The organism is Variovorax sp. UMC13 (assembly GCF_014170375.1).
Classification (GTDB): Bacteria; Pseudomonadota; Gammaproteobacteria; order Burkholderiales; family Burkholderiaceae_C; genus Variovorax.
Genome location: NZ_LZZW01000031.1, coordinates 168,434 through 280,728, shown reverse-complemented (window position 1 = coordinate 280,728; position 112,295 = coordinate 168,434). Strand labels below are relative to the sequence as shown.

Genomic DNA, 112,295 nt, shown 5'->3' with positions numbered 1-112,295 from the left:
CCGTCACGCGCACGCGGTCGGGGCCCACGGCCACGGCCGTCACCTGGGTGAAGTCGCACACCACGTCGGGCAGCACGTAGCGCGCCGGGTCGCCGACCTCGTAGAGGATCTGCTCGCTGACCGTGGCCGGCGTCACGCAACCGCCCGTGCCTTCGGGCTTGCAGACCACGAAGCCGCCCTCGGCATCGCATTCGACGTACGGGTAGCCGATGTTCTCCCAGTCGGGCACCGAGGCCCAGTCGGTGAAGATGCCGCCCGTGGCCTGGGCGCCGCATTCGAGGATATGGCCGGCCAGCGAGCCGGCCGCGAGCCGGTCATAGGCCTCGGCGCTCCAGCCGAACTCGTGGATCAGCACGCCCAGCGTGGTGGCGCTGTCGACGATGCGCCCGGTGACCACGATGTCCGCGCCCAGCGCCAGCGCGCGTGCGATGGGCAGCGCGCCCAGGTAGACGTTGGCGCTGTCGATGGCCTCGGGCATCGCCTCGCCGGTGTAGAAGTCGGGCGTGTGCTTGGCCGCCAGCGCGGGCAGCAGCGCCAGGCTGTCGTCGCCCTCGATGAAGGCGACGCGCGGCGCGCAGCCCATTTCCTTCGCCAGCGCCTCGATGGCCGCCGCGCAGCCGCGCGGGTTCAGGCCGCCCGCATTGGCCACCAGCCGGATGCCGCGTTCGAGGCAGCGCGGCAGGATCTCGCGCAGCGTGACCTCGACGAAGTCGCTCGCGTAGCCCAGCGCGGGATTCACCTTGCGCGCCTGGGCGAAGCTCGACAGCGTCATCTCCGCCAGGTAGTCGAACACCAGGTACTGCATGCCCTCGACGTCGACGAACTGGCGCGGGCCGATCAGGCTGTCGCCGATGAAGGCGCAGGCGCCGCCGATCTTCACGGTCTTGTGGGTCATCGCATCAGTCCAGGGAGATCTGCAGTTGCCGGATCAGGTCGCCGTTGACTTTGGCTTCCTGCGCGATGAAGCGCGCGAATTCCGCGGGCGTGCTGCCCACGGGCTCGGTGCTGATGGCCGCGAGGCGGGTGCGCAGCTCGGCGCCCCTCATCACGCTCGCGATCTCGCCGGCCAGCCGCTGAACGATGGCCGGCGGCGTGCGTGCCGGCGCCATCACGCCGGCCCAGGCGTAGGCCACGAGCTCGGGATGACCGAGCTCCTTGAGGCTGGGCACCTCGGGCAGCAGCGGCGAGCGGTCCTGCCCGGTCACGGCCAGCGCCGTGAGCTTGCCCGGGCGGATGTGCGGGCCCATGGCCGAGATCGCGTCGAACATGAAGCCCACGCGGCCGCTGACCAGGTCGGTGGTCGCGTCGGCCGTGCCCTTGTAGGGCACGTGCATCGTGCCCTTCATGCCGGTGGTGCGCGCGAAGCGCTCGCCCAGCAGGTGCGCGGCCGAGCCCACGCCGCTGCTGGCGAAGCTCTGCGGCGCGCCGGCGTCGCCGCCCGAGCGCACCAGGTCGTCGAGCGTGCGCAGGCCCGGGCGCGCCGTGACCAGCACCAGCGAGGTCCGCGTGAGCTGCGCGACGGGCGCGAGGTCGGCCGGCTTGTAGGGCAGGCTGCGGTAGAGCGCCTCGTTGTTGGCGTAGGCGCCGATCACCACCAGCAAGGTGTAGCCGTCGGGCGCGGCCTTGGCCACGATGTCGGTGCCCAGGATGCTGTTGGCGCCGGGCTTGTTGTCGATCACCACCGGCTGGCCCAGCCGGGCCGAGACCTCCTTCATCACGTCGCGCGCGATGATGTCCGTGTTGCCGCCGGCCGGGTAGGGCACGACGACGCGGATCGGCCGGTTCGGGTAGGCCTCCTGCGCGCCGGCCCCTCCGATGCCGACGGTGGCCAGGACGGCGAGGGCGGCAAGGCGCAGCGCGCCGCGCGCCCGGTGGGCGGATGTCTTGTGCATGTCTGTTGTCTCCGTTGCCAGCGTCTGGGGCGCCGGGAGAAGGCCGGCCGCGTCGCGCTGTGCGGCCCATTATGGAAATCGACCGGCCGCGCGGCCAGACCTATCATGGGGTTTTGCGATAACGATCTGGAATCGGACACCGACCCTCCGCCATGCAGCTCAAGGACCTCCAATCGTTCCGTATCGTGGCCGAACTGGGCAACCTGCACAGCGCGGCCGACGTGCTGGGCGTGACGCAGCCGGCCCTGTCCAAGGCCATCCAGCGGCTCGAGACCTCGCTGGGCGTGCGGCTGTTCGAGCGCACGCCGCGCGGCGTGGCGCTCACCGCCATCGGCCAGGCGCTGTACGCGCGCAACCTGCGCCTGGGCCAGATGGTCGACGACATGCGCCAGGAGGTGCAGGACCTCAAGACCGGCCAGTCGGGCGAGCTGCGCATCGGCACCGTGCCCGCCGTGGTCGAGTCGGTCGTGACGCCGGTGCTGGCCTCGTTCCTGAATGCGCCACGCACCGTGCGCTTCCAGGCCCATGTGCAGCTCAGCGGCGTGCTGATGCACCAGCTCGAGACCGGCGCGCTCGACTTCGCGATCGCCGCGGTGCAGCCACAGACGCCGGCCGCGCTGTCCTGCGTGCCGCTGGGCGAGCAGCAGTCCTTCGTGGTCGCGCGCAAGGGTCACCCGCTGCTGCGGCGCCCCTTCACGCTGCAGGACATGGCGGCCCAGGCCTGGGCGCTGCCGCCCTCGAACATCGCGCTGCGCGCCTGGGTCGATTCGATGTTCGCCGACGCCGGCATCGAGATGCCGGCCGCCTTCCTGCAGACCGACGCCTCGCCCGCGGTGTTCGCGCCGCTGGTGCGCGCCAGCAACCTGCTGACCGTGATGACCGCCGATTCGCTGGGCGCGAACACCGGCGTGGGCCTCGCGGCCCTGCCGGCGCCGGCCCCGGTGTGGGCGCTGCAGATCGGCCTGTTCTGGCGCCGCAACGCCTACTTCTCGGCCGTGATGAAGGACTTCCGGGACCGGGTGGTCGAGGTGTTCAGCGCGCGGGATGCGCGGCTGGACCGGCGGCCCCTGCGGGCCGGACGCTGAGGCCCTTGCGCCGGCGTCGGGTCTTGCAGTCCTTGCTTTCTATTGAGAATCATTCTCATGACCGGCTATGATTCTGGCCTCATGAACCCGACCACGCCGTCGAACGGCGCTCTTCTTTCCGTCTTCGAGCAGCACTACGCCGAGCTGGTGCGCTACATCGCGCGCCGCACCGGCAGCATGGAGGACGCGCGCGGCCTGGCGCACGACACCTGGTTGCGCATCGCCGAGCGCGCGCCCGACCCGGACGCCGCGCTGGCCGATCCGCGGGCCTATCTGTTCACCGTCTCGCACAACGTGGCGATGAACCACCTGCGGCGCGGCAACTGGCTGCAGGGCTACCTGGCCGAGCGCGAGCAGATCGACGGCGCCGCGCCGGCCCAGGCGCCCGACGTGGCCGAGAGCGCGATGTACCGCCAGGCCGTGGCCAGCGTCGAGGCCGCGCTGGCCGGCCTGCCGGCGCGGGTGCGCGACACCTACCTCGCGCACGGCCTGCACGGCGAGAAGCAGGTCGACATCGCGGCGCGCCTCGGCCTGTCGATCGACACCGTCAAGCGCGACATCGCGCAGGCCACGCGCGGCATCGAGCAGGCGCTGCATCAGTGGCGTCACACCTCGGACAAGGACAAGACTGCCGCCGCGCGCACCGGCCGCCGCAGGTCGCTGGCCGCGCTGCTGGGCGTGTTCGCCGTGGGCGTGACGGGCACGGCCGTCTGGCAGCACCTGCAGCGCGAATCGATGCGCTTCCAGGCCACGCTGGCGACGCTGCGGGGCCGCATGCTGCAGCGCAGCCTGCCCGACGGCTCGGAACTCACGCTCGATGCGCAGAGCCGCCTCGACGTCGACTACACGGCCGCGCGCCGCCTCACGCGGCTGCACGAAGGCGCGGCCTTCTTCGCGGTGCAGCGCGACGAGACGCGGCCCTTCGTCGTGCAGGCGCTGGGTGTGGAAGTCACGGTGCTGGGCACGCGGTTCGGCGTCGAGATCGACGGCGGCCGCGGCGTGATCGTGCAGGTCGAGTCGGGCCGGGTGCGGGTCGATGCCGGCGGGCACAGCGCCGAACTCGGCGCCGGCCAGAGCCTGCGGATCTCCGAGGCCGGGCAGGTGCTGACCCGCGTCGCCCGCCCGGCCGCCTGGCGCCAGGGCGAGCTCGAATTCGACGCCGTGCCCCTGGCCGATGCGCTGGCCCGCGTGGCGCGCTATGCGCCCGCGGCGCTGCGCGCCACGCCCGCGGCCGCGCGGCTGCCGATCAGCGGCAAGGTGCGCGTGGCCGAGGCGAACGGCTGGCTGGCCTCGCTGCCCAGCGTGCTGCCGGTGCGCGTCGAGCGGCAGCCCGACGGCAGCATCGACATCGCGCACCGCTAGCCGCCACAACGCACGCGTCTCACACACAAAAAAGTCTGCCCCGTTTTTTCGCCTCGTGGGTCTTACAGGTTGTGAACCCGAAACAACCAACCAAGGTCCCCGTCATGCAGAAGAAACTCCAGGCCCGCCGCACCGGCTTGGCACGCGCCGTTGCCGCCCTCGGCTTTGCGCTGTCCCTCCAGGCCGCCCTGGCCCAGAACGTCGCCTTCGACATTCCCGCCCAGCCGCTGGCGAGCGCGCTCAAGGCGCTGGCCGACCAGGCCGGCCTGCAGCTCGCCTTTTCGCCCGCGCAGGTGCAGGGCAAGCAGGCGCGCCGCCTCCAGGGCGCGCGCGATCCGCGCAGCGCCTTGAACGAACTGCTGCAGGGCTCGGGCCTGCAGGGGCGGGTGGAAGGCACGACGCTGACGGTCCAGCCGCTGCCCACGGGCGCGGCCGACGCGACGCTGCCCTCGGTCACGGTCAGTGCGCAGGCCGATCGCAGTGGCACCACCGAGGGCACGGGCTCGTACACCACGCGCGCCACCGCGGCCGCGACCGGCCTCGCGCTGGCGCTCAAGGACACGCCGCAGTCGATCAGCATCGTGACGCAGCAGCGCATGGAAGACCAGCGCATGCAGAGCCTGACCGACGTGCTGGCCAATACCACGGGCATCTCGACCAGCATCCAGGACGGCAACCGCATGACGTACTACGCGCGCGGTTTCTCGATCGGCAACTTCCAGTACGACGGCATTCCCACGGCCGGCACTTCGAACTGGTATGCGGGCGAGAGCGAACTCGATGCCGCGCTCTACGACCGGGTGGAGGTGGTGCGCGGCGCCACCGGCCTGCTGACGGGCGCGGGCAACCCTGCCGCCTCGATCAACCTGGTGCGCAAGCATGCCGACAGCAAGGTGCTGGCGGGCGAGGTCTCGCTGGGCGCGGGCTCGTGGAGCAACTACCGCGGCTCGGTGGACCTGAGCACGCCCATCACGGCCGACGGCCGGGTGCGCGGTCGCATCGTGGCGGCCTACCAGGACAGCGATTCCTACGTGAAGCTCAACAACGTGAAGAAGAAGGTCTTCTACGGCGTGGTGGATGCCGACCTCACGCCCTCGACCAAGCTGAGCATCGGTGCCGACTACCAGGACAACGATCCCAAGGGCACGCCGTGGGGCGGCTTCCCGCTGTGGTACGCCGACGGCAGCCGAACGCACTGGGACCGCTCCGCGACCCCGGCGGCCAACTGGTCCTACTGGGCCACGCGCACCGAGACCGCCTTCGCCACGCTCGAGCATCGTTTCGACAACGACTGGAAAGTCAACCTGGGCCTGACGCACAGCAAGCAGGCGCTCGACACCAAGCTGCTGTTCATGATCGGCTGGCCCGATCGCACCACCGGCCTGGGCATGCGGGCGATCGGCAGCATCTACAACGGCGCTCGCGAGCAGGACAGCGTCACGGCGCAACTCAGCGGGCCGATCGAACTGCTGGGCCGCAAGCACGAGCTGACCTTCGGCCTGATCAACAGCGAGCAGAAGTACCGCTACGACTACCGCCAGGCGCAGAACCTCGCGCCGGTGGTCTTCCTCGACAGCTGGAACGGCGACTACCCGGAGCCGGACTGGAGCGCCAACAGGACGCTGGACGAAGGCAAGGTCACGCAACGCGGCTTCTATGGCGCCGCACGCTTCTCGCTCAACGACCGCACGAACCTGATCCTGGGCGGCCGCTACAGCACCTGGCGCGACCGGAACGTCGACTACCTGCGCGACGACAAGAAATTCGTTCCCTACGCGGGCCTGACCTTCGATATCACCAAGAGCACCATTGCCTACGCGAGCTACACCGACATCTTCAATCCGCAGGACGCGCGCGATCGCAACGGGCGCTACCTCGACCCGATCATGGGCAAGAACTTCGAGCTGGGCGTGAAGAACAGCTTCCACGACGGCCGGCTCAACACCTCGGTCGCGCTGTTCAGGATCCAGCAGGAGAACCTCGCGCAGGCCGACGGCGACTTCCTGACGCCTGGCGGTCTCGACCAGGCCTATTACGGCGCGAAAGGCGTGCGCAGCACCGGCATCGACATCGACGTCTCGGGCGAGCTGCAGCCGGGCTGGAACGTGTCGGGCGGCTTCACGCACTACACGGCCAAGGACGCCTTCGACGCGACGGTCAGCACCAACCAGCCGCGCACCTTGCTGCGGCTCTTCACGACCTATCGCCTGGGCGGCAGCTGGAACAAGCTGACGCTGGGCGGCGGCGTCAACTGGCAGAGCAGCAACTACACCATCGCCAACGGTCCCAACGGCCAGGAGCGCGTACAGCAGGATGCCTACGCGCTGGTCAACCTGATGGCGCGCTATCAGTTCGATCCGCGCCTGTCGCTGCAGCTCAACGTGAACAACGTCTTCGACAAGAGCTACTACAGCCAGATCGGCTACTACAGCCACGGTGCCTGGGGCGCGCCGCGCGGCGTGCTCGCGACGCTCAACTACAAGTTCTGAGAACGCGTGAATGAACCTGCTGTGCACCCCGATCCCGCATCTGCGGTGCTCCTCGATGCAGGCTCGGGCACTCGCGACGGTTCCTTCACGCGTTCCGGCGTCCTGAGGTCACGGCGTCGAGCCACGCCCCATGTGGCCCCCTTGTCCGACAGCGACGAGGGCGGAGGCTGGCCACAATGAGGTCATGACTTCCGACACCCGCACCCAGAAACAGAAGATGCTCGCCGGCGATCTCTACGACGCCGGCGACCCCGAGATCCAGGCCGACCTCGCGGCCACCCGCGAATGGCTGGTGCGCTACAACGCCTCGCTGGGCGGCACCAGCGCCGAGCGGCACCGGATGCTGGTCGAGCGCTTCGCCTCGGTGGGGAAGGGCGCGGGCATCCGTCCGCCCTTTCATTGCGACTACGGCTTCAACATCACAGTCGGCGAGGGCGTGTTCCTCAACTTCAACTGCGTGATCCTGGACGTGGTCGAGGTCACGATCGGCGACAAGACGCAGATCGGCCCCGGCGTTCAGATCCTCGCGGCCGACCATCCGCGCTCGCCGCAGGAGCGCGCCTCGGGGCTGGAGTTCGGCCGGCCGATCCACATCGGGCGCAACGTCTGGATCGGCGGCGGCGCGATCATCCTGCCGGGTGTGACCGTGGGCGACGACGCGCTGATCGGCGCGGGCAGCGTGGTCACGCGCGACGTGCCGGCGGGCGCCACGGTGGTGGGCAATCCGGCGCGCGTGCGCACCCCGTAGCCGGCGCGGTCTGCAACGCGCGGCATTGGCCTGCATGCGTGCAGGACGATGCCGACGGCGTCGGTGCCGGCCTGCGGTCACCATGGCTCGCATGATCCTTGCGCTTCGACGCCGCGCACCGTTTCGCGCTTCTTCCTTCGTTCTTCCATCCGCCGCCACCCGGCGCCTGACCGCGATGGCCCTGGCCGCCGGACTGGCGGGCGGGGCCATCCTGCCGACGCGGGCCCAGACGCCGCCCCCGGCGGTGGCCGCGCACAGCGCCTGGGCCGATCACCTGCGCGCCGACCTGGCGCGCATCGACGCCGCGGGCAAGGCCCGCATCGGCGTCTACGTGCAGGACCTCGACACCGGCGAGGCGCTTTCGTACAAGGCCGACCAGCGCTGGTACCTGGCCTCCATGGTCAAGGTGCCGGTCGCGATGACCGTGATGCGCGGCATCGAGCGTGGCGACTACACGCTCGACACGGCCGTCACGCTTCGCGCATCGGATTACGTGGACGGCGCCGGCACCACCAACCGCCAGCCGGTGGGCCAGCCGATCGCGATCCGCGTGCTGCTCGAGCAGATGATCATCTACAGCGACAACACCGCCACCGACATGCTGATCGACCTGGTCGGCATCGCCGAGGTCAATGCGCTGGTCGAGTCGCTGGTCCCGGACGGCTTTCGCCGCATCACCAGCCTGGGCGCGATCCGCCGCACGCTCTACGGTTCTCTCGCGCCGGGGGCCGAGCAACTGGGCGGCAAGGACCTGCTGCTGCTGCACCGCGAACGCTCCGATGCCGCACGGCTGCAGTTGCTCTCCAGCCTGGTGGACGTGCCAGTGGCGCGCTTCAAGCTGCCCAGCCTCGACGCGGCCTACAACGCCTACTACGCGAGCGGCCTCAACTCGGCGCGGCTCGATGCCTATGGCGCGCTGCTCTCGCAGCTGGGCGGCGGCCAGGCGCTCGCACCCGAATCGACCGCCTATCTGCTCAAGCTGATGGAGCGCGTGGCCACGGGTACGAACCGCATCAAGGCCGGGTTGCCCGCGGGCGTGCGCTTCGCCCACAAGACCGGCACGCAGCGCCGCCGTACCTGCGACGGCGGCCTGGTGCGGCTGGCCGAGGCGGGCCAGCAGCGCCGCGTGCTGGTGGTGGCCTGCACCCGTGACGAGCCGTCGCTCGACCAATCCGAATTCGCGCTGATGCAGGTCGGCGCCGCCGTCTGCCGGTCCGGCCTGTTGACCAAGGGAGTCCATGATGATGAAGCGATATGCCATGCCGCGCCTGCTCTGCGCGTTGACCGTCGGCCTGTGCCTGCTCGGCCTTGAGTCCGCGCGGGCGGCGGACTGGGACGCAGGACTCAAGCAGGAGATCGAACGCATCGACCGCGAGTCGCCCGGCAAGCTGGGCGTGTACGTCAAGCGCCTGAAGCAGGGCGACAGCTTCAACTACGGCGCCGACCAGCGCTGGTACCTGGGCTCGACGGTGAAGGTGCCGATCGCGATCGCGGTGCTGCAGCAGGTCGATGCGGGCCAGCTCAAGCTGTCCGACACCATGACCCTCGAGCCCGGCGACCGGATCGAGGCCGGCCAGCTGGTGTGGCGCCAGCCCGGTGCGGTGATCACCATCGAAGAACTGCTGCAGCGCATGCTGGGCGACAGCGACAACACGGCCGCCAACATGCTGATCCGCAAGGTCGGGCTCGCGCAGGTCAACCGCAGCGCGAAGGAGGCAATGGGCGCCGAGGGCCTCGGTACCTTGAGCACGCTGGCCGAGGTGCGCTACGACGTGTATGCCGAGCTGCACCCCGATGCGCGCAAGCTCTCGAACGACCAGCTGGTGACCATCGCGTCGGCCCCCATGGGCCCGCAGCGGGTGGAGGCGCTGCGCAAGGCGCTCGACGTGCCGGCGTCCGCGCTCCAGGTGAAGACCATCGACGAAGCCTATGACCGCTACTACCGCCGCGGCCTCAATTCGGCCACGCTGGTGGCCTACGGCGCGATGCTCGAGAAGCTGGTGCAGGGCAAGCTGCTCCAGCCCGCGAGCACGCAGAAGCTCTTCACCGCCATGAAGATCGACATCTTCACCAACTACCGCCTGCAGGCGGGCCTGCCGCGCGGCGTGAAGTTCATCCACAAGACCGGCACCCAGCACCGCACGGCCTGCCACGCGGGCGTGATCCAGCCGCAGAACGGCGGTGCCGATGCGATCGTGGTCGCGACCTGCGCGTCCGGCCTCGACGAGCAACGCGAGGCCGGCAAGGTGTTCGAGCGGGTGGGGCGGGCGATCACGAAGGCGGTGTTGAACTGAGGGTGCGGCTTCCTGCGCGCGTTCGCATGGCGTGGCTGCGCGAGCAGCGACCTGCGGTGGCGCGAGGCAGGTGCCGCTACCGTCGGAACCCCTGCTCGTTCCCCTGCTGTTGTTGCTGCGACCACGACTGCGCCACTTGCAGTTCGCGCTGCTGCGTCGCTTGCGCCAGTTGCTCGAAGCCCTGCTCGGCCGGCATACGCGCTGCCTGCACCGGATCGACCATCGCCGAGCTCAGGCAGCGCAGGCCGCCCCACGGTGCATGGCCGACGATCAGTTTGAGCCGGCCATTGGTATCGGGCTCCAGCGCCACCACATCCAGGCGCCTGGACAGCGGCTGTGCCTTGAAGTCGGCCAGCGCCTGCGAGGCAATGCTGGCGCTCTGCTGCGCATCCCAGCGGCCATGCTGCACGACCACCCCGTAGATCTTCTGGAAGTCCTTGTGATCCGGATGCGCGGGGTCGCGTGGATCGGTCTGGCGCATGGGTGCAGCAGGCTCGGTGTGAACCGCCGGGCGCTCGTCGTTCCTCTGGCCGCTGAGCTGCGCGATCTGTTCCCGAGCGGCAACCAGTTCGGCCTCCTTCGCTGCCCAGCGGGCCTGCATTTCGGGGCTGTCGCCCGCGCCGGCTTGCGCGGTCGGCTGCGGGAGCGTGATGGTGCTCTGCTCGTGCGAAGAGATGGGCTGCGCGGGTGGCAACGCTGCCGACTGCGCAGAAGCAGGAACCACTGGTGGCGCGACGCCGACAGGGCTCGGTGCAGCTGCAGGGATTGCAGGCGCCGACGTCTGTTGCCTGCTTGGCGCAGCGGGCATCTTCACTTCAGGCTCGAACTGTTTCTGCACAGGCATATCGCTCAACAGACGCCCTTGCGTGCGTTCCTGCGTGCGATTCACCGATGGGGGTGACGGGCTCGGCTCGTGCCTGAAGCGGTCCCGGTCCTGCTGCTGCGCCAGGGCCAGGCCTCGCATCAGGTCCTGCTCCTGTGCCTGGTGCATGCGGTACGACGGGCTGCCCTTGACCAGCGTGGAGGGATCCAGCTTGCCGACGGCCTGCAAGGAACCGACAGAGATCTGCTCGGGCTCGTCGCGGCGCTTGTGGGCCTCAACGAAGGGCATGCCACCGGGCGTGGGCGTGATGCGTTGTTCGTGCGTGGTGACAGGGTGGGCGGGCTCCCGATGTGCGGCGGGCCGTGTGGGGGCCGGAAGAGGGGCCCCTTGCGATGCCATCTGCTGGCGCGTGGCCTCGAGTTCATCGCGCACGGGGCCCTGTGCTGTGTTCGTGCCGTAAAGGCTGCCCGGCGTGGTCCACTGCCCGTCCTTGCCCCGTGTGTAGGTATGCCCGTCGGAGGCCGGCAACTGGTCGGGCGGCGTCTGCGCGGCGTCGAGCACAGCCGCCGGCACCGGCCCATGCTGCTTCCAGCCGTGCTGGTCGTAGGCGTTCTGGTAGCGCGCGGCGATGGCTCGCGGACCTTGGGCGATGTTGTGGGCGATGGCGGCCTGCGCGGCACGGTCGAGCTGCAGTGCCTGCTCGGGACTGGCCGTGACCGTGCGCTGGACCGGCATGCCGTGCGTCAGGGGAGTCGCCGGCTCGAAGGTCTGGCGTGTCCAGGCGTGGCTTTGCGGATCGCGCAGCCACGGCTGATTGGCAGCTGCCCGTCCGGGCAGCACCGCTTCACCGGTGCTTTCCGGCGGCTGCTGGAACGGGTCCTGAAGTGCTGGCCCGCGGGCCAGCGCCAGTTCGACGGCGGTGCTGCTGGCTTTGTAGTTCACTTCGTCGGCCAGCCGTGGGGCGGCGTGCATCAGCTGGCTCTTGTAGCCAGCGGCTTCGGACGGACCTTGCGGGCCGAACTCCCCAGGGCGTGGCAGGCGTGTCCAGCCTTGTTCCGGGTGCTGGGGGTCAAGCTTCCAGACGTTGCCGTCGCTGCCGCGCTGGCTGTGGATGCGAGCCTGGTCGGCGGCGTCCATGATCCTGTCGCCGGCGACGGCACCGATCACGCCGCCGGCCAGGCCCAGCGCCACGGCACCGGGGCCGGTTTCGATGCCGGCGGCCGCCGCGATCGAGCCCACGGCCATGGCGCCACCGGCCATGCCGAGGCCGCGGCCCGCGAAGTGCATCACCTGCGACTGCGCACCGGTCAGGTTGCCCTGGTCGAGCAGTCGGGAGGCTTCCCGGCCTGTGGTGATGGCATCGGGGATCTGGGCGGCGGCGCCAGCGACCTTGAGGCCGAGGTGGACACGCGCGATACCGGGCTCGATGCGTACAGCGCGATCAACGGCGGCGGCTTCGGTCGCGCCACGCTGGACGTCCGTTTTGATCTTGAGCTCGTTGTTTTCGCGCAGGACGTTTTGCGCGGTGGGTGGCGTCACTTTGGGATGGCGCGGCAAGGCTTCGGGAAGCTGCTGCTCCCAGGCTTGCTGCTTTTGCCATTTGTGGTTCAGGCCGCGGGTGCGCTCCGGATCGGTCAGGCGGGCTTCGCGGGCCTGCGCCAGCGCCGCGCCTGGCTTCAACGGGCTGGTGCGGCTGTCGTAAAGCTCGGCGCCTTCGCGGTTGTAGATGCGGATGCGCGCGTCGGGCAGTTGCGCATGCACCTTGTCGAGGTTGGCGGGCAGGCTGTCGTAGACGCTGCTGCGGACTTCCTGGGGGACGAAGCGGCCGTAGCCCTTGTTGTCGAGGTCACGGGCGAAGCGTTCATGCACGCCATGTTCACTTTCGAGGCGGTGCGTGGCGAGCACGCGCACCTCGACTTCATAGGGATGCGTTGGCAGGGCCTGCATCTTCTTCATTTCGCCGATCCAGTGGTCGGCGCCACCCAGTGTCGTGTCGAAGACGATGTTGCGTCGGCCTTCGACGAAGGCGTGGTTCAGTTTGTCGGTCCAGCCTCGGGCGTCCTGGTGGGTGTGGCTTGCCCATGTGTAGGGGTGGGTTTCGCGGAGCTTTTCGACATCGCGATGGAATTTGCGCGTCTCATCGAGATCAAGCTTGACAACGTTGCCGGTGAACTCTTTCTCAACAGCGCTGGCTAGACCACCCTTGCCAGCACCTGGTTGACCTGCCAGGACGATGGCGCGAGGATATTTCTGTGCGGCGGTCTCCTGAAAGCCACTTTCTGGAAAGATCTTTTCGGCATAGATACGGTTATGCGTGGCTTCGTCTAAGGTCCATTCCGTCGAGTGACTCATTGGAAGTCCTTTTCATAGGTCTTAAAGTAGTTCCAAAGATCGTCGTCGGCATGTATGGAACGTCTTGCCTTACTAATCGTCACTCTCTTTCGCTTTGCTTGTTCAGCAGCTTCCGAGTCCCTTTGTGCTGTAGCTTGCTCTGCCTCTTTGTCCGCATCACCCCAAATTGCATCAAACGTGCCCTCCAGCAGCCAGATGGCACTGTCAAAGCTCAGGGCACCCAATGGGCCGTAGTGACTCTTGGTCAAGCCATCCTGTAGTTCGTCAATCAACTCTGGATAGTCTTTGAGCAATTCGCGCACGGTGCGAGGCACGGGTGGCGGTGGGAAATTGAGGTGCTTGCGTGTCATTTGAATGGCCTCCTTGAACGGGTCGTCAGTGTGGATTCTTTGCCACAGGGTTGTTGGTGCACGTGCGCATGCAGCTTGTCGAGGTGGGCGAACAGGCTGCCGCAAATGCTGCTGCGCACTTCCTTGGGACGAAGCGGCACTTTTTCTTTCTCATCCCTGAGTCTCCAGCGATCCCAGGTACCCATGTTGGGTACTGAGCGACAGCCGCCAGCAACTCCATTGGACCGAACGGCCTGTAAGGCAGCCTTTTCCATTCGCCCTGAACGTGGGGCGGGCCGGGACGGCACGGGTCCAGGTCATGGTCTTCCCTTTCGCGCTCTTCGGCGCAGTCTTTCCGACGATCGATGTGTGACGCGCGAAAGCGTAGCACCGCGATGCCCGGGAAGGGAAGCCGGCGGACGTGCGGGAGGTGACGCCGCAGAACGCTGGTTAGCGCGGCGTCAAGACGCCGCCGTCACCGACGCCGCATGCCGCCGCCAGAAGGCCGCATCCGGCACGGCGCCGAAGCCCGCCTTCGCGTTGTCCGCCATGTGCTCGGGCCGGCTGGTGCCGGGGATCACGCAGGTCACGGCGGGATGGCTCAGCGTGAACTTGAGCAGCACCTGGGCCCAGCTGGTCGCACCGATCTCGGCCGCCCAGCCGGGCAGCGGCTTGTCGCGCAGCCCGCGCAGCAAACCGCCGCCGCCGAAGGGCTGGTTCACGATCACGGCCACGCCGCGCTCGGCCGCGAGCGGCAGCAGGCGCTGTTCGACCGCGCGGTCGTCGATCGAATAGTTGATCTGCAGGAAGTCGAGCGTCTCGGCGCGCAGCACCGCCTCGACCTCGCCGAAGGCCGAGGCCGTGTAGTGCGTGATGCCGATGTAGCGGATGCGGTCGCTGGACTTCCACGCGCGCAGCGTCGCGAGCTGGGTGCGCCAGTCGACCAGGTTGTGCACCTGCATCAGGTCGATGCGCTCGGCCTTCAGGTGCGCCATGGACTGTTCCATCTGCGCGATGCCGGCCTCGCGCCCGCGGGTCCAGACCTTGGTCGCGAGGAAGGCCTGGGGGCGGTCCTTCGATGCGGCCAGCAGTTCGCCCGTGGTCTGCTCGGCGCGGCCGTACATGGGGGAGCTGTCGAGCACCGTGCCGCCTGCGTCGAACAGCGCCTGCAGCACGCCCGGCAGGCGCCGGTATTCGTCGCTGCCCGGCGCGTGGCCGAAGCCGACCCAGGTGCCGCAGCCGATCACGGGCAGGGCTTCCTTGGTCGAAGGGATGGGGCGGGTGTTCATGGGGGTTTTCTTCTGCGCCGCGGCGCCGAAGGGCAGGCCGGCGGTGGCGACGCCGGTCGACAGGCCGACGGCCATGCGCAGCACCTGGGCGCGCGTGAGTCCGGCGGGGTGGGCGTGGGGCAACGGTGGCATGGCGACTCCTGGGAAGGTGGGGGTCAATCGGCAGCGTGTCCTGCGGTGGATGCACGGGGCGCGGTCGAGTTCCCCGCAGGGGCGTGCAATCGTCGCTCCTGCTGGCGCGCGAGCCACAGCGAGAGGACGGCCCATGCGGCGGCCAGCGGAATCGCCAGCGCCGCCAGGCCCGCGAAGCCCACGCCCAGGGCGCCCAGGCCGGCCGAGATCCAGCCGCTGACGGCATCGCCACCGCGGTAGACCACGGTCTCGATCGCGTTCTTGGCCTTGTACTTGGCCTCGCGCCCGACCACGGTGAACAGCACCTCGCGCGCCGGCCGCGCGATCGCGTAGTCGAAGGCGCGGCGCAGGGCCTGCGCGGCGGCCAGCACGAGCACCGTGGGCGAGAGCGCCACCGCCGCGAAGGCCAGCGCCGAGGCGATCGGCAGCAGCACCAATGCCGTCCCCACGCCGAAGCGCTTCATGAGCCGGCCGGTGACGAAGAGCTGCAGCAGCAGCGTGAGCGTCGATACGCCCAGGTCGACCAAGGCGAAGAAGCGGGTGCGCGATGCCGTATCTGAAAAGGCCCCGGCCACGATGCGGCCCTGCTCGAAGTAGAGGAAGGTCGAGGCCGCGGTGTGCAGCAGCAAATAGCCGCACAGGCCCAGCAGGTAGGGCGAGCGCGCGATCAGCGCCAGGCCGGCCAGCACACTGCCGCCGATGGGGCGGGCGTCGCCGGTGGCCGTGGCGGCGCCAGCGGCGCCTTCATGCGCAAGTCTTTGGCCTTCGCGCGGATACAGCCGGTGGAAGCACTGCAGCGCGGCTTCGAGCAGCAATGCCGCGCCCAGCGTCAGCGCGACCGGCCCGAGCGCCGTGACCAGCGAAGCGGCCAGCGCCGGCCCGACGAAGGTGCCCGCGGTGCCGCCGGCCGCGATGAAGCCGAACAGCCGCCGGCCCTGTGCGTTGCTGAAGCAGTCGGCCAGCACGCTCCAGAAGATGCTGATCACGAACAGGTTGAAGACGCTGATCCACACGAAGAACACGCGGCCCACCCAGACGCCGTGCACGCCGCTTGCGATCAGCACGCAGAACACCAGGATGCTCACGGTGAAGAAGCGGTAGGCCAGCGGCACGAAGCGCCGCGGCGGCAGCCGGGTGACCAGCCAGCCGAACAGCGGCACCAGCGCGAGCATCGCGACGAAGGTGGCGCTGAACAGCCACTGCAGTTCGTCCGCGCCGCCGGCCAGGCCCAGCGCATCGCGCAGCGGCCGCAGCAGGTAGTAGCCGCCCAGCAGGCAGAAGAACCAGCCGAAGCCGAGCAGCGTCGCCCGCACCTCGTCCGGCTGCACGTCCACCGCCCGACGCAGCCAGCGATGGAGCAGGGCAGGGGGCGCGGGCGAAGGGGCAGTCACGCAGCCAGTTTGCCCAAGAAGCGGCCAGTTGCCGTCGGATGCCCTTGCGATGGCGTTGGCTCTCAGCCTGACCCGCGAAACTTGCATGCAAGGGTAAACCCCGATGTTTCGTCTGAAACCGGTTTCATACACTGGCCAGCCCACGCACCGCTTGCCTGTCCGCAGGATTTGCCCAGTGAATTACCAATTCCAGTTCGACGCCGTCTTCGCCGCCTGGCCACTGCTCCTCAAGGGCACGTGGATCACCATCCAGCTCTCGCTGGTGGCCACCGTGCTCGGCCTTGTCGTCGCCATCTTCTGCGCCTGGGGCAAGACCTCGGGGCCCGCCTGGTTGCGCTTCATCGTCAATGCCTACATCGAGGTGATCCGCAACACGCCCTTCCTGGTGCAGCTGTTCTTCTTCTTTTTCGCGCTGCCGGCCATCGGCCTGCGCTGGTCGCCCTACACGGCCGCGCTGACCGCGATGGTGGTGAACCTGGGCGCCTATGCCACCGAGATCATCCGCGCGGGCATCGAGTCAATTCCCAAGGGCCAGATCGAGGCGGGCCGCGCGCTCAACCTCAAGCCCTGGGAGATCTTCCGCTTCGTGATCATCAAGCCCGCGCTCAAGGCCATCTACCCGGCACTCACCAGCCAGTTCATCCTGCTGATGCTGAGCTCGGCCGTGGTGTCGGTGATCTCGGCCGACGACCTGACCTCGGTCGCGGCCAACCTGCAGTCGCAGACCTTCCGCAGCTTCGAGATCTACATCGTGGTGGCAGGTATCTACCTGTTGCTGGCCTTGAGCTTCTCCGGCCTCTTCAAGCTGATCTATCAGCGAACCCTCAACTATCCGGATCGTCGATAGCAATGGCTCGCCCCCAGTCTTCGCGCACTTCGTGTCGCTTCGCCAACCCCCTACCGGGGGCAACACCAGCGGCCCGGCAAAGCCGGTTCCGCGGTGTTTCCCGATCAAGCCTGCATCGAGCTGAGGCGCCGGTTGCCCACTCGCTGAAAGACTGAGATTTGATATGCGTACCTTCGGCTTTCCCGAATTCCTCTTCATCCTCCAGGCCGTCCAGTGGACGCTGGCGCTGTCGCTGATCGCCTTCGTCGGCGGCGCGCTGCTGGGCCTGGTGATCGCGCTGGCGCGCACCTCCGAGAGCCGCTTCGCCCGCGGCGCGGCCGTCACCTTCATCCAGATCTTCCAGGGCACGCCGCTGCTGCTGCAGCTGTTCCTGATCTTCTTCGGCGCGCCGGTGCTGGGCCTGGACATCAACCCCTGGATCGCCGCGGGCGCCGCGCTGATCCTCAACAGCGCGGCCTTCCTGGGCGAGATCTGGCGCGGTTGCATCGAAGCCGTGCCGCGTGGCCAGATCGAGGCGGCGCAGGCGCTCAACCTGCGCTATGTCGCCCGCATGCGCGACGTGGTGCTGCCGCAGGCCTTCAAGATCGCGCTCGCGCCGACCGTGGGCTACGTGGTGCAGATCATCAAGGGCACCTCGCTGGCCGCCATCATCGGCTTCACCGAGGTCACGCGCGCCGGTCAGATCATCAACAACGCGACCTTCCAGCCGCTGCAGGTCTTCGCCACCGTGGCCGCGATCTACTTCGTGATCTGCTGGCCGCTGTCGCTGCTGGCCGCGCGCATGGAGCGCCGCCGCGCCCAGGCGCTGGCCCGCTGATTCCCCCTTTCTTTTCTTGCCTGTTCCCGTCCTCAACTCAGGAGACTTCGACATGACCCGTTCCACCACCCGCCGCACCGCCATCGCTGCCCTCGGCCTGGGCGCCGCACTCACCGTGTTCGCGCCTTTCGCCACCGCGCAGTCGATCGCCGACATCAAGAAGAAGGGCGAAGTCACCATCGGCATGCTGGTCGACTTCCCGCCCTACGGCACGACCAACGCGCAGAACCAGCCCGACGGCTACGACGCCGACGTGGCCAAGCTGCTGGCCAAGGAATGGGGCGTCAAGGCCAACATCGTGCCGGTCACCGGCCCGAACCGCATTCCCTTCCTGCTGACCAACAAGGTCGACCTGCTGGTCGCCTCGCTGGCCATCACGCCCGAGCGTTCGAAGCAGGTGCAGTTCTCCACGCCCTACGCCGCGGCGACCATCGTGCTGTACGGCAAGAAGGACGCCAACATCAAGGGCGCGGCCGACCTCAAGGGCCAGCGCATCGGCGTGGCCCGCGCATCGACGCAGGACGTGGCCGTGACCAAGGCCGCACCGGAAGGCACCGAGATCCGCCGCTTCGACGACGACGCCTCGGCCATGCAGGCCCTGATGTCGGGCCAGGTCGACGCCATCGGCTGCTCGGTCACCGTCGCGGCGCAGATCGCCAAGCGCGTGCCCGCCAACACCTTCGAGAACAAGTTCACGCTGGTGCAGCAGGCCATGGGCGTCGCGATGCGTCCGGGCCAGGAAGAGCTGCTGAAGAACGTGAACGCCTTCGTCGAGAAGAACACGGCCAACGGCGAGCTCAACAAGCTCTACCAGAAGTGGCTGGGCGCCGACCTGCCCAAGCTGCAGTAAGACGGGAGCGGACTTCCGGACGCGGAAGGAAGACAAAAACTGCGCAGAGTCCGCAGAAGGAAGCCAACAGCGTCTTGGATTCTCCTTTTGCGTCTTCTGCGAAACCTTCGCGTCCTCTGCGTCCGGCCATCCGATTTTCTTGAACCCAACAGAGTGAGAAGCCTCATGAGCGAGCCCATCATCCGCATGGAAGCGGTCAACAAGTGGTACGGTGAATTCCAGGTGTTGACCGGCATCGACCTGTCGGTCCGCGCGGGCGAACGCATCGTGATCTGCGGGCCTTCGGGCTCGGGCAAGTCGACGCTGATCCGCTGCATCAACCGCCTCGAGACGGTGCAGCAGGGCCGCATCGTGGTCGACGGCATCGAGCTCACGGCCGGCGGCAAGAACGTCGATGCGGTGCGCGCCGAAGTCGGCATGGTGTTCCAGCAGTTCAACCTGTTCCCGCACCTGACCATCCTCGAGAACTGCACGCTGGCGCCGATGCGCTCGCGCGGCTTGTCGAAGGAGCAGGCGGAAGAGGTGGCGATGAAGTACCTCACCCGCGTGCGCATTCCCGAGCAGGCCAAGAAGTACCCGAGCCAGCTGTCGGGCGGCCAGCAGCAGCGCGTGGCGATCGCGCGCGCGCTGTGCATGTCGCCCAAGATCATGCTGTTCGACGAGCCCACCTCGGCCCTCGATCCCGAGATGGTCAAGGAAGTGCTCGACACCATGATCGGCCTGGCCGAAGACGGCATGACCATGCTGTGCGTGACGCACGAGATGGGCTTCGCCCGCAGCGTGGCCGACCGCGTGATCTTCATGGCCGACGGCAAGATCGTCGAACAGGCGCCGCCGGCCGAGTTCTTCAGCAACCCGAAGAACGACAAGACCAAGCAATTCCTGGGTCAGATCCTTTCATCGCACCAGGCGCACTGATGGCCTCGATTCCCGTACTGATCTCGCTGTCGTCCTTCGGCGCGGCCGAGGTGGGCCGGCACGGCCAGCTCTGGTGTTCCGAACTCGCGCGCGCCGCGGGTGCCGATTCGGTCGAGGTGCGCGGCGAGCTGCTGCGCAACCCCGACGCCGAACTGCCCGCGCTCGCGGGCCATGCCTCGGTCTACAGCAGCCCCGAGGGCCTGTGGGCCGAAGGCGGCTGGCTCGACAGCGCAGCGCTGGCGCGCGGCATCGCCGCCGCGACCACGTTGGGCGCCAGGCGCCTGAAGATGGCCATCGGCGATTTCCGCACCAGCTCGCACGGTTCGCTGTGGGGCCTGAAGACACAGCTGGCCGAGACCCGCATCGAGCTCTTGATCGAGAACGACCAGACCGTCTCGGCGGGCACCCTGACCGCGCTGCTGACCTTCTTCGACGTGGCCGACCGTGCCGGGTTGAACCTGGGCATGACCTTCGACATGGGCAACTGGCACTGGCTGGGCGAATGCCCGCTCGAAGCCGCCAAGGCCCTGGGCCACCGCGTGCGCTATGTGCACTGCAAGGGCGTGCAGCGGCTGCCGGCCAAGTGGGTCGCGGTGCCGCTGGCCGATTCCTCGGCCCCCTGGCGCGCGGTGCTGCGCGCGCTGCCGGCCGACGTGCCGCACGCCATCGAATACCCGCTGATCGGCGACGACCTGCTGGCCGTCACGCGCACCCAGATCGACTTCATCCGCGCCGCCCGCGCCCTGCCATGACCGATACCGCCTTCGACGTCGCCCTGTTCGGCGAAGCCATGCTGCTGCTGGTGGCCGACCGGCCGGGCCCGCTGGAAGACGCGCAGTCCTTCCACAAGCGCACCGCCGGCGCCGAGACCAACGTGGCCATCGGCCTGTCGCGCCTGGGCCTCAAAGTGGGCTGGGCCAGCCGGCTCGGCACCGATTCGATGGGCCGCTACCTGATCGCGACCATGAAGGGCGAGGGCATCGACTGCAGCCACGTGATCTGCGACGCGTCACAGAAGACCGGCTTCCAGTTCAAGGGCCGCGTCACCGACGGCAGCGACCCGCCGGTCGAGTACCACCGCAAGGGCTCGGCCGCGAGCCAGATGACGGCCGACGACATCGACGTGCCCTGGCTCACTTCCGCGCGCCATCTGCACGCCACCGGCGTGTTCGCCGCCATCTCCGCGACCACGCTGCCGGCCGCGATCAAGACCATGGACACGATGCGCGCCGCGGGCCGCACCGTCTCCTTCGACCCCAACCTGCGCCCCACGCTGTGGGCCTCGACCGAGGCCATGCGCAGCGCCATCAACGACCTGGCCTCGCGCGCCGACTGGGTGCTGCCCGGCATCGAGGAGGGCCTGCTGCTCACCGGCCAAAGCACGCCCGAAGGCATCGCGGCTTTTTACCGCCAACTCGGCGCGAAGCTGGTGGTCGTGAAGCTGGGCGCCGAGGGCGCCTACTACGACAGCGACGTGGCCGGCACCGGCCGCGTGGCGGGCTTCCCGGTCGAGGAAGTGATCGACACCGTGGGCGCCGGCGACGGCTTCGCGGCCGGCGTGATCAGCGCCCTGCTCGAAGGCCGCAGCGTGCCCGACGCGGTGCGCCGCGGCAGCTGGATCGGCGCGCGCGCGGTCCAGGTGCTGGGTGACACCGAAGGCCTGCCGACGCGGGTCCAACTCGACGAGGCGAAGCTGGGATGACCGCTGCAATGCGCAAGAAGGTGCTGGTGTTCCGCGAACTGCCCGAGGACCAGCTCGCGCGGCTGCAGGCCGTGCACGACGTGACCGTGGCCAACCCGAAGGTGGCCGCCCAGCGCGCGGCCTTCGATGCCGCGCTGCCCGAGGCGCAGGCGCTGATCGGCTCGAGCTGGCCGGTCGACGCGGCGCTGCTCGACCGCGCACCCAAGCTCGAGGTGATCTCGAGCGTGTCGGTGGGCGTCGACAACTTCGCGCTGGCCGAACTGCACCGGCGCGGCATCCTGCTGTGCCACACGCCCGGCGTGCTCGACGAGACCGTGGCCGACACCATGTTCGCCTTGCTGATGGCGACCAGCCGTCGCGTGGTCGAGCTGTCGAAGCTGGTGCGCGAAGGGCAATGGACCAAGAACATCGGCCCCGAGCTGTTCGGCACCGACGTGCATGGCAAGACGCTGGGCCTGCTGGGCTTCGGCCGGATCGGCCAGGCCATCGCGCGCCGCGCGGCGCTGGGCTTCGGCATGCCGGTGCTCTACCACGCACGCCGTGCGGTGGACCTCGCGGAGCAGGCGCCCGAACTGCAGGGCCATGCGCTGCACACGCCGCTGAACGAACTGCTCGCACGCGCCGACTTCGTGGTCGCGATGCTGCCCCTGTCCGACGCCACGCGCGGCATGATCGACGCCGAGGTGTTCGGTGCGATGAAGCCGGGCGCGATCTTCATCAACGGCGGCCGCGGTGCCACGGTGAACGAGGCCGCGCTGCTGGCCGCGCTCGACAGCGGCCATCTGCATGCGGCCGGGCTCGACGTGTTCGCGACCGAGCCGCTGCCGCTCGATTCGGCATTGCGCACCCATGCGCGCGTGACGCCGCTGCCGCACATCGGCTCGGCCACGCACGAGACGCGCCATGCGATGGCCGAGCTGGCGACCACCAACCTGCTGCAGGCGCTGGCCGGCCAGAGGCCGGGCGCGGTCTTCGACACGGCCTCGGCGTGAGCACCCGGGCACCGCGCCAGAAGCCCGCGGGCCAGCGGGCCACCATCGCCGACGTGGCGGCCGCGGCCGGCGTGTCGAAGGCCACGGTTTCGCGCTTCTTCAACCACCGCGAGCGGCTGCTGAGCCCCGACATCGCGGCGCGTGTGGAGACCGCGATCGTCGCCCTCGACTACTCGCCCAGCCCCATGGCCCAGGCCCTGAGCCGCGGCAGCACGCGGCTGATCGGCCTGATCGTGGCCGACATCACCAACCCCTATTCGGTGGCCGTGCTGCGTGGCGCCGAGAAGGCCTGCCAGGACGCGGGCTACCTGGTGATGCTGTTCAACCTCGGCAACGAGAGCGGCCGCGAGCGCGAGGCCATCGATGCGCTGGCCAGCTACCAGGTCGACGGCTTCATCCTCAACACGCTGGGCCGCGGCGCCAGCACCGTCGACGCGGTGGCGCTGCACGGCAAGCCGGCGGTGCTGGTCGACCGGCGCCATGCGGGCATGCAGGCCGACTTCGTGTCGCTCGACAACCCGGGCGCGATGGCGCTGGCCTGCGAACACCTGCTGGCTGGCGGCTACCGCGAGTTCCTCTACCTCACCGAGCCGCAGAAGGGCGTGAGCACGCGGCGCGAGCGTACGAATGCCTTCGGCGACTGCATGGCCGCGCATGCGCCGGGCGTGAAGGGCGAGGTGTTCGAGAGCGAGGAGGGCGACAGCGCCGGCCTCGAGGCCGCGCTGCGCGCCCTGCGCCAGCGGGCCCGGCGCGCTCGGCGTGCGCCGGCCGTGATCTCCGGCAATGCGGTGGTCACCCTGCGCGTGGCCGCGGCGGTGGCCGGGCTGGACTGGCAATTCGGCGAGGACCTGGGCTTCGTCGGCTTCGACGAGGCCGAATGGTCGCCGCTGGTCGGGCCTGGCCTGAGCACCATCGCGCAGCCCACGGCCGAGATCGGCCGCGGCGCCGCCAACTGCCTGATCGAGCGCCTGCGCGGCCTCGACGTGCCGCCGCGGGTGCTGCTGCTGCCGGGCGAGCTGGTGGCGCGGGGGTCGTCGCGGCGGGACGGCGCGGCCTGAGCGGGCCGGCCTGCCTGGCGCTTCATCCGCCGGCGACGGGCCTTCTGCGAACGATCAGGAAGAACAGAAGGCAGGCCAACGCCAGCAGCCCGAAGAAGGCGAAGCCGATCATCGAGTTTTCCGAGCCGATGTCCGTGAACAGGGTGAGTGCGTCCAGCGCGACGTACAGGCTGTAGGCCAGCGTGGGCGCGAACAGCACGATCGACACGATCCGGACGGGCGCGCTGGGACGCAGCATCAGCAGGACGCCCAGCACGACCGACGCCACCAGCAGCAGCGGCACGCCGACCACCAGCGTGAGCAGGCCGTGCGGGTCGGCGAGGGCGGCGGGTGAGCACAGGGCAAGGGCGATGGCGGCCCAGAGTCGCGGGGAGGTTCTCATGGCGCTAAGGTAACCCAGGCGGCGCCTCGCAGGCCGATGCGAACGCGCTCGCCTTGGCTTAGACACTCAACTGCGTCGTCGACAGCACTTCCTTCAGCACCATGAAGCTGCGGATCTGCCGCACGCCCGGCAGATAGAGCAGCTGCTCGGCGTGCAGCCGGTTGAAGCTCTCGTGGTCGCGTGTGCGCAGCAGCATGAAGTAATCGAACTCGCCCGTCACGACATGGCATTCGAGGCAGCCCGAGACCTTGTGCACCGCCTTCTCGAACTCGGCAAAGGACTCGGGCGTGGAGCGGTCGAGCACCACGCCGATCATCACCAGCATGCCGGCGTCGAGGGCGCGCGGCTCCAGCAGGGCCACGATGCCGCGGATCATGCCCATGGCCTTGAGCCGCTCGACGCGGCGCAGGCAGGCCGGCGCGCTGAGGTTCACCTTGGCCGCCAGCGCGACGTTGGAGACCGATGCGTCGCGCTGCAGGGCGCGCAGGATGGCGCGGTCGATGCGGTCGAGCTCACCCTTTGGCGAAGGGGCGGGCGCGACGCTCGTGGGGCGGCGTTTTGTTGTGCTCATGAGGTCATTCTCAAAATTTCCGAAGGATGAATGGATTCTGAGGGCGTCCGCATTCCGTGAACAAGCGCTATTTCGCAACCCTGTGTCGCGGCTCCATTCCTAAGATCGATGCACCACATCCCGCCGATCACGCACACAGGAGCAAAGCCCATGAATCTGAAGAAATTCCCCCGCTATCCGCTGACCTTCGGGCCGACGCCCATCCAGCCGCTCAAGCGCCTGAGCGCGCACCTGGGCGGCAAGGTCGAGCTCTATGCCAAGCGCGAGGACTGCAACAGCGGCCTGGCCTTCGGCGGCAACAAGACGCGCAAGCTCGAGTACCTGATCCCCGAAGCGCTCGAAGGCGGCTACGACACGCTCGTGTCGATCGGCGGCATCCAGTCGAACCAGACGCGGCAGGTGGCGGCGGTGGCCGCGCACCTGGGGCTGAAGTGCGTGCTGGTGCAGGAGAACTGGGTCAACTATTCCGACGCGGTGTACGACCGGGTCGGCAACATCGAGATGTCGCGCATCATGGGCGCCGATGTCCGGCTCGATGCTGCGGGCTTCGACATCGGCATCCGCAAGAGCTGGGAGGACGCGATGGAGAGCGTGCGCCAGGCCGGCGGCAAGCCCTTCCCGATTCCCGCGGGATGCTCGGAACATCCCAAGGGCGGGCTCGGCTTCGTGGGCTTTGCCGAAGAAGTGCGGCAGCAGGAGGCCGAGCTCGGCTTCCGCTTCGACTACATCGTGGTCTGCGCGGTGACGGGCAGCACCCAGGCCGGCATGGTCGTGGGCTTCGCGGCCGATGGCCGCGCCGACCGCGTGATCGGCATCGACGCCTCGGCCAAGCCACAGCAGACCCATGAGCAGATCCTGCGCATCGCGAAGAACACCGCGCAGCTGGTCGAGCTCGATCGCGACATCACGGCGCAGGACGTCGTGCTCGACACCCGCTTCGGCGGACCGGAGTACGGCCTGCCCAACGAAGGCACGCTCGAAGCCATCCGCTTGAGTGCCCGGCTGGAGGCCATGCTCACCGACCCGGTCTACGAGGGCAAGTCGATGCACGGCATGATCGAGAAGGTGCGGCTCGGTGAGTTTCCGCCGGGCTCGAAGGTGCTGTATGCGCACCTGGGCGGCGTGCCGGCGCTCAACGCCTACAGCTTCCTGTTCCGCAATGGCTGAGGCGAAGGGAAGGGCATGAAGCTGCTGCAGCGCGCGACCGGGCCGGGGCGGCGCATGCAGTGGGTCTGCGGTGCCGAGGTCGTCGAGCTGGCGTTGGCGGTGGCCGCCGTGCTCGCGCGTTCGCACGGCATCGGCGCCGACCTGTGGCGCATCGACGACTGGGCCGCGATGGCGCAGGACGGCATCGATGCCGAAGGGCGCTGGCGCCGCGGCGAGAGCCTCCGTGTGCTCAGCCGCTTCGATGCGCTGCTGGCGCCGACGCAGGGCGCGATCCTGGCCGTCACACGCGCGCCGCGCGCGGTGCCGGAACTGCTGCGCGCCTTCGCCCCGGCCGGGCGGCGCTATTTCAGCCTCAGCGGCGACGACGTCGAGGCCCTGCACCCGACCGCGCTGCGGCTCGATGCGGAGATCGACATCGAATGGTCGAACCTCTCGGCGACCTAGGATGATCCGAGCAGGACGAGGGCGAGGGCGCGCTGCCGTAGTGCCTCAGGCCCAGCGCCCGGACGCACTCATCGCTCGACCCCCTGGCGGTAGACGGCACGGCTGACCTCGGTGGCCCCGCTGCCGTCGGCCTTGCCCTTCATCCAGCGCACCGGGCCTTCGAGGTAGCCGTCGACCAGCGCGCCTTCGCGCCAGCGGTGCTCGCCCTTCTCGATGCTGAGGAACTGGTGCAGCCGGCCCGTGCCCTCGGGCGCCAGCGGCTGGCCGTCGCGGTCGAGCACCCGCAGGTAGCGTTCGCGGCGCGTCTTCTCGTCGTAGACGCTTTGGGTGTTGAGCGCACCGCCGGGCCAGTAGCGGCTGCGGTGCTCGCCGTCGGCGCGCTTCTCGTGGCGCAGCTGCAGCGTGCCGTCGGCGAAGAAATGTTCGTCGCCCAGCGACTGGTTGTCGCGGAACAGCGAGGCGGTCTTGGGCGCGCCGTTGGCATGCATGGATTCGCGCAAGCCGTGCTTGCGCCACAGGGCGCGCATGCCTTCGTGCGACTGCAGCTTGCCGCCCTTGAGGCGCCAGGTGCCGCTGGCCTGGCTCGGGTAGTGCAGCCAGTGTCGGGTGCGCGTGCCGCCGTAGCCGTTCTCGGTCTGCAGCAGCTGGCGGTCGCGCGAGAACCAGACCACGTCGCAGTCGCCATCGCCGCGCTCGAGCAGGTTGGGTCCGATGGGAAAGCCGTCCTCGAAGCGCAGCCGGTACGTGCCGTCCTTGAGCGCGATGTGCGCCACGCCGCGCTCGGGCAGGCCGGGCACGGCCGCGATGTCGAAGTAGTCGTGCGGCGACTGCACGATGGCCGCGCACAGCCGTTGCGAGATCGTGTGGTTGACGGCGTAGAAGTCCTTCTCCAGCGCCTCGAAGCGCGCCCGGTGGCTGGAGAACAGCGCCTCCGGCCACTCGTCGCTGTCGCGCGCCGACGCGACCGCGGGCGCCACCTCGGCCCAGGCCGCATGCACCGCCTCGACGAAGGGCAGGGCCTGCGCCAGGTGCGGGTTCTGCGCGATGAAGGCCGGCGCCTGCGCGAAGCCGGGCGTCGACAGCGCGAGGTTGTAGAAGTACTGCATCACGCCGCCGTTCGAGACCTGGCCGTCGAACAGGTCGTAGAAGTAGGCGGCGCGCACCAGCGGCGCGGCCTCGGGCGCCTGCTCCGGCGACAGCGTGTCCATGAGCGCGGACGTGAAATAGGGCGCGGCCTGCAGCAGGCCCGGCCAGTCGATCGCGGGGCGAAGGGTGGGGGTGTTCAACGGTGCTTCCATTCGAAAGAAAGGACGGTGGCACGAGTATGCCGAAGGCATGCGGCGCGCCCTGCGTTCGCCGCCATGCCGGCTTCTAGAATCCGCTCCCCTGATCCGGCACGACACGCGCGCGCCGGACGCATCACTCTCCCGGCGCCTCGCATGCATCTTCGTTTTCCTTCGCTTCCCTCGGTCTTCCTCGTTCTCGTGCTCTCGGGCTTCCATGGGGGTGCCGCAGCGCAGGCACCGATGCTTCAGGCCGCGGCCCCCGTCACCACGGCGGTGACCGCGCCGCGCCTGCGGCTCAGCGAGCAGCCGAAGGTCCGCAGCGCGGTGATCGAGATGGTCGGCTACGCGCGCGGCAGCTTCAACGAGGTCGATGGCCTGATCGCGAGCCAGGTGCTTGCCGGCATGCGCTCGCGCCACGACATCACGCGCACCGTCTGGCCCGATGGGCGCACGGTCATCGCGTCCATCGACGGCGGCGACCATGGCGAGGAGCGCGCGGCCATGCTGCTCGATGGGGAAGGGCGCCTGCTGGCGCTGGGCCTGGTCAATGGGCACTGCCGGGCCCCGGCAAAGAGCGACGACCGCAAGGCGTGCAACCCGGCCCCGCAGGCCGTGCTGTCGATCTTCCAGCCCGCGGGCGCGAAGCAGGCCGATGCCGATCCGCTGGTCGTCTGGGCGAAGACGTTGCCCGACGGGCTGGCGCTGATGGCCGAGAGCGACGATCCGGCGGTGGCGGCGGACGCGCAGAAGATCGCGACGGTCGAGTACCTCACGGGCCAGCCGACGACGCCGGGCTGGCGCGACGACGAACTGCCGCCGGGATTCCCGGCCTCGCTGCGGCCCCTGCTGCTGCAGGCGGCCGAAGTGAACAGCACCGCCAGCGCCGGCAAGATCGTGCGGCCGAAGGGCCTGGCGGGCCAGCCGATGCGCACGGCCTACGAGCGCGCGCAACGCGACGAACCGCAGCTCCCCGATGCCGAGGTGACGCTGCGCAGCTATGCCGCGCTCGACACCGTGTTCGAGGCCTACCGTGCGCTCACCCAGGACGCGAGGCTGGAGCAGAGCGGCCGCGAGGTGGTGTTCAACGGCACCGATGGCGCCGGCCGCTACAGCGTGCGGCTGCGCGATGCGCAGGAGACCGGTGTGTTCATCACCGTCTCGAGCTGGAAGCGCCGCTAGCCTGCACCAGCGGCAGGCCGGGCGCGGGTCCGGATCAGGCGATCTCGGCGATCAGTTCGATCTCGACGCAGGCACCCGTGGGGATCTGTGCCACGCCGAAGGCGCTGCGTGCATGCGCGCCCTTTTCCGGGCCGAAGACTTCGGCGAAGAGTTCGCTCGCGCCGTTGGTCACCAGGTGCTGTTCGGTGAAGCTGCCGGTCGAGTTGACCAGGCTCATCACCTTGACGATGCGCACGACCTTGTTCAGGTCGCCGACGGCGGCGTGCAGCGTGCCCAGCAGGTCGATGGCGATGGCGCGCGCGGCCTTCTTGCCTTCTTCCGTCGTGATGTCCGCGCCGAGCTGGCCGACCCAGGACTTGCCGTCCTTCTTGGCGATGTGGCCCGAGAGGAAGACCAGCTTGCCGGTCTGCACGAAGGGCACATAGGCGGCAGCGGGCGTGGCCACGGGGGGCAGGGAGATGCCGAGTTGGGAAAGCTTGTCGTAAACGCTCATGAAATCACTCCTGATGAAAAGCCTTGGAGGTTAACGCGGTTGCCCTGACTTTTTGCGTATCCGCAAGAAATCCGGTCGTCGATGCGTCACCTTCGGGATGCAGCGGCGCGGCGCGCTCGTGCAATTTTTTGCGCCTCGGGGCGCCGAATGCGGCGAGACCTGGTGTCAAATTGTAAGGATCGACGCCGTGGCGCTCTCAGGGCCGGGGTCGGTCCGCAGGCACTGCGGTGTCTTTCCCCCTGTTCTCTCGATAAAAGCCTCGATTCCATGTTCTCTGCGCTCAAACTGCTGTTCCTGTCCGCCGTTCTGGTGCTCACCGGCTGTGCCGCCAACGTGCAGCGCCAAGGCAGCGTCGACAAGCAACTCGCGATCTCGCCGGTCGCGGCCAAGCGCATCACGCTGGAGGTCCAGGGCAGCAAGGCGTTGGCCGCATCGAAGGACTGGGAGCAGTTTCGCAACGAGTGGCGCATCGGCATGGAAGAGGCGACCAAGGCCGTGGGCATGACGCTCGCGCCCCTGGACGCGTCCGCCGCAGTGGGGGCCGCATCGGCCACGCAGCCCTCGACCCGCGTCACCGTCCGCATCAACGACTACCGCTACATCACGCGCGGCGCCCGCGTCGCCGTGGGCATCATGACCGGCAATGCGTACATCGATGCCGACGTGTTCTTCACCGAGTTGCCGGGGACGGCGCTCGCCGGCACGCGCAAGTACGCGACGACGTCTTCCGCCATCCAGGGTGTCTTCGCACCAATGACCGAGAGCCAGATCCGGGGCATCTGCGACGAGATCGTCAAGGATGTGGCGCAGCGGTAGCGGAAGAGGGCGGTGGTGCCTTGCCGTTCATGCCTGAGGCGACTGCCATGCAAGTCACTTCGCGGCATGCAAGCGCACGGCTGGGCTGCTTTGGCAATGGCGGACATTCAAAGGAGGCTTGATGTTCAACGCACTGACGGACGTCGTCGTCGGACTCTTCGAGTTCATCGTCGACGTCGTGCTCTTCAGAAGGCAGCGCTGCAAGCGCGGCCACAGCGAGCGCGCATTCTCCGAGGACGCGGGCGAGATCGCACGCTTCGACATCGTCACGTTGACGTCCATCGGTCTCGCATCGGTGGCGTTGATGATTTTCCTGAGCTTCGTTGTCGGTGTTTCCATGGGCTGGAGCGTCGGGGTGGGTGTCGGTGTGGGCGTGGTTTGGGGCGTCTGGCGATATATGCAGATGGTCGAGGGGCGGTAGGTGGTGGCTGAAAGGATGGGAGCCTTGCGGCGAACGATAGGATGATGGGCTTCGGCCAGAAGCGGAAGTACAGGCCTCACCTCCAGTTCCAAGTCGCGGAGGCTTCCGGGTGGATACCTTCCTGTTGACGAGCGCTAGACTTGTGCACTGCGACCATCAATCAGGACGCCTTGAGGAGATTTCGATGCTGGATGAAGAGGCAAAGGCGGTCCAGGAGGTTGCGAAGGCTACCGGCAAGGGCATCGACATGGTTGCCTCCGCGGGTGGCGCGCTCAGGAACCTTCTTGGCGATTCCTTGGAGCAGCTTGGCGGTATCGTTTCCGACTGGGCTCGCTACTACCGCTACAAGAATCTTCTCGAGGTAATGGACAAGTTCAGTCGCATTGCCGCAGAACGACGGACAGCGGGAAAGGCCACCCCGCTGCCGCCTCAGTTTGCCCTTCCACTGCTCGAAGGAGCTTCTCTCGAAAGCGAAGATGACGTGCAGGAACTCTGGGCTGGGCTGCTCGCGAACGCCTCCGACCCGGCGCGACCTATCGGGTTGAAGAAGGTCTACGTTGAAATCCTGCGCGGCCTGCAACCGCTGGACGTCCGATTGCTGCAAGCACTGTCACGGCCCGACTTGGATGCAGATTATGGGATTCACAACGGCGCCACGCTGAATGCGGAGGCACTTGCGGCCATTGTCGAAGCCGACGTCGAAGACACTCAAATTTCCCTGCAGACTCTTGCTCGATACGGCTGTGTGCTCGATTCTTGGCAGAACACCATGCAAGGGCTTGATACTGGATACGCGGGCTTTCGGGTCAACAATCCGGGTTCGAACTTCCGCCTCTCGCACCTCGGCAATCGACTCGTGTCCGCAACCTCAACCAAGTGATGCCGCTGGCGGCAGCCGAGGGCGCCCACGGCACGTTTCGGCCAGGACCGGACATTCCCGCGTCACACCAAGAAGAGGCTTTTTTGAGACCATCTGACCAACTCGTTGACCTTGCCAGGCGAGCCGAGCACAGGCTCAACGAGACCTTCGACGCGCCCGAAGTCCTTCCTTTCGCATCGAAAGCGATTGAACTGGTTGAGAGTTTTCCAGCCATGCGCGAAGACTTCGAGCGCGAGTTCAGAATGATGCGGGCATACGCCCCGAAAGAGTTCGTACAGGTCTGCATGCACGCGCTCCGATGGCCGGCGTTGCAGTCGTTCTTCGAGCAACAGTCCCGCTTGGCAATCGCTCAGAATGACTGGTCTGCCATCGCAGACTACGGCAAGTACCTTGACGCCTTCGAGGATGATTGGGAGGACGCCCGTACGTTCTATTGCCGGTACTTCGTTGAATCGGCCAACGACTGACTTCGGCCAGGAGCAGACATTCGGGAGCACCTTTGAAAAAACGCAGAATTGCTGAGGGCGACATCTACTCAGTTCCTCTCGGCGACGGGCTTGCGGCCGTTTGTAGGGTCCCGTTTTGCTCGACCTACTTCAAAGACTTGGTCCAGCTAAGCGTGTTTGGGAAAGCTGTCCCGGATAAGTCGCCGCTGGAGCAATGCGCAGGCGTGCCGATCTTGCAAATCTTCACCGGTCAGGACTGCGCACCCTCGATGGGATGGACTTTGCTCGCTTCCACGCCGACAACGCTGGAGGACGAACGCACGTCGAAGCGAATCGTGGCCGGCGAAGTCTGGATTGGTGATACGCCGCTTGGGCCCGTAGGCAGCCCGGACGAGACGCTCCCCAAGATGCTGGTGTACGGCTGCGCGCTTCTGAGGAAGACATTGATTCGAACCGTCGCCTAAAGTCTGCGTTAGAGCCAGGCCACTGACTGCTTCGGGCCCGAAGCGGTCCCCCGACTTTGTCCAAAGCTGCCGGTCATCGCGCCAAAGCCAAGCGTCATCCACTCCCGCGCAGGGTCTAGCCAGGCACGCTGAATAAAATTCCGCCATGTGCGCCGCTTCAGTCCCCCGCCTCCAGTGCACCGCATGCCTGCGCCCGCTCAGCGCCTGCATTTGCCGCTGGGTCGCGCCCACCGACCACGCGGTGGAGGTACTGGTGCTGCAGCACCCGCTGGAGGTCCACCAGGCCAAAGGCAGTGCCCGGCTGCTGCACCTCAGCTTGGCGCACTGCCGCTTGGTGGTGGGTGAGGCATTTGCCGCGCCGGTCTGGCCGGTGGATGGCAAGCACACGCTGCTGCTGTACCCGGACAGTCCGCAAGACAGCGCTCCGGACCTGCGAGCCCCACTCCCGCTACCGCCCGAGTGGCTGCAAGCGAAGTCGTCGCGCCTGCGCCTGGTCGTGCTGGACGGCACCTGGCGCAAAAGCCGGAAGATGCTCCACCAAAGCCCGCCACTGCAACAGTTGCCCCGCTTGGCCCTGCGCAACCTGCCGCCTTCGCATTACCGTATCCGCAAAGCCCATGGGCCCGACCAACTGTCCACGCTGGAAGCGACCTGCTACGCATTGGGCCAACTGGAAGGCGATGCGGCGCGGTTCCAGCCCTTGCTGGATGCCTTCGACGGGTTTGTAGAGTACGTGGAGCAGGCTGGCGGGCAGCGAAACGCGCAAACGGACAAGTCCTGCGCTCGACCAAGGGTTGCGGGGTTCGTTTGATCCCGTTGCAGCAGCACGAATCCCCTCCGGCTCAGCCGACCTGCCGCTTTTCCCCTGCAGCCCTCGGCGCCTCGCTTCGCGCCAGCCACAGCCCGCTCGCCACGATCAACGCCCCGCCGCCCAGCGTCCAGGCATCGGGCGCGGCCTGCCAGAACACCCAGTCCAGCAGGAGGCCCCAGGCGAGGGCGCTGTATTCGAAGGGCGCGATGGCGGCGGCCTGGCCGTGGCGGAAGGCTTCGGCGATGGCCAGCTGGCCCAGGAAGCCGCTGATGGCCAGGCCTGCCAGCAGCCAGGTGTGCTCGGCCTGGATCGGTACCCATTGCGGCGCCGCCAGGAGGCTGCCGCAGACCGCCATGCCGGCCGTGGTCCAGAAGACCAGCGCGGCGCTCGATTCGGTGCGGCTGATGAGCCGGCCCAGCATGTTCGACAGCGCGTAGCAGACGGCGGCCACCAGAATCGCCAGGGCGCCCGTCGAGAGGAAGGCCCCTTGTTCGGGTCGCAGCGCGATCACGACCCCGATGAAGCCCAGCCCGATCGCGATCCAGTGCCGCGGCTGGACGGACTCGCCCAGCATCGGCACGGCGATCAGCACCATCAGCAGCGGCGCGATGAAGGTGAGGGTGTAGGCCTCGGCCAGGCCGAGGGTTTTCAGTCCGTGGACGAAGAGCACGAGCATCGTCATGTTCAGCGCGGTGCGCAGCAGATGCAGGCGCCAGCGCAGCCGGCGGTTGAAGACGCCGGCCGCCTCGCGCCGCCAGGCGATGTACAGGCACACCAAGGGCAGGGCCGTGAGACCGCGCATGGCCATCACCTGCACCGGCGGGTAGTGCCCGGCCAGGTTCTTGAGCAGCGCGTCCATGCAGGCGAAGAAGGCGCAAGCCAACAGCATCGCGGCGATACCGCGCAGGGTTCCGGTCGAGTGCATGGTCGGGGTGTCCCGCGGCAGTGGCCGGGACGCATGGGGCTTGTCTTGGATCGCCTGGCGTCGGCGTTGTGAACGTTCGGTCTGGGCCGGATTCTGCCCTCGATCAGCGCGCCGCAGGCCGCACGCAAAAGAGCAGCGCCCATCGCGCCGCCGGTGGCACACTGCGCCTGTCGTCCCCCTCGGGCATTCCGGCGCAATGCGCTTTCAAGAATGACGTCCACATCCAGCGCAGCGACAACGGCCACGGCACCGCTCACGGCACCGTCCCCCGGCCCCTTGCATCACAAGCGGCGGACAACGGCCCTGGTGCTGGCCGCGATCGGGGTGGTCTACGGCGACATCGGCACCAGCCCGCTCTACACCTTGAAGACGCTGTTCGATCCGGCCAACGGCATGCCGCTGAATCCGGCCAACGTGATCGGCGTGGTGTCGCTGATCTTCTGGTCGCTGATGATCGTGGTCTCGCTCAAGTACGTGGTGCTGATCATGCGGGCCCACAACCATGGCGAGGGCGGGATCATGGCGCTGCTGGCATTGGCCGCGTCCTCGGTGGCGGACCGCCCGCGGCTGCGCCGCATGCTGCTGCTGATCGGGGTGTTCGGCGCCTCGCTGTTCTATGGCGACGGCGTGATCACGCCGGCGATCTCGGTGCTCAGCGCGATCGAGGGGCTCGAACTCGCCGCGCCCGGGCTGGCCCAGTACGTGGTGCCGATCACGCTGGCCGTGCTGGTGCCGCTGTTCCTGGTGCAGAAGCGCGGCACCGCGGGCATGGGCGCGATCTTCGGGCCGATCATGGTCGTGTGGTTCGTGGTGCTGGCGGGCGCGGGCGTCGCCCATCTGCTGGCGCAGCCGGCGATCCTGGCCGCGCTGAACCCGCTCGAGGGCCTGGCCTTCTGCCTGCACCACGGCTGGCTGGCCTTCGTCGCGCTAGGCGCGGTGGTGCTGGCGCTGACCGGCGCCGAGGCGCTCTATGCCGACATGGGCCACTTCGGCGCGACGCCGGTGCGGCTGTCCTGGTTCAGCCTGGTGTTCCCGGCGCTGGCGCTCAACTACCTGGGGCAGGGCGCGCTGCTGATCGCCGATCCCACGGCCGTGGCCAACCCCTTCTTCCTGATGTTCCCGGCCTGGGCGCTGGTGCCGATGGTGCTGCTGGCCTCCGCCGCCACCGTGATCGCCTCGCAGGCGGTGATCTCGGGCACCTATTCGATGACCAAGCAGGCGATCCAGCTCGGCTTCCTGCCGCGCATGCAGGTGCGCTACACCTCCGAATCGGAGGCCGGCCAGATCTATGTGCCGGCGGTCAACTGGCTGCTGCTGGCGGCCGTGGTGATGGCGGTGCTGGGCTTCGGCTCCTCGACCGCGCTGGGCTCGGCCTACGGCATCGCAGTTACCGGCACCATGCTGATCACCACCTGCCTGACCTTCTTCGTGGTGCGCTATGCCTGGCGCTACAACTGGTGGTTGTGCGTGCTGGCGACCGGCTTCTTCCTGGTCATCGACGTGGCCTTCTTCTCGGCCAACCTGCTGAAGATCGCGCAGGGCGGATGGTTCCCGCTCGCGATCGGCGTGGTGATGTTCATCGTGCTGACCACCTGGCACCGGGGCCGCGAGATGATGGAGCGCGAGGCCCGGGAGCGCGCCGGCACCACGCCGCTCGGGCCCTTCATCCAGGCGCAGGTCGGCGGCCGGAGCGACCGGGTCGAGGGCGCCGCGATCTACATGTCGATCAACCCCAAGGGCGTGCCGCACGCGCTGCTCAAGAACCTCGAGCACAACCATGTGCTGCACGAGTGCATGGTGTTCCTCACGGTGGTCAACCACGAGGTCCCGCGCGTGCCGGCGGCCGAGCGGATCACGCTGACCGACCTGGGCGCCAACTGCTTCCACCTGAGCGTGCAGTACGGCTTCAAGGACCGGGTCCACATCCCGATGGCGCTCGAACTCTGCGCGCGCCACGGGCTGGTGTTCAGGCCGGACAAGATCTCCTATTTCCTGAGCCGCGCGTCGCTGGTGCCGAGGCCGGGGCACGGCATGGCGATGTGGCGCGCGCGCTTGTTCGCGACCATGCTGCACAACGTGGGCAGCGTGGCCGACTTCCTCAAGCTGCCTTCCAGCCGGGTGATCGAGCTGGGCGTGCGCATCGAGATCTGAGCCGGCCCGGCAGGCTCAGCGCGCCGCTTCGAGATGCGTCACGGTCGGCTTGCCCTGCACGACCTCGACGTGGAAGCGCACCTTGTCGCCGGCCTTGGCCCGGTCAAGCATCTTTTGATCAGCGACGTCGAAGCCCATGGTCATCGCGGGCATCGCGAGGTTGGGGATGTCGCCGTGCTTGAGCACGATCAGGCCGCGCGCCGGGTCGACCTTCTGGACCACCGCGTCGGTCAGCTGGCCGGCCCCGGCCTGGGGCTGCGCCGGCATCTGCATGGACGCCATGGGGTCCTTCGCGGCCTGGGCATGGGCCAGGGCAGCCGAAGTGGCGAGCAGTGCGAAGGCGAGGGATGGGATGGTTTTCATGATCAAGCGCCTGGGGTTGGATGGATGGAAGAGACAGGGGAAGAGGAGGCGGTGCGCCGATGCAGCAGGTACCAGGCCGCCGGCACGACCAGCATGCTCAGCAGCGGCGCACTGACCATGCCGCCGACCATGGGCGCGGCGATGCGCGTCATCACCTCCGAGCCGGTGCCGTGGCCCCAGAGGATGGGCAGCAGGCCGGCCATCACCACGGCCACGGTCATGGCTTTGGGGCGCACGCGCAGCACCGCGCCTTCGCGGATGGCGGCGCGCAGGGTGTCGTCGTTCATGGGTTCACCGGCTTCGAGGCGCCTGTCCAACGCGTTCTTGAGGTAGACCAGCATCACCACGCCGAACTCGGCCGCGACGCCGGCCAGCGCGATGAAGCCGACCGCCGTGGCCACCGAGATCGAATGGCCCAGCGCCCAGATCAGCCAGAAGCCGCCGATGAGCGAGAAGGGCACGGCCGCCATCACCAGCGCCGCATCGACGAAGGACCGGAACAGCAGGTAGAGCAGCACGAAGATCACGGCCAGCGTGACCGGGATCACCAACGTCAGCCGCTCGGTCGCGCGTTCCAGGTACTCGAACTGGCCCGACCACGACACCGCGTAGCCCGCGGGCAGCTTCACGGCCTGGTCGACCGCGGCCTGCATGGCGTGGACGGCGGAACGCAGGTCGCGCCCGCGCACGTCGACGTAGACCCAGCCCGAGAGCCGCGCGTTCTCGCTGCGCAGCATGGGCGGGCCGTCGGCGATGCCGATCTTCGCCACGTCGCCGAGCAGCAGCTGCGCGCCCTTGTCGGTCACGAAGGGCAGCTGCCGCAAGCGCTCCAGCGAGTCGCGGACCTCGCGCGGGTAGCGCAGGTTGATCGGGTAGCGCTCGCGGCCCGAGATGAGCTCGCCCACGTTGTCGCCGCCGATGGCGGTGGACACCACGGCCTGCACGTCGGCCACCGAAAGGCCATAGCGCGCGGCCGCGAGCCGGTCGACGTCGACATCGATGTAGCGCCCGCCCGTGAGCCGCTCGGCCAGCGCCGAGGACACGCCGGGCACCTGTTTCACGGCGGCCTCGATCTGCGTGCTCAGCGCATCGATGGTGGCCAGGTCCGGGCCCGCCACCTTGATGCCCACGGGGCTCTTGATGCCCGTGGCCAGCATGTCGATGCGGTTGCGGATCGGTGGCACCCAGACGTTGCTCAGGCCCGGCACCTGCACCGCGTGGTCGAGCGCCTCGATCAGCTTGTCGGGCGTCATGCCCGCGCGCCATTGGTCCCGGGGCTTGAACTGGACCGTGGTCTCGAACATCTCGAGCGGCGCGGGATCGGTCGCGGTGTCGGCGCGGCCGGCCTTGCCGAACACGCGCGCGACCTCGGGCACGGTCTTGATCAGGCGGTCGGTCTGCTGCAGCAGTTCGGCCGCCTTCGACACCGACAGGCCCGGCAGGGCCGAGGGCATGTAGAGCAGGTCGCCTTCGTCCAGCGGCGGCATGAACTCGCCGCCCAGCCGCATCAGCGGCACGGCCGTCAGCGCCAGCAGCAGCGCGGCGACGAGCAGCGTGGCCTTGGGGAAGCGCAGCACCCATTCCAGCGCCGGCCGGTACACGGCCATCAGGAACCGGTTCACCGGGTTGGCGGCCTCGTGCGGGATGCGCCCGCGGATCAGGTAGCCCATGAGCACCGGGATCAGGGTCACCGACAGGCCGGCCGCGGCCGCCATCGCATAGGTCTTGGTGAAGGCCAGCGGCGCGAACAGCCGGCCCTCCTGCGCCTCGAGGGAGAACACCGGCACGAAGGACAGCGTGATCACCAGCAGCGAGAAGAACAGGGCCGGGCCGACCTCCACCGAGGCATCGCCCACCAGCCGCCAGCGTTCCGTGGTCGTGGGCGGCCGGCCCTGCGCGGTCTCGAAGGCCTCGATGTGCTTGTGCACGTTCTCGACCATCACGATCGCGCCGTCGACCATCGCGCCGATGGCGATCGCGATGCCGCCCAGCGACATGATGTTGGCGTTGACGCCCTGCCAGTGCATCACGATGAAGGCCGCGAGCACGCCGACCGGCAGGGCCACCACCGCCACCAGCGCCGAGCGCAGGTGGAACAGGAAGACCGCGCAGACCAGCGCCACCACGATGAACTCCTCGATCAGCTTGGTGCGCAGGTTCTCGACCGCGCGGTCGATCAGCAGCGAGCGGTCGTAGGTGGGCACGATCTCGACGCCCGGCGGCAGGCTGGGCTTGAGCGCCTCCAGCCTGGCCTTGACGGCCGCGATGGTGGCGCGCGCGTTCTTGCCCGAACGCATCACGACCACGCCGCCGGCCACTTCGCCCTCGCCGTCGAGCTCGGCGATGCCGCGCCGCATCTCGGGGCCGATCTGCACCGTCGCCACGTCGCGCAGCAGCACGGGCGTGGCGCCGCTCGCGGCCAGCGGGATGGTGCGGAAGTCGTCCAGCGTGCGCAGGAAGCCGCGCGAGCGCACCATGTACTCGGCCTCGGCGAACTCGACCACCGAGCCGCCCGAGGCCTGGTTGGCCTTCTGCAGCGCGTCGACGACGGTCGATTGCGTGATGCCCAGCGCGCGCATGCGGTCGGGGTCGAGCAGCACCTGGTACTGGCGCACCATGCCGCCGATGCTCGCGACCTCGGCCACGTCGGGCACGGTCTTGAGCTCGAACTTGAGGAACCAGTCGTTGAGCGCGCGCAGCTGCCCGAGGTCGTGCGTGCCCGAGCGGTCGACCAGCGCGTACTCGTAGACCCAGCCCACGCCCGTGGCATCGGGGCCCAGCGCGGCGTTGGCGCCCGCGGGCAGCTTGCTCTGCACCTGGTTCAGCGACTCCACGACGCGCGAGCGTGCCCAGTAGGGATCGGTCTTGTCGTCGAACAGCACGTAGACGAAGGAGTCGCCGAAGAAGGAGTAGCCGCGCACGGTCTTGGCGCCGGGCACGCTGAGCATCGTGGTGGTCAGCGGATAGGTGACCAGGTCCTCCACCACCTGGGGCGCCTTGCCGGGGAAGGGCGTGCGGATGATGACCTGCGTGTCCGACAGGTCGGGCAGCGCGTCGAGCGGCGTGCGGGCCACCGACCACACGCCCGCGGCCACCAGGAACAGGGTCGCGATCAGCACCAGGAAGCGGTTGCCGATCGACCAGCGGATCAGGGCGGCGATCATGGCTTGCCGCCTGCCGCCACGCGCTGGACCGAGACCAGTTCGTAGCCTGTCGGGCCGCCCTCCTTGAATTCGAAGCGCACGGTGTCGCCGGCATGGATGTCCGGGAAGGCCTCGGGCGAGGCCTTGGCGAAGCCCATGGTCATCGGCGGCCACCGGAGCGTGGCGACCGGGCCGTGCGAGACGGTGATGGCGTCGGGCGCCACGCGCTCGACCTTGCCTTCGGCCTGGTGGATCGCCGCGGCGGGCGCCGAAGCAGCCGAGGCCGGTGCGGGTGCCGCCATGTTCCCCAGCACCGAGCGCAGCCGCGCCTCGGAGTCGATCAGGAATTGGCCACTGGCCACGACCTGGTCGCCTTCGGCCAGGCCGGAGAGGACCTCGGTGTCCTCGCCCTGGTCGGCCCCCAGCGACACCTCGCGCGGCGCGAAACCGCCCTCGGGCTGGCGCACGATGACCACCACGCGCTGGCCCGTGCGGATCACGGCCTCCGACGGCACGAGCAGCCCGGTGCTGCGCGGCCCCGCGACCTGCAGCCGCAGCAGCAGGCCGGGCACCAGCTTGCCGTTGCGGTTGTCTACCTCGAAGCGGGCCTTCAGGGTGCGGGTGGCCGCGTCGATCTCGGGCAGGATCTCGTCGAGCGTGCCGGCGAAGGACTGCGTTGGATCGGCCTGCAGCACGGCCCGGACCTGCTGGCCACGTGCCAGGCGCAGCGCCTGCGCCTCGGGGATCTGGGCCACGGCCCAGACCTTGTCGAGGCCCGCGATGCGGAACAGCGTGGTGCCGGGCGACACCGCCACGCCTTCGCGCACGCCCAGCTCGGCCACCACGCCGGCGCTCGGCGCCGTGAGCACGTAGCGGGCCTGCGCGGTGCCCATCGCTTCGCTGCGCCGCACGAGATCGGCCGGGATCGACAGCGCGCGCAGGCGCTCGCGCGCCGCCGCAACGATCTCGGCCGAGACGCCGGCGCGCTGGAGCGCCAGCAGCTCGTTCTGCGGCCCGAGCCAGTCGGGCGCGAAGACCGTCGCCAGGGCCTGGCCCTTGCGCACGCGCTCCATCGGCGCGCGCACCGACAGCTGCTCGACATAGCCCGCCACGCGCGTCTGCACGGCCACGTTGAGCCGCTCGTCGAACTGCACGGTGCCGACGGCGTCGAAGGACGTGGAGGTCTCGGCGCGCCGCACCTTCGCGTAGCGGATGCCCAGGTTCTGCTGCACGGCCGGACTGATCACCACGCCTGTGTCTTGCGTCGCGCCTTCGGCATAGACGGGCACCAGCTGCATGTCCATGAAGGGCGACTTGCCGGGCTTGTCGAAGCGCTGGCCCGGCACCATGGGGTCGTGCCAGTAGAGGACCTGGCGGGTGTCGGCGGCGGCAGGCGCGGCCATCGATGCCTCCATCGACGGGCCCGTCCTGAGGCCCAGGTAGAAGGCGCCGGCTGCAAGCAGCAGGGCGGCGAGCAGCGCGGCGCCGATCGTGTGGGTTCTTTTCATCGTGCCACCTCTTCGCCGAGCGGCTTGAAGGCCAGCTGGACCTGCGTCCGGGCCAGCTCGCGCTGCAAGGCCAGCAGCTTGCGCTGCGCCTCGACCTCGGCGTGCCGGGCCTCGAACAGCGTGAGCAGGCTGCCCTGGCTGGACTGGTACGCGGCCGTCGCAGCTGCCGTTCTCTGGCCCGCGGCGACGACCACCGCGTTGCGGTAGCCGTCGATGCGTTGCTGCAGGCGCTGTGCGTCGCTGGCGAGCGAGCGGTACTCGGCGGTGGCGGCCCGGGTGGCTTCGGCCAGCGCGGCCTCGGCCTTGTCGGCCAGGGCGCGCTGGGCCGCGGTGTCGCGGTCCTGGCGCTCGCCGGGCGCGATGGCCAGCGGGATGTTCACGCCCACCGACACCATGTCGGCATAGCCGGTGCGCTGGCCGTAGCTGAGGTCCCAGCTCCAGTTGGGTTTGCGGTTGGCGGCGGTCACGTCGGCGTTGCGCCGTGCCATGTCGAGTTCTCGCTGCAGCGCCGCGACCGTGGGGTGCGCGGCCACGTAGGATTGCTCGGTGGGCAGCGCGATGGCGGGCGGCGGCTGCAGGTCTGCGGGCACGACGCCGACCCAGCGCTGGAAGGCGACGCCGGCCGCGCTCTGCTGCTGGCGGATGTCGGCCGTCTCGTCTTCGGCTAGGCCTCTGGCGCCGGCCAGTGCCAGCACCTCCTGGCTGCTGCCCGCGGCCGAGGACAGGCGGGCGCGCGAGGCTTCCAGCTCCTCATGGGCGTGGTGTTCCATGCGGGTGGCGAACTGCAGGTTCTCATCGGCGTAGAAGGCGTCGACGTAGGCCAGCGCGGTTTGGAGGCGGGTGTCGGCGGTGGCGGCCCGCACCTGCACCGCCTCCCGATCGACCGCTGCATCGGCGGCCGCCTGCCGTGTCGCGCGCTTGTCGGCAGACAGCCATTCCTGGCTGATGCCGATGCGCTTCATGGTCATCGAATCGCGCGCGGTGTGGAAGCGGTCCGGCCCGGTGGCGGGCAGGTTGTCGACGCCGATGCGCAGCGTGGGGTCGGGCAGCTGGGCGGCCGCATGGGCCGCCTCGCTGGCGCTCAGGACGCCGGCCTGGGCCGCGCGGGTGCTGAGGGAGCGCTGCGCGGCGAGCTGCAGCGCGGCGTCGAGGGACAAGGCAGACGGGGACGCGGCCGCGGCAAGGCACGGCAGCAGCGCGGCGGCCCAGACGGCCGCGCGCGAGAAAGGATGGGACATGAAAACTCCGCAGACGAACGAAACAATCGCCGGCACGCGGACAGGCCGCACCGGCACCGATCAGTCGACGGAGAAGGTCAAACGCGCAGTCGGCGCGTGGAGAGGAAAACGGGTTCGGGCGGCGGATGCTGCCGCTCGGGTTCGGCCTGGCGGGGCAGGGCATGGCCCTCCGACACCAGTACCAGGGGCATCACCACGATCTGCACGATGGCCGGCAGCGAGGGCGTGGCGAGCTTCACCGGCTCGAAGGACAGCGAGAAGTCGGCCGCATGCTGGAAGCACAGCACCGGCTGGGCCATGTCCATGCCCTCGCAGGGCGCGGCGCTCGCCACCATCTCTGCCATGGCCTGTGTGTCCGGCACGTCGGGGCAGACATAGGCCGCCAGCGCCAGCTGCGAGAACAGCAGCGACAGGACCACGGCGAAGGCGGTCAGGCAGCGATGGAGGGAACGGCGGCGGGCCATGAGGCGCGGAGTGTAGCGCGGCAGGCCGCGGCCTGCAGGCGGCGGGGTTCAGGTCCTGGATTGCGATTGCGATTGCGACTGCGACTGCGACTGCGATGCCGATGCCGATGCCGAGGGTGCGACTGCGGCCGCCAACTCCTCCTGCGGCTGCACCGTCACCCCCACGTCGAGCGTGTGGCGCGCGCCGCCGTGCAGCACGCCGCGCATCGGCGAGACGTCGGCGTAGTCGCGGCCGATGGCCAGGGTCACGTAGTCCTCGCCGGGCTGGCGGCCGTTGGTCGGGTCGAAGTCGGCCCAGTCGCCCGGGCCGTCCGCGCCGGGCAGGTAGACCGACACCCAGGCATGCGAGGCGTCGGCGCCCACCAGCCGCGGCTGGCCCGGCGGCGGCTGCGTCAGCAGGTAGCCGCTGACGTAGCGCGCGGGCAGGCCCATGGTGCGGAAGCAGGCGATCAGGATGTGGGCGAAGTCCTGGCACACGCCCTTGCGCTGCGCCAGCGCCTCGACCGCGGGCGTGCTGATCTCGGTGCTGGTGGCGTCGTAGTCGAAGTCGCGGTACATGCGCTGCATCAGGTCGCTCGCCACCTCGAAGGTCGGGCGGCCGGGCAGGAAGCTGGCACGCGCGTAGGCGGCGAAGTCGTCGTGCCGCGGCACGTAGCGCGAGGGAAAGACGAAGTCCGATGCGGCATCGAAGCGCGCGCCCTTGGCATAGCGGAAGCGCTCGCGCACCGCCTCCCAGGGCAGTTCGCGCGCGATGCTTTCGGCCAGCACCGGCTCCGAGGTCTCGACCACGCTCAGGGCCTTGACCACCAGGTGCTCGTGCGTCGACTCGAGCGCGAAGAAGGCGCGCGTGTTGCCGTAGACGTCGGCCGATTCGCTGCGCTGCGCGGGCTCGGGCGTGATCGACAGCGCATGGCTCAGCAGCTTCTGCGAAGCGGTCTCGCGCGGCTTGAGGTGCGCCAGGTGCTGCGCGGTCTCGACCGGCGGCACGTAGTCGTAGCGGGTCTCGTGGGTGACGTGCAGGCGCATGGTCGTTAGGGGCTCAGGTCATACGCCTACCGAGCGCACCGACTCGGAGGTGAGCGTGAAGTAGCGGATGCCGATCGCATCCGACACATGGTAGGCCGCGGTCTCGCAGAACTCGAAGAGCTGGATCAGCGCGGGGTAGCGGCCTTCGGCGTCGGTCTCGCACAGGTGCTCGAGCGTCCACATGGCGGGGTCGGGCAGCTCGTACGACAGCGCGGTCAAGGTGCCGGGCGCGCTGCCCGCGAGCTTGGCGATGCGCCCGCGCAGCGTCTGCGTGACCCAGGCCAGCGAACGCGGGTTGTCGCCGTCGAGCACCAGCAGGTCGACCATGGTCGCGACGTCGCGGCGCTGCTGGTAGCGCGCATGGAAGGTGATGGTGCTGTCGAACAGCGCCACCATGGCCTCGAAGCCGCTGACCTCGTGCACCGCGCCGTTGGCGAAGCCCGCGGCCATCGCGCTCGACAGAAAGGCCAGCCGCTCGATGTGGCGGCCGATGGACAGCAGGCGCCAGGCGTCGTCGCGCGTCATGCGGTCGGTCTGGGCGCCGGTCATGGACGACAGGGCCGCGCTCGCGGCCTCGAGCGAGCGCAGCGCGGCGCCCGCGGCCAGGGTGCCGTCGAGCGTTTCGCCGGGTTCCTCGGTGGTCTGGTGCAGGAAGTCGATCTCGGCGCGCACGATCTGGTTCCAGTGGTCCTGCGACAAGCGCTCGCGCACCGCGGCCGCGGCCTGCCGCACGCAGCGCAGGTTGTAGCCCACGCTGCCGCCGGTCTCGACGTTGCCCAGCTCGGCGATCAGCGCGCGCTCGAACACCCGGCGCGACTTGGAGCCGATGGGCACGCCGGGCGCGATCAGCGCGTTGCGCGTGGCCAGGCCGTGCAGCCATTCGAGCAGCGTGCGGGAGGAGGGGTCTTCGCCGCCCATCAGGTCGAGCGTGATGCGCGCCAGGCGCACCGCGTTCTCGGCGCGCTCGGTGTAGCGGCCCAGCCAGAACATGTTCTCGGCCGCGCGGCTGGTCACGGGCGCACGGTGCCGCGCCAGCGAGGCCGGCGTGGCCTGCGGCTGCAGCAGCGTGGTGCGGTCGACCTCGCCGTGCGTCTGCACCCACACGTCGGCACTGCTGCCGCCGCGCTGCATCGACGCGATCTGCGCGTTGGCGCCGGCCAGCCGCGCCAGCCCGCCGGGCAGCACGCGCCAGGACTGCGCGCCGTCGCTGACCGCGAACACGCGCAGCAGCATCGAGCGCGGTGCGATCCGGCCGCGGTCGGCATGTTCCGACCAGGTCGGCATCTGCGACAGCGGCAGATAACTCTGCACCGTGTGCTCGTCGCCCTGGCGCACGATGCGGCCGGCCCATTCGTCGAGCTCGCGCCGGCCCATGCGGCTGCCCAGCACGGCTTCGAAGCTGGTGTGCGAATCCTCGCCCGGGTAGGTGGCCTTGATCGCGCAGTCGCCCAGTTGGGGCAGCGCGGCCTCGAGCGCGGCGCGCTCGCCGCACCACCAGGTCGGCAGCGCCGGCAGCTGCAGCTTCTCGCCGATCAGGCGCCGCGCCAGCGCCGGCAAAAAGCCCAGCAGCGCGGGCGATTCCAGAAAGGCCGAGCCCGGCATGTTGGCCACCAGCAGGTTGCCCGCGCGGATCGCCTGCAGCAGGCCGGGCACGCCCAGCGTGGAGTCGGGGCGCAGTTCCAGCGGGTCGAGGAACTGGTCGTCGAGCCGCTTGATCAGGCCGTGCACCGGGCGCAGGCCCTGCAATGTCTTGAGGTACACGCGCTGGTCGCGCACCGTGAGGTCGCTGCCCTCGACCAGCGTCACGCCCAAATAGCGCGCCAGGTAGGCGTGCTCGAAGTAGGTCTCGTTGTAGGGGCCGGGCGTGAGCAGCGCGATGTGCGGCGGCGAACCGGCTGGGCACATGCGCTGCAGGCCTTCCATCATCGCGCTGTAGGTGGCGGCCAGCCGCTGGACCTGCAGTTCCTCGAAGGCCTGCGGGAACTGGCGCGAGATGGCCAGCCGGTTCTCCAGCAGGTAGCCCAGGCCCGAGGGCGCCTGGGTGCGCTGCGACACCACCCACCAGTTGCCGTCGGGGCCGCGCGCCAGGTCGAAGGCCGCGATGTGCAGCCAGGTGTCGCCGGGCGGCTTCACGCCGTGCATGGCGCGCAGGTAGCCCGGATGGCCGCGCACCAAGGCTGCGGGCAGCAGGCCTTCGGCCAGCAGCTGCTGCGGGCCGTAGACGTCGGCCATCACGCGGTCGAGCACGCGCACGCGCTGCTGCACGCCGGCCTCGATCTGGGTCCAGCTCTCGGGCGAGATGATCAGCGGGAACAGGTCCAGCGACCAGGGGCGCTGCGGGCCGTCGGCATCGGCATAGACGTTGTAGGTGACGCCGTTGTCGCGGATCTGCCGCGCCATGCGGGTCGCGCGCCGCGGCAGGTCGGTGAAGCCGCCGTGGCCCAGATGTTCGAAGAAGCGGCGCCAGGGGGGTGCGAGTTCGGCGGGTTCGGGGGCCTTGGCCGTCGCAGCGGCCGCGACCGCCGGCGGCTGCGCCACGTCGTGCAGCACCGGCGCGGCGCTCGGAGCAACGGGCCGCGGCGGCACCACCGGCGTCGCCGCGCCGCGCAACTCGTCGAAATGGCCGGCCGAGGCGGCAGGCGCCAGCGCCGAGGCCAGCGCGGCAGGGGATTCGAGCGCTTGGGCTTCGAAGAGCGATTCGTTCAGGGGTTCCACGGTGCGCCGATTGTCACACCGCCGTCATCGACGGCGCCCGGGAAGACGTGACAAATCGCCGCAACGCGCATGGAAGAAGTCCTCACCGGCGCAAGTCCAGCGTGAACGGGAATTCGCGGCTGCCGGCCAATTCGATGGTGGCCGGCGGCGTCTTCATCAAGCCCGGCGTGTGGCCGGTGCGCGTGAAGCGCGACATGCGCCGGCTCTCGGCCTCGTAGGCGTTGACCGGGAAGGTGTCGTAGTTGCGCCCGCCCGGATGGGCCACGAAGTACTGGCAGCCGCCCAGCGAGCGCTTCATCCAGGTGTCGACGATGTCGAAGGTCAGCGGCGCATGCGCGCCGATGCTGGGGTGCAGCGCCGAGGGCGGGTTCCAGGCCTTGTAGCGCACGCCGGCGACGAATTCGCCCACCGTGCCCGTGGGCTGCAGCGGCAGCACCTTGCCGTTGACGGTGATCACGTGGCGGCTTTCGTTGAGGCCGGTCACGCGCACCTCGATGCGTTCGAGCGAGGAGTCGACATAGCGCACCGTGCCGCCGGCCGAGCCTTCCTCGCCCATCACGTGCCAGGGTTCGAGCGCGTTGCGCAGCGACAGCTCGACGCCCATGGCCTGCACCTGCCCGACCAGCGGGAAGCGGAACTCGAGGTGCGGCGCGAACCAGTTCGGGTCGAAGGCGAAGCCGGCCTGGCGCATCTCGCTGATCACGTCGTCGAAGTCCATCTTGACGAAGGTCGGCAGCAGGAAGCGGTCGTGCAGCTCGGTGCCCCAGCGGGTGGCGGGCGCCTTGTAGGGTTCGTCCCAGAAGCGCGCGATGAAGGCGCGCAGCAGCAGCTGCTGGGCGATGCTCATGCGCGCATGCGGCGGCATCTCGAAGGCGCGCAGTTCGAGCAGGCCCAGGCGGCCGGTGCTGGAGTCGGGCGAGTAGAGCTTGTCGATGCAGAACTCGCTGCGGTGCGTGTTGCCGGTCACGTCGACCAGGATGTTGCGCAGCGTGCGGTCGACCAGCCAGGCCGGCATGTTGGCGCCGTAGATCTCGCGGTTCTTCGCGATCTCCTTGAGCGCGATCTCCAGCTCGTAGACCTGGTCGTTGCGCGCTTCGTCCACGCGCGGTGCCTGGCTGGTCGGGCCGATGAACATGCCCGAGAACAGGTAGCTCAGCGAGGGGTGGTTGTGCCAGTAGAGCAGCAGGCTGGCCAGCAGCTCGGGCCGGCGCAGGAAGGGGCTGTCGTTGGGCGTGGCGCCGCCCATCACGAAGTGGTTGCCTCCGCCGGTGCCGGTGTGGCGGCCGTCGGTCATGAACTTCTCGGCCGACAGCCGGGTCTCGAAGGCCGCGTCGTAGAGGAACTCGGTGTGGGCGACCAGTTCCTTCCAGTTGTTGGCCGGATGGATGTTGACCTCGATCACGCCCGGGTCGGGCGTGACGGCCAGCATCTTCAGACGCGGGTCGCGCGGCGGCGGGTAGCCTTCCATCACGATCTGCAGGCCCAGCTGCACCGAGGTGGCCTCGATGGCCGCGACCAGGTCGAGGTAGTCCTCCAGGCGTTTGAGCGGCGGCATGAAGACGTAGAGCACGCCCGAGGCGCTGCCCACCTTCTCCGCGGCCGGGCCGTTGGCGCGGCGCGGGTCGCGCACCTCGACGCACAGCGCGCTGCGCGTGATCCAGTGGGCCGATTCGCCGCGGCCGGGCTGGCGCGGCGTCCGGCCGTCGGCCTCGGTCGCGCCGAGGCCCGTGGCACTGGCTGCACTGGCGGCGCTTGCCGGCGTCTGCATGCGCAGCGCCGCGCCCGAGGCCGGCGGCGTGCCGAAGGCATAGGGCACGGTGCCCATGTCGGCCTTGGGGCCGACCGGCGGGCCGGCATAGCGCGCGCGGTAGTCGGCCGCGTCGGGCAGGCTGCCCACGGGCGCGGTCGGGTCGCGGTCGATCAGGTAGGGGTAGTCGCCCTTGCGCACCCAGGGCTGCGAGTCGAGCGGCAGCCGGTAGCCCATGGGCGAGTCGCCCGGGATCAGGTACATGCGGTCGTCGCGCAGGAACCAGGGGCCGGTCTTCCAGCCCGGGCCTTCGAGCGCGGGCGCGTCGCGGTCGGCGCTCGCGGGCTCGATCGGCAGCATGTAGCCGATCACCGCGTCGAGCTTCTGCGTGAACACCCGTCGCAGGCGCACCCGCTCCATCTCGTCGTCGAGCTTGGAGTCGAAGGGGTCGACGTTGACCGGCAGCCGGCGCTCGCGCCAGAGGTAGTAGTAGGTGTCTTCGTAGGCCGGCTGGATGTAGCGCTCGGTCAGGCCCAGGCGGTGCGCCAGCACGGTGGTGAAGCGGCGCGCGTCCTCGCTGGTGTAGTGGGTGGGCACCCGCTCGTCGGCGAACAGTTCGGGGTCGTGCCACACGGGCTGGCCGTCGGCGCGCCAGAAGATCGACAGCGCCCAGCGCGGCAATTGTTCGCCCGGGTACCACTTGCCCTGGCCGAAATGCAGGAAGCCGCCGTCGCCGTATTCGGCGCGCAGCTTCTGCACGAGTTCGGTGGCATAGCCGCGCTTGGTCGGGCCCAGTGCGTCGGTGTTCCATTCGGCCGCGTCGCGGTCGCCGGTCGCCACATAGGTCGGCTCGCCGCCCATCGTGAGGCGCACGTCGCCGGCCGCCAGCCGCTTGTCGACCGCCTCGCCCAAGGCCAGCACCTCGGCCCACTGCTCCTCGGTGTAGGGCTTGGTGACGCGCGGCGATTCATGGATGCGCGTGACCACCATCTCGTGGCCGAACTCGACCTCGGCGTCGTCCACCACGCCTTCGATCGGCGCGGCGCTCGAGGGCGTGGGCGTGCAGGCCAGCGGGATATGGCCTTCGCCGGCCAGCAGGCCCGAGGTGGCGTCGAGGCCGATCCAGCCCGCGCCGGGCAGGTAGACCTCGCACCAGGCGTGCAGGTCGGTGAAGTCGACCGTGGTGCCGCTCGGGCCGTCGAGCGCCTTGACGTCGGGCGTGAGCTGGATCAGGTAGCCCGAGACGAAGCGCGCGGCCAGGCCCATGTGGCGCAGCAGCTGCACCAGCAGCCAGCCCGAGTCGCGGCAGGAGCCGCTGCCATTGGTCAGCGTCTCTTCCGGCGTCTGCACGCCGGGCTCCATGCGGATCAGGTAGTTGACGTCCGACTGCACCTGCTGGTTGATGCCGACCAGGAAGTCGATGGTGCGCTGCTCCTTGCGATCGATCTTGTCGAGGTAGGCCTGCACCAGCGGCGTGGCCGGGTCGGCCACCAGGTAGGGCGCGAGTTCCTCGGCCTGCGAGGCGGTGTACTTGAAGGGGAAGTTCTCGGCCTGCGGCTCGAGGAAGAAGTCGAAGGGGTTGTAGACCGCCATCTCGACCACCAGGTCGACCGTGACCTTGAACTCGCGTGTCTTCTCGGGGAAGACCAGCCGCGCCTGGTAGTTGGCGAAGGGGTCCTGCTGCCAGTTGACGAAATGCTGTTCGGGCTCGATGCGCAGCGAATACGAGATGACGTTGCTGCGGCAATGGGGCGCCGGACGCAGGCGCACCACCTGCGGGCCGAGCTGCACCGGACGGTCGTACTTGTAGTGGGTGACGTGGTGAAGAGCGGCGTGAATGGACATCAGTGGTTCTCGGAGCGGAGCGAGTGGCGACGTGCCTCAAGTGAGACGCATACTAGCCCACAGGCATAGCAATTTACGCGCCATCAGAGCGTTGAAAGGGAGGCCCTGCCGTATGGAATCGAGAGTGTTTTCGTGGTAGCGCCACGCGAACGGCGCGGCTGGGCGGCCTTCGCCGCCATGGCCGGCGCGATCGCGGGCGCGGCCCTGCAGCTGCAGCAGCCCGCGCTGTGGTCCGAGGCAGTCTATGCCGCACTTGTGACAGCCGCGTTGGCCTGTGGGCTCGCCTGGCGCGTCCGATGGCGCCTGCGGCCGGTCGGCCGGCGCGGGCTCGCGGCCCTGCTGCTGATCGGCCTGGCCTTCGGCGCCGGGCTTACCGGCTGGCGTGCGGCGGTGTTCGCCGCGCAGGCGCTGGACCCGGCCCTGGAGGGCCGCGACCTGCAGGTCAACGGCGTGGTCGCGCAGATGCCGCAGCGCGACGAGGGCGGCACGCGTTTCCGTTTCGATGTCGAGTCGGCCCGCTCGCTGGAACCTGCGGGCGGCGCCGTGCAGCTGCCTCCGCGCCTGGCGCTGGGCTGGTACGCCGAAGGCACGGGACTCTGGACCCGCGCGACGCCCGCCGCGGATGCCGCACCCCTCCGTCGTCCCGAGCCCCTGCACGCCGGCGAACGCTGGCAGCTCACCGTGCGGCTCAAAGCGCCGCACGGCAACCTCAACCCCAAGGGCTTCGACCAGGAGCTGCAGCTGTGGGAGCAGGGCGTGCAGGCGACCGGCTATGTGCGCGCCGGCGCCCAGGATGCAGCGCCCGCACGCCTCGGCGACACCTGGCGCCATCCGGTGGAGCGCGCGCGAGAAGCCGTGCGCGATGCGGCCTTCGCGCGCATCGCCGACCGGCGCACGGCGGGCGTGATCGCCGCGCTGGTGACCGGCGACCAGAGCGCGATCGACCGTGTCGACTGGGACATCTACCGCGCCACCGGCGTCGCGCACCTGGTGTCGATCTCGGGGCTCCACATCACCATGTTCGCCTGGCTCGCGGCCCTGGCCGTGGGGTGGCTGTGGCGTCGCAGCACGCGGCTGATGCTGCGCTGGCCGGCCCAGCAGGCCGCGTTGGTGGGTGGGGTGGCGTTGGCCGGTCTGTATGCCTTGTTCAGCGGCTGGGGCGTGCCCTCGCAGCGCACGGTGCTGATGCTGGCCACGGTGGCACTGCTGCGCATCGCGGGCCGGCGCTGGCCCTGGCCCTGCGTCTGGCTGCTGGCCTGCGCGGTGGTGGTGATCGCCGACCCCTGGGCGCTGATGCAGGCCGGCTTCTGGCTCAGCTTCGTGGCCGTGGCCGCGCTGTTCGCCACCGATGCGGGCGTGGATGGCGAACAGGCCAAGGGCTGGCGCGCGCGCCTGTACCGCTTGGCGCGCGAGCAGGCCGTGGTCACGCTGGCGCTGGCGCCGCTGACCCTGCTGCTGTTCCAGCAGGTGTCGGTGGTGGGCCTGCTGGCCAACGCGCTGGCCATCCCCTGGGTCACGCTGGTGCTGACGCCGCTGGCCATGCTCGGTGCGGTGGCGCCGCCACTGTGGGACCTGGCAGCCTGGGCGGTGCGCGCGCTGTCGTGGTGGCTCGAGTGGCTGGCGGCCATGCCGCTGGCCACCGTCTCGCTGCCGGCCCCGCCGCTGTGGGCCGCGGCCGGTGGCGTGCTGGGCGGCGTGCTGCTCGCCATGCGCCTGCCCTGGTCGGCGCGGCTGCTCGGCGTGCCGCTGCTGCTGCCGGTGCTGCTGTGGCAAGTGCCGCGGCCGCCCGCGGGCGAGTTCGACCTGCTGGCCGCCGACGTCGGCCAGGGCAATGCGGTGCTGGTGCGCACCGCGACCCACAGCCTGCTCTACGACGCCGGGCCGCGCTACAGCCTCGACAGCGACGCGGGCCAGCGCGTGCTGGTGCCGCTGTTGCGCGCGCTGGGCGAGCGGCTCGACACCGTGGTGCTGAGCCACCGCGACAGCGACCACACCGGCGGCGCGCCGGCCGTGCTCGCGATGCAGCCACAGGCCGCGCTGCTGAGCTCGATCGAAGCCGCCCATCCGCTGCAGGCGCTGCGGCCGGCGCGGCGCTGCCTGGCCGGCCAGCGCTGGCGATGGGACGGCGTCGACTTCGAGCTGCTGCATCCGGTCGAGGCCGACTACGCGCGCGTCGCGGCCAAGCCCAACAGCGTGTCCTGCGTGCTGCGCATCGGCAACGGCCGCGCGAGTGTGCTGCTGGCCGGCGACATCGAGCGCGCGCAGGAGGAAGCGCTGGCCGCGCGCGCGGCCGAAGGGGCGCTGCAGGCCGACCTGCTGCTGGTTCCGCACCACGGCAGCAAGACCTCGTCGAGCCCGGCCCTGCTCGACGCGGTGCGGCCGCGGCTGGCGCTGGTGCAGGCCGGCTACCGCAACCGCTTCGGCCATCCGGCGCCGCCGGTGCGCGAGGCCTATGCGGCGCGCGGCACCACCGTGATCGACAGCCCGCATTGCGGCGCGGCCCGGTGGTCGAGCCGGCAGCCGCAGGCCGTGGGCTGCGAGCGTGCGAGCCAGCCGCGCTACTGGCATCACCGGGTGCCCTGAAGCTCCGGGTTTCCCCTGGAAAAGTTTCGTCTGCAGCAACTTCTCGTCATTTGCTTGACGGTTGAAAGCGCCGGCGCGTTCAATGCCTGCACGGAAAGAAGATGTTCCGCTCAACGAAACAAGAGACAACGATGCCCGGACGCACACGTGCCCCTTCCTCCATGCTGGCCCAACGGGCCGTGGAGCCCACCTCCTCGGTCGAGCGCGCCTGCCGCATCCTGCGCGCACTGTCCGATCCCGGCGTCACCCGCCTGACCGACATCGCCATCGCGACCGGCCTCGACAAGACCACCGTGCTGCGCCTGCTCGAAGTGCTGATGCACGACGGCTTCGTGGTGCGCGATCCGCAGAGCAAGCACTACAGCCTGGGCGCCGAACTGCTGGTGCTGGGCGCGGCCGCGCTGGCCCGCTTCGACCCGCGCCCGCTGGTGCGGCCCGCGCTGCTGCGCCTCACCGGCCGCTTCGAGGACAGCGTGATCCTGTCGATCCCCAGCGGCATCGAGTCGCTGTGCGTCGATGTGGAGGAGGGCCGCTACCCGATCCGCGCCAACTACCTGTCGATCGGCAGCCGGCGCCCGCTGGGCGTGGGCGCGGGCAGCCTCGCGCTGCTGGCCTGGATGCCCGAGGCCGAGCGCCAGGCCGCGCTGGCGGTGATCGCGCCGCAGCTGCAGCGCTACCCGCGCATCACGGCCGAGCTGCTCGAGCGCCATGCCAAGGCCTCGCGCGAGCGCGGCTATGCGGTGCTGCTCGACGTGGTGGTCGAGCGCATGGGCGGCATCGCGGTGCCGATCCTCGGCGTCGACGGCCGGCCGGTCGCGGCCATCAGCATCGCGGCGCTCAACGACCGCATCACCTCGCGCGAAGCCGAACTCGCGCAGGCGCTGCGGCGCGAGGCCGCGACCTGCGAGGTGCTGTGGAGCCGCGCTGCCCATACCGGCGCCGCGGCCAGCACGGCCGCCACGCGCCGCGCGAGGGTCCATTGATGACGAACAGCTCCCCACCGACGGCCTGGATCACCGGCGTCGGCGGCACCGCCTTCGGCCGCCACGAAGGGCAGGGCGCGCTCGACCTCATGGCCCAGGCCGCGCAACAGGCGCTGCAGGGCGCCGGCCTGCAGCGCACCGACATCGACGGCCTGCTCTGCGGCTACGCAACCACGCTGCCGCACCTGATGCTGTCCACGCTGTTCTGCGAGCGCTTCTCGCTGGACCCGGCCTATGCCCACAGCCTGCAACTGGGCGGCGCCACCGGGGCCGCGATGCTGATGCTGGCGCGCGAACTGGTGCGCAGCGGCCGCTGCCGGCGGGTGCTGGTGGTGGCCGGCGAGAACCGGCTCAGCGGCCAGTCGCGCGACAGCGCGATCCAGACGCTGGCGCAGGTCGGCGACCCCGACTACGAGGTGCCCAACGGCGCCTCGGTGCCGGCCTACTACGGCCTGATGGCCTCGCGCTACCTGCACGAGACCGGCACCACCGAAGCCGACCTCGCCGAGTTCGCGGTGCTGATGCGCGCCAACGCGGCGCGCCATCCCGGCGCCCATCTCACGGCGCCGATCACCGTGGCCGACGTGCTCGCGTCCAAGCCCATCGCGGCGCCGCTCAAGCTCATGGACTGCTGCCCGATCTCCGACGGCGCGATGGCGCTGGTGGTCTCGGCCGTGCCCGGCGACGGCCCGCGCGTCGCGATGACCGGCGCCGGCCAGGCGCACCGCCACCAGCACCTGAGCGCGATGGCCGACGTGATGCAGTGCGGCGCGGCGGTGGCGGCGCAACGCGCCTTCGCCGAGGCCGGGCTGGGCGTGGCCGAGATCGACCACCTGGGCATCTACGACTCCTTCACCATCACCCTGACCATGCTGCTCGAGGAGATCGGCTTCGCGCCGCGCGGCGGGGCCGCACGGCGCCTGCGCCACGGCGATTTCGGCGCGGACGGAGCGCTGCCGCTCAACACGCACGGCGGCCTGCTGTCCTTCGGCCATTGCGGCGTGGCGGGCGGCATGGCGCATGCGGTCGAGGTGTTCCGGCAGATGACCGGCCAGGCCGGCGCGCGCCAGGTCGCGCGGCCGCGCCACGCCTTCGTGCACGCCGACGGCGGCGTGATGTCCTCGCATGTGAGCCTGATCCTGTCGCAGGAGCCTTCGCCATGAACGCCGCCGTTGCATCCTCCAGCGCGCTGGCCGCGCCCTTCGTCGAGGGCCTGGCACGGCACGAACTGCGCTTCCAGCGCTGCACCGCCTGCGGTACGACGCAGACGCTGGCGCGCTACGCCTGCGCGCATTGCGGCGGCGAGAGCCTGCAGTGGGAGACGGCCCGCGGCACGGCCACGCTGCATGCGCTCACGGTGGTGTCGCGTGCGCCCTCGGACGCCTTTCGCGCGCTCGCGCCGTACACGCTGGTGATCGCCCAGCTCGACGAGGGACCCCGGCTGATGGCCCATGCCGAGCCGGGCCTGCGCATCGGCGAGCGCGTGCGGGCCGGCTTCTTCGTGCACGACGGCCGCACGCTGGTCCGCTTCGCCCGCGAGCCGGGCTAGCGGCCTGCGCATCGGGGCATCGGTGATTCATAAAACCACAGGAGACAACGACATGCATTCGATCCGCTTTCCCTCTTCCGCGCGCCGCCGCCTGCTGCTGGCAGCGGGTGCCGCGCTGTGCCTGGCCGCGCCGGCCTTCGCGCAGGCCCAGGCCTATCCCACCAAGCCGGTGCGGCTGGTGGTGCCGTACCCGCCGGGCGGGCCGACCGACATCGTCGCGCGCCTGGTGGCGCAGAAGCTGTCGGAGCAGCTGGGTCAGCAGTTCATCATCGACAACCGGCCGGGCGCGGGGGCCAACACCGGCGCCGAGCTGGTGGCGCGCAGCCCGGCCGACGGCTACACGCTGGTGGTCGCGACCACGGCGCATGCGATCAATCCCTCGCTGTTCAAGAACCTGGGCTATTCCCTGGCCAAGGACTTCGCGCCGGTCTCGCTGCTGACCAGCGGGCCGCTGGTGATCGTGGCCAACCCCGCGCTGCCCGCGAAGAACGTGGCGGAGCTGATCGCGCTGGCCAAGGCCAGGCCCGGCGAACTCAACTTCGCCTCCTCGGGCAACGGGCAGTCGACGCACCTGTCGGCCGAACTCTTCGCCTCGATGGCCGGCGTGAAGATGAACCACATCCCCTACAAGGGCAGCGCGCCCGCGCTCACCGACACCATGGGCGGCCAGACGCAGCTGATGTTCGACACCATGCTCTCGGCCATGCCGCACGTGAAGGGCGGCAAGCTCAAGGCACTGGCCGTGACCAGCGCCACGCGCTCGCCGGTCGCGCCCGACGTGCCCACGGTCGCCGAGTCGGGCCTGCCCGGCTACGAGGCCATCGCCTGGAACGGCCTGCTGGCACCCGCCCACACGCCGCCCGAAGTGCTGGCCCGCCTGAGCGGCGCGCTGAAGAAGGTGCTGGCCGCGCCCGACGTGAAGGACAAGTTCGAGGCCCAGGGCTTCGCCGCCACCTGGACCTCGCCCGAGGACTTCGGCCGCTTCATGACGGCCGAGATCGACAAGTGGGCCAAGGTGGTGAAGGTCTCCGGCGCCACGGTGGACTGATGATCGACTTCCATCGCCTCAAGTCCTGGCACTTCGACGAGGTAGTGCAGCGCTACACCGTCGACGACACCATGCGCTATGCGCTCGCACTGGGCCTGGGCCGCGACCCGACCGATGCGAAGCAGCTGCGCTTCGTCAACGACGTGCCCGCCGCGCCGCTGGCCCTGCCCACGATGGCGGTGGTGCTGGGCTTTCCGGGTTCGTGGATGCAGGACCCGGCCACCGGCATCGACTTCGCGCAGATCGTGCACGGCGAGGAGCAGGTCGTGTGGCATCGGCCACTGCCGCCGGCGGGCACGGTGCGGGCGCGCCACCGCGTCACCCACATCGTCGACAAGGGGCCGGGCCGCGGCGCCACCATCCGCTACGACAAGACCCTGCACGACGCCGACAGCGATGTGTTGCTCGCGACCGTGACCCACACCACCTTCGCGCGCGGCAACGGGGGCTTCGCGACGGCGGCGGTGCCGGGCGATGCGGCGGCGCCGCCGCCCGTGCCGGTGCCCGCCGGGGCGCCCGATCTCACGCTCGACATCCCGACCCTGCCGCAGCAGGCCTTGCTCTACCGCCAGTGCGGCGATCGCAACCCGCTGCATGCCGATCCGGCGACCGCGCGCGCGGCAGGCTTCGAGCGGCCCATCCTGCATGGCCTGTGCACCTGGGGCATCGCCGCCCATGCGCTGCTGGCGCAGTGCGCCGACAGCGAACCGGCACGGCTGCGCAGCCTCTATGCGCGCTTCTCGGCGCCGGTGTTCCCGGGCGAGACGCTGCGGCTGGAGCTGTTCGGCGACGGCGTCGAGCGGCGTTTCCGTGTGCGTGCCGTGCAGCGCGACCGGGTCGTGCTCGACCACGGCCATGCCCTCTTTTCCGCCTGAGCTTCGAGCCTTTGATTCCCATCACGAGGAGACAACATGACGACACAGACCTTCGAGACGCTGGCCGCCCGGACTCTCGGCCGCCGGACCCTGCTGGGCAGCGCGGCCGCCGCGCTGGGCACGCTGGCCGTGCCCGGTTTCGCGCAGAGCGCGTACCCGAGCCGGCCGGTGAAGTTCATCGTGCCGTTCCCGGCCGGCGGGCCGGTCGACACCACCGGCCGGGCCGTGGCGCAGAAGCTGTCGGAGCTGTGGGGCCAGCAGGCCATCGTGGACAACCGTGCGGGCGCGGGCGGCATCGTTGGCGCCGAGATCGCGGCCCGCGCGCCGGCGGACGGCTACAACCTGTTCGTCTGCAGCATCCACCACTCGGTGCTGCCCAGCCTCAAGCCCCGGCTGGGCTACGACATCGAGAAGGACTTCGTGCCGCTGAGTTTCGGTGCCATGTTCCCGGTCGTGCTGGTGGCGCACCCGGGCGTGCCGGTGAAGACGGTGGCCGACATCATCGCGCTCGACAAGCGCACGCCGGGCCAGCTGAGCTTCGGCTCGGCCGGCAACGGCGGGGGCACGCACCTGGCCGGCGAGCTGTTCAACATGCAGGCCGGCACCAGGCTGCTGCACGTGCCCTACAAGGGCAGCGCACCGGCCATGACCGACCTGCTCGGCGGGCAGGTGCAGTTCATGTTCAGCGACGCACCCACCGCCTTGCCCCAGATCAAGGCCGGCAAGGTCAAGGCGATCGCGGTGGCCAGCGCCAGTCGTTCGGCGCTGCTGCCCGACGTGCCCACGGTGGCCGAGTCGGGCCTGCCGGGCTACGAGGCCTACTCGTGGGCCGCCTTCATGGCGCCGGCCGGCACGCCCAGGGACATCGTGCAGCGCCTGAGCGCCGACATCGGCAGGGCCCTGGCCGATCCGCAGGTCAAGCAGCGTCTCTACGACGCCGGCGCCGAGGCGATGCCGACCACGCCCGAGGCCTTCGGCAAGATGCTGCACACCGAGATCGTCAAGTGGACGAAGGTGGTGCGCACGGCGGACATCAAGGTCGACTGATGGCCGCGCTCACCTCCGACAGCGCGGCGCGCCTGGTGGTGCGCCAGGACGGCCCAGTGCTGCTGATGACGATCAGCCACCCGGCGGCGCGCAACGCGATGCATCCGTCGCTCTACCGCGAGGCGGTCCGGACCCTGCGCCGGGTGGCGGACGACCGCTCGGTGCGCGCCATCGTGCTCACGGGCGAGGGCGATCACTTCTGCGGCGGCGGCGACCTGAAGCGCCTCGCCGCCCAGCGCGAGCTGCCGCGCGAAGAACAGGCGGGCCACCTCGACGCGCTGCACGACTGGGTGATGGCGATGCACGACGCGCCGCAGCCGGTGATCGCGGCCGTCGAGGGCGCGGCGGCAGGCGGCGGCTTCTCGGTCTGCCTGGGCTGCGACCTGATCGTCGCCGCGCAGGACGCGAAATTCGTGATGTCCTACGTCAAGCTCGCGCTCACGCCCGACGGCGGCGGCTCCGATTCGCTGGCGCGCGCGCTGCCGCCGCAGATGGCGCTGGAGCTGCTGCTCGACGGCGGCGTGTGTTCGGCCGAGCGGCTGCACGCGCTCGGCCTGGTCAACCGCGTGGTGCCGCACGGCGAGGCGCTGGCCACGGCGATGGCCTGGGCAGAGCGGCTGGCCGCCGGCCCCTTCGACGCGCAGGCGCGCATCAAGCAGCTGGTGCACGCCGCACGCGGCCGCTCGCGCCGCGCCCAGCTCGATGCCGAGCGCGACGCCTTCGTCGACAGCCTCTACAGCGACGCCTGCGGCGCAGGCATCGCCTCCTTCCTGGACGCGCGCCGCGCCTAAGGCCGCGCACCTTTCTTCTTTTTCCGCAAGGCTCTTCATGTCCGACCTGCTCGAATCCGCCCTCAACCCCCGATCCGTCGCCGTCATCGGCGCCTCCGAGAACATCCACAAGATCGGCGGCCGGCCGATCCATTACATGCGCCAGCACGGCTTCGGCGGGCGCATCTACCCGATCAACCCCGCACGCGAAGAGGTGCAGGGCCTGAAGAGCTACGCCTCGCTGGCCGCGCTGCCCGAGGCGCCCGACCTGGCGATGGTGGTGGTGGGCGGCGAGAAGGCGGTCGAGGCCGTGGCGCAGTGCGCGGCGCGCGGCGTGAAGTCGGCGGTGGTCGTGGCCTCGGGCTTCGGCGAGACCGGCGAGGCGGGCCGCGCGGTGCAGCGCGCCATGGTCGACACCGCGCGCGCCGCCGGCATGCGCCTCTACGGGCCCAACACCCAGGGGCTGGCGAACTTCGGCACCGGCGCCATCGCCGGTTTCTCCACCATGTTCGTCGAGGTGCCGCCGGCCGACGGCCCGGTCGGCATCGTGAGCCAGAGCGGCGGCATGAGCGCCATGGCCTACGGCCTGCTGCGCGGCCGCGGCCTGGGCGTGCGCCATGTGCACGCGACCGGCAACGAGGCCGACATCACGGTCTCCGACCTGGCCTGGGCGGTGGCGCACGACCCCGACGTGAAGCTGCTGCTGCTCTACCTCGAGAACATCGCCGATCCCGAGCTGCTGGCGCGCACCGCCGCCTATGCGCGCGAGCGCGACCTGCCGATCATCGCGGTCAAGGCCGGGCGCTCCGAGAGCGGGCAGAAGGCCGCGTCCTCGCACACCGGTTCGCTGGCCAACGAGGACCGCACGGTCGACGCCTTCTTCCGCCACCACGGCATCTGGCGGGTGCGCGACCCGCACGCGCAGGCGCTGGCGGCCGAGGCCTACCTCAAGGGCTGGCGGCCCGAGGGCCGGCGGCTGGTGATCATCAGCAATTCGGGCGCGAGCTGCGTGATGGGCGCCGACGCCTCGGAGGAATTCGCGCTGCCGCTGGCCGAGCTGGCGCCGGCCACGCGCGCCGAGGTGGCGAGCCGGCTGCCGGGCTTCGCCACGGCCGAGAACCCGATCGACATCACGGCCGCGTTGTTGTCCAACAGCGGCCTGTTCGGCGACGTGCTGCCGGCCGTGGCGCAGGACCCGGCCGCCGACCTGTTCCTCATCAACATCCCGGTGGCCGGCGCCGGCTATGACGTCGAGGCCTTCGCGCGCGACACCGCCGCCTTCGAACGCAGCACCGGCAAGCCGGTGGTGGTGGCGGCCTGGCAGGACTCGGTGGCCGCGCCCTTCAGGGCCCAGGGCATCCCGACCTATGCCAACGAGAACGACGCGCTGGGCACGCTCGCGCAGCTGGCTTCGCACACCGCGCTGATGCGCAAGCCGGTCGTGGCCTGGCCCGCGGGCACGGCGCCCGCGCTGCCGGCCGGGGAGGGGCGCTTCCTCAACGAGGCGCAGAGCCTGGCCGTGCTGGCCGCGGCCGGCGTGCCGGTGGTGGCGCACCGGCTGTGCCGCAGCGCGCAGCAGGCGGCCGAGGCGCTGGCGGCCGTGGGCGCGCCGGCGGTGGTCAAGGCCTGCTCGGGCGACGTGCCGCACAAGTCGGAGCACGGGCTGGTGGCGTTGAACGTCGCGACGGCCGCCGACGCCGCCGCGCTGTTCGAGCGCCAGTGGGCCAAGCTGGCCGAACTGGGCGCGGCGCAGGAGGGCGTGATCGTCGCCGCCATGCGCCGCGGCCAGCGCGAGTTCATGGTCGGCGCGCGCATCGACCCGGTCTTCGGCCCGGTGGTGGTGGTGGGTGACGGCGGCAAGTACGTAGAGGCGCTGCAGGACGTGGCGGTGCTGCTGCCGCCCTTCGCCACGGCCGACGTGACGGGGGCACTGCGCACGCTGCGCATCGCGCCGCTGCTCGAGGGCGTGCGTGGCGACCCGCCGCTGGACGTCGACGCGCTGGCCGCGGTGGCGGTGGCGGTGGGGCAGCTCATCGTGGCGGCCGGTGGCGCCATCGCCTCCATCGACGTCAACCCGGTGCTGGTCGCGGCGCGCGGGGAGGGGGCCGTGGTGGTGGATGCGCTGATCGAGCGGGGCGGGTAGTCTCGGACGCGGGGGGCGCGAGCGCGAGCATGCCGCGAGGCGCGCTCAGGTCACCGCGTTCTTCCGGTTGAACTCGGGGCGTTTCCATTCCTCGGACTCGAGCACCTGCACCAGGTGCTCGACCGACTGCCACACGTCCTCGAAGCGCAGGTACAGCGGCGTGAAGCCGAAGCGCAGGATGTCGGGCACCTGGGCGTCGCCGGCGCGGAAGTCGCCGATCACGCCGCGCGCGATCAGGGCCTGCACGATCGCATAGGCGCTGGCGCTGGCCGCATCCTGCAGCGCCAGGCAGACCTGCGAGCCGCGTTGCGCGTGGTCGCGCGGCGTGACCAGCGTGAAGCGGCCGGGGCAGCGCGCCTCGACCAGCGCGATGAAGGCATCGGTGAGCGCCAGCGACTTGGTGCGCAGCGCCGACATCGCGCCCGCCTCGCCGTCGAAGGCTTCGGCGGCCAGCACGGTGTCGAGGCCGCACTCGAGCGCCGACAGGCTGACGATGGGCTGCGTGCCGCACAGGTAGCGGCCCACGCCCGGCGCGGGCCGGTAGTGGGGCGTGAATTCGAAGGGCGCGGCATGGCCCCACCAACCCGACAGCGGCTGCTCGAAGCGGCCCGCATGCCGCGTGTGGACCCACACGAAGGCCGGCGCGCCCGGGCCGCCGTTCAAGTACTTGTAGCCGCAGCCGATGGCGTAGTCGGCATCGCTGTCGTTGAGCGCGACCGGCACGGCGCCCGCGCTGTGCGCTAAGTCCCAGACGGTGAGCGCGCCCACCGCATGCGCGGCGGCCGTGACGGCCTTCATGTCGTGCATCGCGCCGGTGCGGTAGTTGACGTGCGTGAGCATCAGCACCGCGACCTCGGCCGTGAGCGCGGTGGGCAGCGCGTCGACGCTGTCGATCAGCCGCAGCGTGAAGCCGCGTTCGCGGCACAGCGACTCGGCGATGTAGAGGTCGGTCGGGAAGTTGCTGCGTTCGCTGACCACGGTGCGGCGCGCGTCGTCGCCGTATTCGAGCACCTGGCTCGTGGCGGCGAACAGCACCTTGTAGAGGTTGATGGAGGTGCTGTCGGTGCACACCACCTCGCCGGGCGCGGCGCCGATCAGCCGGGCCAGCTTGTCGCCCAGGCGCTGTGGCAGGTCGAACCAACTGGCGCTGTTCCAGGAGCGGATCAGGCCCTGGCCCCATTCCTCGGCCACCACGGCCGCGATGCGCGCGGGGGCGGCCGCGGGCAGCACGCCCAGCGAGTTGCCGTCGAGGTAGATCACGTCGGCGGGCAGCGTGAATTGGGCGCGCAGGTCGCGCAGCGGGTCGGCGCGGTCGAGGGCGCGGCAGTCGTCGAGGTTCATGGTGATCCGGATGAAAGGGGGGGGGAGATCGTGCGGAGTTCAGGCGGGCGCCGAGGCCAGGCCGAGCAGCGCCTGCAGGATGGCGAGCCGGCTCTGGCCCAGGACCATGCCCTGCCATGCGGCGGTGTCGCCACAGAAGGCATCGCGCAAGGTGCCGCGGATGCGCAGCGCCAGATCCTGCGGCGCCTCCGGGTGCAGGCGCAGCCACGCCTCGCCCCGCAGGGCATCCACCATCTCCTCGAACGGCACCGTGCCGAACTCCAGCGCCATCAGCGTGCGCCGGGCGCCGGGGCAGGCACGGTAGATCGTCGAGGCCAGGTGGCCGGTGATATCGGCCGAGGTGGAGGGGCCTGCGAACGGCACCGCGATGTCGTTGCCCCACCACTGCTTCGCGCGCGCGATCTCGTCGGCATCGCGCCGTCCGGCAAAAATCTTTTCGCCATGCCCGCAGGGCCCGAGCCCGGTGTGGATGTCGATCCAGCCGATGTCGGCGAAATCGGCGGCCTGCGTGCGCAGCACATGCGCCAGCGTGCGCAGCGATGCGCTGTGCGCGCTGCCGCCGAAGAACAGACCGTCGGGGTGGGTGTACTGTCCCTTGGAGACCGCGTCGCGGTAGTGCGTGCTGCCGTGGCGTGCGATGTGGTCGGCGATGGCGCGGCGGTTGGCATCGTCCGGCGGCCACACAGCCGGCACGAGCAGCGGATGCAAGGCCGCATAGTCGGGGTTGGCCGGCAGTGCGGCCGCGAAGTCCTGGGCGTTGCGGTTCAGGTCGACGTTGTCCTCGTTGGTCCGGCTGGTCCACGAGAAGCCATAGGGGTTCACCGCATGGACCAGCAGCAGGGCGACGCCGGTCCGCGCGGCCTGTGCGAGCAGTCCCGCGTCGGCCAGCAGCGCCAGCTGGCAGGCCGATCCGCAGAAGCCTTCGATGCCGTGCGTCGCCGAGCTGACGATCAGCACCGAGCGCGCGCCCGCGGGCCGGATCAGCGCCACGTCGGTGGCCAGCGCTTCCCCTTGCGCGCCCGGGACCTCGAGCCCGAAGGACTGCAGCTCGGCCCCGGCGGCCTGCGCCGCGGCCAGGAAGCGCTCGCGCGCCTGGGCGTAGCTCGCGGAAAAGCAGTGCGCCAGCAGTGCCGGGATGGCAAGCGATGCGGCCATGCTATTTCGCCTCGAGCTTGATCGCGCTGGCGATCGCCCGCAGCCGCATGGTCTCGGCGCCATAGCCGCGCGAGGCTTCGGCCAATGTGGTGAGCGGGGCCACCATCAGGCCCTGTGTCTCCAGCTGGCTGCGCACCGCCGGGTCGGCCAGCACGGTGTGCAGCGCCGCGTGCAGGCGCTGCACCACGTCCTCCGGCGTGTCCTTGCGCACGAAGTAGCCGTGCCACAGGTCGAAGCTGAAGTCGTTGAGGCCCTTGCTCTCGTTCACGCTGGGAAAGTTCCTGAGCATCGCCACCTGGGTCTTGCCCGCCGGCGACAGGGTGCCGATGATCTTCAGCCGGCCCGACTCGGTCATGCCGATGAGCTGCTGCTGGATCGGCGCCAGCATGAAGTCGATGGTGCCGGCGCCCAGGTCCTGCATCAGCGGGGCGCCCCCCTTGTACGGCACATGGGTCATCGTGACGCCCAGGCGTTCGGCCAGATGTTCGCCCAGCATGTGATAGAGCGACCCGTAGCCCACGCTGCCGAAGGTCAGGGGCTTGCGCTGGGCCGAGGCGCTTCGCGCCAGCGCGATCAGCTCGTCCATGGTGTTGGCGGGCAGGTCCTTGCGTGCCATCAGCACCATCGGCGCCACGCCGATCATCTGGATCAGCCGGAAGTCGTCGCTCTTGTACCTGATGGCCGCATTCGCCAGCGGCACCAGGATGGTCTCGTTGGACGAACCCTGGAACAGGTAGTAGCCGTCGGCCGGCGCGTTGAGCACTTTCTGCGCGCCGATCGCGCCCCCGGCACCCCCGAGGTTCTCGACCAGGACCGGCTGCCCCAGGAGCCTGGACAGCGGCGTGTGGATCACCCGCGCGATCACGTCGGAGGACCCGCCCGCGGGGTAGGGGACCATCAGGTTCACGGGCTTCGTGGGGTAGGGGTCGGCGGCGGCAGGCACGGCACCGGCGGCGATCAGCAGGGCAGCCAGCCAGACCGGGAGCATCTGTGTGAGTTTCACGGGCGTTCTTTCGGGAGTTCAGGGGTGGGGCCGGCCGATGCTATAAAGCTCCGCCGATTCGGAAAAGACAAAATCTTTGCGCCAAAGATCAGCTTTCGTTATCACCCCGAACGGACCTCCATGAAGCCCCAACACCTGCGCACCTTCCTGGCCGTGGCGGAACACCGCAGCATCCATGCCGCTGCGCGGGCCCTGTTCGTGTCCCAGCCCGCGGTCACGCGGACCATGCGCGAACTCGAGCGCGACCTGGACGTGCCGCTCCTGCGGCGCAGCATCGCCGGGGTGGAACTCACCGAGGCGGGCCAGGCCTTCCAGGTGCGGGCCAGCCTGCTGATGGAGGACATGCGCCGCACCCGCGAAGAGCTGATGTTCATGAAGGAAGGCGCGAACGGCCACGTGGCGGTCGCGCTGACCTCCTCCGTGGGGCTGACCGTGCTGCCGGGCGCGCTCGAGAGCTTCCAGCAGCAGATGCCCAGAGCGCGCATCAGCATCAACGAAGACCCGGTGCCGGTGGCGTTGCGCAAGCTCCAGAACGGCACGCTCGACTTCATGGTGGCCAACACCCTGTCGCGCAAGCTGGGCACGGCGTTTCGCCAACAGCCCCTGTTCGAGATGTCGCTCACGGTGGCGGCGCGGAAGCAGCATCCCTGTGCCTCGGCGCGCTCCATCCGCGAACTGAACGAACAGCTCTGGGTGGCGCCCGGCTATGCCCCGGACCAGGATTTCGTGGCCCAGCTGTTCGCCTCGCACGGGCAGCCGGCGCCCGTCCGCATGCTGGAGTGCGAGTCCTTCGCCATCGCCTTGCACCTGCTGACGCGCATGGACGCACTGGCCCTGCTGTCGGGGGCCTTGATCGCGCAGGAGTTCTCGCCGCGCGGCGTCGTGGCGCTCAAGCTGCGCGAGGCCATTCCGTCGGTGCAGATCAGCATCGTGACCCTGCGCGACGCCCGCCTTACGCCCACCGCCCAATGCCTGATCGCCTGCCTGCAGGCTCAGCCGCTGCCGTCGGGCATGCGCCGCGCGCGGGACTGAGGTCGAGCGCCGCGCGCTGGCGCGTCCGGTACGGCGTGCAGGGGGCCGCGGCATCGGCACGGCGTGCCGGCAACGGCGTTCAAAGCCCATGAGTCGCACTTGTGCAAAGATCGCCCAAAGCTTGGCCTTGAACTTGCTAAGCTATGTCGAAGGAGATTGGTCGTTCCATGCACAAATTCGATGAGATGTACGAGCAGCTGCCCTATGCGGGCGCTGCGATCCGGGGTCATTACAAGCGCTACGACCAATGGCTGGCCAAACAGCCCGGCGAACTGATGCGATCCCGGCGCGAGGAGGCCGAGATGATCTTTCGCCGTGTCGGCATCACCTTCGCGGTGTATGGCGCCAAGGACGAGGACGGTGCCGGCACCGAGCGCCTGATTCCCTTCGACCTGTTGCCGCGGATCATTCCCGCGCACGAGTGGGAGAGCATGGAGCGCGGCCTGGTCCAGCGCGTGACCGCGCTCAACCGCTTCATCTACGACGTCTACCACGACCAGGAGATCATCAAGGCCGGCATCGTGCCGATCGAGCAGATCCGCGACAACGCGCAGTTCCGGCCCGAGATGATGGGCGTGACCGTGCCCAACAACGTCTACTCGAACATCTCCGGCATCGACATCGTGCGCGCGCCCGATGCCGACGGCAACGGCGAGTACTACGTGCTCGAGGACAACCTGCGGGTGCCCAGCGGCGTGAGCTACATGCTGGAAAACCGCAAGATGATGATGCGGCTGTTCCCCGACCTGTTCGCGCAGAACCGCATCGCGCCCGTGGCCCATTACCCCGACCTGCTGCTCGAGACGCTGCGCGCCAGCGCGCCGCCGGCCACGGCCGAGCCCACGGTGGTGGTGCTCACGCCCGGCATGTACAACAGCGCCTACTTCGAGCACGCCTTCCTCGCCCAGCAGATGGGCGTCGAGCTGGTCGAAGGGCAGGACCTGTTCGTCAAGGACGACTTTGTCTACATGCGAACCACGCGCGGCCCGAAGCGGGTCGACGTGATCTACCGCCGCGTCGACGACGACTTCCTCGACCCGGAAGTGTTCCGCCCGACCTCGACCCTGGGCTGCGCCGGCCTGATGCGCGCCTACCGCGCGGGCAACGTCGCGATCTCGAATGCGGTGGGCACGGGCGTGGCCGACGACAAGTCGATCTACCCCTACGTGCCCAAGATGATCGAGTTCTACCTGGGCGAGAAGCCGATCCTCAAGAACGTGCCGACCTACATGTGCCGCAACAAGGACGAGCTGCAGTACACGCTCGACAACATGAAGGACCTGGTCGTCAAGGAAGTGCACGGCGCGGGCGGCTACGGCATGCTGATCGGCCCGGCCGCGACGCAGGCCGAGATCGAGGATTTCAAGAGGGCCGTGATCGCCAAGCCCGACGGCTACATCGCGCAGCCCACGCTGAGCCTGTCGACCTCGCCCACCTTCGTCGATGCCGGCATCGCGCCGCGCCACATCGACCTGCGGCCCTTCGTGCTGTCGGCCAAGGAAGTGCAGATGGTGCCGGGCGGCCTGACCCGCGTGGCGCTCAAGGAAGGCTCGCTGGTGGTCAATTCCTCGCAGGGCGGCGGCACCAAGGACACCTGGATCCTCGAAGCCGACCGGCGCCCGCGCGTGCCCGCCGCGGCGCCCACCCAGAGCCAGAGCCAAACACAAACCCAAACGTCCACCCCGATCGTCTGACGCCAGAGGAAAAGCCGAACATGCTGTCACGCACCGCCGACCACCTCTACTGGATGTCGCGCTACACCGAGCGGGCCGAGAACACGGCCCGCATGCTCGACGTCAACTACCAGACCTCGCTGCTGCCGCAGTCGGCCGAAGTCGCCAAGTTCGGCTGGCAGGGCCTGCTGTCGATCAGCGAACTGCTGCCGGCCTACGACAAGAAGTACGAGCAGATCGTGCCCAACGACGTGATGGAGTTCATGGTCAAGGACGAGGAGAACCCGTCGTCGATCGTCTCCTGCCTCAAGGCGGCGCGCGAGAACGCGCGCGCGGTGCGGGGCGCGCTCACCACCGAGGCCTGGGAAACGCAGAACACCACCTGGCTCGAGGTCAACCGCATGCTGCGCGCCGGCGACTTCGAGCGCGACCCGGGCCAGTTCTTCGAGTGGGTCAAGTTCCGCTCGCACCTCTCGCGCGGCGTCACGCTGGGCACCATGTTGCAGGACGAGGCCTTCTACTTCTCGCGCCTGGGCACCTTCCTCGAACGCGCCGACAACACGGCGCGGCTGGTCGACGTCAAGTTCCATGCGCTCAACAGTGAGTTCTTCGGCACCGCCACCGAGGAAGACCAGGAGTACGACTTCTATCACTGGAGCGCGATCCTGCGCAGCGTCTCGGCCTTCGAGGTCTACCGCAAGGTCTACCGCGACGTGATCAAGCCCGAACGCGTGGCCGAACTGCTGATCCTGCGCGCCGACATGCCGCGCTCGCTGCACGCCAGCCTGGCCGAGGTGGTGGCCAACCTGGCCAAGGTGCAGAACGACCAGAGCGCCGAGACCCAGCGCCGCGCTGGCAAGCTGCTGGCCGACCTTCAGTACGCGCGCGTCGACGAGATCCTGGCCACCGGGCTGCATGCCTACCTCACGCAGTTCCTCGACCGCGTGAACGAACTCGGGTGGCGCATCAGCCAGGACTTCCTGGTGCCGACGCACTGAGGCGCTCGTCTCGGCCCGTGTGGGGGGCTTATGCCCTCCCGCCATCGCCGCCCCCACGTCATTTCCCCGCCTGCCGGACGACCGGTGGCCGCCTTCGCGCAGCACCTCGACGCGGTCGAGCGAGCGCAGGACTTTTCCATGAAGAAATCAAATGCGGCCCGCAAGGGCCTGTGGATGGCCGCCACCCTGGCGGCCATGTCGCTTCTCGCTGCCTGTGATCGAGCCGCTTCGCCGACGCCGGCGAAAGCTGCGGCGTCCGCCGTCGTCACCGACCCTGCAACAGGCTTGCGCTGGCTGCGCTGCGCCCTGGGCCAGACCTGGCAGGACGGGCGTTGCGCCGGCGAGGCCGAGGCCCTGGGCCTGATGGACGCCCAGGCGCGCGTCGAGGCGCTCAACGCACAGAGCCACGAAGGTATCGCCCAGTGGCGGCTGCCGAGCATCGTGGAACTGGCGGCCCTGCGGCGCTGCGACCATGGCCTGGTCGACGAGCAGTTCACGCTCGAACTGAGTCCCGAACAGGCGCCCGTCACCGTGCCGCGCTGGTGTGCGGGCGAGACCACCACGCCCACCATCGACACCGCGCGCTTCCCCGGCACGCCGCCGCGCAAGTTCTGGTCCGGCTCGGGCAGCGAGGCCGCGCAGCACTTCTATGCCGTGGACTTCAGCAATGCCTGGATCGGCCTCAACGAGGCGGCCGAAGCCACCCATGCGGTGCGGCCGGTGGCCGACGGCGCGCGCTGACGGCTAGAGCAGGATGCGAACGCCCGCGATCGCCAGGAACACCGAGAACGCGCGCTTGAGCGTGTCCACCGGCAGCCGGTGCGAGACCATGGCGCCGATCGGCGTCGCCAGCAGGCTGCAGGCCGAGATCGCCAGCCAGGCCGGCCCGTAGACATAGCCGAGGCTGTAGGCAGGCAGGTCCGCGCGGCCCCAGCCGGCGACCAGGAAGCCGACCGTGCCGGCCAGGGCCAGTGGCACGCCGCAGGCCGAGGCCGTGCCCACGGCCGTCTTGACGTTGACGTTGCACCAGACCAGGAAGGGCACGACCATGCTGCCGCCGCCGACGCCCACGATGGCCGAGGTCCAGCCGATGGCGCCGGCCGTGGCGTCGAGGCCGGGCGCGCCCGGCAGGCTGCGCTGCGGGGCGGGCTTGAGCGACAGCGCCATCTGCAGCGCCAGCAGCAGCAGGAACACGCCGAAGGCGATGCGCAGCACCTGCGCGGAGAACAGGCCGGACATCAAGCCGCCCACGACGGCGCCGACCACGATGCCCGGCAGCAGCCGGCGGACGATGCGCAGGTCCAGCGAACCCCGCCGGTGGTGAGCGCGGGCCGAGGACAGCGAGGTCACGACGATGGTCGCGAGCGAGGTGCCCAGCGCCAGGTGCATCGCGCTCTCGGGCGCGAAGCCCTTCCGGTGGAACAGGTACAGCAGCCCCGGCACCACGACCTGGCCGCCGCCCACGCCGAGCATTCCCGACAGCAGCCCGGCGCCGATGCCGAGCGCTGCATAAAGTGCGAGAACCTCCATTCCCTGTCTCCCCGTGCTTTTGATTGGGCGCGCATCATGGTCCGGGACGCCCCGCCCTTCATGTCGCGGGCGAGACCTGCCGCGGGGATCACAGCTTCTGCGTCGACAGCAGGATGCTGGTCTCGGTGCTGGAGATGCCCTCGATCAGCCGGATCGCATTGAGCACCTGGTCGAAGGCCTCGAGCGAATCGGCGCGCAGCTCGGCCATCAGGTCCCAGCGGCCGTTGGTCGAGTGCAGGGCCACGACGTTGGAGTGGCCGCGCAGCAGCCGGCTGACCTGCTCCGCGCGCTGGCCTTCGATGCGGATGCTCATGATCGCTCGGATGCGATGGGCCTCGGCTTCGGGCTTGAGCCGCACGGTGTAGCCGACGATGGTGCCGTCCTGCTCCATCTTCGCGATGCGGTTCTGCACGGTGGCGCGCGCCACGCGCAACTTCTTCGCCAGCGCCACGACTGGCGTGCGTGCGTTGTCGCGCAGCAGGGCAAGCAGTTGACGGTCGGTGTCGTCCATGGCGGAAAGTGTCAAAGTGCTGGATGGATCGAGCTGAATGTAAGGTTCGTCAATTGAATTGACAAGTTGCAGGCTTCAATCTGGCAGGTGCGCGCGGAACAATGGACAGACGGCTGCACGCCGCGGCCCGACCCATTCAGGAGGAGCACACCATGACCCGCTTCATCGACGTGCCCGCGATGTCCCGCCTCGTGCAGGAGATCGGCGTGGCCCCTTTCATCGGCGCGCTGGCCGAGGCCCTCCGCGAGGATTTCGTTCGCTGGCCGGATTTCGACAAGTCGTCGCGAGTTTCAAGTCATTCGGACATCGGCGTGATCGAGCTGATGCCGGTCTCCAACGCCTCGCGCTACGCCTTCAAGTACGTCAACGGCCATCCGGCCAACACCGGCCGCGGGCTCTACACGGTGATGGCCTTCGGCGTGCTGGCCGATGTGGACACCGGCTACCCGGTGCTGCTGTCGGAGCTCACGCTGGCCACCGCCCTGCGCACCGCCGCGACCTCGCTGCTGGCGGCCCGTGCGCTGGCCCGGCCCGATGCGCGGCGCATGGCGCTGATCGGCAACGGCGCGCAGAGCGAGTTCCAGGCGCTGGCCTTCCACCATCACCTGGGCATCGAGGAGATCGCCGTCTACGACAGCGACCCCCGCGCGACCGACAAGCTGCTGCGCAACCTCGCGGCCTTTCCCGCGCTCGAGCTCATCCGCGCCGGCTCGGTGGCGCAGGCCGTGCGCGGCGCCGACATCGTGACCACGGTCACCGCGGACAAGGCCCATGCGACCATCCTCACGCCGGAGATGATCGAACCGGGCATGCACCTCAACGCGGTCGGCGGCGACTGCCCCGGCAAGACCGAACTGCATGCCGACGTGCTGCGCCGGGCGCGCGTGTTCGTCGAGTTCGAACCGCAGACGCGCATCGAGGGCGAGGTCCAGCAGCTGCCGCCGAGCTTCCCGGTGGTCGACCTCTGGCGCGTGTTGACCGGCACGGCGGCGGGACGCGAGAGCGCGGGCCAGGTCACGGTCTTCGACTCGGTCGGCTTCGCGCTCGAGGACTACACCACCCTGCGCTACGTGCATGCGCAGGCCGAGGCGCGCGGGATCGGGGTGGAGGTCGAACTGGTGCCGCGGGCCGAGGACCCCAAGGACCTGTTCCGCCACACGCGTGGTGACGGCGGCGCGCGCGCCTTGTTGCGAAGGGTGGCCTGAGGGCGGGCGAGGTGCGTCCGCCCCGTCAGCGCAGGAAGGCGTCGGCCGCCACCGGAATCGCCGGCGCCTGCCAGCGGTAGCCGTCCGACAGCACATTGCGCTCGGGCATCTGGCCGTTCCACTGGATGTGGAGCAGGTCCATCAGCGCCCAGCCCGTCCAGTCCGCGCGGAAGGCTTGCTGCGCGGTGGGGGAGCTGAAGGGCTGCTGGTTGCGCCACAGCACGGTCGGGATGCGGTAGCCCGACGCGGTCGAGGGGCTGTGGCCCGCGCGGTCGCTGCCGTGGCCGACCTCCTGGCCGTGGTCCGACAGGTACATCCAGGCCCGGTAATCCTCGGGCGTGCCCGCGCTGCGCACCTGCTGCAGCAGCGCCGACACCACGAAGTCGTGATAGAGCAGCGCGGCGTCGTACTGCTGGCGAAAGTGCCGCACCCAGGCCGAGCGGCCGCTGTTCACCAGGCCGGTCTCGACCGCGTCGACGTCGTCGTCGAAGGGGTTGGCGTTCTCGGGGAAGCGCAGGCTGTAGTGCGGGTGCGCGCCCATGAGATGCACCACGATCAGCTTGCGCTCGCTGCCCGTGTCGGCCAGCGCTTCCTGCACGCAGTCGAGGATCTCGCCGTCGAGCGAGGCGCTGGCACGGCCGGGCGTGCGGTTGACCATGTCCACCACGTCGGCATGGCGCGCATGCTGCTGCTCGATCGCGATGTCGTCATGGTTGCTGATCCACCAGACCTTGTAGCCCGCGGCGCGCGCCAGGGCCAGCACATGCGGCGGCTGCTGGCTGTCGGGCAGGCCGAAATGGAACATGTTGCGCAGCGCGGGCACGGTGCTGGCGTCCACCGACCAGGCGTTCTTGAGCACGGCCATCTGCGGGCCGGTCTGCGCCTGGTGCGCCAGCAGGCGCGGGGTGGTCGGGCGGCCGTAGCCGTAGAGCGCCATGTTGTCGCGGTTGATGCTGTCGGTCACGACCAGCACCACCGTCGACGGGCCGGCATGCGTCACCACCGGCGCGATGGTTCGGGCCTGGGCCGCGAGGCGCTCGCGCACCTGCTGCTGGTCGGCCCAGCTGGCGCGCTGCTGCTGCACCGATTGCGACCAGTGCGTCCAGAACAGGACGGGATGCAGCCGGCGCCAGGGCTTGCTGGCATAGGCCAGGCAGGCACCGAGCAGCAGCAGGCCCACCAGCGCGACGGCCCAGCGCGGCGGCCGGCGGCCTGGCACATCGGAAGCGATCGCGCCGCGGCGCGCGAAGAGGGCGGCGATCACCCCGGCGGTGACCAGCGCGGCCGACCAGACAAAGGCCGAGCGCCAGTGCATCCAGAGGTACTCGGCGCTTTCGCGCGCATGGGTGTTGGCCGCGGCGCCGAGCACCAGCGCGCTGTCGGGCGCGGCTTGGTAGGTGTCGAGCAGGTAGGCGCGCAGCACGGCATCGAGCCCGAAGCCCAGGGTCCAGAGCGTGACCAGCAGGGTGCGCAGCCGGCGCATCCGCACGCCGCGCAGCGGCCAGGCGAGCCACAGCACCAAGGGTGATGCGAGCAGGGCCAGCTGGGCGATGCGGCGGCCGTCGTGGCCCAGTGTGATCAGCACCGCCAGCGTGGCGCCGACCACGGCACAGGCGAGCAGGGCGGAGGAACGGGAAGAGGGCGGTGTGCGCGGTGCTTCGGCGGAGGGCGTGTTCAAGAGGGGCGGCGGCAGTCGAGGGCCGGCGGATTCTGCGCTGCGTCCCTCGGCCGCTGGCCGGCAGTGTCCCCAGCGGGGCGAGGTGTTTGGCCGCCGCGCCTCAGGTGGCCGTCGCCTGGCGCACCGCGCGTTCCCAGCGCGCCATCGATTCCTCGGCCTGTGCGCGGCCCAGGGTCGGCAGGAAGCGGCGCTCCACCTTCCACAGCTGCGAGAGCTGGCGCGCGTCGCTGTAGACGCCGGTCGAGAGGCCCGCGAGGTAGGCGGCGCCGAGCGCGGTGGTCTCGATCACCTGGGGCCGCACCACCGGGATGCCCAGCAGGTCGGCCTGGAACTGCATCAGCAGGTCGTTGACGCTCGCGCCGCCGTCCACGCGCAATTCCGAGACCGGTGCGCCGCCGGCCGCCACCGCGTCGCGGCTCATGGCCTGCAGCAGCGCGGCGCTCTGGTAGGCGATGCTCTCCAGCGCGGCGCGCGCGATGTGGGCGACGGTGGTGCCGCGCGTCAGGCCGGTGATGGTGCCGCGGGCCTCGGCGTTCCAGTAGGGCGCGCCCAGGCCGGTGAAGGCCGGCACCATCATCACGCCGCCCGCGTCGGGCACGCTCTCGGCCAGGCCCTGCACCTCGGCGCTGCCCTTGATGGCCTGCAGGCCGTCGCGCAGCCACTGCACCACGGCGCCGCCGACGAACACGCTGCCCTCCATCGCGTAGCGCGGCGTGGCGTCGACCTGCGCGGCGCTGGTCACGAGCAGGCCGTTATGCGAGGGCTGGAAGGCGGCGCCGGTGTGCATCAGCAGGAAGCAGCCGGTGCCGTAGGTGTTCTTGGCCATGCCGGCCTCGAAGCAGGCCTGGCCGAACAGCGCGCTCTGCTGGTCGCCGGCCACGCCGCCGATGGGCAGGGCGCTGCCGAGCAACGTGGGCTCGGTGTCGGCGAAGTGCGAGCTCGAGGGTTGCACGGTGGGCATCAGTGACGCGGGGATGTCGAGCAGCGCGAGCAGCTCCGCGTCCCACGCGTTGCGGTGCACGTTGAAGAGCATGGTGCGCGAGGCGTTGCTGACATCGGTGACGTGGGTCTTGCCGCCGGTGAGCTGCCAGATCAGCCAGCTGTCGATGGTGCCGAAGGCCAGTTCGCCGCGCTCGGCCTGTTCGCGCGCGCCGGGCACGTTGTCGAGCAGCCAGCGCAGCTTGGTGCCGGAGAAGTAGGCGTCGATCACCAGGCCGGTCTTGTCGCGGATGGTGTCGGCCATGCCGTCGGCGCGCAGCTTCGCGCACAGCGGCTCGGCGCGCCGGTCCTGCCAGACGATGGCGTGGTGCACCGGCTGGCCGGTCTTGCGGTTCCACAGCACGGTGGTTTCGCGCTGGTTGGTGATGCCGATGGCGTGGATGTCGGAGGCCTGCAACTTGGCCTTGGCCAGCACCTCCTGCGCGGTGGCGAGCTGGCTGCGCCAGATCTCCATCGGGTCGTGCTCGACCCAGCCCGGCTGCGGGTAGATCTGCGTGAGTTCCTTCTGCGCGATGGCGACGATGTGGCCCTCGCGGTCGAACACGATGCTGCGCGAGCTGGAGGTGCCTTGGTCGAGGGCGAGCAGTTAGGTGGTCATCGGTGTCATCTCCTTGGTGTTCGGTCTGGCTTCTTCCCCCTCCGGGGGAAGGCGGGGATGGGGGCACGCAGCCTTCGATCAGGCGCCGCGCCTTCTTGGCGGCTGCGTGCCCCCACCCCAACCCTCCCCCGGCGGGGGAGGGGGAAAAACGTCATGGCTTGTCGGCGATCTCCAGGCGCACCTGCGCCCGCTCGAGCAGCGCCGGGAACGGGGCCGGTGGCGCCGCGTCGGTGAACAGCCGGTCGATCTGCGCCAGCGCCGCGAGCTGCACCATCGCCGGCCGGTTGAACTTGCTGGCGTCGGCCGCGAGCCAGACCTCGCGTGCCTGCGCCACGATGGTCTGCGCGACCTTGACCTCGCGCAGGTCGAAGTCGCGCACCGTGCCGTCGGCCTCGATGCCCGAGCAGCCGATCAGCGCGATGTCGACCTTGAACTGGCGGATGAAGTCCATCGTCGCCTCGCCCACGATCGCGCGGTCGCGCGCGCGCACCGCGCCGCCGGCCACGATCACCTCGCAGTCGGGGTTGTCGGCCAGGATGTTGGCCACGTGCAGGTTGTTGGTGATCACGCGCAGGCCGGTGTGGCGCAGCAGCGCCTTGGCGATGGCCTCGGTGGTGGTGCCGATGTTGAGGATCAGCGAGCAGTCGTTGGGCACCTGGGCCGCGACGGCGCGCGCGATGCGGGCCTTGCCGTCGGCGTTGAGCGATTCGCGCAGCCGGTGGCCGAGGTTCTCGGTGGTCGAGCTCGGCACCCGCACGCCGCCGTGGAAGCGCGCCAGCAGGCCGTCGTCGGCCAGGCGCTGCACGTCGCGCCGCACGGTCTGCAGCGTCACGCCCAGCATTTCGGCCAGCTGCTCGACGGTGGCCGAGCCACGGCCGCGCACGGTGTCGAGCAGGCGGATCTGGCGGGGGTTGGAGTTCACGTTGGGGTCGTTGGAGCGAGGAAAGCAGTTTAAATCGAAAAAAAACGAATTGATCTTAGGGGAAACTACAGCGAAAATCGCACCATAAGGAAACGAAATGGACAAATACGAAGCGCCTGCGGGTGATCTGAGCTGCGACGTGCTGGTGGTCGGCGGCGGCATCAACGGCTGCGGCATCGCGCGCGACCTGGCGGGCCGTGGCCACCGGGTGGTGCTGTGCGAGAAGGACGACCTGGCCTCGCACACCTCCTCGTCCTCGACCAAGCTGATCCACGGCGGCCTGCGCTACCTCGAGTACTACGAGTTCTCGCTGGTGCGCAAGGCGCTGCAGGAGCGCGAGGTGCTGCTCAAGAGCGCGCCTCACATCATGTGGCCGCTGCGCTTCGTGATGCCGCACGACCCGTCGATGCGGCCGGCCTGGATGATCCGCATCGGCCTGTTCATGTACGACCATCTGGCCAGGCGCGAGGTGCTGCCGGGTTCGCGCTCGGTCGACCTGCGCCGGCACGCGGCCGGCCAGCCGCTCAAGCCCGAATACAAGCGCGGCTTCGTCTATTCCGACGGCTGGGTCGACGATGCGCGGCTGGTGGTGCTCAACGCCATCGACGCCCGCGCGCGCGGCGCGCAGATCCTCACGCGCACCTGCTGCACCAGCGTGCAACGCGACGCCACCGGCTGGACCGCCACGCTGGAGGGCCCCGAGGGCGTGCGCAGCGTGCGTGCCCGCGCGGTGGTCAATGCGGCCGGCCCCTGGGCCGAGTCCTTCCTGCGCGGCACGGCCAAGGCGGCGAAGGGCGAGGCGCTTGCGACCAAGAGCCTGCGGCTGGTCAAGGGCAGCCACATCATCGTGCCGCGGGTGTTCGCGCACGACCACGCCTACATCTTCCAGAACCCCGACAAGCGGATCATCTTCGCCATTCCCTACCAGGACGACTACACGCTGATCGGCACCACCGACGTCGAGGTCGGCGCCGACGACGCGGGCGCCTCGCGCATCTCGACCGAGGAGATCGACTACCTGTGCGAACAGGCCAGCCGCTACTTCGAGAAGCCCATCGTGCCGGCCGACGTGGTCTGGACCTACTCGGGTGTGCGCCCGCTGCTCGACGACGCCTCGGGTGACCCGTCGGCGGTCACGCGCGACTACCTGCTCGAAGCCAACACCACGGCCGCGCCGCTGCTGTCGGTGTGGGGCGGCAAGATCACGACCTTCCGCAAGCTGGCCGAGGACGCGGCCGATGAGATCGGGCGCATGCTGGGCGACCAGCGGCCGGCTTGGACCGGCGGCGCCTACCTGGCCGGCGGCGACCTGTCGGGCTGGATCGGCGCGCCCCAGCGCCCCGACACGGACTTCGAGCGCTTCGTCGCGGCCGTGCAGGCGCGCCATGGCTGGCTGCCCGCGCCGCTGGCGCGCCGGCTGGCCCATGCCTACGGATCGCGCATCGAAAAGCTGCTGGGCGACGCGGCCTCGATGGCCGACCTGGGCGAGGAAGTGGCGCCCGGCCTGCATGCGCGCGAGCTGCGCTACCTGCAGGCGGAGGAATGGGTGACCACGGCCGACGATGCGCTGTGGCGCCGCTCCAAGCTGGGGCTGCGCTACACGCCCGAGCAGCGCGCGCAGGTCGCGCAGTGGCTGCAGCGCCTCAGCTGAACTCGACCACCACCGGCTGGTGGTCCGAGGCCTGCGTGACGCCGTCGACCTCGATGCGGCGCACGCGCGGCGCCAGGCCCTCGCTCACGAAGACGAAATCGCAGGCCACGGGCTCGGGCCCGTAGCTGCGGTCGAACAGGCGGAAGGTGGGCGCATGGGGCGTCGCGCCATGGCGGATGCGCCAGGCGTCCTGCAGTTGCTGCGCGCCGTCGGTGCCGAAGCCCTGCTGGATCGCCGCGTACTCGGGCTCGGTCGGCTCGAGGTTGAAGTCGCCGCAGAGGATCGCATGGCCGGTGTGCACCTTGGTCTGGAAGGGGGAGCGGCTGTCGTCGTCCAGCGGCGGCGCGGCGGCATGGGCGCAGGCTTCGATGTGCAGGTCGCGCAGCGCCAGCGCCTGCGCCATGCGCTGCGGTTTCGAGTAGTACTCGAGGTGCGTGCTCATCACGCGCACCGGGCCGAGCACCGGACTCTGCAGCGTCACGACCGTGCACATGCGCGGCATGCTGCGCACGCCCGCGTCGGCCGGCCAGGGCAGCGCATGGTGCTGCACCTGCGCGACCGGCAGTCGCGTGGCGATCAGGTTGCCGAAGCGCATGCGCCGCCCCTTGGCATCGAACTCGTCGACCGCGGCGCCGAAGAAGAGCTGGAAACCCGGTAGCAGGGCCTGCAGCTCGGCCGGCTGGTCGCCGGGTGCGCCCGGCATGTCGGCATAGCCCTGTGCGATCTCCTGCAGGCACAGCACGTCGAAGTCGGCCATGGCGCGCGCGCCCTCGACGATGCGTTGCGGGCTCACGGCGCCGTCGAGGCCGCGGCACCACTGGGTGTTCCAGGTCACGAGTTTCATTTGATCCCCGCCCGCATGAAGCTTTGGACGAACTGGCGTTGGAAAAGAAGGAAGGCGATCAGCAGCGGCGCCGAGGTCATCAGCGTCGCGGCCGTGATGATCGACCAGTCGATGCCCTGGTCGACCGAGGAGAAGACCTGCAGCCCGACCGTGAGCGGCCGCGCCTTGACGCTGTTGGTCACGATCAGCGGCCAGAGGAAGTTGTTCCAGTGGTAACTCACCGACACCAGCCCGAAGGCCACGTAGATCGGCTTGGCCAGCGGCACGTAGACGCGCCAGAGGATCTGCAGCGCGCTCGCGCCTTCCATGCGCGCGGCCTCGTCGAGCTCCTTCGGGATGCCCATGAAGGTCTGACGCAGCAGGAAGATGGCCAGCGCCGAGGCGAAGTAGGGCAGGCCGATGGCGAACAGGCTGTCGATCAGGCCCAGGCTGGCCATGGTGCGGTAGTTCTCCACCAGCAGCAGGTCGGGCATCACCGTGAGCTGCACCAGCACCAGCGAGAACACGATGTCGCGGCCGCGGAATTCGTAGCGCGCGAAGGCATAGGCCGCCATGGTGCTGAGCACCAACTGCGCCACGAGGATCATCAGCACCAGCAGCGTGGTGTTGAGGAAGTAGCGCGCGAAGGGCGCGGCCTCCCAGGCGCGGGCGAAGTTGTCCAGCGTGAGCGGCGCGTTCCAGACGAAGCGCGCCGCGTACTCGGGCGCATGGAAGGCGGTCCACACGGTGTAGATCAGCGGCAGCACCCAGGCCAGCGCGAGCAGCCAGGCGGCCAGCGTGTCCAGCCGGGTCGGCGCGTTGTAGGCGAGCCGTTGCGAGGGCGCGGCCTTCATCGGTAGTGCACCTTGCGGTCGAGCACGAAGAACTGCAGCAGCGTCACGCCGACCAGCGCCACGATGATCACCATGGTGAGCGCCGAGGCGTAGCCGGTGTCCCAGAAGCTGAAGCCGACTTCGTAGAGGTGGTAGAGCAGCAGCGTCGAGGCGTTGTCGGGGCCGCCGCGCGTGAGCACGAACAGGTGGTCGACCATGCGGAAGGCGTTGATCACGCAGTTGATCAGCACGAACAGCGTGGTGGGCATGAGCAAGGGCCACTGCACGCGGCGGAAGAAGTACCAGCGCGACGCACCCTCGATCGCCGCCGCCTCGCGCAGGCTCGGGTTGAGCGACTGCAGCGCGGCCAGGTAGAAGATCATGAAGAAGCCGGCTTCCTTCCACACGGCCACCAGCGTGACGGCACCGAGCGCGGTGCTCGGGCTGCCCAGCCAGTTGTGCGAGCCGAAGCCCAGTGCGCCGCTGAGCTGCTCGAGCAGGCCGTACTGCGGCGTGTAGAAGAAGAGCCAGATGTTGGCCACCGCGATCATCGGCAGCACGGTGGGCGTGAAGTACGCCATGCGCAAAAAGGTGCGGCCCGCGATGCGCTCGTTGACCCACAGCGCCATCGCCAGCGCCAGGCCGATCGACAGCGGAATGGTCGCGCCCGCGAACCACAGGTTGTTGGTCAGCGCCTTCCAGAACACCGGGTCGTCGAGCATGACTTGGTAGTTCTCCAGGCCCACCCACACCGCCGGCCGGCCGCCCTTGGGCGTCGACTGGAAGCTGTGCCACAGCGTGCCGATCACCGGCCAGTGGGTGAAGGCCAGCAGGATCAGCGAGGCGGGAAGCAGCAGCAGCCAGGCCTGCACGGCCGTGTGGCTGCCGCGGTGGACGGTCGGGCTGCCGCGCGTGCTCACTTGTAGTTGCGCAGGATGCGGTCGGCTTCCTTCTGCGCGTCCTGCATCGCCTGGGCCGGTGTCTTGGTGCCGGTCAGCGCGGCCTGCAGGCCGTCGTTCAGGGCCTTGGTCACGCGCTGGTTCTCATGCGTGGAGAACTCGGCCACCGACACCGGCAGCTGGTCGCGCGCCACCAGCGCGGCCGGGAAGTCCTGGCCGTACTTCTTGAGCGTGGGCGTGTCGTAGGCGGCCTGCGAGACGGCGACGTAGCCGGTCTCCATGCTCCACTGGGCCGCGCGCTCGGGCTGCGTGACCCACTTGGCGAACTTGAAGGCGGCTTCCTGCTGCGCCGGCGTCGACTTCTTGAAGATGTAGAAGTTGCCGCCGCCCGTGGGCGAGCCCTTGCGCTTGTTGCCCGGGATCATGCCCACGCCGAAGTCGAACTTGGCGTTGGCCTTGATGTTGGTCAGGTTGCCGGTGGTCGTGTAGATGATCGCGGCCTTCTTCTCGAAGAAGTCCTTGGGCGTGGTGCCCCATTCGACGACGCCCGGCGGGTGGATGCCGGCCTTGCCCAGGTCGACCCAGAACTGCAGCGCCTCGATCACCTTGGGGTCGTCGAACTTGACCTGCGTGCCGGCCTCGTTGGCGAGGATCGTGTCGTTGGGCGTGGTCAGCGTCTGGAACAGCCAGTAGGGGAAGCCGCTCGACGGGATCTGGATGCCGTACTGCGTGGTCTTGCCGCCCGCGTCCTTCTTCGTGAGCTTGGTCGCGGCGTCCTTGAGTTCGGCCCAGGTCGTCGGTGCCTTGTTGGGGTCGAGGCCGGCTTCCTTGAACAGCTCCTTGTTCCAGTACATCACGACGGTCGAGCGCTGGAAGGGAATGCCCCAGGTCTTGCCGCCGGTCTGGCTGTTGGCCATGAAGGCCTTGTAGAAGCTGCCCATCCAGGCCTTGTCTTCGGCTGTCTTGGCGAAGTCGTCGAAGGGCACGATGGCGTCCTCGTCGATCAGCGTGAACATGTCGGTCGACAGCAGCACCGAGGTGACCGGCGGCGTGCCCGACTTGTGGGCCGTGAGCGCCTTGACGATGGTCTCCTGGTAGGTGCCGGCGTAGATCGGCGTGACCTTGATGTTCGGGTTCTCCTTCATGAAGCCGGCCGCGAAGCCGTCGATGGTCTTGGCGATCGGGCCGCCGACCGCCACCGGGTAGTAGAACTGCAGGTCGACCGGTGCTTGTGCCTGCGCGAGGCCGGCGAAGCTGGTGAACAGGGCCGTGGCGGCCAGCGCCTTGACGAAGGTGTTGCGTTGCATGGGGGGACTTCTCCTCGAAATGAAATCGTTGATGGCGATGGGGTGGTGCGCCTCAGTGCGCCGTTTCGGTGCGCCGGCCCGCGGCATCGAAGCCGTGGGCTTCCTCGGCGGCCCAGCGCAGGCCGACCCTGTCGCCCGGGGCCGCCAGGTGCTGGCCCGCGGCGCGCACCAGCAGCGTCTCGCGGCCGACCGCGCAGCGCAGCACCAAGTCGGCGCCCAGGTACTCGACGCTGCGCACCACGGCGGGGATGCCCTGCGCATCGAGCGTGATCGCCTCGGGCCGCACGCCCAGCATCGCGGCCCGCACGCCCGACTCGGCCTCGCTGCCCGCGATGCAGCCGTCGGCCTCGAGAGCGACCAGGTTCATGGGCGGCGTGCCGATGAAGCGCGCCGCGAAGGTGGTGGCCGGGCGTGCATAGAGCGCGCGCGGCGTGCCGGCCTGCTCGACCCGGCCCTGGTGCAGCAGCACGACCTGGTCGGCCATGCTCATGGCCTCGGTCTGGTCGTGGGTCACATAGACCACGGTCAGGCCCAGCTTCTGCTGCAGTTCGCGCAGTTCGCGCCGCATGTCCTGGCGCAGCTGGGCGTCGAGGTTGGACAGCGGCTCGTCCATCAGGCAGACCTTGGCCTGCGCGACCAGCGCGCGGCCCAGCGCCACGCGCTGCTGCTGGCCGCCCGAGAGCTGGCCGGGCTTGCGGTCGAGCAGCGCGCTCAGGCCCAGCAGTTCGGCCGCCTCGCGCAGCCGGCGCGCGCTCTCGGCGGCCGGCACCTTGCGCACCGACAGGCCGAAGCCGATGTTGTCGGCCACGCTGAGATGGGGGAAGAGGGCGTAGTTCTGGAACACCATCGCGATGCCGCGCTGGGCCGGCGGGAGATCGGTGACATCGCGGCCATCGATCAGCACCTGGCCGGCGCTGGCGGTCTCGAGGCCCGCCACGATGCGCAGGGTGGTGGACTTGCCGCAGCCCGAGGGACCGAGGAGGACGCAGAAGGAGCCGGATTGGATCTGCAGGTCGACGGCATGCAGGGCCGTGCTGTCGCCCCAGGACTTGGCGACGCCGTTCAGGGCGATGGAAGACATGCCGCAGTGTAGGAACGAAGTGTGACAAGTGTGTTGTCTCCGGGGTCAGTGTTTTCCTAGGAGGGAGGGCATGCGAAACTTCGCTACAGTGATCTCGCCTGTCCGGGCTTCGTATATCTAAGGAAAATTCATGAGCAAGAAAGTCGCTTACGTCACCGGTGGCATGGGAGGCATCGGAACCGCCATCTGCCAACGCCTGCACAAGGACGGTTTCACGGTCATCGCGGGCTGCGGCCCCACACGCGACTTCGGCAAATGGCTTGCCGAGCAGAAGGCGCTGGGCTACGAGTTCCACGCGTCGGTCGGCAACGTCGGCGACTGGAACTCCACGGTCGAGGCCTTCGGCAAGTCCAAGGCCGAACACGGCAGCATCGACGTGCTGGTGAACAACGCGGGCATCACCCGCGACCGCATGTTCCTCAAGATGACGCCCGAGGACTGGAGCGCGGTGATCGAGACCAACCTCAACAGCATGTTCAACGTCACCAAGCAGGTGGTAGGCGACATGGTCGAGAAGGGCTGGGGCCGCATCGTCAACATCAGCTCGGTCAACGGCGCCAAGGGCCAGGCCGGCCAGACCAACTACTCGGCGGCCAAGGCCGGCATGCACGGCTTCACGATGGCGCTGGCGCAGGAGCTGGCGTCCAAGGGCGTGACGGTCAACACCGTGAGCCCGGGCTACATCGGCACCGACATGGTCAAGGCCATCCGCCAGGAAGTGCTCGACAAGATCGTCGCGACCATTCCGGTCAAGCGCCTGGGCGAGCCCAGCGAGATCGCCTCGATCATCTCGTGGCTGGCCACCGACGAGGGCGGCTATTCCACCGGCGCCGACTTCTCGGTCAACGGCGGCCTGCACATGCACTGAGCGCTGCCGGCGCCTGCAGAAGAAAGAACCCGCTGCGGCGGGTTTTTTCTTGCGCGTCACGCTGCTGCGGGAGTGTGGACGCTACAGTCGCAGCAACCCCTTGCGCCTGTTCATGGCGCGAGTCCTCTCCAGCGATTTCCCTCAGCCAGCGACACCCACCGGATGCCCCACAGCGTTTCATTGATCAACACCATTGCCGCGGGTCTGGGCCTGGCGCTCATCCTCGGCTTCCTGGCGGCGCGCGTGCGCCTGCCGGCGCTGGTCGGCTACCTGCTGGCGGGCGTGATCATCGGACCGTTCACCCCCGGCTTCGTGGCCGATGCCGAGATCGCCGCCCAGCTGGCCGAGATCGGCGTGATGCTGCTGATGTTCGGCGTGGGCCTGCACTTCTCGCTCGACGACCTGCTGGCGGTGCGCAAGATCGCGGTGCCCGGCGCGCTGGTGCAGATCGGCGTGGCCACGCTGATGGGCGGCGCGCTCGCCACCTGGTGGGGCTGGAACCTCGGCGGCGCGCTGGTCTTCGGCCTGGCGCTGTCGGTGGCCAGCACGGTCGTGCTGCTGCGCGCGCTCGAGAGCCTGGGCCTGCTCGATTCCTATACGGGCCGCATCGCGGTCGGCTGGCTGGTGGTGGAAGACCTGGCGATGGTGCTGGTGCTGGTGCTGCTGCCGCCGCTGGCCGGCACTCTGGGCGGGGCCGCCGATGGGGCCGACGCCAGCGCCATCTGGACCACGCTGGGCATCACGCTGCTGCAGGTCGGCGGCTTCGTGGCGCTGATGCTGGTGGTCGGCCGGCGCGTGTTCCCCTGGATCCTCTGGCAGGTCACGCGCACCAATTCGCGCGAGCTCTTCACCCTGTGCGTGGTGGCGGCGGCGGTGAGCATCGCCTTCGCTTCGGCCGCGCTGTTCGGCGTGTCCTTCGCGCTGGGTGCCTTCTTCGCCGGCATGGTGATGCGCGAGTCGGAATTCAGCCAGCGCGCAGCCGAGGAATCGCTGCCGCTGCGAGACGCCTTCGCGGTGCTGTTCTTCGTCTCGGTGGGCATGCTGTTCGACCCCTCGGTGCTGATCGAGCGGCCGCTGCAGGTGCTGGCCGTGGTGGGCGTGATCGTGGTGGGCAAGTCGATCGCGGCCTGCGTGCTGGTGCTCGCCTTCCGCTACCCGCTCAACACCGCACTCACGGTGAGCGCGAGCCTGGCGCAGATCGGCGAGTTCTCCTTCATCCTGGTCGGCCTGGGCGTGGCGTTGAAGCTGCTGCCGCCCGAGGGCCAGAGCCTGATCCTGGCCGGCGCGCTGATCTCCATCGCCACCAACCCGCTGTGGTTCAGCCTGATCGCGCCGATCCAGAAATGGCTGCGCGCGCATTCGTCCTTCGCGCGTTCGCTCGATGCCCGCGACGACCCGCTGGCCGAGCTGCCGACCACCACCGAGGCGCGCTACCTGTCGCGCCAGGTGGTGCTGGTCGGTTACGGCCGCGTCGGCCGGCGCATCGCCGCGGCACTCACGGCGCACCACATTCCCTTCGTGGTCGCGGAGCAGAACCGCGAGCTGGTCGAGAAACTGCGCGCCGAAGGCGTGGCCGCGGTGTGGGGCGATGCGGCCGAGCCCGCGGTGCTGATCCAGGCCCACATCGCGCGTGCCCGGGTGCTGGTGGTGGCCACGCCCGACGCGATGAACGTGCGCCAGATGATCGAGACCGCGCGCACGCTCAACCCCAGCATCGAGACCGTGATCCGCAGCCACAACGAGGACGAGGCCCGCCTGCTCACGCAGGAGGCCGCGGTGACGGTGTTCCTGGGCGAGGAGGAACTGGCCCAGGCGATGGCGCGAGACGTGGTGCGCCGGGCCGTGCCGGCCTGAGCGCCCGTCGGCGTATCAGAGGTCCTCGATCACCAGCATCCGGTAGCGCTGCGCGATGGCGTAGGGCACGGTGCGCACCACCTTCATCAGGCGCTCGGCCGCTTCCTCGTCCTTGGTCTCGACCAGCAGCGCCGTGTGGCCTTCGCGTGCGAGCTTGGTGTAGGCCCGCACGGTCGCGCCCTCGGTGCCGGCGGAGGGCAGGGGGTTGTCAGCGTCGGAGGTGGTCGGCGTGATCTGGGACAGCACCACCTCGGGCGGGATCAGGTAGATGGCGCCGGCGTCGAAGCCGTGCTCGCGCAACTGCTGGCCCACGTGCCTAGCGTCGTCCGCGCTCGGGAACATCACCATGGAATGGCCGGTGGGATAGAAGGCGCCGCCGAGGGTGGCGGTCATGTGGGAGGTGATCGCGAAGTTCTTCATGAGAGGGCCTCTTCAGTGGCGGCATTGGGCCGAAAGAATCAGCCTAGGAGGCCTCTCGCGCCGCAGGTGTAGGAGAAGCGTGGATGCGCGTGAAGCCTTCCGGCCTGCCATGGCGCCTGGCCTCCTCCCATGACAAAGGCAAGACGCATTACAAAATAAGACGTTTGTGATTAATCGTGACTTTGTGCCCTGCCAAAGTGGCGGCCCTTGCATAGCATCGGGGGCGTGCCGCCGATCACTCCCTCTCTCCCTTCATGTCCCCCCTGCGAAACATCGCGTTGACCGTCCACGAATTGGAGGAAGGTGAGTTCCATTGGGTGCTGGTCGAGGCCCCCGGTGTGGAGGAAACGCTGCCCTACCAGCCCCTGGAAGCCTCCGACGACGCCTACGACAACTACGGCACTGCGCTCGTCGCGGGCCTGGCGGCCATGCGGCGGCTGTTCGGCAAGGAAGGGCCGCGCGGCTGAGGCCTCGTCGGCGGAGCGGCGGACGGCTGTCCGCGCGCGCCGTGCCGGATTGGAACGGGTAAACGCGCATGCAGCTCGCCCGTGAATGTTGCCCGCCTCTGTGACAATCTGTGTCCCATCTCCCTGCGAGGACTGCAGATGTCGAGCTTGCGTGCTGTTCCGTCGACCCTCCTGGCCGCGACCGTCGCGGTTTTTGCACTGGCCTCCTGTGGTGGAGGTGGCGGAGGCGGCGGCGGTTCAGGCGGTGGTGACGGCGCTCCCGCGGCCGGCCCCCCGCTGCCGGCGCCCGCGGCCATGATCGCCCGCGCCAAGGCGCTCGAACTCAATACCCCTTATGTCCCGCCGCCCGGCGACGTGCTGGAACTCCACACCTCGGGCTACGCGAAGACCATGTGCTCGGCCGCCTTCATCACCGGCCTGAACCCGGACGTCGCCGTCGAGAACGTGGGCTTCTTCACCGGCCCCTACGCCTGGCGCCAGGCCGTGGGCAGGCCGGTGTTCGATTACGCGAAGAAGGAAGTCCGCATCACCCTGCCCAACGGCCGGGTGATCACGGCCCGCCACTTCGGCTCCCAGGGCTGCGTGACGCTGCCCTCCGGGCGCGACGACGTGCTCTTCACGCCAGTGCGAGTGAGCAGCGCGCTGCCCGGCGCCGACAGCCTGCCCTGGCCCATGGGCGACGTGCTGCCCACCGACCCCGTGTCTGGCCTCGACACCGCCAAGCTCGCGCAGGCGGTGGATGCGGCCTTCGCAGCCCCCGAGGCCTACACGGCCGCCTTCGTGGTCACGCACAAGGGCCGCATCGTGGGCGAGCGCTACAGGCCTGGCATCACGCCGAGCACGCCGCTCGAATCGTGGTCGATGGGCAAGAGCGTGGTGGGCACGCTGATGGGCGTGCTGATCAAGCAGGGCGCCTACACGCTCGACCAGCCAGCGCCGATCCCCGAATGGCAGGCGGCCGGCGACCCGCGGCAGAAGATCCGGATCTCCGACATCCTGCACATGTCGAGCGGGCTGCGCATCAAGGCGCCCGAGGACCCCGACTTCGACCCCCAGGGCACCTACCCCGACCACACCTACTTCTACACCGGGCGCATCAACATCTTCAACTACGCGGCGACCCGGCCACAGCAGTGGCCGCCCAACACCGTGGGCCGCTACCGCAACACCGACCCCGTGCTCGCGAGCTACCTGGTGCGGCTGGCGGTAGAGAAGCGCGGCGAGGAATACCTGTCGTTCCCGCAGCGCGCGCTGTTCGACAAGATCGGCATCCGCTCGATGGTCATGGAGACCGATCCCTACGGCAACTTCATGACCCAGGGCTACGAGTTCATGGCCGCGCGCGACTGGTCGCGCCTGGGCAACCTGTACCTGCAGGACGGCGTCTGGAACGGCGAGCGCATCCTGCCCGAGGGCTACGTCAACTTCGTCAGCACGCTGGCGCCCGCCTGGGCCGCCGACAAGCGGCCCATCTACGGCGGCTTCTTCTGGCTCAACGGCTCGGCCCAGTACCCGGTGCCCACCTCGGCCTACTACATGCTCGGCGCGGGCGGGCAGATCACGCTGATCGTCCCGTCGCACGACCTGGTCGTGGTCCGCATGGGTTTCGACCGCGGCGCCACGCCCTCGGAGACCTCGCTGCGCAAGGCTCTTTCACTGCTGATGGAAGCGGTGCCGCGTACCAACGGGAAATGAAGACATGCACAACAGTTCTCTTCTTCGCCTGCCGTGCGCGCTGCGCCGGGCGTCTTGCACGTTGATGGTCGCAGGCACGCTGCTGCTGGCGTCCTGCGGTGGTGGGGGAGGCGGCGGCGGTGCCGCGCCACCGGCGCCGACTCCACCCGCGAACCCCGGCAGCGGCAACGGCTATCCCCACGCCGCGGAGCCGATCGGCACGGTGCGCCAGATGTACGACGGCGTGCTCACGCCCGAGTTGGCCGTGAGCACCTACCGCAACATCGACCGCCTGTTCCCGACCCGCACGATCGACGCCAGCGGCACGCCCTACGCGCTGCCTGCGGCCGCCACGCAATTGACGCAACTGCGCTTCGTGGCCGGGACGCGCGACTACGGCCTCGACGAGTTCTTCGCCGCCAACCGCGTGGCCGGCCTGCTGATCCTCAAGGACGGCAAGATCGCCCACGAGAGCTACCAGTACGGCAACACGCAGAAGACGCGCTGGATGTCGATGTCGGTCGCCAAGTCGGTCACCTCGACCCTGATCGGCGCGGCCGTGCAGGACGGCCTGATCGCGAGCATCGACGATCCGGTCGTGAAGTACGTGCCGCGGCTCAAGGGCAGCGCCTACGACGGCGCGACCGTGCGCGACGTGATGATGATGGCTTCGGGCGCACGCTGGAACGAGACCTACACCGATCCCACATCAGACCGCCGCCAGATGCTCGAGGCCCAGATCGGCCAGACGCCCGGCGCGCTCATGACCCTGATGAGCAAGCTGCCGCGCGCGGCCACGCCCGGCACGGTCAACAACTACAGCACCGGCGAGACGCAGGTGGCGGGCGAGATCGTCTACAACGCGGTGAAGCGGCCGCTGGCACAGTACTTGTCGGAGAAGATCTGGTCGCGCATGGGCATGGAGGCGCCCGCCAACTGGTGGCTGGATTCGCCCAACGGCGTGGAGATCGGCGGCAGCGGCATCAGCGCGACCCTGCGCGACTACGGCCGCTTCGGCCTGTTCATGATGAACGACGGCGTGATCGACGGCCAGCGCGTGCTCCCGCCCGGCTGGGTGGCCGAGGCGGGGTCCCCCAAGCGGCTGAGCGGCGGCACACCGCTGGCCTACGGCTATCTCTGGTGGATCCCCGGCGGGCGCTCGGGCGACGACGGCGCCTTCTACGGCACCGGCATCATGGGCCAGTACCTCTACATCAACCGCAAGGAGAAGGTCGTGATCGTGGTGTGGGGCGCGCAGCCGCAGCCGACGGGGGCGGGGCTGCCGATGGTGCCCTTCTTCGATGCGGTGGTGGGGGCGCTGCAGGGGGCGAATTAGGGCGGCTTCGCCGGCTCCGTGTTTCCCCTGAGGAGCCGAGCTCGGTGCTTGTCTAGAGTGGGGCGCCATGGAGGATGTCCGGGCGGGGCTTTTGACCCCGCCGCTCATCCTCTCCTCGAGCGTGGTGATGATCAGCTACTTCGCACTCTCTGCGTGGGGTCGGCGGTTGAGCGGCACACCGCTCGACTGCCTCGTGGCCGTGCTGATCCTGACGGTGGTCGCCTGCTTCGCCATCCACGAGAGTTGCGCGACGGAGGGCGGGCATTCGCTGCGGTGCCTGTTGTATGCCTTCGGGCTCCAGGAGCAGCCGTGAAGTGATGCCGCGGCGGCGGTCGTGCAGCCCGAATGCCCCACCCGAGACGGGCGCTGCCGCCAAACAGGGAAAATGGCAGATTCGAGTGAATCCGAGCTTGATGCCGAGGCCCGCGCCTGGTGCAGGGCGGATTCGCCTGTCCGACAAAGAAACCATGCCCCTGAATCCCACGCTTCGCGCCGATCGCCTGTCCATCGCCCCCATGATGGATTGGATGGTTTGTCTTTGAAAATATTATATAAATCAACGGCTTAGCGTGATGGTGGTTGCTCAATGTGGCACTAATGTGGCACTGCCGCCCATGGAGGCGAGTGCTCCATAGGCATGGCGGGCGCGAGAACCGCTGTCAGTCCAAGCTCCGCAGAAAGGAACGGCCCGGGTTCTGGCGTCAAAGTCCGCGACAACCAAGCTTGCTGGGCGAGTCGGGTCGCCGCCAAAAGCAGCGGTCGGTGGCTGCTATCGGCCCCACAGTCGACCCTCGTCTGAACTTTGCCAACGTCTGCTTTGCAGCGGTTCCCTTGTCAAGGGACCCGTCCAACGTCACCGGCGACTAGGCGAAATTTGTCCCTGAACGGGTAAGCTGCCGCAAGGAGTACATGCGGCCTCATTTTAAAGCAGTGGGGTTGTGGGCTTTCGGAAAAAGTCGCCGGCGGGTGCCAGGCGGAATCGCCTCTCGACCTTTCAATCCTGCGAGTAGGCCGGGCGCCCCTGAAAATCCTAACTTTTTGTGAAGAAGCTGGCGGTCGTTGTTTCTCGATGGACGCAGAAAATGATCTGCTAATCTTCTGCCAAGATAACCAATTTCTGGACGGCAGCGCACTATGACCAAATCACTCATGTTTGACGCGCCACGTGAAGGCGAGTTCACCCAAGGCTCGGTGTTCTCCTGCGCGTATGCTGAGGATTATCCTGAGGTCTCGGTCTACGGCCTCGTCATCACTGCTCGCTGCGACGCAGCGCAGGATAAGACCCCTATCTTCAGCTACATCCCGACCGTCTCGCTTCATGATTGGATGCTCTGCGATGGCGGAAACATCGCCATGGATCGCCTCAATGCGGATTGCCAAGGCAACTTGAGGAAAGCTCTCAAGGATGCGGAACTATCGGAGTCGCTACTCGAGACAAAGACTATGGACGAGATCTATGATTCCCACTTTAAAGAGCGCGAGGGCGACAAGACATGGCGTGCACGTTGCGTCAAAATTCGGACGACGATGGATACCTATGTGAGAACAAAGGAGCTTCGAACGGCACGGGATATGCGTGAAGAGCGCAGAATTCACTTGGCTGCGAATCCTGCACCGGTTGATGCAGTGGTTAAGGAACTGTCCGGAAACCGACTATCTGGCTTCTATCTCTTACGAGATATGCCGACACTGAACGGCGATGAATTAAACTTTGTTGCTTTACTTCGCGAAATTCATCATATGCCTACAAAGCTAACGCGCGATATTGTGGTTGGTGTATCGAAAGAATCGTGGGCAGGAAGAGACAAAGATGGAGTGCGTTGTCCAAGGTTTGCTGCGACCGACGATCTGGCGGCACCAGTAGCCAAGTTGAAGTCCCCATGGATTGAGCATGTGATGCAAAGCTTCACCATGCTATTTGCGCGTATCGGCGTAGTGGATAACGACTTTTCAACGGTAAAGCGTTCTCTCTCACCATTAGGACTGGGGTGATCAATGAAATTTTTGTACTTTGACGAAGGAGCTTGCTCCGAAATAATTTCAGAGCGGGTTTTTCAGTCACCCGAGTTCGAATTGGGGAAACTGCTCATCTCGGTATTGCGAGGCACAACGCCCAAGGCACGACTCACCTTCCGCTGCGTTGCGACTTCAGCGGCAGATGGAGTCTTTGTGCTGACACCGGAAAAGGGTGTACAAAACTATATAGTCATCGACCTGGAGGAGGCTAAAGACCTCTTCCAACTCGACGACAGCGGCCTACTTCTTTCGATTCAAAAGACTTTTCGCTTCGCTACAAAGTGTTGGGGCGGGCTGAAGCCAAGCGTTAACGAGCGAATTCTTACGAACAATAAAGGCATTGTCTTCCCGTACCCAATTGGCATGCAGACAGCTCTTCGAGTCTGTATCGACCGAAATCCCGATGCAAAACGGAGAGTTTCGCGCGATACGAAAAAAGCTCTGTTGCTATACAAGTTTTCTGACAACGAAGGCATCGGGGTGGCCGAGGAGCCGCGTCTGACGAACTTCAGAAAGGCCTGGGAGAACCGCAGTGAGGGCTATGCCCTTGCCGCGCAGCAACTACAAGATTTAGTTAATTTGACCGGCAACGGTTCTACTTCACTCGCCGTTACTGAACTGCGAGGAGCCAATAAGCCTCGCTTGGTCGAGGCCGGCTTGGAAGGGTGGATTAGTGTACTCACTAACTCACAACTAGCGTTTGTGAATTCTTCCCTAACGGTGCCTCATCGAATCGAGGGGCCAGCTGGTACGGGAAAAACACTCTGTCTTGTCCTCAAAGCATTAAAAACGCTGAAAGACGCATCGACGGCACACATCCCACATCAGCTACTATTCATTGCTCATAGCGAACCGACACGACGCACTATTGAGAACCTTTTCGCCATGAATGGCGGCGAGGATTTCATAAATGCGGATTTTGAGGTGCTGGCCAAACCGCAGTCAATCAAAGTTACGACACTTCAGGGGCTATGCGCACATCTGCTAAAACGCGAGATCTCGGACTCGGAATTGGTGGACCGCGATGCTTACGAGTCGAAGCTAATACAGAGGTTATACGCTATCGAGGGCGTGGAAAATGCGCTGCGCGACGAATATGAATCTCACTTGCCGTTTCTCTCGGAATCGTTCCGAAAGTTCTTGACGGAAACAGAAAAATGGGCAATTGCTGAGATGCTCCAGCACGAGATTAGCGTTCAGATTAAGGGTCGCGCCGATCAAGACTTGAATAAGTACAAGAAGTTGGACCGACTCAAAATTGGATTCCCCGTTGAGAATGATGGCGATAAGACATTTTCATTTCTGATGTATCAGAAGTATCAGGGCGAATTAGAGGCTGCTGCTCAGTTCGACACCGATGACGTTGTGCTTAGCGCGATCTCTCAACTAAATACGCCAATTTGGCGTCGACGGAGGGCACGGGAAGGATTTAGTTCTATTTTCATCGACGAGACTCACTTGTTCAATTTGAACGAGTTGTCAGTCTTTCATCGGCTTACAAAGAGTGAGCTGCAGCAGCCAATCGCTTACTCTGTGGACCGCTCTCAGGCTCTGGGAGATCGTGGCTGGACAGACTTGTCGTTTGAAGCCGCCTTCGATCCATCCGGCACTCTTGGCCAATCAGACCCCACCCGTATACGTTCGGTCTTCCGGTGTTCGCCAGAGATTGTCGATCTTGCATTTTCAGTGACGTCGAGTGGTGCGACGCTATTTACCAACTTCCACAATCCACTTACGGCGTCAGTTAGCGCGTTCACTGCGGAAGAGGAGCGCAAGTCGCGGACGCCTGCATACCTCAGCTTCGCGTCAGATGACGCAATGTTAGAAGGCGCATTTGATCGGGCGGATGTGCTTGCTCGAGAAATGGGAGTCCTTAAGGCTGACGTTGCAGTCATTGTTTTTGGCGATGACCTCTTTGCCCGCTGCCAAGAATTTGCAAAAGCAAATCGCAAGCCGATTGAGGTCGTCAAAAGTCGAGGAGACCTCGACGCTGTGACGCGTGCTAAGAATTCTGGACGTTTCGTCCTTACTGCGCCTGAATTTGTAGGCGGATTGGAGTTCGCAGGGGTGGTGCTTGTAGGGGTTGATGGAGGAAGGGTCCCTCCAAATGGATCAGGGCTCGAGTTCGAGCCCAGCCAAAACTTTCTCAACTATGCAGCACATCAACGTCTGTACGTCGCCATAACGCGAGCACGATTTCGCGTCGAAATACTTGGAAATATGGCCCGTGGAATGAGTGACATCTTGCGAAGTAGCGTTTCCGCTGGTCTCCTGGACGCGAATGCATCGGCTGCTTAGCGCCTCGGTATCCGCTTCAGGAAATCTGCCTGTCATCACGACCGACCGCCCGGTAACGGCAAACCATACCAACTTTTTTAGTGGTGGATCAGACCGGCAACAACGGGTCGAAATGCCGGAGCTCGACAGAGTGCGTTGAGCGACCGGATCCAGCCAGAGGCGGTCGTCCGCCCGCCGGCGCCGAACGACCCCTTCTGGCCGACTGCTGCCTGTCGTCGCCTCTGAGTTTTGGGCCTTCGCAGGCCTGGATGGCTAGGACAGCCCGCATAGTGCGGGCGGTTTGTCATTTCGGACGAAGCTGATCTAGCTCCTTGCGTGCCGCCTGCTGGCGGCCGTCGAGGTATTCAGCGAGGTCTAAGAGGCCCACCGCCTTCTGCGATTTCTGGCTGCTTGGGTCTGTCCTGACTAAGGGCAATCGGATCTCTCCCGTCGTGCACTTTGCCGCCAGCTTCTTGACATCAAGGTGTGTGAAGTAGTCGCGCTGCACCCATTCCAGGGGGATGACTGATCGTGCGTCGTACTGCGCCATGAGCAGGAACAGGGTCTTCATACTGCGATGCCCTCCGGCGGGCTGATGTCGACCACGCGGCCTCCAGCGGAGCGCACCATGGCTTCTCCATCGATGGCCGCGCTGGGCAGTGCGCTGCGTAAGCGATCGATGCGACCGTCATCTTTGTGGAACTTACTCGCGATTCCATACATATCTGTACATTCAAAATAATCATTGCCTTCTATTTGATCGTATGTACAATTAAATGAATGCGCTACTCCTTCGATCCCGCCAAGCTCGCCGTCAACGTCGCTAAGCACGGCGTTTGGTTCTCGGCAGCTGAGGACTTCGAATGGGAGTCGGCGCTTGTGGCGGTGGATTCGCGCAAGGCCTACGCCGAAGCGCGGCTCACAGCGGTCGGCCTGATTGGCGAGCGTCTGCATGTGATGGTGTTCAACCTGCGCGACACCACGGTGCGCCTTATCAGCCTGCGCAGGGCAAACAGTCGAGAGGTGAAGCGATATGTCGATCACAGCTAAGTCGGGCCGGAAGGTCCGCATGCCTACCGCCGCTGAGGACGCGAAGATCAACGCGGGTATCGCGGCCGACCGGGACGCACCAGAGGTCACAGACGGGGCCTTCAAGAGGGCACGGCCAGCGGCGGAAGTGTTGGGCACCGAAGTCGTGGCCAAGCTGATGGCCCAGCGCCGCCCGCGCGGCCGGCCGGCGGGCAGCACCGCGGCCAGCACCAAAGTACCCGTTACCGTGCGCGTTGACCCGGACGTGCTCGAGGCGCTGCGCAGTACCGGCGCGGGCTGGCAGACGCGCGTGAACGACCTGCTGCGCCGTGAGTTCATGCCGCACCGTTGACTGGCTTGGTTCATGGCTTCACGTTGACGAACGGCATGGGCGCGGCCGCGGCGACGTACTGCGGCAGCTTTCCGTCACACTTGGCGGCGGGCTGTAGCTGCACGTAGCCCCTGCGGTTGGCCTGCATGCTTAGCATGAGCTGCGCGAAGCGATCGAGAAAGGCCTGGCGCCAGTCCTTCCAAGTCATCGCCTCGCGCTCCGGTGTGTCCAGCGAAACCCAGTCGAGCGGCTCGTGACGGTCGTGAGCCAGCGGCTCGCCGTCGCCGAGGACTTCCCACCCGCTGTGGGTCAGGTCGCGCCAAGCCGTCAGGTCGCGCCGCTCAGTGGCCAGCGCGCGCAGGTCAATGCTCCGCAGGAGCAAGCGATACGAGGTGAACACCGTGGAGATGCGGAAATGCAGGCGTAAGGCCTTCTCGTGCTCGGTCTCGAACACGGTCCATGCGTTGGTGCCGCCTGCGGCGACGCTGCGTTGGTTCACTGCGCGCTTCGCCGGGCTGCTGAGGTCGGCGGTGTAGGCCTCGTGTGCGTCGTGCATCAGAGCGGCGAGCTGCACGTGCGCCGATGCCTTGCCGCGCTGCGCGATCTCGCTGCAAAGCAGGCTGTGCTCTGCCACGCTGTACGGGCGCTTGCAGGCGCCGGTGAAGCGGTTGAGCTGCGCCAGGTGGTGCGCGATGTCTTCGATGCGGAAGTGGCGGCCCTGGTCGGTGACCGAGTCGGGTCCGGTGAAGTGGTACTCGATGCCGGTGGCGGTGACCATAAAACTCATGAGAGGCTTTCTGCGGCCAGCGCTTGCAGCGTGGCCTTGCGGAGGATGAAGAACTGCTTGAACTGGCGGCCGGCATCGCTGTAGAAGGGCCATGGGCAGGACTCGTTGAGTGATTCGCCGCGCTCTGCTGCCGCATGGGCGGCTTTCTTCACGGTGTCGATGGAGACGATGGGGAAAGGCATGGTGTCAGGAGGCTTGCGCGGCGGGCTGCTGCTGTGCGGCCGCAGCGCGGGGTGGCAGCAGACGGCAGGCCGACACCTGCGCATGGATCTCGGGTACGCGCGGGCCGAGCTGGGCTCTCGGATTCAGCAGCTCAAGCTGCAGCGCGGCGCCTGCCCTGAGGGGACCGTTTGCGGTCCACCAGGCCTGCGCCTCGGGCCCGCGCCAGCGCACGAGATAGGGCTCGTTGGCATGCAGGCCCTGGTTGTCGACGACGCGCAGCGTGAGCGAGAAGGTTCCGTCTTGCTCGACTTGCGTCGTGGCGGCCTGACGGCCCACGAAGAATCTGCCAGAGGTGAGCGTCGGCATGGTCAGAACCTCAGGAAAGAAGCGGGGGCGATGGCCAGTGCAACAGCGCTCCCAAGGATCACGGCCCAGACGGCGCCGATCATCCAGGGGGAAAGGGGTGGCGTTCGCGAGCGGAGTTGCTCCATAAGCAGTTCTTCCGCTTCGTCGGGCGTGAGAGGTGGCAGGGGGCGCAGCGCGCGGTCCGTGTCGCTGCACTCGCGTGTGACGTGCTGCATGGCTTCGAGGTGTTCGGGCGTGTTGTCGCGCGGGCCGCGCGCGCCGCGATCGGCAGTGTTCACAGGCGCTCTCCTCGTGCCATTTCGGCGCGCACGCGGCGGAACGTCTTGGCGATATCCGTTTCGAGCCGGCGCACGTAGCGGAAGCGCGGATCGGTGAGGCCGCCGACGGGGCCTGTGGGCAGTTGCTGCGGCGCACGGAGCAAGCGCTGGGGCTTGAGCACGACGATGGTCATGGCGTGCTCCACCCGAAGGCGATCATCGCGGCGAAAACGACCGGCAGCAGCACGGGCACGGCGAGCATCGCGAAGGTCTTGAGCATGCTCATTACGCGCCCCGCGCGGCAGCGTTGAGGGTGTCGATGTCGCGATTCAGTAGCTGCGCGTTCTCGCGGAACGCCGCGGCGGCCGGGTGCTCGTCTTCAGCGGATGGGGCGCGTGCGACGACGGCCGAGCCGGCGAACTCGCCTACGGTCAGCTTGCCGGTTCGGAGCGCCTTTTCGGCGTGTGCGACCTGCATGCCGTGCCAGTTGCGCGTGCGCTGGCCGAGAGGCTGGATTGGCCGGGCGAAGGCCTGGCGGCGCGACCCAACGGTGCGAATCCATATTTCGCAGGTGGGGCTGGTGGTTTGTGCCGGCTGGGCGGCGCATGCTTGTTGCACTTGCATCTCCTTTGCTGCAGAAGGGGCTGCAGCGCGGAGAGACTCTAATCCCGTGAATGGGATTAATCAATCCCGTCCATGGGATCTAGATGGAGGTGAAGGGTTATTCGGACGGATTCGGTCGTGTCCGCTGTCCGCATCTCTTCATGCATCGACTCATTTCCGCCTTCGTGCGTGGCCACAGGTGTCTGGCATCGCGCCCGCCGTCGGCTCTGCTTCCGTCCGTACACACCAATAGGACGAGCTTCGTACGCATATGCCTCTCACCCAGCCGATGGATGAGCGAGAACGAGCCGGATGCGTCTTTCCTAGTACGTAGATCGACGCGGGGCCCGTCAGGCATTCACTCTTTTTCCCGGCTTATCCACTTCGATATCAATTTCGAGGTTCCTGGCTATTCGCAGCCAAGCACGTTCGAGATCTTCGGCATCGGCCGCTGAGAGATTTCCTACTTTCACCGGATCTATGGATGGGAACGGCCACCTCTTTCCTCTTGCGCTCTCGAGCTGGGCGACAGGAGGTTTCTCCTCCGGTGAGGCATTCCCCAGAGGCTGCTTCAGCAACTGCCACGCCTCCAAGCCAAACGCTTCGGCCAGTTGTTCGACGGAATCAATGTCGGTCGCCACAGCCGCGCGCCTGATTCGGTCTAGCTTGCCATTGCTGAGCCTTCCGAAGGTCTTGGCCGTGATCTTGGGTAGCGTGTCGAGCGCTGGTCTGGACGCCATCAGCGCCCTCAGATTTTCCGACAGAACTTCTTTGATTCCCATGGAGGGAGTGTTGCAATTCGCGACTCCCGTGCACGGGATTGTGGCAATCCCACGAATGGGATTATGATCGTGACCCATGGAACCCATCATCGACTTTTTGAAGCGTCGCTTGCGGGAGGTTGGGCCGAGCCGCTGGGAGGCCGTAGCGTTAGCAGCAGGCATTGCCAAAACGCTTCCTCGGAAGATCGCTTACGAGGATCGAGGAAATCCCGGTGTGCAGACGGTGCAGCCCTTGCTCGACTACTTCAATGCGCTGGACCGCGGAGAGGTGCCTCTGCCTGTGCCGGTAAGTGCCAGGGAGATGCCGAAGCCCGCCGATTTGGCAGGGCAGGGGCCGTGACGTGACTTCGTCGGGTGCTACTACCACGCACGCCCGGATCGCGAAGCTCAGCGCAGCCGGCACGCGACAAGCACACAATTTTTCACCCATCGTCGTATCAATCAATACGTTCGCCTCCATTCCGGTTGGACTTGACGGCGCGCGCGGGCAGGCGCGCGTCGGGCTGCGCGTCGGGGAGGCGGGTGCGTTCCTTTTCCACGGCTATGACTGTGCCGCGCCCCGCGCGGCGCGTCACTGCCAACAAACCTAACGTTATGACAAGGAGCATCTCCAATGGACGATGTGACCGCACTGCTGCAGGACGCAGTGAGCAAATTTCGCAGCACTGATCCCAATGGCTCGAACGGCGCGGCCGGGCTCTCGAAGCTGATGGGCATCACGGCGGCAAGCCTGAGCCACAAAGTGAGCCCCACTTATCCCACTGCGCACTGCAGCCCGCGCGAAGTGCTGCAGATCTGCAAACTCACGGGCGACATGGTCCCTATCCAGGCCATGGCTGCCGCGCTTGGCGGCGTGTTCGTGCCGCTGTTCTGTGCCTCGGAGGCGGATGCAAACTCCGTGTCCTGCAAGGTGGCCAGTGCCTTCAAGGAGAACGGAGAGTGGTTGGCCGCAGCGGGGTCTGCGAATGCGCAAGCCGTCCTGAACGCCAACCAGCTCGCAGTCGCTAAGCGCGAAATGATGGAATCGATCATGGCCAGCGTGCGAGCGTTCGCAGCGCTGGAGGCGAAGCACAGTGCCAGTCAACCAGAGCAGGGTGCGCAAGCGCCAGGACTGCGTGTAGCGTGAGCATCAAGGTCATGACGATGGTGTTCGATCGCTACCCCGAGGGTGGCAACGAGCGCCTACTAGCACTTGCGATGGCGGACCACGCGCGTGACGACGGCACGCGCATCTGGCCATCGCTCGAAGAGCTTTCCCGCAAGACACTCCAGAGCCGCCGCACGGTTCAGCGCCAGATCGCGAAGATGGTGGAGACGGGCTGGCTCGAGCCGGTCCGCGCGGCGAACGGCCGGCCTGGTGGCACCAACGAATACCGCATCAACGCCGCATGGATTGCTGGCGAGGAACTGCCGAAGAGGGGTGTCAACTTGACACCCCTCTCGACTAGCGAAGTTATCCACACGGGTGTCAATTTGACACCCCTTGAAGTTATCCACACGGGTGTCACCAGTGACGCGAGGGGTGTCACCAGTGACGCAAGGGGTGTCATAGCTGTGACACCCGAATCTTCAGAACCGTCAAGAACCATAACCCCCCTACCCCCCGACGGGGGGGCGACCGGCTTCGAGCGAATCGCATCGGCCTACCCGAACAAAGCGAACCGTTGCAAGGCCGAGCGGCGGTGGATGCGGCTTCGACCAGACGCGGGCCTTGAGGAGCAGATGCTCGCCGCGATCGACGCGCAAAGCCGGACGCCGAAGTGGCGCAAGGACGGCGGGCAGTTCGTCCCCGAACTTGCGACCTGGCTGCGCAACCGGTGCTGGCTCGACGACACCGGGACCCACGTTGCTGTCGATTGGTGGAACTCGATCGATGGCGTGAAGGCGATGGGCGAGAGGCTCGGGATGGTGTTCTCGCTCGCGGCCCTCGGCAACGCCTACACCGACGACGAGCAAAACGCGCATTGGCGCAGGTACCGAACCGGCGTGCTGCTGGCCGCCGGCGCAGGGCCTTGGTCCGAACGGCGGATCGCATGACGACCCAGACCGCCATGGCCTACAGCCTGATCTGCGACTTCGCGCTGGGCTCACTCGGCGAACTGCAGGGCCTGACTCCCGCTGAACTGGGGCGGGCGTATGTGGCTCGACACGGCGTCGTCCCGACGCGCCGCGCGCATGCGCTCCTGAGCGAGGACTTCCTCGTCGTGCGTATCGCCCCGCGCAACTGCGCCATCACCGGCCGGCGCTATGCGCCGTATGTGCCGTCCGTGCAGATCGCACACCGAACCGAAATCATCAAACCTGAGGACGCACAGCATGCTTGAAGACGACCGCCGCCGCGGCGTGGAAGAGGCCTACACATCGGCCGGCAATTCATCGGACCTTCGCCATGACGCCAGTCGTCCGGGCGCGGTCGACCTCCTAATTGCCGCGGGACTGTCGGACTCTCGGCTCGGCATGGCGCTGCTGCGTCTGCACTCCGAATGGGACAAGGCCGAGAAGCCGCGCAAGCCTACGCCCGCTGCGATCAATGCACTGGCCGCAGTCATGCCGACCACGGTCAAGCGTGAGGGAGGAGGCGAGTCGGTGCTGACGAAGTCGCAGCGTCACGAGATGGCTCGACAGCGCGCGCAAGCGTGGTACCTGGGCGAGATGGCCTCGTTGGTCGGGAAGCTGCGCAGCTTGGCGAGCGTGCGGCACGCGCTGGCGACGTACGCGCACCGGTGGAAGATGGAGGAGGCCGAGACGAAGGTGCCCTCGATCATCGCCTTCTGGCTCGATCAGACCTGCTCGCATTGCCACGGCCTAAAGTTCCTTCAAGCTGTCGGAGCGCCTTCGCTCTCGACGAAGGCATGCCGCGCTTGCGATGGGACCGGCGTGGCGCGCATCCCGCATGCGCAAGACGGCAGGCGCATCGCCAACTACATGGACGACTGCGTGTCTTGTGCGCGTGATGCGTTGAGAAAAAGATTGCGCGCCCTTCAACCGCACGCATAGAATCGCCGCCGAGGAACGCGCTGGCTGCTGAGCCTGCTGCACCTCAACTCTCTGTCGTAGGTCTGCCCCGGTTGTCACGGAGGCCGAAGCTCTCGATGGAAGCACTCGTCCTCAAAAGCCCGCTCTTGCGGGCTTTGTCGTTTCTGCCATGCCCGTCTCCGCTCCACGTCCCTGCAGTCACGTCGGCTGCCGCAACCTGGCTGTCGCTGGCGGCCGATGTGCCGATCACCCGCGCGACCTTTGGGTCAAGAAGCCGACGGCGGCCAAGCGCATCACTGGCCGACGATTGCAGGCCATGCGCGCGGAGTTGTTCCAGCGCGAGCCGTTGTGCCAAGAGTGCAAGCGCCAAGGGCGCGTGACTGTAGCGACGCAGCGCGATCACATCGTGTCGCTTGAAGAGGGCGGTGAGGACATCGCGTCGAACACGCAGGCCCTGTGCGAGGAATGCCACGACGCGAAGAGCCTCGCCGAGCGCACGCGGGCGCTTCGCAAGCGTTGAGCGGCCCGCAGCGGCGGCATCGATTTCGCACCGTTTCGGTGCCCGGGGCGGGTCAAAAGTCTGGCCGAAACCGCCGGAAACCGAGCCCCTATCTGGAAATTTATGGAGAGCGAAAACTACCCCCCCGGGGGGTAAGAGCTGAGGCCTATGAACGACAAAGTCAACTTCGCCGCAGCACTGCCAGCCGTTGGCGGAGCTCACGTTGTCGGTAGCACCGACGCCATCGAATCGCCGCCACCACCGAAGGCAATGAAGCTTTCCGACGTGGAGCTCGGTCTCTACCAAGAGATATGCGACGCGCTGCGAAAGGCAGGCATCGAGCACACCACGTCGGGCTTGGCGATCTCGTTCATCGTCCGCACCGTGGCGCAGTACCTGGCGGCGAATGAGCGGTGCGAGACAGAGGGACGTTCGCAGACGTCGAAGAACGGTTGGATCGCTCCGACGCCTTGGGCCGAAGACGAGAAACGGCTGAAGATGGAGTTAGGCCAATGGCTGCCAAAAGCGTGTCTCACGATCCCGTCTCTGGCCCGCGTCCGAAAGGACATGGGCGACCAGGGCAAGCAGGACGATCTGTTCGGCGACCTCGTAAGGCACGGCACGTCCTTACCCGGGCAGCCGTCGCGGCACTGACACCGGCGAGCCTGGAGGAGTGGGACGAGGGCTATGGCCTGCCGGTGCTGCGAGGCGAGATCCTCACGGGAAAGCTGGTCTACCTCGCGGTCCTTCGACACTATCGCGACCTGAAGGACGGGCACAAACGGGGTCTCGCGTTTCGCGTGGAACATTCGTGGCACGTCATCGACTTCATCGAGAAGTTCTTTGTGCACATCAAGGGACCGCTCGCCGGCAAGCCCATCTTGCTGGACCCTTGGCAGAAGTTCTGGACCGCGGTGCTGTACGGCTGGCGGTGGGCGGAGACGAATCTGCGTCGCTTCACGCGCGGCTATGAGGAGGTAGCCCGGAAGAACGGGAAAAGCACATGGAAGGGGCCGCAGGGCGCCTACCTATTCGCGATGGATGGTGAGGCCGGCGCGGAGGTGTACGCCGTGGCCACGACGCGGGCGCAGGCCATGACCGTGTTCAAGCCGGCCTTCGACAACATCAAGCGCTGGGTGCGTCGGTCAGCCGGCGTGGCGCGATCGTTCAAGGTGTTCTCTGGGTTGAACCAGGAGAAGATCGAGATGGATGGCAGCGTGTTCGAGCCGCTGCCGAGCAACGCGGAGAACCAGGACGGTCGCAACCCTTCGGCTATTCTGTTCGACGAACTGCACGCGCAGAAGACGCGCGACGTGTGGGACGTGATGGAGTCCGCGCTCGGTGCGCGCGCGCAGCCGTTGCTGTCGGCGATCACGACCGCCGGGTTCATCCTCGATGGGATCTGCACCGAGGTGCGCGGCTACCTGATCTCCGTGCTCGAAGGCAAGCGGGTCGACGACGCCTTCTTCGGCTACGTCTACACCCTTGATGCCGACGACGACCCGTTCACCGAGAGGAACTGGATCAAGGCCAATCCAGGCTTGGGCAAGTCGAAAACGCTGGAGTACATGCGCGGCCAGGCGCGCAAGGCTGCAGCGCTCCCTGGAGCGAAGGCGAACTTCCTCACGAAGGACTTGAACATCTGGTGCAACAGCGCCGATGGCTGGTTCGACATGAACGTGTGGGACAAGGGAGGGAAGAAGCTCGACCTCGAGCCGCTAAAGGGGCGTCGATGCTTCGGCGGCCTGGACCTGGCCAGCACTCGAGACCTGACCGCGTTCGCGCTGGTGTTCCCGCCAGATGAACCTGGCGGGCAGTGGCATGTGCTGGTGTGGTTCTGGTGCCCTCAGGGAAAGATCGATGCGCAGGAGCATGACGACGCCGCGCCCTACAAGCGCTGGCAGGCCGAGGGCTGGCTGACCGGCACCGAGGGGGATGTCACCGACTACGGGCCGGTGCGTCGAGCGGTGACGCGGGCGATGGAGGATTTCGATGTCGTCGACATCGGCTTCGATCGCTGGAACGCACAGCAGCTGTGCAACGAGATGATGGAGGCGGGCGTGCCCCTGGTCGAAGTACCGCAGAACACCGGCGGCATGTACCCGGGCGCGAAGGCGCTCGAGGAGCTGGTCTATGGACGCATCCTCGCGCATGGCGGCAATCCCGTGCTGCGTTGGTGCGCGATGAACGTGGCCTTGCTGTTCGATACGAACGGCAACTTCAGGCCGGACAAGAAGAAGAGCAACCTGAATGGTCGCATCGACGGCATCGTCGCTCTCAACGTGGCGTTGAGTCGGTGCGTCCTCAGCGATGGCGAGCCCGACATGAGCGAAATCCTGAAAAACCCAATCATGGTGAACGTCTGATGGCAGCAAGCAAGAAGCCTGGCCGCGTGCGGTCCGCGTTGGTGAACTGGCTGGGCGAGACCATCCGGCTCACGGACGGCGCATTCTGGCGCGAGTTCTTCGGTGCCACGTCGACCAGCGGCAAGACCGTCTCCGTCGATTCGGCGATGCAGCTCGCGGCCGTGTGGGCATGCGTTCGTCTGCTCTCGGAGACGGTTTCGACTCTGCCGATCAAGGTCTACCGTCGCAACGCTGACGGCTCCCGCACGACAGCCCGCGACCATCCGCTGCACCGCCTGCTGAGCCAGTCGCCAAACTCCGAGATGACGCCCGGCCGCTTCATGTTGTTCGTTGTGGCTTGTCTGTGCCTACGCGGTAACGCCTTCATCGAGAAGATGAGGATCGGCGGCCGTGTGGTCTCCCTGCACCCTCTGCTGCCGCAGAAGATGGAGGTGAAGCGACTCGACAACGGCACGCTGCAGTACAGCTACGCCGAGCGGACGGGGCGCCGCATCATCGCGGCGAAGGATCTCATGCACATCCGCGGGTTTGGCCTCGATGGCGTGTGCGGCCTGCATCCGATCTCCACAGGGCGCGATGTGCTGGGCGGTGCCATGGCGGCGGAAGAGGCATCGGCCAAGGTCTTCGCGCAGGGCCTGCAGGCCTCCGGCTTCCTGAGCTCGGACAAGGATCTGAAACCCTCGCAACGGGAGGACCTGCGGACGAGCCTGGCAACCTTCGCCGGCTCCAAGAACGCCGGGAAGCTGATGGTGCTCGAGGCGGGCATGAAATATCAGGGTGTCACGATGAACCCGGAAGCCGCCCAGATGCTGGAGACGCGGGCCTATGGAATCCAGCAGATCTGCAGCTGGTTCAAAGTGCCGCCCTTCATGATCGGCCACATGGACAAGCAGTCGAGCTGGCCGTCGAGCGTCGAAGGGCAGAACCTGCATTTCCTCACGCACAGCCTGCGCCCGATGCTCGACAACATCGAGCAGGAGATCAGCCGATGCCTGGTCGACGCCGGCGAGCGAGACGAGATCTATGCCGAGTTCGGCGTCGAGGCCCTGCTGCGAGCCGACAGCGCCGGCCGCGCGAGCTTCTACAACATCGCGCTGCAGAACGGCTGGATGTCGCGCAACGAGGTTCGGCGCCTCGAGAACATGCCGCCGATCCCCGGCGGCGACATCTACACCGTGCAGACGAACCTCTCCCCGCTGGACCAATTGGGCCAGGCCAAGAGCCCGGCTGACGCAGCTCGTGCTGCGCTGCAGGCCTGGCTCTCGAACTTGCAGACGAACCCCGACGCCTCGGCCGCCGAGCAGATCGCCCGCGATCGCGCCGAGATCGACGCTCTCACTTCCGCTTAGAGGACTTCCATGTCGCTTTTGACCCTGCCCGCGGCACCCGCGGCGCCGGCCGCTTCTGTGCGCGCGGCCGTTTCGTCCGATATCTCGCCGAAGGCGTTGCAGCTCTGGCAGCCCGGCGTGCGCGCTGCGGCCGAAGCGGAGGACGACCAGGCCACCATCTCGGTTCTCGACCCCATCGGCTACGACCCGTGGTCAGGCGAGGGCGTGACGGCGAAGCGCATCAGCGCGGCGCTGCGCTCGATCGGAAAGAACCCCGTCACCGTCCATGTCAACTCGCCTGGCGGCGACATGTTCGAGGGGCTGGCCATCTACAACATCTTGCGCGAGCACCCGGCGAAGGTGACCGTCAAGGTGCTGGGCCTGGCCGCCTCCTCGGCTTCGATCATCGCCATGGCAGGCGACGAAATCCAGATCGGCCGCGCCGCGTTCCTCATGGTGCACAACTGCTGGGTTATGGCGGTCGGCAACCGTCACGACCTGCGGGATGTCGCCAAGACCCTCGAGCCGTTCGACGCGGCGATGGCGGGCATTTATTCCGCACGAGCTGGCATCGACGACAAGGCCGCCGCCAAGCTGATGGACGCCGAGACATGGATCGGCGGCGCCCAGGCGGTCGACGACGGTTTCGCCGACCTGCTGCTCGCGGCCGACGCGATCGGCGAGGACGGTGGGCCAGGCCGCGGCGCCAATGCCGCGCACCGCCTGGACGTACTGCTCGCCAAGCAGGGCCTGCCGCGCAGCGAGCGCCGCAAGCTCATTCAAGAAATCAAGGGCACGCCAGGCGCTGCCCTCGATGGCACGCCCAGCGCTGCCGAAGAGGGCATGACGCCCACCCATGTGTTCGACCTGCACCGCGCTCTGGCGCGCTTCGAGGCGAGCACCACCACTCGCACCATCTGAAAGACACGAAATGACCAACGACGAACTTCTCAAGCAAGTAACGGCCAGCCTGGAAAAGGCATCCGGCGAATTCACCGCCAAGGCCGAAGCGGCATTCAAGGAAGCCAAGGCCGCCGGCGACATGACCACCGCCACGAAGGCCGCCATCGACAAGGTGGCTTCGGACTTCAACGCGCTCAACCAGGCGCAGACCGCGCTCAAGGCCCAGCTCGGCGAGGTCGAGCAGGCCGTGGTCGCAAGCTCGAGCGGTGCCGGTCAGCGTGCTGTCGCGATGTCGGCAGGCGCCCAGGTCATCGGCCATGAAGGCTTGAAGGACTTCGCTGCGCGCGTCGCCGGCAATGAGCGCAGCCGCGTCAGCATCCCCGTCAATGCTGCGCTGATCTCGACCGGTGTCGCCCAGGGCATCGTGGAGCCGCAGCGCCTGCCCGGCATCGACGTGAAGCCGAAGCAGCGCCTCTTCATCCGCGACCTGATCGCACCCGGTCGCACGACCGCACCGGCGATCTTCTGGGTGCAGCAAACCGGCTTCACCAACGCCGCCCGCGTCGTGGCCGAGAACACCGCCAAGCCGTACAGCGACATCACTTTCGGGTCGAAGATCACCGCCGTCAGCACGATCGCCCACCTGTTCAAGGCGTCCAAGCAGATCCTGGATGACTTCTCGCAGCTGCAGAGCCTGATCGATCTGGAGATGAACTACGGCCTGAAGTACGCGGAAGAACAGGAAATCCTGTTCGGCGACGGCACCGGCGTGCACCTGCTGGGTATCGTGCCCCAGGCGACCGACTACAGCCCCGCCGGCATCCCGGATGGCGCGACACCCATCGACGCGTTGCGCTGGGCGATGCTGCAGACCCAGCTCGCACGCGTGCCGGCCTCGGGCCACGTCCTCCACTTCACCGACTGGGCGAAGATCGAACTGCAGAAGGACACGCTGGGCCGCTACATCATCGGCAACCCCCAGGGCACGACCGAGCCGCGGCTGTGGAACCTCCCGGTCGTCCCGACCGAGATCCCGGCGTTCCTGGGCAAGTTCCTGACCGGCGCGTTCGCCACCGCCGCCCAGCTCTTCGATCGTGAAGATGCCAACGTCGTGATCTCCACCGAGAACACCGACGACTTCGAGAAGAACATGGTCACCGTGCGTTGCGAGGAGCGCGCCGCGCTGGCTGTCTATCGCCCCGAAGCTTTCGTGTTCGGCACGCTGCCGGTGCCGCCGGCCGCCTGATCTCGATCCACCCCCAAGGGGCCGCCACTGTGCGGCCCTTTTTCATGGAGATTCACATGGTCAAGATGACATCCGATCGACCGCTATTGGTCAACGGCGAGGCCGGCACCGAGTTTGAGACCGACGAGCAGCACGCCAAGGAGCTGGAGCTCAAGGGCTTTGCCGTCCGCGTGCAGGGCAAAGGCGCAGCGGCTTCGCTGGTGAGCGCCGAGGGCGGCCCGTCTACGGATACGACCGAAGCCTCGGCACCGGCACCGGCACGGTCGGCTCGCCGCGCGTCCAACAAGGCGAGCTGATGCTGGTCTCGTTCGAGGAAGCGCGCGCGCATCTGCGCGTGGACGACTGCTATCCCACCGAGCAGATCGCGCCGTATCTCCTCGCCGCGGAGCGGTTCGCGGTGGAGTTCCTCAATCGTCGGCTGTACGCGAGCGAGGCTCAACGCGCCGAAGCCGTCGCCACCGTCCCTCAAGCCCTGGCCGCTGCTAGCGCTGCCTACGCTGCGGCCATGCAGAGCGCGACAGCGTTGCCGATCGGCATCGAGCGTGACGCGGCCCTTCAGCATGCGACCTGGGTCTATGAGGCGGCGAAGACGGCCGCGCTCGAGATCCGGCGATCCATGGTGGTCGACGACCTCATCAAGGCGGCCATTCTTCTGATCCTCGGGCACCTGCACGAGAACCGTGAGGAGGTCGTCACCGGGACGACTGCGACCACGTTGCCGATCGGCGCCAAGGCGTTGCTTTCTCCGTACCGCGTGGGGCTGGGGGTCTGATGCGAACCGGAAAGCTCCGCCATCTGGTTAGCCTGCAGCGCAACGTGCCGTCGCAGGACATGGCCACCGGCGCCATGGTCGACAACTGGGTCGAGGTCGCCAGGACCTGGGCCTCCATCGAGCCCGTGAGCGCCCGCGAGTTCGTGGCCGCCCACGCGGTGCAATCCGAGGTGACCACCCGCATCACGATCCGCTTTCGCGCCGGCATAACGGCCGCGATGCGGATCGTCTACCGCGGCTCGATCTACAACATTGCCGGCGTGCTCGCCGACCGCCAGAGTGGCGTCGAGTACCTGACCTTGCCCTGCAGCGAAGGCGTCAACCATGGTTGAGATCAAGTTGAACGGCTTCGATGAGTCCGTCGAGAAGCTGCTGAAGCTGCCGCAGGATCTGCGCAAGCGGGCTCTCGTGCGGGCCATGAGCCGCGCCACCCGCATAGTGACCAAGGCGGCCAAGGCCAATGCGCTGCGCGTGGATGACTCGCATACCGGTCGGCGCATCGCCAACAACGTGCAACAGCGCTTCGCCAGCCGGACCTACAAGCGAACGGGCGACGTGATGTACCGCGTCGGCGTTGCGACGCCAAAGGGTCGTATCCCGAAAGGCAACCCTGACGAAGGCGCGAAGGGCCCGACTCCGCACTGGCACCTGGTCGAACTCGGCACCGAGAACATGCGGGCCGAGCCCTTCATGCTGCCCGCGTTGACCAGCAATATCGGCGCGGTCATCGACAAGGCCGCGGCAGAGCTGGCCGCCTCGCTCAAGGAAATGGGCGCATGAGCGCGCCGATCTTCGAGGTCGTCAGGGCGCACGCACCTTCGCGTGCGTTGCTCGGCGGGGCGTCCCTGCGCTTCAGTCTCTTCGGCGTGTCGGTGCAAGGCGGCGCGCTTCCTTATGCGGTGTGGCAGACGGTTGGGGGTGCGCCGGAGAACTACCTCGGCGATCTGCCCGACGTGGATTCGATGGAGCTGCAAGTCGATGCTTATGCGGACGACCCGATCACCGTCCGCGCGGTGGGGCACGCGCTGCGCGATGCGATCGAGCCCCACGCCTACATCACCGCCTGGATCGGGGAGTCGCAGGACCCCACCACGAAGCGATGGCGCTTCACGTTTCGAGTCGATTGGATCGTCCAGCGCTAGTTCTCAACCAACCGCCTTCGGGCGGTTTTTTCATTTCAGAAGGACTGCAACATGAGCATGCTCACACAAGGCACCCAGATCTACGTGCTCGCCCCCAAAGAAGAGGGCGACGGGTACGAGGTCCTCAACATCCAGTGCGCCACGGCGTTCAACCCGGGCGGCGCACCCTCCGAGCAGATCGAGGACACCTGCCTCGAGGAGACGGACGCGCGCACCTACCTGCGCGGGCTGCGCACGCCTGGCTCGGCCAGTCTGACGATCAACGCCGATCCCCGCAACGCGTCGCACGTGCGGCTGCATCAGCTCTCCGAGACCGGTGAGCAGGTCCCGCTGAAATGGGCCGTCGGCTGGTCGGATGGCAAAGGCGTGGCACCCACGGTGGCCGCCGGCGCTGGTGCGGACGATTTCGTGCTGCCGCCCGCGCGCACCTGGTTCACGTTCCAGGGCTACGTCTCGGACTTCCCGTTCGACTTCACCGGCAATGCGGTCGTGAGCACGCAGGTCGCGATCCAGCGCTCGGGCGGCTCGGCCTGGCTGCCGAAGGTGTCGCCATGAATCTCAGTGAACTCCGCGAAGCCGGTGCCTTCGTCGAGCCCGAGCCCGTCAAGGTGCCGGTCACCTGGACCCGCCAGACCGCCGATGGCGAGAAGACCAGCAAGTTCGACATCTGGGTGCGCCGCCGCGCCTTCGGCCTGATCGACAAGATCATGGCGAGTGACGGCGACCGCAGCCGGTCGTCGCAAATGATCGCGCACTGCGTCCTGCTGGGCGACGAACGCGAACCCATGACCTACGACGAGGCCTTCAGCCTGAACCCGTCGCTGGCATGGGCGATGGTCAACGCGATCAACGAGGCGAGCGCTCCAAAAAACTGACCGCCACCGATGAGGTGTGGCACGAGCTCGTGCTGCACGGCATCGGTGGCCGAACGATCGCGGAGGCCAAGACGCGGATCTCGGATCACGAGCTGCGCGCCTGGATCGCGTACAGGCAACTGCGCGGAAGCCTCAACACGGTGCGCGCCATCGAGCATGGCGCAGCGCTGGTGGCCTTCGCCACCAACCGCGCCAGCGGCGGCACTGCTGTGCTCGAGGACTTCCTTGTTGAGCGCACCCCTGTCGACGACTCGGCCGAGCTCGAGAAAGCGATGCGCGAATGGAAATGAAGTGCAGTGGATGTGCCCGTCGGGGCGAATGGATAAACAAGTGGAGAGCAATTGCATATGAACGATTCCGAGAGCGCTTTGGCCGATCAGGTGCAGCTTCTCTTGAAGGTGGTGGCCACCCAGACGGAGACGATCCAGTTGCAGGCCGAGACGATCTACCACCTGATGGGGGAGGGAGTGGAGGAGGGCGACCCGACCTTGTCGACGACCTTTCTTGACGGATCACCACGATGAGCAGCCGTAGCCTCGGCACTCTGACGCTCGAGCTGATCGCGAAGATCGGAGGGTTCGAGCAGGGGATGGACCGCGCCGCGCGCACCAGCGACCGGAGGGGCCGCGAGATTGCCAAGGCTGCCAAAGAGCGGGCGAAGGAAACCGAGCAGGCCTGGAGCAAGGTGGGCGACCTGATCGGCAAAGCCATCGCGGCGGTGACGGTCGGCGTGGTCTTTCAGAAGTTCATCTCTGAGACGCGCAACGCTGAACAGGAGCAGGTGCAGCTCGCGGCCGTACTCAAGTCCACCGGCGAGGCAGCCGGCTGGAGCCAGGACAGGCTGAACGAAATGGCCGAGTCAATGTCGAAGGCCAGCATCTTCAGCGGCGGCGACATCAACAAGGCTCAGACCACGCTGCTCGAGTTCACGGGCATCGTCGGCGACACCTACCCTAAGGCGCTGCAATATGCGGCGGACATGGCGACACGCCGCGGCATGGAAATCGGCGCGGCGGCCGAGGTCATCGGTCGCGCGCTGGACTCGCCGAAGGACGGCATGTCGGCGCTGTCGAAGCAGGGCTTCAAGTTCACCGAGGACCAGAAGGCGCTCGCCGAGCGGTTGCAGGAGACCGGTCGAACGGCCGAGGCACAGGGCAGCATCCTGGAGGCGCTGGAGACGACCTACGGCGGCGCTGCCGCCGCGGCGCGCGACACCTTTGGCGGCGCTCTATCGGCCCTGCAGAACACCATCAACGACCTGTTGACCGGCGATACCGGCAGCATGAAGAAGATGAAGGCCAGCGTCGAGGAGATGAACAGCACGCTGGCCTCGCCCGAGACCAAGGCCGCCATTCAGACGTTGATCGGCTGGATGACCGATCTGTCCACGGCGTTCGTTCGCGGGTCGGCCAACCTCATCGCCTTCATCAATGCCAAGAACAAGCTGGAACTGCTCACTGGAAGCGATGAGTTCGGGAAGCTCAGCAGCGCCGCAGCCGAGCACAGCAATCATCTCAAGATCTTGACCGAGCGCTATGAGCGCTATCAGGAGGCGTTGGCGCGCGACCCTGGCAACGAGCAGTTGATCCGCAACCTGGCGCGGACCCGCAAGAGCATCGACGAGACGCAGGCGAAGGCCCTTGCTGCGACCAAGGCGGTGAAGGAGTACGCCAACACCCAATCCCCGCTCGACCCGGGCACCCCCAAGGGCTCGGACGCCAAGGCGACCCCGCTCGATGCCACGGGCGAGGCTGCGCGCGCGAAGGCTGCGAAGGCGGCGGCCTCGGCATCGGAAGCGGCGGCGAAGAAGGCCATTGCGGCGGAGAAGGCCGAGCGGGAGAAGGCGAAGACCTTCATTCAGGGCTTGAACGATCAGATCGCTAAGACGCAAGAGCTGACCAGCGTCGAGGATGTGCTGCGCCAGATGCGCGAGGGCAAGATCGCACTCAACGACACGGAGCGCGATCGGGCGATGGGCCTGGCCACCTTGATCGACATGCAGAAGGATCTCACCAAGCAGCGGGAGCGTGACCTCGCCATGAGCAACGCGCAGACGGCTGCACAGCGCGAGTTCAACGCCGAGCTCGACCGATACGCGGCCGAGCTGCGCGGCATGGGCATGGGCACTGCGGCCCGCGAGAAGCTCGCCGGCATGAACCAGATCGGCGACAAGTACGCCGGTCAGCGTGACCGCCTCGAGGACGTGCGGCGGGAGGCGCAGCTCAAGGGTGAATGGAAGCCCGAGGCGCAGGCGCAGTACGAGCGCGAGCTCGAGCTCATCGACACGTTCCACAAGAAGTCCCTTTCCGCCTACGAGACCTACTACGCGCAGATGCGCGAGAAGCAAGGCGACTGGAACGTCGGCGCCTCGGAGGCGCTGGCCAACTATCTCGAGAGCAATCGGAACGTTGCCGCCCAGTCCGAGCAGCTGTGGAGCAATGCCTTCAGGAGCATGGAGGACGCGCTTGTCGGCTTCGTCACGACGGGAAAGCTCGACTTCAAGTCGTTGGCGAACTCGATCATCGCGGACATGGCGCGCGTCGAGGCGAAGAAATTCATGACGAAGGCGCTCGAAGGCGCGGGCGGATCTGGCGGCTGGATGAAGGCCATTGCCGGGCTCTTCGGCTTCTCCGAGGGCGGCTACACCGGCCCCGGCGGCAAACATCAGCCGGCGGGCATCGTGCACGCCGGCGAGGTTGTATGGAGCCAGAACGACGTGCGCAACGCCGGCGGCGTTGGTGTGGTGGAAGCCATGCGTCGGGGCATGCGTGGTTATGCCGACGGCGGCGTGGTGAGCAGCGGGGCAGGGCGCGTTCCCTTCCTCGATTCCGCGGGTGCCGGCGCAGGGGGCCGGGTCATCATCCAGA

111 protein-coding genes (2 of these 111 running past the window's edge) are annotated in these 112,295 nt (G+C 68.1%); 70 read left to right on the top strand and 41 right to left on the bottom strand.

Annotation, left to right across the window (positions count from 1 at the left end; translation table 11 throughout):
* Both A9977_RS26360 and A9977_RS26355 read right to left on the bottom strand, forming a co-directional pair.
* Nucleotides 1–895: the 5' end (the start) of an acyclic terpene utilization AtuA family protein gene (locus A9977_RS26360; RefSeq protein ID WP_183027752.1), read on the bottom strand. 899 nt of this gene lie to the left of the window's left edge; the window shows 895 of its 1,794 coding nt (coding positions 1–895); the start codon lies at nt 893–895; its stop codon lies beyond the left edge, outside the window.
* A 4-nt stretch (nt 896–899) separates the two neighbouring features.
* Entirely contained in the window at nt 900–1,892 is a 993-nt protein-coding gene (locus A9977_RS26355; RefSeq protein ID WP_183027751.1) for a tripartite tricarboxylate transporter substrate binding protein, read from the bottom strand.
* A 152-nt stretch (nt 1,893–2,044) separates the two neighbouring features.
* Between A9977_RS26355 and A9977_RS26350 the strand changes: the two genes are divergently transcribed.
* The 6 genes from A9977_RS26350 (at nt 2,045) to A9977_RS26325 (ending at nt 9,870) form a co-directional block, all read left to right on the top strand.
* On the top strand, nt 2,045–2,977 hold the full coding sequence (locus A9977_RS26350; protein WP_183027750.1) for a LysR family transcriptional regulator: 933 nt from the start codon (nt 2,045–2,047) through the stop codon (nt 2,975–2,977).
* A 57-nt stretch (nt 2,978–3,034) separates the two neighbouring features.
* Complete coding sequence (locus A9977_RS26345; RefSeq protein ID WP_259652152.1) at nt 3,035–4,339, top strand: sigma-70 family RNA polymerase sigma factor; 1,305 nt, start codon at nt 3,035–3,037, stop codon at nt 4,337–4,339.
* A gap of 104 nt (nt 4,340–4,443) precedes the next feature.
* On the top strand, nt 4,444–6,828 hold the full coding sequence (fhuE, locus tag A9977_RS26340; protein ID WP_220812088.1) for a ferric-rhodotorulic acid/ferric-coprogen receptor FhuE: 2,385 nt from the start codon (nt 4,444–4,446) through the stop codon (nt 6,826–6,828).
* 184 nt (nt 6,829–7,012) lie between these two features.
* Nucleotides 7,013–7,576: a sugar O-acetyltransferase gene (locus A9977_RS26335; protein WP_183027749.1), complete on the top strand. Its 564-nt coding sequence runs from the start codon at nt 7,013–7,015 to the stop codon at nt 7,574–7,576.
* Between the two features lie 175 nt (nt 7,577–7,751).
* The gene (locus A9977_RS26330; RefSeq protein ID WP_259652151.1) at nt 7,752–8,888 is read left to right on the top strand and encodes a serine hydrolase; all 1,137 of its coding nucleotides are present in this window, start codon (nt 7,752–7,754) and stop codon (nt 8,886–8,888) included.
* On the top strand, nt 8,836–9,870 hold the full coding sequence (locus A9977_RS26325; protein ID WP_259652150.1) for a serine hydrolase: 1,035 nt from the start codon (nt 8,836–8,838) through the stop codon (nt 9,868–9,870). The genes A9977_RS26330 and A9977_RS26325 overlap by 53 nt, the downstream gene beginning before the upstream one ends.
* Nucleotides 9,871–9,946: 76 nt before the next feature.
* Here A9977_RS26325 and A9977_RS26320 read toward each other — a convergent pair whose 3' ends face one another.
* The 4 genes from A9977_RS26320 to A9977_RS26305 all read right to left on the bottom strand — a co-directional run bounded on the left by A9977_RS26320 (nt 9,947) and on the right by A9977_RS26305 (nt 16,186).
* Complete coding sequence (locus tag A9977_RS26320) at nt 9,947–13,045, bottom strand: zeta toxin family protein (RefSeq protein ID WP_183027746.1); 3,099 nt, start codon at nt 13,043–13,045, stop codon at nt 9,947–9,949.
* Nucleotides 13,042–13,395, bottom strand: coding sequence for a hypothetical protein (locus A9977_RS26315; protein WP_183027745.1), 354 nt, complete (start codon nt 13,393–13,395; stop codon nt 13,042–13,044). The genes A9977_RS26320 and A9977_RS26315 overlap by 4 nt, the downstream gene beginning before the upstream one ends.
* Before the next feature lie 440 nt (nt 13,396–13,835).
* On the bottom strand, nt 13,836–14,795 hold the full coding sequence (locus A9977_RS26310) for an aldo/keto reductase (RefSeq protein ID WP_183027744.1): 960 nt from the start codon (nt 14,793–14,795) through the stop codon (nt 13,836–13,838).
* Nucleotides 14,796–14,818: 23 nt separating this feature from the next.
* The gene (locus tag A9977_RS26305) at nt 14,819–16,186 is read right to left on the bottom strand and encodes an MFS transporter (protein WP_310936196.1); all 1,368 of its coding nucleotides are present in this window, start codon (nt 16,184–16,186) and stop codon (nt 14,819–14,821) included.
* Between the two features lie 175 nt (nt 16,187–16,361).
* Between A9977_RS26305 and A9977_RS26300 the strand changes: the two genes are divergently transcribed.
* From A9977_RS26300 to A9977_RS26265, 8 genes are all read left to right on the top strand, one after another.
* Nucleotides 16,362–17,033, top strand: a complete 672-nt coding sequence (locus A9977_RS26300) for an amino acid ABC transporter permease (RefSeq protein WP_183027742.1) — start codon at nt 16,362–16,364, stop codon at nt 17,031–17,033.
* 163 nt (nt 17,034–17,196) lie between these two features.
* Nucleotides 17,197–17,850, top strand: a complete 654-nt coding sequence (locus A9977_RS26295) for an amino acid ABC transporter permease (RefSeq protein WP_183027741.1) — start codon at nt 17,197–17,199, stop codon at nt 17,848–17,850.
* A gap of 52 nt (nt 17,851–17,902) precedes the next feature.
* Nucleotides 17,903–18,700 (top strand): transporter substrate-binding domain-containing protein, encoded by a 798-nt coding sequence (locus A9977_RS26290; RefSeq protein ID WP_183027740.1) that lies wholly within the window; start codon nt 17,903–17,905, stop codon nt 18,698–18,700.
* A gap of 165 nt (nt 18,701–18,865) precedes the next feature.
* A complete protein-coding gene (locus tag A9977_RS26285; RefSeq protein ID WP_183027739.1) occupies nt 18,866–19,618 on the top strand; it encodes an amino acid ABC transporter ATP-binding protein in 753 nt (250 codons plus the stop codon).
* Complete coding sequence (locus A9977_RS26280; protein WP_183027738.1) at nt 19,618–20,370, top strand: sugar phosphate isomerase/epimerase; 753 nt, start codon at nt 19,618–19,620, stop codon at nt 20,368–20,370. The genes A9977_RS26285 and A9977_RS26280 overlap by 1 nt, the downstream gene beginning before the upstream one ends.
* Nucleotides 20,367–21,320 carry a sugar kinase gene (locus A9977_RS26275; RefSeq protein ID WP_183027737.1) on the top strand — a complete coding sequence of 318 codons (954 nt, stop codon included), beginning with the start codon at nt 20,367–20,369 and terminating at the stop codon, nt 21,318–21,320. Before A9977_RS26280 ends, A9977_RS26275 begins: the two co-directional genes overlap by 4 nt.
* The gene (locus tag A9977_RS26270) at nt 21,317–22,312 is read left to right on the top strand and encodes a D-glycerate dehydrogenase (protein ID WP_183027736.1); all 996 of its coding nucleotides are present in this window, start codon (nt 21,317–21,319) and stop codon (nt 22,310–22,312) included. The genes A9977_RS26275 and A9977_RS26270 overlap by 4 nt, the downstream gene beginning before the upstream one ends.
* On the top strand, nt 22,309–23,370 hold the full coding sequence (locus A9977_RS26265; protein ID WP_183027735.1) for a substrate-binding domain-containing protein: 1,062 nt from the start codon (nt 22,309–22,311) through the stop codon (nt 23,368–23,370). Before A9977_RS26270 ends, A9977_RS26265 begins: the two co-directional genes overlap by 4 nt.
* A 22-nt stretch (nt 23,371–23,392) precedes the next feature.
* Here A9977_RS26265 and A9977_RS26260 read toward each other — a convergent pair whose 3' ends face one another.
* The gene (locus A9977_RS26260; RefSeq protein ID WP_183027734.1) at nt 23,393–23,752 is read right to left on the bottom strand and encodes a hypothetical protein; all 360 of its coding nucleotides are present in this window, start codon (nt 23,750–23,752) and stop codon (nt 23,393–23,395) included.
* A 58-nt stretch (nt 23,753–23,810) separates the two neighbouring features.
* Entirely contained in the window at nt 23,811–24,323 is a 513-nt protein-coding gene (locus tag A9977_RS26255) for an Lrp/AsnC family transcriptional regulator (RefSeq protein WP_183027733.1), read from the bottom strand.
* A 150-nt stretch (nt 24,324–24,473) separates the two neighbouring features.
* Here A9977_RS26255 and A9977_RS26250 point away from each other — a divergent pair, with 150 nt between their 5' ends.
* Nucleotides 24,474–25,490, top strand: coding sequence for a 1-aminocyclopropane-1-carboxylate deaminase (locus tag A9977_RS26250; protein WP_183027732.1), 1,017 nt, complete (start codon nt 24,474–24,476; stop codon nt 25,488–25,490).
* A gap of 15 nt (nt 25,491–25,505) precedes the next feature.
* Nucleotides 25,506–25,934, top strand: a complete 429-nt coding sequence (locus tag A9977_RS26245) for a hypothetical protein (protein ID WP_183027731.1) — start codon at nt 25,506–25,508, stop codon at nt 25,932–25,934.
* A 68-nt stretch (nt 25,935–26,002) separates the two neighbouring features.
* On the opposite strand, the gene A9977_RS26240 is transcribed toward A9977_RS26245, so the two are convergent.
* The gene (locus A9977_RS26240; protein WP_183027730.1) at nt 26,003–27,220 is read right to left on the bottom strand and encodes a DUF4375 domain-containing protein; all 1,218 of its coding nucleotides are present in this window, start codon (nt 27,218–27,220) and stop codon (nt 26,003–26,005) included.
* 153 nt (nt 27,221–27,373) lie between these two features.
* On the opposite strand from A9977_RS26240, the gene A9977_RS26235 reads away from it, so the two are divergent.
* Nucleotides 27,374–28,399: a hypothetical protein gene (locus tag A9977_RS26235; RefSeq protein WP_183027729.1), complete on the top strand. Its 1,026-nt coding sequence runs from the start codon at nt 27,374–27,376 to the stop codon at nt 28,397–28,399.
* Nucleotides 28,400–28,433: 34 nt separating this feature from the next.
* Here A9977_RS26235 and A9977_RS26230 read toward each other — a convergent pair whose 3' ends face one another.
* Nucleotides 28,434–28,892, bottom strand: coding sequence for a RidA family protein (locus A9977_RS26230; RefSeq protein WP_183027728.1), 459 nt, complete (start codon nt 28,890–28,892; stop codon nt 28,434–28,436).
* Between the two features lie 267 nt (nt 28,893–29,159).
* On the opposite strand from A9977_RS26230, the gene A9977_RS26225 reads away from it, so the two are divergent.
* From A9977_RS26225 to A9977_RS26200, 6 genes are all read left to right on the top strand, one after another.
* The gene (locus A9977_RS26225) at nt 29,160–29,708 is read left to right on the top strand and encodes a hypothetical protein (RefSeq protein WP_183027727.1); all 549 of its coding nucleotides are present in this window, start codon (nt 29,160–29,162) and stop codon (nt 29,706–29,708) included.
* Nucleotides 29,709–29,829: 121 nt separating this feature from the next.
* The gene (locus A9977_RS26220) at nt 29,830–30,129 is read left to right on the top strand and encodes a hypothetical protein (protein WP_183027726.1); all 300 of its coding nucleotides are present in this window, start codon (nt 29,830–29,832) and stop codon (nt 30,127–30,129) included.
* A 184-nt stretch (nt 30,130–30,313) separates the two neighbouring features.
* A complete protein-coding gene (locus A9977_RS26215) occupies nt 30,314–31,009 on the top strand; it encodes an Abi-alpha family protein (protein ID WP_183027725.1) in 696 nt (231 codons plus the stop codon).
* Nucleotides 31,009–31,476: a hypothetical protein gene (locus A9977_RS26210; protein WP_183027724.1), complete on the top strand. Its 468-nt coding sequence runs from the start codon at nt 31,009–31,011 to the stop codon at nt 31,474–31,476. The genes A9977_RS26215 and A9977_RS26210 overlap by 1 nt, the downstream gene beginning before the upstream one ends.
* 32 nt (nt 31,477–31,508) lie before the next feature.
* Entirely contained in the window at nt 31,509–31,919 is a 411-nt protein-coding gene (locus A9977_RS26205) for a hypothetical protein (protein WP_183027723.1), read from the top strand.
* Nucleotides 31,920–32,064: 145 nt separating this feature from the next.
* Nucleotides 32,065–32,730 carry a tRNA-uridine aminocarboxypropyltransferase gene (locus tag A9977_RS26200; RefSeq protein ID WP_183027722.1) on the top strand — a complete coding sequence of 222 codons (666 nt, stop codon included), beginning with the start codon at nt 32,065–32,067 and terminating at the stop codon, nt 32,728–32,730.
* Between the two features lie 31 nt (nt 32,731–32,761).
* On the opposite strand, the gene A9977_RS26195 is transcribed toward A9977_RS26200, so the two are convergent.
* Nucleotides 32,762–33,655, bottom strand: a complete 894-nt coding sequence (locus A9977_RS26195; protein ID WP_183027721.1) for a DMT family transporter — start codon at nt 33,653–33,655, stop codon at nt 32,762–32,764.
* 210 nt (nt 33,656–33,865) lie between these two features.
* Between A9977_RS26195 and A9977_RS26190 the strand changes: the two genes are divergently transcribed.
* Nucleotides 33,866–35,806, top strand: coding sequence for a potassium transporter Kup (locus A9977_RS26190; RefSeq protein ID WP_183027720.1), 1,941 nt, complete (start codon nt 33,866–33,868; stop codon nt 35,804–35,806).
* A gap of 15 nt (nt 35,807–35,821) precedes the next feature.
* Here A9977_RS26190 and A9977_RS26185 read toward each other — a convergent pair whose 3' ends face one another.
* From A9977_RS26185 to A9977_RS26150, 8 genes are all read right to left on the bottom strand, one after another.
* Nucleotides 35,822–36,169 carry a copper-binding protein gene (locus A9977_RS26185; protein ID WP_183027719.1) on the bottom strand — a complete coding sequence of 116 codons (348 nt, stop codon included), beginning with the start codon at nt 36,167–36,169 and terminating at the stop codon, nt 35,822–35,824.
* A gap of 2 nt (nt 36,170–36,171) precedes the next feature.
* Entirely contained in the window at nt 36,172–39,333 is a 3,162-nt protein-coding gene (locus A9977_RS26180) for an efflux RND transporter permease subunit (protein WP_183027718.1), read from the bottom strand.
* Nucleotides 39,330–40,820, bottom strand: coding sequence for an efflux RND transporter periplasmic adaptor subunit (locus A9977_RS26175; RefSeq protein WP_183027717.1), 1,491 nt, complete (start codon nt 40,818–40,820; stop codon nt 39,330–39,332). The genes A9977_RS26180 and A9977_RS26175 overlap by 4 nt, the downstream gene beginning before the upstream one ends.
* Nucleotides 40,817–42,058, bottom strand: coding sequence for a TolC family protein (locus A9977_RS26170; RefSeq protein WP_183027716.1), 1,242 nt, complete (start codon nt 42,056–42,058; stop codon nt 40,817–40,819). Before A9977_RS26170 ends, A9977_RS26175 begins: the two co-directional genes overlap by 4 nt.
* 77 nt (nt 42,059–42,135) lie before the next feature.
* Nucleotides 42,136–42,522 carry a hypothetical protein gene (locus A9977_RS26165; protein WP_183027715.1) on the bottom strand — a complete coding sequence of 129 codons (387 nt, stop codon included), beginning with the start codon at nt 42,520–42,522 and terminating at the stop codon, nt 42,136–42,138.
* A 48-nt stretch (nt 42,523–42,570) separates the two neighbouring features.
* On the bottom strand, nt 42,571–43,548 hold the full coding sequence (locus A9977_RS26160; protein WP_183027714.1) for a transglutaminase family protein: 978 nt from the start codon (nt 43,546–43,548) through the stop codon (nt 42,571–42,573).
* An 18-nt stretch (nt 43,549–43,566) separates the two neighbouring features.
* Entirely contained in the window at nt 43,567–46,263 is a 2,697-nt protein-coding gene (locus A9977_RS26155; protein ID WP_183027713.1) for a circularly permuted type 2 ATP-grasp protein, read from the bottom strand.
* 82 nt (nt 46,264–46,345) lie between these two features.
* Nucleotides 46,346–49,855 (bottom strand): DUF2126 domain-containing protein, encoded by a 3,510-nt coding sequence (locus A9977_RS26150; protein ID WP_183027712.1) that lies wholly within the window; start codon nt 49,853–49,855, stop codon nt 46,346–46,348.
* Between the two features lie 177 nt (nt 49,856–50,032).
* On the opposite strand from A9977_RS26150, the gene A9977_RS26145 reads away from it, so the two are divergent.
* The 9 genes from A9977_RS26145 to A9977_RS26105 all read left to right on the top strand — a co-directional run bounded on the left by A9977_RS26145 (nt 50,033) and on the right by A9977_RS26105 (nt 60,853).
* Nucleotides 50,033–52,438 carry a DNA internalization-related competence protein ComEC/Rec2 gene (locus tag A9977_RS26145; protein WP_183027942.1) on the top strand — a complete coding sequence of 802 codons (2,406 nt, stop codon included), beginning with the start codon at nt 50,033–50,035 and terminating at the stop codon, nt 52,436–52,438.
* A 131-nt stretch (nt 52,439–52,569) separates the two neighbouring features.
* The gene (locus A9977_RS26140) at nt 52,570–53,421 is read left to right on the top strand and encodes an IclR family transcriptional regulator (RefSeq protein WP_183027711.1); all 852 of its coding nucleotides are present in this window, start codon (nt 52,570–52,572) and stop codon (nt 53,419–53,421) included.
* On the top strand, nt 53,421–54,584 hold the full coding sequence (locus A9977_RS26135) for a thiolase family protein (RefSeq protein WP_183027710.1): 1,164 nt from the start codon (nt 53,421–53,423) through the stop codon (nt 54,582–54,584). The genes A9977_RS26140 and A9977_RS26135 overlap by 1 nt, the downstream gene beginning before the upstream one ends.
* Nucleotides 54,581–54,970 (top strand): Zn-ribbon domain-containing OB-fold protein, encoded by a 390-nt coding sequence (locus tag A9977_RS26130; RefSeq protein ID WP_183027709.1) that lies wholly within the window; start codon nt 54,581–54,583, stop codon nt 54,968–54,970. Before A9977_RS26135 ends, A9977_RS26130 begins: the two co-directional genes overlap by 4 nt.
* A 52-nt stretch (nt 54,971–55,022) precedes the next feature.
* Entirely contained in the window at nt 55,023–56,018 is a 996-nt protein-coding gene (locus A9977_RS26125; protein ID WP_183027708.1) for a tripartite tricarboxylate transporter substrate binding protein, read from the top strand.
* Entirely contained in the window at nt 56,018–56,893 is an 876-nt protein-coding gene (locus A9977_RS26120; protein WP_310936195.1) for a MaoC/PaaZ C-terminal domain-containing protein, read from the top strand. The genes A9977_RS26125 and A9977_RS26120 overlap by 1 nt, the downstream gene beginning before the upstream one ends.
* A 36-nt stretch (nt 56,894–56,929) precedes the next feature.
* Nucleotides 56,930–57,940, top strand: a complete 1,011-nt coding sequence (locus A9977_RS26115; protein ID WP_183027707.1) for a tripartite tricarboxylate transporter substrate binding protein — start codon at nt 56,930–56,932, stop codon at nt 57,938–57,940.
* The gene (locus A9977_RS26110; protein ID WP_183027706.1) at nt 57,940–58,731 is read left to right on the top strand and encodes an oxepin-CoA hydrolase, alternative type; all 792 of its coding nucleotides are present in this window, start codon (nt 57,940–57,942) and stop codon (nt 58,729–58,731) included. Before A9977_RS26115 ends, A9977_RS26110 begins: the two co-directional genes overlap by 1 nt.
* Nucleotides 58,732–58,768: 37 nt before the next feature.
* Complete coding sequence (locus A9977_RS26105; RefSeq protein WP_183027705.1) at nt 58,769–60,853, top strand: acetate--CoA ligase family protein; 2,085 nt, start codon at nt 58,769–58,771, stop codon at nt 60,851–60,853.
* A gap of 45 nt (nt 60,854–60,898) precedes the next feature.
* Here the strand turns inward: A9977_RS26105 and kynU are convergent, their stop codons facing one another.
* The 3 genes from kynU to A9977_RS26090 are packed head-to-tail and all read right to left on the bottom strand — an operon-like array spanning nt 60,899 to nt 64,352.
* A complete protein-coding gene (gene kynU, locus A9977_RS26100; RefSeq protein WP_183027704.1) occupies nt 60,899–62,194 on the bottom strand; it encodes a kynureninase in 1,296 nt (431 codons plus the stop codon).
* A gap of 39 nt (nt 62,195–62,233) precedes the next feature.
* Nucleotides 62,234–63,349: a M14 family metallopeptidase gene (locus A9977_RS26095; protein WP_183027703.1), complete on the bottom strand. Its 1,116-nt coding sequence runs from the start codon at nt 63,347–63,349 to the stop codon at nt 62,234–62,236.
* Nucleotide 63,350: 1 nt separating this feature from the next.
* Complete coding sequence (locus A9977_RS26090) at nt 63,351–64,352, bottom strand: tripartite tricarboxylate transporter substrate binding protein (protein WP_310936194.1); 1,002 nt, start codon at nt 64,350–64,352, stop codon at nt 63,351–63,353.
* Between the two features lie 120 nt (nt 64,353–64,472).
* Here A9977_RS26090 and A9977_RS26085 point away from each other — a divergent pair, with 120 nt between their 5' ends.
* The 4 genes from A9977_RS26085 (at nt 64,473) to A9977_RS26070 (ending at nt 68,796) form a co-directional block, all read left to right on the top strand.
* A complete protein-coding gene (locus A9977_RS26085) occupies nt 64,473–65,384 on the top strand; it encodes a LysR family transcriptional regulator (protein ID WP_183027702.1) in 912 nt (303 codons plus the stop codon).
* Between the two features lie 167 nt (nt 65,385–65,551).
* Nucleotides 65,552–67,078, top strand: a complete 1,527-nt coding sequence (locus A9977_RS26080; protein ID WP_183027701.1) for a circularly permuted type 2 ATP-grasp protein — start codon at nt 65,552–65,554, stop codon at nt 67,076–67,078.
* Nucleotides 67,079–67,098: 20 nt separating this feature from the next.
* The gene (locus A9977_RS26075; RefSeq protein ID WP_183027700.1) at nt 67,099–68,055 is read left to right on the top strand and encodes an alpha-E domain-containing protein; all 957 of its coding nucleotides are present in this window, start codon (nt 67,099–67,101) and stop codon (nt 68,053–68,055) included.
* 138 nt (nt 68,056–68,193) lie between these two features.
* Entirely contained in the window at nt 68,194–68,796 is a 603-nt protein-coding gene (locus A9977_RS26070) for a DUF1566 domain-containing protein (RefSeq protein WP_183027699.1), read from the top strand.
* A 3-nt stretch (nt 68,797–68,799) separates the two neighbouring features.
* Here A9977_RS26070 and A9977_RS26065 read toward each other — a convergent pair whose 3' ends face one another.
* On the bottom strand, nt 68,800–69,585 hold the full coding sequence (locus A9977_RS26065) for a sulfite exporter TauE/SafE family protein (protein WP_183027698.1): 786 nt from the start codon (nt 69,583–69,585) through the stop codon (nt 68,800–68,802).
* 88 nt (nt 69,586–69,673) lie between these two features.
* Nucleotides 69,674–70,096 (bottom strand): Lrp/AsnC family transcriptional regulator, encoded by a 423-nt coding sequence (locus tag A9977_RS26060; RefSeq protein ID WP_183027697.1) that lies wholly within the window; start codon nt 70,094–70,096, stop codon nt 69,674–69,676.
* A 152-nt stretch (nt 70,097–70,248) separates the two neighbouring features.
* On the opposite strand from A9977_RS26060, the gene A9977_RS26055 reads away from it, so the two are divergent.
* On the top strand, nt 70,249–71,301 hold the full coding sequence (locus A9977_RS26055; protein ID WP_183027696.1) for an ornithine cyclodeaminase: 1,053 nt from the start codon (nt 70,249–70,251) through the stop codon (nt 71,299–71,301).
* 25 nt (nt 71,302–71,326) lie between these two features.
* On the opposite strand, the gene A9977_RS26050 is transcribed toward A9977_RS26055, so the two are convergent.
* From A9977_RS26050 to A9977_RS26040, 3 genes are all read right to left on the bottom strand, one after another.
* Entirely contained in the window at nt 71,327–72,979 is a 1,653-nt protein-coding gene (locus A9977_RS26050; protein WP_259652149.1) for a phosphoethanolamine transferase, read from the bottom strand.
* A 100-nt stretch (nt 72,980–73,079) separates the two neighbouring features.
* Complete coding sequence (gene glpK, locus A9977_RS26045) at nt 73,080–74,564, bottom strand: glycerol kinase GlpK (RefSeq protein WP_183027938.1); 1,485 nt, start codon at nt 74,562–74,564, stop codon at nt 73,080–73,082.
* Nucleotides 74,565–74,727: 163 nt separating this feature from the next.
* Nucleotides 74,728–75,498, bottom strand: coding sequence for a DeoR/GlpR family DNA-binding transcription regulator (locus A9977_RS26040; RefSeq protein ID WP_183027695.1), 771 nt, complete (start codon nt 75,496–75,498; stop codon nt 74,728–74,730).
* 97 nt (nt 75,499–75,595) lie between these two features.
* Between A9977_RS26040 and glpD the strand changes: the two genes are divergently transcribed.
* Nucleotides 75,596–77,149, top strand: coding sequence for a glycerol-3-phosphate dehydrogenase (glpD, locus tag A9977_RS26035; RefSeq protein ID WP_183027694.1), 1,554 nt, complete (start codon nt 75,596–75,598; stop codon nt 77,147–77,149).
* On the opposite strand, the gene A9977_RS26030 is transcribed toward glpD, so the two are convergent.
* The 5 genes from A9977_RS26030 to A9977_RS26010 are packed head-to-tail and all read right to left on the bottom strand — an operon-like array spanning nt 77,142 to nt 82,092.
* The gene (locus tag A9977_RS26030; protein ID WP_183027693.1) at nt 77,142–77,993 is read right to left on the bottom strand and encodes an endonuclease/exonuclease/phosphatase family protein; all 852 of its coding nucleotides are present in this window, start codon (nt 77,991–77,993) and stop codon (nt 77,142–77,144) included. The genes glpD and A9977_RS26030 overlap by 8 nt on opposite strands.
* On the bottom strand, nt 77,990–78,826 hold the full coding sequence (locus tag A9977_RS26025; protein WP_183027692.1) for a carbohydrate ABC transporter permease: 837 nt from the start codon (nt 78,824–78,826) through the stop codon (nt 77,990–77,992). The genes A9977_RS26030 and A9977_RS26025 overlap by 4 nt, the downstream gene beginning before the upstream one ends.
* On the bottom strand, nt 78,823–79,725 hold the full coding sequence (locus tag A9977_RS26020) for a carbohydrate ABC transporter permease (protein ID WP_183027691.1): 903 nt from the start codon (nt 79,723–79,725) through the stop codon (nt 78,823–78,825). Before A9977_RS26020 ends, A9977_RS26025 begins: the two co-directional genes overlap by 4 nt.
* Nucleotides 79,722–81,011: an ABC transporter substrate-binding protein gene (locus tag A9977_RS26015; protein ID WP_183027690.1), complete on the bottom strand. Its 1,290-nt coding sequence runs from the start codon at nt 81,009–81,011 to the stop codon at nt 79,722–79,724. The genes A9977_RS26020 and A9977_RS26015 overlap by 4 nt, the downstream gene beginning before the upstream one ends.
* A gap of 52 nt (nt 81,012–81,063) precedes the next feature.
* A complete protein-coding gene (locus A9977_RS26010; protein WP_183027689.1) occupies nt 81,064–82,092 on the bottom strand; it encodes an ABC transporter ATP-binding protein in 1,029 nt (342 codons plus the stop codon).
* Between the two features lie 130 nt (nt 82,093–82,222).
* Between A9977_RS26010 and phbB the strand changes: the two genes are divergently transcribed.
* Complete coding sequence (phbB, locus tag A9977_RS26005; RefSeq protein ID WP_183027688.1) at nt 82,223–82,960, top strand: acetoacetyl-CoA reductase; 738 nt, start codon at nt 82,223–82,225, stop codon at nt 82,958–82,960.
* 162 nt (nt 82,961–83,122) lie between these two features.
* Complete coding sequence (gene ybaL, locus A9977_RS26000; protein WP_183027687.1) at nt 83,123–84,814, top strand: YbaL family putative K(+) efflux transporter; 1,692 nt, start codon at nt 83,123–83,125, stop codon at nt 84,812–84,814.
* A gap of 15 nt (nt 84,815–84,829) precedes the next feature.
* Here ybaL and A9977_RS25995 read toward each other — a convergent pair whose 3' ends face one another.
* Complete coding sequence (locus A9977_RS25995) at nt 84,830–85,234, bottom strand: hypothetical protein (RefSeq protein ID WP_183027686.1); 405 nt, start codon at nt 85,232–85,234, stop codon at nt 84,830–84,832.
* Between the two features lie 254 nt (nt 85,235–85,488).
* Here A9977_RS25995 and A9977_RS25990 point away from each other — a divergent pair, with 254 nt between their 5' ends.
* The 6 genes from A9977_RS25990 to A9977_RS25965 all read left to right on the top strand — a co-directional run bounded on the left by A9977_RS25990 (nt 85,489) and on the right by A9977_RS25965 (nt 93,025).
* Nucleotides 85,489–85,701: a hypothetical protein gene (locus tag A9977_RS25990; protein WP_183027685.1), complete on the top strand. Its 213-nt coding sequence runs from the start codon at nt 85,489–85,491 to the stop codon at nt 85,699–85,701.
* A gap of 294 nt (nt 85,702–85,995) precedes the next feature.
* Nucleotides 85,996–87,396, top strand: a complete 1,401-nt coding sequence (locus tag A9977_RS25985) for a serine hydrolase (protein ID WP_259652148.1) — start codon at nt 85,996–85,998, stop codon at nt 87,394–87,396.
* Between the two features lie 4 nt (nt 87,397–87,400).
* Nucleotides 87,401–88,711 carry a serine hydrolase gene (locus A9977_RS25980; RefSeq protein ID WP_259652147.1) on the top strand — a complete coding sequence of 437 codons (1,311 nt, stop codon included), beginning with the start codon at nt 87,401–87,403 and terminating at the stop codon, nt 88,709–88,711.
* A 127-nt stretch (nt 88,712–88,838) separates the two neighbouring features.
* On the top strand, nt 88,839–89,024 hold the full coding sequence (locus A9977_RS25975; RefSeq protein WP_183027683.1) for a hypothetical protein: 186 nt from the start codon (nt 88,839–88,841) through the stop codon (nt 89,022–89,024).
* Nucleotides 89,025–89,845: 821 nt separating this feature from the next.
* Nucleotides 89,846–90,703, top strand: a complete 858-nt coding sequence (locus A9977_RS25970; RefSeq protein ID WP_183027682.1) for a hypothetical protein — start codon at nt 89,846–89,848, stop codon at nt 90,701–90,703.
* A gap of 3 nt (nt 90,704–90,706) precedes the next feature.
* The gene (locus A9977_RS25965) at nt 90,707–93,025 is read left to right on the top strand and encodes a UvrD-helicase domain-containing protein (RefSeq protein ID WP_183027681.1); all 2,319 of its coding nucleotides are present in this window, start codon (nt 90,707–90,709) and stop codon (nt 93,023–93,025) included.
* A 283-nt stretch (nt 93,026–93,308) separates the two neighbouring features.
* Here A9977_RS25965 and A9977_RS25960 read toward each other — a convergent pair whose 3' ends face one another.
* On the bottom strand, nt 93,309–93,575 hold the full coding sequence (locus A9977_RS25960) for a pyocin activator PrtN family protein (RefSeq protein WP_183027680.1): 267 nt from the start codon (nt 93,573–93,575) through the stop codon (nt 93,309–93,311).
* A 209-nt stretch (nt 93,576–93,784) separates the two neighbouring features.
* Between A9977_RS25960 and A9977_RS25955 the strand changes: the two genes are divergently transcribed.
* Entirely contained in the window at nt 93,785–94,054 is a 270-nt protein-coding gene (locus A9977_RS25955) for a BrnT family toxin (RefSeq protein ID WP_183027679.1), read from the top strand.
* A 19-nt stretch (nt 94,055–94,073) separates the two neighbouring features.
* Nucleotides 94,074–94,385 carry a BrnA antitoxin family protein gene (locus tag A9977_RS25950; protein ID WP_183027678.1) on the top strand — a complete coding sequence of 104 codons (312 nt, stop codon included), beginning with the start codon at nt 94,074–94,076 and terminating at the stop codon, nt 94,383–94,385.
* Nucleotides 94,386–94,395: 10 nt separating this feature from the next.
* Here A9977_RS25950 and A9977_RS25945 read toward each other — a convergent pair whose 3' ends face one another.
* The 7 genes from A9977_RS25945 to A9977_RS25915 form a co-directional block, all read right to left on the bottom strand.
* Complete coding sequence (locus A9977_RS25945; protein ID WP_183027677.1) at nt 94,396–95,142, bottom strand: hypothetical protein; 747 nt, start codon at nt 95,140–95,142, stop codon at nt 94,396–94,398.
* Nucleotides 95,143–95,147: 5 nt separating this feature from the next.
* Nucleotides 95,148–95,333, bottom strand: coding sequence for a hypothetical protein (locus tag A9977_RS25940; protein ID WP_183027676.1), 186 nt, complete (start codon nt 95,331–95,333; stop codon nt 95,148–95,150).
* Nucleotides 95,334–95,337: 4 nt separating this feature from the next.
* Nucleotides 95,338–95,679: a hypothetical protein gene (locus A9977_RS25935; RefSeq protein WP_183027675.1), complete on the bottom strand. Its 342-nt coding sequence runs from the start codon at nt 95,677–95,679 to the stop codon at nt 95,338–95,340.
* Between the two features lie 2 nt (nt 95,680–95,681).
* A complete protein-coding gene (locus A9977_RS25930) occupies nt 95,682–95,957 on the bottom strand; it encodes a hypothetical protein (RefSeq protein ID WP_183027674.1) in 276 nt (91 codons plus the stop codon).
* Nucleotides 95,954–96,130: a hypothetical protein gene (locus A9977_RS25925; RefSeq protein WP_183027673.1), complete on the bottom strand. Its 177-nt coding sequence runs from the start codon at nt 96,128–96,130 to the stop codon at nt 95,954–95,956. The genes A9977_RS25930 and A9977_RS25925 overlap by 4 nt, the downstream gene beginning before the upstream one ends.
* A 91-nt stretch (nt 96,131–96,221) precedes the next feature.
* Nucleotides 96,222–96,560: a hypothetical protein gene (locus tag A9977_RS25920; protein ID WP_183027672.1), complete on the bottom strand. Its 339-nt coding sequence runs from the start codon at nt 96,558–96,560 to the stop codon at nt 96,222–96,224.
* A gap of 329 nt (nt 96,561–96,889) precedes the next feature.
* On the bottom strand, nt 96,890–97,321 hold the full coding sequence (locus A9977_RS25915) for a hypothetical protein (RefSeq protein ID WP_183027671.1): 432 nt from the start codon (nt 97,319–97,321) through the stop codon (nt 96,890–96,892).
* A gap of 76 nt (nt 97,322–97,397) precedes the next feature.
* Between A9977_RS25915 and A9977_RS25910 the strand changes: the two genes are divergently transcribed.
* From A9977_RS25910 to A9977_RS25810, 21 genes are all read left to right on the top strand, one after another.
* The gene (locus A9977_RS25910) at nt 97,398–97,661 is read left to right on the top strand and encodes a hypothetical protein (RefSeq protein ID WP_183027670.1); all 264 of its coding nucleotides are present in this window, start codon (nt 97,398–97,400) and stop codon (nt 97,659–97,661) included.
* A 273-nt stretch (nt 97,662–97,934) separates the two neighbouring features.
* Nucleotides 97,935–98,447: a phage regulatory CII family protein gene (locus tag A9977_RS25905; protein WP_183027669.1), complete on the top strand. Its 513-nt coding sequence runs from the start codon at nt 97,935–97,937 to the stop codon at nt 98,445–98,447.
* Nucleotides 98,444–99,358, top strand: a complete 915-nt coding sequence (locus A9977_RS25900) for a helix-turn-helix domain-containing protein (RefSeq protein WP_183027668.1) — start codon at nt 98,444–98,446, stop codon at nt 99,356–99,358. Before A9977_RS25905 ends, A9977_RS25900 begins: the two co-directional genes overlap by 4 nt.
* Entirely contained in the window at nt 99,355–99,645 is a 291-nt protein-coding gene (locus A9977_RS25895; RefSeq protein WP_183027667.1) for a hypothetical protein, read from the top strand. The genes A9977_RS25900 and A9977_RS25895 overlap by 4 nt, the downstream gene beginning before the upstream one ends.
* The gene (locus tag A9977_RS25890) at nt 99,638–100,318 is read left to right on the top strand and encodes a zinc finger-like domain-containing protein (protein WP_183027666.1); all 681 of its coding nucleotides are present in this window, start codon (nt 99,638–99,640) and stop codon (nt 100,316–100,318) included. Before A9977_RS25895 ends, A9977_RS25890 begins: the two co-directional genes overlap by 8 nt.
* Nucleotides 100,319–100,466: 148 nt before the next feature.
* Nucleotides 100,467–100,817, top strand: coding sequence for an HNH endonuclease (locus tag A9977_RS25885; RefSeq protein WP_183027665.1), 351 nt, complete (start codon nt 100,467–100,469; stop codon nt 100,815–100,817).
* A gap of 147 nt (nt 100,818–100,964) precedes the next feature.
* Nucleotides 100,965–101,450, top strand: coding sequence for a hypothetical protein (locus A9977_RS34460; RefSeq protein WP_183027664.1), 486 nt, complete (start codon nt 100,965–100,967; stop codon nt 101,448–101,450).
* Between the two features lie 44 nt (nt 101,451–101,494).
* Nucleotides 101,495–103,162, top strand: a complete 1,668-nt coding sequence (locus A9977_RS25875; RefSeq protein ID WP_183027663.1) for a terminase TerL endonuclease subunit — start codon at nt 101,495–101,497, stop codon at nt 103,160–103,162.
* A complete protein-coding gene (locus A9977_RS25870; protein WP_183027662.1) occupies nt 103,162–104,511 on the top strand; it encodes a phage portal protein in 1,350 nt (449 codons plus the stop codon). The genes A9977_RS25875 and A9977_RS25870 overlap by 1 nt, the downstream gene beginning before the upstream one ends.
* A 9-nt stretch (nt 104,512–104,520) precedes the next feature.
* On the top strand, nt 104,521–105,411 hold the full coding sequence (locus A9977_RS25865) for a head maturation protease, ClpP-related (protein ID WP_183027661.1): 891 nt from the start codon (nt 104,521–104,523) through the stop codon (nt 105,409–105,411).
* 10 nt (nt 105,412–105,421) lie between these two features.
* On the top strand, nt 105,422–106,639 hold the full coding sequence (locus tag A9977_RS25860) for a phage major capsid protein (protein ID WP_183027660.1): 1,218 nt from the start codon (nt 105,422–105,424) through the stop codon (nt 106,637–106,639).
* A 56-nt stretch (nt 106,640–106,695) separates the two neighbouring features.
* Complete coding sequence (locus A9977_RS25855) at nt 106,696–106,935, top strand: hypothetical protein (RefSeq protein ID WP_183027659.1); 240 nt, start codon at nt 106,696–106,698, stop codon at nt 106,933–106,935.
* Complete coding sequence (locus A9977_RS34455) at nt 106,935–107,411, top strand: head-tail connector protein (RefSeq protein WP_183027658.1); 477 nt, start codon at nt 106,935–106,937, stop codon at nt 107,409–107,411. The genes A9977_RS25855 and A9977_RS34455 overlap by 1 nt, the downstream gene beginning before the upstream one ends.
* On the top strand, nt 107,411–107,743 hold the full coding sequence (locus A9977_RS25845; RefSeq protein WP_183027657.1) for a phage head closure protein: 333 nt from the start codon (nt 107,411–107,413) through the stop codon (nt 107,741–107,743). The genes A9977_RS34455 and A9977_RS25845 overlap by 1 nt, the downstream gene beginning before the upstream one ends.
* On the top strand, nt 107,736–108,191 hold the full coding sequence (locus A9977_RS25840) for an HK97-gp10 family putative phage morphogenesis protein (RefSeq protein ID WP_183027656.1): 456 nt from the start codon (nt 107,736–107,738) through the stop codon (nt 108,189–108,191). Before A9977_RS25845 ends, A9977_RS25840 begins: the two co-directional genes overlap by 8 nt.
* A complete protein-coding gene (locus A9977_RS25835; protein ID WP_183027655.1) occupies nt 108,188–108,553 on the top strand; it encodes a DUF3168 domain-containing protein in 366 nt (121 codons plus the stop codon). Before A9977_RS25840 ends, A9977_RS25835 begins: the two co-directional genes overlap by 4 nt.
* A 51-nt stretch (nt 108,554–108,604) precedes the next feature.
* Nucleotides 108,605–109,108, top strand: coding sequence for a phage tail tube protein (locus tag A9977_RS25830; protein ID WP_183027654.1), 504 nt, complete (start codon nt 108,605–108,607; stop codon nt 109,106–109,108).
* The gene (locus A9977_RS25825; RefSeq protein WP_183027653.1) at nt 109,105–109,428 is read left to right on the top strand and encodes a phage tail assembly chaperone family protein, TAC; all 324 of its coding nucleotides are present in this window, start codon (nt 109,105–109,107) and stop codon (nt 109,426–109,428) included. Before A9977_RS25830 ends, A9977_RS25825 begins: the two co-directional genes overlap by 4 nt.
* Nucleotides 109,380–109,718 carry a hypothetical protein gene (locus A9977_RS25820; RefSeq protein ID WP_220812080.1) on the top strand — a complete coding sequence of 113 codons (339 nt, stop codon included), beginning with the start codon at nt 109,380–109,382 and terminating at the stop codon, nt 109,716–109,718. The genes A9977_RS25825 and A9977_RS25820 overlap by 49 nt, the downstream gene beginning before the upstream one ends.
* Before the next feature lie 57 nt (nt 109,719–109,775).
* The gene (locus tag A9977_RS25815; RefSeq protein ID WP_183027652.1) at nt 109,776–109,952 is read left to right on the top strand and encodes a hypothetical protein; all 177 of its coding nucleotides are present in this window, start codon (nt 109,776–109,778) and stop codon (nt 109,950–109,952) included.
* Nucleotides 109,949–112,295 carry the 5' portion of a phage tail tape measure protein gene (locus A9977_RS25810; RefSeq protein ID WP_183027651.1) on the top strand. The gene runs 173 nt beyond the window's last position, so 2,347 of the gene's 2,520 nt are visible here — the first part of the coding sequence; its start codon is at nt 109,949–109,951; its stop codon lies off the right edge, out of view. The genes A9977_RS25815 and A9977_RS25810 overlap by 4 nt, the downstream gene beginning before the upstream one ends.

Coding starts and splice junctions, on each gene's coding strand:
- A9977_RS26275 (WP_183027737.1), top strand. CDS start 20,367: ATGACCGATACCGCCTTCGACGTCGCCCTGTTCGGCGAAGCCATGCTG.
- A9977_RS26120 (WP_310936195.1), top strand. CDS start 56,018: ATGATCGACTTCCATCGCCTCAAGTCCTGGCACTTCGACGAGGTAGTG.
- A9977_RS25955 (WP_183027679.1), top strand. CDS start 93,785: ATGCGCTACTCCTTCGATCCCGCCAAGCTCGCCGTCAACGTCGCTAAG.
- fhuE (WP_220812088.1), top strand. CDS start 4,444: ATGCAGAAGAAACTCCAGGCCCGCCGCACCGGCTTGGCACGCGCCGTT.
- A9977_RS26315 (WP_183027745.1), bottom strand. CDS start 13,395: ATGACACGCAAGCACCTCAATTTCCCACCGCCACCCGTGCCTCGCACC.
- A9977_RS26025 (WP_183027692.1), bottom strand. CDS start 78,826: ATGAAGGCCGCGCCCTCGCAACGGCTCGCCTACAACGCGCCGACCCGG.
- A9977_RS26280 (WP_183027738.1), top strand. CDS start 19,618: ATGGCCTCGATTCCCGTACTGATCTCGCTGTCGTCCTTCGGCGCGGCC.
- A9977_RS26105 (WP_183027705.1), top strand. CDS start 58,769: ATGTCCGACCTGCTCGAATCCGCCCTCAACCCCCGATCCGTCGCCGTC.
- ybaL (WP_183027687.1), top strand. CDS start 83,123: ATGCCCCACAGCGTTTCATTGATCAACACCATTGCCGCGGGTCTGGGC.
- A9977_RS26130 (WP_183027709.1), top strand. CDS start 54,581: ATGAACGCCGCCGTTGCATCCTCCAGCGCGCTGGCCGCGCCCTTCGTC.
- A9977_RS25895 (WP_183027667.1), top strand. CDS start 99,355: ATGACGACCCAGACCGCCATGGCCTACAGCCTGATCTGCGACTTCGCG.
- A9977_RS26150 (WP_183027712.1), bottom strand. CDS start 49,855: ATGTCCATTCACGCCGCTCTTCACCACGTCACCCACTACAAGTACGAC.
- A9977_RS26200 (WP_183027722.1), top strand. CDS start 32,065: ATGTGCGCCGCTTCAGTCCCCCGCCTCCAGTGCACCGCATGCCTGCGC.
- A9977_RS25980 (WP_259652147.1), top strand. CDS start 87,401: ATGCACAACAGTTCTCTTCTTCGCCTGCCGTGCGCGCTGCGCCGGGCG.
- A9977_RS26320 (WP_183027746.1), bottom strand. CDS start 13,045: ATGAGTCACTCGACGGAATGGACCTTAGACGAAGCCACGCATAACCGT.
- A9977_RS26115 (WP_183027707.1), top strand. CDS start 56,930: ATGACGACACAGACCTTCGAGACGCTGGCCGCCCGGACTCTCGGCCGC.
- A9977_RS25925 (WP_183027673.1), bottom strand. CDS start 96,130: ATGACCATCGTCGTGCTCAAGCCCCAGCGCTTGCTCCGTGCGCCGCAG.
- A9977_RS25970 (WP_183027682.1), top strand. CDS start 89,846: ATGACCAAATCACTCATGTTTGACGCGCCACGTGAAGGCGAGTTCACC.
- A9977_RS26335 (WP_183027749.1), top strand. CDS start 7,013: ATGACTTCCGACACCCGCACCCAGAAACAGAAGATGCTCGCCGGCGAT.
- A9977_RS26290 (WP_183027740.1), top strand. CDS start 17,903: ATGACCCGTTCCACCACCCGCCGCACCGCCATCGCTGCCCTCGGCCTG.
- A9977_RS26175 (WP_183027717.1), bottom strand. CDS start 40,820: ATGAAAAGAACCCACACGATCGGCGCCGCGCTGCTCGCCGCCCTGCTG.
- A9977_RS26210 (WP_183027724.1), top strand. CDS start 31,009: ATGCCGCTGGCGGCAGCCGAGGGCGCCCACGGCACGTTTCGGCCAGGA.
- A9977_RS26055 (WP_183027696.1), top strand. CDS start 70,249: ATGACCCGCTTCATCGACGTGCCCGCGATGTCCCGCCTCGTGCAGGAG.
- A9977_RS25950 (WP_183027678.1), top strand. CDS start 94,074: ATGCCTACCGCCGCTGAGGACGCGAAGATCAACGCGGGTATCGCGGCC.
- A9977_RS26110 (WP_183027706.1), top strand. CDS start 57,940: ATGGCCGCGCTCACCTCCGACAGCGCGGCGCGCCTGGTGGTGCGCCAG.
- A9977_RS25905 (WP_183027669.1), top strand. CDS start 97,935: ATGGACGATGTGACCGCACTGCTGCAGGACGCAGTGAGCAAATTTCGC.
- A9977_RS25855 (WP_183027659.1), top strand. CDS start 106,696: ATGGTCAAGATGACATCCGATCGACCGCTATTGGTCAACGGCGAGGCC.
- A9977_RS26310 (WP_183027744.1), bottom strand. CDS start 14,795: ATGCCACCGTTGCCCCACGCCCACCCCGCCGGACTCACGCGCGCCCAG.
- A9977_RS25960 (WP_183027680.1), bottom strand. CDS start 93,575: ATGAAGACCCTGTTCCTGCTCATGGCGCAGTACGACGCACGATCAGTC.
- A9977_RS26065 (WP_183027698.1), bottom strand. CDS start 69,585: ATGGAGGTTCTCGCACTTTATGCAGCGCTCGGCATCGGCGCCGGGCTG.
- A9977_RS25935 (WP_183027675.1), bottom strand. CDS start 95,679: ATGCCGACGCTCACCTCTGGCAGATTCTTCGTGGGCCGTCAGGCCGCC.
- A9977_RS26255 (WP_183027733.1), bottom strand. CDS start 24,323: ATGAGCACAACAAAACGCCGCCCCACGAGCGTCGCGCCCGCCCCTTCG.
- A9977_RS26060 (WP_183027697.1), bottom strand. CDS start 70,096: ATGGACGACACCGACCGTCAACTGCTTGCCCTGCTGCGCGACAACGCA.
- A9977_RS25940 (WP_183027676.1), bottom strand. CDS start 95,333: ATGCCTTTCCCCATCGTCTCCATCGACACCGTGAAGAAAGCCGCCCAT.
- phbB (WP_183027688.1), top strand. CDS start 82,223: ATGAGCAAGAAAGTCGCTTACGTCACCGGTGGCATGGGAGGCATCGGA.
- A9977_RS25945 (WP_183027677.1), bottom strand. CDS start 95,142: ATGGTCACCGCCACCGGCATCGAGTACCACTTCACCGGACCCGACTCG.
- A9977_RS34455 (WP_183027658.1), top strand. CDS start 106,935: ATGCTGGTCTCGTTCGAGGAAGCGCGCGCGCATCTGCGCGTGGACGAC.
- A9977_RS26350 (WP_183027750.1), top strand. CDS start 2,045: ATGCAGCTCAAGGACCTCCAATCGTTCCGTATCGTGGCCGAACTGGGC.
- A9977_RS25830 (WP_183027654.1), top strand. CDS start 108,605: ATGAGCATGCTCACACAAGGCACCCAGATCTACGTGCTCGCCCCCAAA.
- A9977_RS26235 (WP_183027729.1), top strand. CDS start 27,374: ATGCATCTTCGTTTTCCTTCGCTTCCCTCGGTCTTCCTCGTTCTCGTG.
- A9977_RS26190 (WP_183027720.1), top strand. CDS start 33,866: ATGACGTCCACATCCAGCGCAGCGACAACGGCCACGGCACCGCTCACG.
- A9977_RS25915 (WP_183027671.1), bottom strand. CDS start 97,321: ATGGGAATCAAAGAAGTTCTGTCGGAAAATCTGAGGGCGCTGATGGCG.
- A9977_RS25985 (WP_259652148.1), top strand. CDS start 85,996: ATGATCGCCCGCGCCAAGGCGCTCGAACTCAATACCCCTTATGTCCCG.
- A9977_RS25995 (WP_183027686.1), bottom strand. CDS start 85,234: ATGAAGAACTTCGCGATCACCTCCCACATGACCGCCACCCTCGGCGGC.
- A9977_RS26135 (WP_183027710.1), top strand. CDS start 53,421: ATGACGAACAGCTCCCCACCGACGGCCTGGATCACCGGCGTCGGCGGC.
- A9977_RS26125 (WP_183027708.1), top strand. CDS start 55,023: ATGCATTCGATCCGCTTTCCCTCTTCCGCGCGCCGCCGCCTGCTGCTG.
- A9977_RS26080 (WP_183027701.1), top strand. CDS start 65,552: ATGCACAAATTCGATGAGATGTACGAGCAGCTGCCCTATGCGGGCGCT.
- A9977_RS26285 (WP_183027739.1), top strand. CDS start 18,866: ATGAGCGAGCCCATCATCCGCATGGAAGCGGTCAACAAGTGGTACGGT.
- A9977_RS26140 (WP_183027711.1), top strand. CDS start 52,570: ATGCCCGGACGCACACGTGCCCCTTCCTCCATGCTGGCCCAACGGGCC.
- A9977_RS26250 (WP_183027732.1), top strand. CDS start 24,474: ATGAATCTGAAGAAATTCCCCCGCTATCCGCTGACCTTCGGGCCGACG.
- A9977_RS25910 (WP_183027670.1), top strand. CDS start 97,398: ATGGAACCCATCATCGACTTTTTGAAGCGTCGCTTGCGGGAGGTTGGG.
- A9977_RS26165 (WP_183027715.1), bottom strand. CDS start 42,522: ATGGCCCGCCGCCGTTCCCTCCATCGCTGCCTGACCGCCTTCGCCGTG.
- A9977_RS26030 (WP_183027693.1), bottom strand. CDS start 77,993: ATGAAACTCGTGACCTGGAACACCCAGTGGTGCCGCGGCCTCGACGGC.
- A9977_RS26330 (WP_259652151.1), top strand. CDS start 7,752: ATGGCCCTGGCCGCCGGACTGGCGGGCGGGGCCATCCTGCCGACGCGG.
- A9977_RS25835 (WP_183027655.1), top strand. CDS start 108,188: ATGAGCGCGCCGATCTTCGAGGTCGTCAGGGCGCACGCACCTTCGCGT.
- A9977_RS34460 (WP_183027664.1), top strand. CDS start 100,965: ATGAACGACAAAGTCAACTTCGCCGCAGCACTGCCAGCCGTTGGCGGA.
- A9977_RS25845 (WP_183027657.1), top strand. CDS start 107,411: ATGCGAACCGGAAAGCTCCGCCATCTGGTTAGCCTGCAGCGCAACGTG.
- A9977_RS26170 (WP_183027716.1), bottom strand. CDS start 42,058: ATGTCCCATCCTTTCTCGCGCGCGGCCGTCTGGGCCGCCGCGCTGCTG.
- A9977_RS26225 (WP_183027727.1), top strand. CDS start 29,160: ATGTTCTCTGCGCTCAAACTGCTGTTCCTGTCCGCCGTTCTGGTGCTC.
- A9977_RS25920 (WP_183027672.1), bottom strand. CDS start 96,560: ATGCAAGTGCAACAAGCATGCGCCGCCCAGCCGGCACAAACCACCAGC.
- A9977_RS26295 (WP_183027741.1), top strand. CDS start 17,197: ATGCGTACCTTCGGCTTTCCCGAATTCCTCTTCATCCTCCAGGCCGTC.
- A9977_RS26015 (WP_183027690.1), bottom strand. CDS start 81,011: ATGCAACGCAACACCTTCGTCAAGGCGCTGGCCGCCACGGCCCTGTTC.
- A9977_RS26245 (WP_183027731.1), top strand. CDS start 25,506: ATGAAGCTGCTGCAGCGCGCGACCGGGCCGGGGCGGCGCATGCAGTGG.
- A9977_RS26070 (WP_183027699.1), top strand. CDS start 68,194: ATGAAGAAATCAAATGCGGCCCGCAAGGGCCTGTGGATGGCCGCCACC.
- A9977_RS26345 (WP_259652152.1), top strand. CDS start 3,035: ATGACCGGCTATGATTCTGGCCTCATGAACCCGACCACGCCGTCGAAC.
- A9977_RS25965 (WP_183027681.1), top strand. CDS start 90,707: ATGAAATTTTTGTACTTTGACGAAGGAGCTTGCTCCGAAATAATTTCA.
- A9977_RS25815 (WP_183027652.1), top strand. CDS start 109,776: ATGAACGATTCCGAGAGCGCTTTGGCCGATCAGGTGCAGCTTCTCTTG.
- A9977_RS26195 (WP_183027721.1), bottom strand. CDS start 33,655: ATGCACTCGACCGGAACCCTGCGCGGTATCGCCGCGATGCTGTTGGCT.
- A9977_RS26185 (WP_183027719.1), bottom strand. CDS start 36,169: ATGAAAACCATCCCATCCCTCGCCTTCGCACTGCTCGCCACTTCGGCT.
- A9977_RS26075 (WP_183027700.1), top strand. CDS start 67,099: ATGCTGTCACGCACCGCCGACCACCTCTACTGGATGTCGCGCTACACC.
- A9977_RS25825 (WP_183027653.1), top strand. CDS start 109,105: ATGAATCTCAGTGAACTCCGCGAAGCCGGTGCCTTCGTCGAGCCCGAG.
- A9977_RS26010 (WP_183027689.1), bottom strand. CDS start 82,092: ATGTCTTCCATCGCCCTGAACGGCGTCGCCAAGTCCTGGGGCGACAGC.
- A9977_RS26145 (WP_183027942.1), top strand. CDS start 50,033: ATGGCCGGCGCGATCGCGGGCGCGGCCCTGCAGCTGCAGCAGCCCGCG.
- A9977_RS26215 (WP_183027725.1), top strand. CDS start 30,314: ATGCTGGATGAAGAGGCAAAGGCGGTCCAGGAGGTTGCGAAGGCTACC.
- A9977_RS25975 (WP_183027683.1), top strand. CDS start 88,839: ATGATCAGCTACTTCGCACTCTCTGCGTGGGGTCGGCGGTTGAGCGGC.
- A9977_RS26355 (WP_183027751.1), bottom strand. CDS start 1,892: ATGCACAAGACATCCGCCCACCGGGCGCGCGGCGCGCTGCGCCTTGCC.
- A9977_RS26260 (WP_183027734.1), bottom strand. CDS start 23,752: ATGAGAACCTCCCCGCGACTCTGGGCCGCCATCGCCCTTGCCCTGTGC.
- kynU (WP_183027704.1), bottom strand. CDS start 62,194: ATGAACCTCGACGACTGCCGCGCCCTCGACCGCGCCGACCCGCTGCGC.
- A9977_RS25990 (WP_183027685.1), top strand. CDS start 85,489: ATGTCCCCCCTGCGAAACATCGCGTTGACCGTCCACGAATTGGAGGAA.
- A9977_RS25885 (WP_183027665.1), top strand. CDS start 100,467: ATGCCCGTCTCCGCTCCACGTCCCTGCAGTCACGTCGGCTGCCGCAAC.
- glpD (WP_183027694.1), top strand. CDS start 75,596: ATGGACAAATACGAAGCGCCTGCGGGTGATCTGAGCTGCGACGTGCTG.
- A9977_RS26095 (WP_183027703.1), bottom strand. CDS start 63,349: ATGGCCGCATCGCTTGCCATCCCGGCACTGCTGGCGCACTGCTTTTCC.
- A9977_RS26180 (WP_183027718.1), bottom strand. CDS start 39,333: ATGATCGCCGCCCTGATCCGCTGGTCGATCGGCAACCGCTTCCTGGTG.
- A9977_RS25870 (WP_183027662.1), top strand. CDS start 103,162: ATGGCAGCAAGCAAGAAGCCTGGCCGCGTGCGGTCCGCGTTGGTGAAC.
- A9977_RS25820 (WP_220812080.1), top strand. CDS start 109,380: ATGGGCGATGGTCAACGCGATCAACGAGGCGAGCGCTCCAAAAAACTG.
- A9977_RS26325 (WP_259652150.1), top strand. CDS start 8,836: ATGCCGCGCCTGCTCTGCGCGTTGACCGTCGGCCTGTGCCTGCTCGGC.
- A9977_RS26270 (WP_183027736.1), top strand. CDS start 21,317: ATGACCGCTGCAATGCGCAAGAAGGTGCTGGTGTTCCGCGAACTGCCC.
- A9977_RS26085 (WP_183027702.1), top strand. CDS start 64,473: ATGAAGCCCCAACACCTGCGCACCTTCCTGGCCGTGGCGGAACACCGC.
- A9977_RS25840 (WP_183027656.1), top strand. CDS start 107,736: ATGGTTGAGATCAAGTTGAACGGCTTCGATGAGTCCGTCGAGAAGCTG.
- A9977_RS25860 (WP_183027660.1), top strand. CDS start 105,422: ATGACCAACGACGAACTTCTCAAGCAAGTAACGGCCAGCCTGGAAAAG.
- A9977_RS25865 (WP_183027661.1), top strand. CDS start 104,521: ATGTCGCTTTTGACCCTGCCCGCGGCACCCGCGGCGCCGGCCGCTTCT.
- A9977_RS26160 (WP_183027714.1), bottom strand. CDS start 43,548: ATGCGCCTGCACGTCACCCACGAGACCCGCTACGACTACGTGCCGCCG.
- A9977_RS25890 (WP_183027666.1), top strand. CDS start 99,638: ATGCTTGAAGACGACCGCCGCCGCGGCGTGGAAGAGGCCTACACATCG.
- A9977_RS26230 (WP_183027728.1), bottom strand. CDS start 28,892: ATGAGCGTTTACGACAAGCTTTCCCAACTCGGCATCTCCCTGCCCCCC.
- A9977_RS26220 (WP_183027726.1), top strand. CDS start 29,830: ATGTTCAACGCACTGACGGACGTCGTCGTCGGACTCTTCGAGTTCATC.